General features: G+C 63.4%; 103 protein-coding genes and 3 pseudogenes (1 of these 106 only partly in view). 51 read left to right on the top strand and 55 right to left on the bottom strand.

The features are described 5' to 3' along the window. The first annotated feature begins 20 nt into the window (after positions 1–20). Positions 21–743 (top strand): 16S rRNA (uracil(1498)-N(3))-methyltransferase, encoded by a 723-nt coding sequence (locus ACIPZ5_RS12190; RefSeq protein ID WP_343597748.1) that lies wholly within the window; start codon positions 21–23, stop codon positions 741–743. A gap of 8 nt (positions 744–751) precedes the next feature. On the opposite strand, the gene ACIPZ5_RS12185 is transcribed toward ACIPZ5_RS12190, so the two are convergent. From ACIPZ5_RS12185 to ACIPZ5_RS12155, 7 genes are all read right to left on the bottom strand, one after another. Continuing rightward, a complete protein-coding gene (locus ACIPZ5_RS12185; protein ID WP_085676688.1) occupies positions 752–1,369 on the bottom strand; it encodes a hemolysin III family protein in 618 nt (205 codons plus the stop codon). Positions 1,370–1,537: 168 nt separating this feature from the next. After that, positions 1,538–2,011 (bottom strand): chemotaxis protein CheW, encoded by a 474-nt coding sequence (locus tag ACIPZ5_RS12180; RefSeq protein WP_400808827.1) that lies wholly within the window; start codon positions 2,009–2,011, stop codon positions 1,538–1,540. Further along, complete coding sequence (locus ACIPZ5_RS12175) at positions 2,004–6,893, bottom strand: Hpt domain-containing protein (RefSeq protein ID WP_343597744.1); 4,890 nt, start codon at positions 6,891–6,893, stop codon at positions 2,004–2,006. The genes ACIPZ5_RS12180 and ACIPZ5_RS12175 overlap by 8 nt, the downstream gene beginning before the upstream one ends. A 9-nt stretch (positions 6,894–6,902) precedes the next feature. Continuing rightward, positions 6,903–8,927: a methyl-accepting chemotaxis protein gene (locus ACIPZ5_RS12170; RefSeq protein ID WP_343597785.1), complete on the bottom strand. Its 2,025-nt coding sequence runs from the start codon at positions 8,925–8,927 to the stop codon at positions 6,903–6,905. Positions 8,928–8,974: 47 nt separating this feature from the next. After that, on the bottom strand, positions 8,975–9,529 hold the full coding sequence (locus tag ACIPZ5_RS12165; RefSeq protein WP_008094837.1) for a chemotaxis protein CheW: 555 nt from the start codon (positions 9,527–9,529) through the stop codon (positions 8,975–8,977). After that, positions 9,526–9,891, bottom strand: coding sequence for a twitching motility response regulator PilH (pilH, locus tag ACIPZ5_RS12160; protein WP_343597741.1), 366 nt, complete (start codon positions 9,889–9,891; stop codon positions 9,526–9,528). The genes ACIPZ5_RS12165 and pilH overlap by 4 nt, the downstream gene beginning before the upstream one ends. Before the next feature lie 48 nt (positions 9,892–9,939). Next, the gene (locus tag ACIPZ5_RS12155; RefSeq protein WP_060509720.1) at positions 9,940–10,341 is read right to left on the bottom strand and encodes a PleD family two-component system response regulator; all 402 of its coding nucleotides are present in this window, start codon (positions 10,339–10,341) and stop codon (positions 9,940–9,942) included. Between the two features lie 196 nt (positions 10,342–10,537). Between ACIPZ5_RS12155 and gshB the strand changes: the two genes are divergently transcribed. From gshB to ACIPZ5_RS12085, 14 genes are all read left to right on the top strand, one after another. Further along, positions 10,538–11,491 (top strand): glutathione synthase, encoded by a 954-nt coding sequence (gene gshB / locus ACIPZ5_RS12150; protein ID WP_343597738.1) that lies wholly within the window; start codon positions 10,538–10,540, stop codon positions 11,489–11,491. A gap of 91 nt (positions 11,492–11,582) precedes the next feature. Then, complete coding sequence (locus tag ACIPZ5_RS12145) at positions 11,583–12,488, top strand: energy transducer TonB (RefSeq protein WP_261942390.1); 906 nt, start codon at positions 11,583–11,585, stop codon at positions 12,486–12,488. Positions 12,489–12,660: 172 nt separating this feature from the next. Further along, positions 12,661–13,230: a YqgE/AlgH family protein gene (locus ACIPZ5_RS12140; protein WP_261942389.1), complete on the top strand. Its 570-nt coding sequence runs from the start codon at positions 12,661–12,663 to the stop codon at positions 13,228–13,230. Beyond that, positions 13,230–13,655: a Holliday junction resolvase RuvX gene (ruvX, locus tag ACIPZ5_RS12135; RefSeq protein WP_103445989.1), complete on the top strand. Its 426-nt coding sequence runs from the start codon at positions 13,230–13,232 to the stop codon at positions 13,653–13,655. Before ACIPZ5_RS12140 ends, ruvX begins: the two co-directional genes overlap by 1 nt. 59 nt (positions 13,656–13,714) lie before the next feature. Next, a complete protein-coding gene (gene pyrR / locus ACIPZ5_RS12130; protein WP_261942388.1) occupies positions 13,715–14,233 on the top strand; it encodes a bifunctional pyr operon transcriptional regulator/uracil phosphoribosyltransferase PyrR in 519 nt (172 codons plus the stop codon). A gap of 13 nt (positions 14,234–14,246) precedes the next feature. After that, complete coding sequence (locus tag ACIPZ5_RS12125) at positions 14,247–15,251, top strand: aspartate carbamoyltransferase catalytic subunit (RefSeq protein ID WP_261942387.1); 1,005 nt, start codon at positions 14,247–14,249, stop codon at positions 15,249–15,251. After that, complete coding sequence (locus ACIPZ5_RS12120) at positions 15,248–16,519, top strand: dihydroorotase (protein WP_261942386.1); 1,272 nt, start codon at positions 15,248–15,250, stop codon at positions 16,517–16,519. Before ACIPZ5_RS12125 ends, ACIPZ5_RS12120 begins: the two co-directional genes overlap by 4 nt. 213 nt (positions 16,520–16,732) lie before the next feature. Further along, positions 16,733–17,263, top strand: coding sequence for an ATP-dependent protease subunit HslV (hslV, locus tag ACIPZ5_RS12115; protein WP_027920652.1), 531 nt, complete (start codon positions 16,733–16,735; stop codon positions 17,261–17,263). A gap of 74 nt (positions 17,264–17,337) precedes the next feature. Next, on the top strand, positions 17,338–18,681 hold the full coding sequence (gene hslU / locus ACIPZ5_RS12110) for an ATP-dependent protease ATPase subunit HslU (protein ID WP_027920651.1): 1,344 nt from the start codon (positions 17,338–17,340) through the stop codon (positions 18,679–18,681). Positions 18,682–18,826: 145 nt separating this feature from the next. Beyond that, on the top strand, positions 18,827–19,204 hold the full coding sequence (locus tag ACIPZ5_RS12105; RefSeq protein WP_012274559.1) for a gamma-butyrobetaine hydroxylase-like domain-containing protein: 378 nt from the start codon (positions 18,827–18,829) through the stop codon (positions 19,202–19,204). Between the two features lie 353 nt (positions 19,205–19,557). Beyond that, complete coding sequence (phaC, locus tag ACIPZ5_RS12100) at positions 19,558–21,237, top strand: class II poly(R)-hydroxyalkanoic acid synthase (RefSeq protein ID WP_400808820.1); 1,680 nt, start codon at positions 19,558–19,560, stop codon at positions 21,235–21,237. A 63-nt stretch (positions 21,238–21,300) separates the two neighbouring features. After that, complete coding sequence (gene phaZ, locus ACIPZ5_RS12095) at positions 21,301–22,152, top strand: poly(3-hydroxyalkanoate) depolymerase (RefSeq protein WP_060509739.1); 852 nt, start codon at positions 21,301–21,303, stop codon at positions 22,150–22,152. A 52-nt stretch (positions 22,153–22,204) separates the two neighbouring features. Next, positions 22,205–23,887, top strand: a complete 1,683-nt coding sequence (gene phaC / locus ACIPZ5_RS12090) for a class II poly(R)-hydroxyalkanoic acid synthase (RefSeq protein ID WP_261942384.1) — start codon at positions 22,205–22,207, stop codon at positions 23,885–23,887. 13 nt (positions 23,888–23,900) lie between these two features. Further along, positions 23,901–24,515 (top strand): TetR/AcrR family transcriptional regulator, encoded by a 615-nt coding sequence (locus ACIPZ5_RS12085; RefSeq protein ID WP_060484670.1) that lies wholly within the window; start codon positions 23,901–23,903, stop codon positions 24,513–24,515. Between the two features lie 131 nt (positions 24,516–24,646). Here the strand turns inward: ACIPZ5_RS12085 and ACIPZ5_RS12080 are convergent, their stop codons facing one another. The 3 genes from ACIPZ5_RS12080 to ACIPZ5_RS12070 all read right to left on the bottom strand — a co-directional run bounded on the left by ACIPZ5_RS12080 (position 24,647) and on the right by ACIPZ5_RS12070 (position 26,250). Continuing rightward, complete coding sequence (locus ACIPZ5_RS12080) at positions 24,647–25,432, bottom strand: phasin family protein (RefSeq protein ID WP_400808815.1); 786 nt, start codon at positions 25,430–25,432, stop codon at positions 24,647–24,649. Positions 25,433–25,442: 10 nt separating this feature from the next. After that, entirely contained in the window at positions 25,443–25,862 is a 420-nt protein-coding gene (locus tag ACIPZ5_RS12075) for a phasin family protein (protein WP_261942380.1), read from the bottom strand. Positions 25,863–25,974: 112 nt separating this feature from the next. Further along, a complete protein-coding gene (locus ACIPZ5_RS12070) occupies positions 25,975–26,250 on the bottom strand; it encodes a polyhydroxyalkanoic acid system family protein (protein WP_343597720.1) in 276 nt (91 codons plus the stop codon). A 124-nt stretch (positions 26,251–26,374) separates the two neighbouring features. On the opposite strand from ACIPZ5_RS12070, the gene ubiE reads away from it, so the two are divergent. The 12 genes and pseudogenes from ubiE (at position 26,375) to ACIPZ5_RS12010 (ending at position 36,448) form a co-directional block, all read left to right on the top strand. Then, on the top strand, positions 26,375–27,145 hold the full coding sequence (gene ubiE, locus ACIPZ5_RS12065) for a bifunctional demethylmenaquinone methyltransferase/2-methoxy-6-polyprenyl-1,4-benzoquinol methylase UbiE (protein ID WP_261942378.1): 771 nt from the start codon (positions 26,375–26,377) through the stop codon (positions 27,143–27,145). Then, a complete protein-coding gene (locus ACIPZ5_RS12060) occupies positions 27,145–27,768 on the top strand; it encodes an SCP2 domain-containing protein (protein WP_261942377.1) in 624 nt (207 codons plus the stop codon). The genes ubiE and ACIPZ5_RS12060 overlap by 1 nt, the downstream gene beginning before the upstream one ends. After that, complete coding sequence (ubiB, locus tag ACIPZ5_RS12055; protein WP_261942376.1) at positions 27,765–29,387, top strand: ubiquinone biosynthesis regulatory protein kinase UbiB; 1,623 nt, start codon at positions 27,765–27,767, stop codon at positions 29,385–29,387. The genes ACIPZ5_RS12060 and ubiB overlap by 4 nt, the downstream gene beginning before the upstream one ends. Positions 29,388–29,459: 72 nt before the next feature. Then, a complete protein-coding gene (hisI, locus tag ACIPZ5_RS12050; RefSeq protein ID WP_079229999.1) occupies positions 29,460–29,852 on the top strand; it encodes a phosphoribosyl-AMP cyclohydrolase in 393 nt (130 codons plus the stop codon). Between the two features lies 1 nt (position 29,853). Further along, positions 29,854–30,189, top strand: a complete 336-nt coding sequence (locus ACIPZ5_RS12045; RefSeq protein WP_013974545.1) for a phosphoribosyl-ATP diphosphatase — start codon at positions 29,854–29,856, stop codon at positions 30,187–30,189. Between the two features lie 25 nt (positions 30,190–30,214). After that, positions 30,215–30,487 carry a twin-arginine translocase TatA/TatE family subunit gene (locus ACIPZ5_RS12040; RefSeq protein WP_261942375.1) on the top strand — a complete coding sequence of 91 codons (273 nt, stop codon included), beginning with the start codon at positions 30,215–30,217 and terminating at the stop codon, positions 30,485–30,487. 3 nt (positions 30,488–30,490) lie between these two features. After that, positions 30,491–30,865 carry a Sec-independent protein translocase protein TatB gene (gene tatB, locus ACIPZ5_RS12035; RefSeq protein WP_261942374.1) on the top strand — a complete coding sequence of 125 codons (375 nt, stop codon included), beginning with the start codon at positions 30,491–30,493 and terminating at the stop codon, positions 30,863–30,865. Next, the gene (gene tatC, locus ACIPZ5_RS12030) at positions 30,862–31,653 is read left to right on the top strand and encodes a twin-arginine translocase subunit TatC (RefSeq protein ID WP_400808810.1); all 792 of its coding nucleotides are present in this window, start codon (positions 30,862–30,864) and stop codon (positions 31,651–31,653) included. The genes tatB and tatC overlap by 4 nt, the downstream gene beginning before the upstream one ends. After that, positions 31,650–32,357: a 16S rRNA (uracil(1498)-N(3))-methyltransferase gene (locus tag ACIPZ5_RS12025; RefSeq protein ID WP_261942372.1), complete on the top strand. Its 708-nt coding sequence runs from the start codon at positions 31,650–31,652 to the stop codon at positions 32,355–32,357. The genes tatC and ACIPZ5_RS12025 overlap by 4 nt, the downstream gene beginning before the upstream one ends. A gap of 100 nt (positions 32,358–32,457) precedes the next feature. Next, positions 32,458–34,374 (top strand): methyl-accepting chemotaxis protein, encoded by a 1,917-nt coding sequence (locus ACIPZ5_RS12020; RefSeq protein WP_400808807.1) that lies wholly within the window; start codon positions 32,458–32,460, stop codon positions 34,372–34,374. 76 nt (positions 34,375–34,450) lie between these two features. Continuing rightward, positions 34,451–35,545, top strand: a pseudogene (locus ACIPZ5_RS12015) (methyl-accepting chemotaxis protein); the annotation flags it as partial. Positions 35,546–35,554: 9 nt separating this feature from the next. After that, positions 35,555–36,448, top strand: coding sequence for a methyl-accepting chemotaxis protein (locus ACIPZ5_RS12010; protein ID WP_400809050.1), 894 nt, complete (start codon positions 35,555–35,557; stop codon positions 36,446–36,448). A 110-nt stretch (positions 36,449–36,558) separates the two neighbouring features. On the opposite strand, the gene ACIPZ5_RS12005 is transcribed toward ACIPZ5_RS12010, so the two are convergent. The 14 genes from ACIPZ5_RS12005 to hutC form a co-directional block, all read right to left on the bottom strand. After that, positions 36,559–37,293 (bottom strand): amino acid ABC transporter ATP-binding protein, encoded by a 735-nt coding sequence (locus ACIPZ5_RS12005; RefSeq protein ID WP_400809048.1) that lies wholly within the window; start codon positions 37,291–37,293, stop codon positions 36,559–36,561. After that, positions 37,286–38,248 carry an amino acid ABC transporter permease gene (locus ACIPZ5_RS12000; protein WP_343597712.1) on the bottom strand — a complete coding sequence of 321 codons (963 nt, stop codon included), beginning with the start codon at positions 38,246–38,248 and terminating at the stop codon, positions 37,286–37,288. Before ACIPZ5_RS12000 ends, ACIPZ5_RS12005 begins: the two co-directional genes overlap by 8 nt. Before the next feature lie 78 nt (positions 38,249–38,326). Beyond that, a complete protein-coding gene (locus tag ACIPZ5_RS11995) occupies positions 38,327–39,124 on the bottom strand; it encodes a transporter substrate-binding domain-containing protein (protein ID WP_025752328.1) in 798 nt (265 codons plus the stop codon). Between the two features lie 214 nt (positions 39,125–39,338). Then, the gene (gene mdoH / locus ACIPZ5_RS11990; RefSeq protein ID WP_400808804.1) at positions 39,339–41,912 is read right to left on the bottom strand and encodes a glucans biosynthesis glucosyltransferase MdoH; all 2,574 of its coding nucleotides are present in this window, start codon (positions 41,910–41,912) and stop codon (positions 39,339–39,341) included. Continuing rightward, on the bottom strand, positions 41,905–43,641 hold the full coding sequence (locus tag ACIPZ5_RS11985) for a glucan biosynthesis protein (RefSeq protein ID WP_343597708.1): 1,737 nt from the start codon (positions 43,639–43,641) through the stop codon (positions 41,905–41,907). Before ACIPZ5_RS11985 ends, mdoH begins: the two co-directional genes overlap by 8 nt. A gap of 263 nt (positions 43,642–43,904) precedes the next feature. After that, complete coding sequence (gene dtd / locus ACIPZ5_RS11980) at positions 43,905–44,342, bottom strand: D-aminoacyl-tRNA deacylase (RefSeq protein WP_343597706.1); 438 nt, start codon at positions 44,340–44,342, stop codon at positions 43,905–43,907. After that, positions 44,339–45,310, bottom strand: coding sequence for a prolyl aminopeptidase (pip, locus tag ACIPZ5_RS11975; RefSeq protein ID WP_060509781.1), 972 nt, complete (start codon positions 45,308–45,310; stop codon positions 44,339–44,341). Before pip ends, dtd begins: the two co-directional genes overlap by 4 nt. Before the next feature lie 198 nt (positions 45,311–45,508). Then, the gene (hutG, locus tag ACIPZ5_RS11970) at positions 45,509–46,324 is read right to left on the bottom strand and encodes an N-formylglutamate deformylase (protein ID WP_343597703.1); all 816 of its coding nucleotides are present in this window, start codon (positions 46,322–46,324) and stop codon (positions 45,509–45,511) included. Positions 46,325–46,334: 10 nt separating this feature from the next. Next, positions 46,335–47,540, bottom strand: coding sequence for an imidazolonepropionase (hutI, locus tag ACIPZ5_RS11965; protein ID WP_343597701.1), 1,206 nt, complete (start codon positions 47,538–47,540; stop codon positions 46,335–46,337). Between the two features lie 15 nt (positions 47,541–47,555). Next, positions 47,556–48,947: an amino acid permease gene (locus ACIPZ5_RS11960; protein ID WP_343597699.1), complete on the bottom strand. Its 1,392-nt coding sequence runs from the start codon at positions 48,945–48,947 to the stop codon at positions 47,556–47,558. A gap of 169 nt (positions 48,948–49,116) precedes the next feature. After that, positions 49,117–50,649, bottom strand: a complete 1,533-nt coding sequence (gene hutH / locus ACIPZ5_RS11955) for a histidine ammonia-lyase (protein ID WP_343597697.1) — start codon at positions 50,647–50,649, stop codon at positions 49,117–49,119. 70 nt (positions 50,650–50,719) lie between these two features. Beyond that, positions 50,720–52,393: a urocanate hydratase gene (gene hutU / locus ACIPZ5_RS11950; protein ID WP_400808796.1), complete on the bottom strand. Its 1,674-nt coding sequence runs from the start codon at positions 52,391–52,393 to the stop codon at positions 50,720–50,722. A 255-nt stretch (positions 52,394–52,648) separates the two neighbouring features. After that, positions 52,649–53,221 carry a HutD family protein gene (locus tag ACIPZ5_RS11945; protein WP_400808794.1) on the bottom strand — a complete coding sequence of 191 codons (573 nt, stop codon included), beginning with the start codon at positions 53,219–53,221 and terminating at the stop codon, positions 52,649–52,651. Further along, positions 53,218–53,928 carry a histidine utilization repressor gene (gene hutC, locus ACIPZ5_RS11940; RefSeq protein ID WP_343597781.1) on the bottom strand — a complete coding sequence of 237 codons (711 nt, stop codon included), beginning with the start codon at positions 53,926–53,928 and terminating at the stop codon, positions 53,218–53,220. Before hutC ends, ACIPZ5_RS11945 begins: the two co-directional genes overlap by 4 nt. Positions 53,929–54,073: 145 nt before the next feature. Here hutC and ACIPZ5_RS11935 point away from each other — a divergent pair, with 145 nt between their 5' ends. Further along, positions 54,074–55,438, top strand: a complete 1,365-nt coding sequence (locus ACIPZ5_RS11935; protein WP_400808793.1) for a formimidoylglutamate deiminase — start codon at positions 54,074–54,076, stop codon at positions 55,436–55,438. Positions 55,439–55,471: 33 nt separating this feature from the next. Here ACIPZ5_RS11935 and ACIPZ5_RS11930 read toward each other — a convergent pair whose 3' ends face one another. Beyond that, positions 55,472–56,044, bottom strand: a complete 573-nt coding sequence (locus ACIPZ5_RS11930) for a lipocalin family protein (protein ID WP_313710381.1) — start codon at positions 56,042–56,044, stop codon at positions 55,472–55,474. Further along, positions 56,041–56,295, bottom strand: coding sequence for an outer membrane protein assembly factor BamE (gene bamE / locus ACIPZ5_RS11925; protein WP_261942357.1), 255 nt, complete (start codon positions 56,293–56,295; stop codon positions 56,041–56,043). The genes ACIPZ5_RS11930 and bamE overlap by 4 nt, the downstream gene beginning before the upstream one ends. A 197-nt stretch (positions 56,296–56,492) precedes the next feature. Here bamE and ACIPZ5_RS11920 point away from each other — a divergent pair. Both ACIPZ5_RS11920 and ACIPZ5_RS11915 read left to right on the top strand, forming a co-directional pair. After that, positions 56,493–57,557, top strand: a pseudogene (locus ACIPZ5_RS11920) (cache domain-containing protein); the annotation flags it as partial. Positions 57,558–57,581: 24 nt separating this feature from the next. Continuing rightward, complete coding sequence (locus ACIPZ5_RS11915; protein WP_400809045.1) at positions 57,582–58,412, top strand: methyl-accepting chemotaxis protein; 831 nt, start codon at positions 57,582–57,584, stop codon at positions 58,410–58,412. A gap of 124 nt (positions 58,413–58,536) precedes the next feature. Here the strand turns inward: ACIPZ5_RS11915 and ACIPZ5_RS11910 are convergent, their stop codons facing one another. From ACIPZ5_RS11910 to ACIPZ5_RS11900, 3 genes are all read right to left on the bottom strand, one after another. Then, positions 58,537–59,133, bottom strand: coding sequence for a DUF924 family protein (locus ACIPZ5_RS11910; RefSeq protein WP_313710378.1), 597 nt, complete (start codon positions 59,131–59,133; stop codon positions 58,537–58,539). A gap of 3 nt (positions 59,134–59,136) precedes the next feature. Further along, a complete protein-coding gene (locus ACIPZ5_RS11905) occupies positions 59,137–60,147 on the bottom strand; it encodes a class 1 fructose-bisphosphatase (protein ID WP_016712457.1) in 1,011 nt (336 codons plus the stop codon). A 234-nt stretch (positions 60,148–60,381) separates the two neighbouring features. Continuing rightward, complete coding sequence (locus ACIPZ5_RS11900; protein ID WP_400808790.1) at positions 60,382–62,832, bottom strand: glycogen/starch/alpha-glucan phosphorylase; 2,451 nt, start codon at positions 62,830–62,832, stop codon at positions 60,382–60,384. A gap of 185 nt (positions 62,833–63,017) precedes the next feature. Here ACIPZ5_RS11900 and ACIPZ5_RS11895 point away from each other — a divergent pair, with 185 nt between their 5' ends. Both ACIPZ5_RS11895 and ACIPZ5_RS11890 read left to right on the top strand, forming a co-directional pair. Further along, positions 63,018–63,422, top strand: coding sequence for a YkgJ family cysteine cluster protein (locus ACIPZ5_RS11895; protein WP_003259873.1), 405 nt, complete (start codon positions 63,018–63,020; stop codon positions 63,420–63,422). 329 nt (positions 63,423–63,751) lie between these two features. Beyond that, entirely contained in the window at positions 63,752–63,976 is a 225-nt protein-coding gene (locus tag ACIPZ5_RS11890) for a hypothetical protein (RefSeq protein ID WP_343597686.1), read from the top strand. A gap of 9 nt (positions 63,977–63,985) precedes the next feature. Here the strand turns inward: ACIPZ5_RS11890 and ACIPZ5_RS11885 are convergent, their stop codons facing one another. The 3 genes from ACIPZ5_RS11885 to thiI form a co-directional block, all read right to left on the bottom strand. Then, complete coding sequence (locus ACIPZ5_RS11885) at positions 63,986–65,410, bottom strand: PhoPQ-activated protein PqaA family protein (protein ID WP_343597684.1); 1,425 nt, start codon at positions 65,408–65,410, stop codon at positions 63,986–63,988. A gap of 193 nt (positions 65,411–65,603) precedes the next feature. Continuing rightward, positions 65,604–67,424, bottom strand: a complete 1,821-nt coding sequence (gene typA, locus ACIPZ5_RS11880; RefSeq protein ID WP_313710375.1) for a translational GTPase TypA — start codon at positions 67,422–67,424, stop codon at positions 65,604–65,606. 127 nt (positions 67,425–67,551) lie between these two features. Continuing rightward, positions 67,552–69,006: a tRNA uracil 4-sulfurtransferase ThiI gene (thiI, locus tag ACIPZ5_RS11875; protein ID WP_400808788.1), complete on the bottom strand. Its 1,455-nt coding sequence runs from the start codon at positions 69,004–69,006 to the stop codon at positions 67,552–67,554. Between the two features lie 489 nt (positions 69,007–69,495). Between thiI and glnA the strand changes: the two genes are divergently transcribed. The 5 genes from glnA (at position 69,496) to ntrC (ending at position 74,925) form a co-directional block, all read left to right on the top strand. Then, positions 69,496–70,902, top strand: a complete 1,407-nt coding sequence (gene glnA / locus ACIPZ5_RS11870) for a type I glutamate--ammonia ligase (RefSeq protein ID WP_261942350.1) — start codon at positions 69,496–69,498, stop codon at positions 70,900–70,902. A gap of 152 nt (positions 70,903–71,054) precedes the next feature. After that, positions 71,055–71,597, top strand: a complete 543-nt coding sequence (locus ACIPZ5_RS11865; RefSeq protein ID WP_343597677.1) for a chorismate mutase — start codon at positions 71,055–71,057, stop codon at positions 71,595–71,597. Positions 71,598–71,626: 29 nt separating this feature from the next. Continuing rightward, positions 71,627–72,094, top strand: coding sequence for a cupin domain-containing protein (locus ACIPZ5_RS11860; protein ID WP_400808785.1), 468 nt, complete (start codon positions 71,627–71,629; stop codon positions 72,092–72,094). Between the two features lie 312 nt (positions 72,095–72,406). Continuing rightward, positions 72,407–73,492 (top strand): nitrogen regulation protein NR(II), encoded by a 1,086-nt coding sequence (gene glnL, locus ACIPZ5_RS11855; protein WP_079230025.1) that lies wholly within the window; start codon positions 72,407–72,409, stop codon positions 73,490–73,492. Continuing rightward, positions 73,489–74,925: a nitrogen regulation protein NR(I) gene (gene ntrC, locus ACIPZ5_RS11850; protein WP_085677975.1), complete on the top strand. Its 1,437-nt coding sequence runs from the start codon at positions 73,489–73,491 to the stop codon at positions 74,923–74,925. Before glnL ends, ntrC begins: the two co-directional genes overlap by 4 nt. 562 nt (positions 74,926–75,487) lie before the next feature. On the opposite strand, the gene ACIPZ5_RS11845 is transcribed toward ntrC, so the two are convergent. After that, positions 75,488–75,925 (bottom strand): hypothetical protein, encoded by a 438-nt coding sequence (locus ACIPZ5_RS11845; protein ID WP_400808782.1) that lies wholly within the window; start codon positions 75,923–75,925, stop codon positions 75,488–75,490. Between ACIPZ5_RS11845 and trmL the strand changes: the two genes are divergently transcribed. Next, positions 75,924–76,385, top strand: coding sequence for a tRNA (uridine(34)/cytosine(34)/5-carboxymethylaminomethyluridine(34)-2'-O)-methyltransferase TrmL (trmL, locus tag ACIPZ5_RS11840; protein ID WP_343597669.1), 462 nt, complete (start codon positions 75,924–75,926; stop codon positions 76,383–76,385). The genes ACIPZ5_RS11845 and trmL overlap by 2 nt on opposite strands. Before the next feature lie 162 nt (positions 76,386–76,547). On the opposite strand, the gene secB is transcribed toward trmL, so the two are convergent. Genes secB through ACIPZ5_RS11825 form a run of 3 tightly spaced genes read right to left on the bottom strand, consistent with a single transcriptional unit; the run spans position 76,548 to position 77,743 of the window. Further along, the gene (gene secB / locus ACIPZ5_RS11835) at positions 76,548–77,033 is read right to left on the bottom strand and encodes a protein-export chaperone SecB (protein ID WP_085677971.1); all 486 of its coding nucleotides are present in this window, start codon (positions 77,031–77,033) and stop codon (positions 76,548–76,550) included. A 40-nt stretch (positions 77,034–77,073) separates the two neighbouring features. Further along, the gene (gene grxC, locus ACIPZ5_RS11830; protein ID WP_003249204.1) at positions 77,074–77,328 is read right to left on the bottom strand and encodes a glutaredoxin 3; all 255 of its coding nucleotides are present in this window, start codon (positions 77,326–77,328) and stop codon (positions 77,074–77,076) included. 1 nt (position 77,329) lies between these two features. After that, on the bottom strand, positions 77,330–77,743 hold the full coding sequence (locus ACIPZ5_RS11825) for a rhodanese-like domain-containing protein (protein WP_261942346.1): 414 nt from the start codon (positions 77,741–77,743) through the stop codon (positions 77,330–77,332). Positions 77,744–77,949: 206 nt separating this feature from the next. On the opposite strand from ACIPZ5_RS11825, the gene gpmI reads away from it, so the two are divergent. The 5 genes from gpmI (at position 77,950) to ACIPZ5_RS11800 (ending at position 84,600) form a co-directional block, all read left to right on the top strand. Beyond that, a complete protein-coding gene (gene gpmI, locus ACIPZ5_RS11820; RefSeq protein ID WP_261942345.1) occupies positions 77,950–79,485 on the top strand; it encodes a 2,3-bisphosphoglycerate-independent phosphoglycerate mutase in 1,536 nt (511 codons plus the stop codon). Positions 79,486–79,626: 141 nt separating this feature from the next. After that, positions 79,627–80,928: a murein hydrolase activator EnvC gene (locus ACIPZ5_RS11815; protein WP_261942344.1), complete on the top strand. Its 1,302-nt coding sequence runs from the start codon at positions 79,627–79,629 to the stop codon at positions 80,926–80,928. Positions 80,929–81,007: 79 nt separating this feature from the next. Continuing rightward, positions 81,008–82,342, top strand: coding sequence for a S41 family peptidase (locus ACIPZ5_RS11810; RefSeq protein WP_343597662.1), 1,335 nt, complete (start codon positions 81,008–81,010; stop codon positions 82,340–82,342). A gap of 8 nt (positions 82,343–82,350) precedes the next feature. After that, on the top strand, positions 82,351–83,118 hold the full coding sequence (locus ACIPZ5_RS11805) for a divergent polysaccharide deacetylase family protein (RefSeq protein ID WP_343597660.1): 768 nt from the start codon (positions 82,351–82,353) through the stop codon (positions 83,116–83,118). A gap of 78 nt (positions 83,119–83,196) precedes the next feature. Next, positions 83,197–84,600 carry a trypsin-like peptidase domain-containing protein gene (locus ACIPZ5_RS11800; protein WP_400808775.1) on the top strand — a complete coding sequence of 468 codons (1,404 nt, stop codon included), beginning with the start codon at positions 83,197–83,199 and terminating at the stop codon, positions 84,598–84,600. 87 nt (positions 84,601–84,687) lie between these two features. On the opposite strand, the gene ACIPZ5_RS11795 is transcribed toward ACIPZ5_RS11800, so the two are convergent. Both ACIPZ5_RS11795 and ACIPZ5_RS11790 read right to left on the bottom strand, forming a co-directional pair. Beyond that, the gene (locus tag ACIPZ5_RS11795; protein ID WP_400808773.1) at positions 84,688–85,044 is read right to left on the bottom strand and encodes a hypothetical protein; all 357 of its coding nucleotides are present in this window, start codon (positions 85,042–85,044) and stop codon (positions 84,688–84,690) included. 64 nt (positions 85,045–85,108) lie between these two features. Continuing rightward, positions 85,109–86,634, bottom strand: a pseudogene (locus tag ACIPZ5_RS11790) (BCCT family transporter); the annotation flags it as partial. Positions 86,635–87,167: 533 nt separating this feature from the next. Here ACIPZ5_RS11790 and betI point away from each other — a divergent pair. The 7 genes from betI (at position 87,168) to trxC (ending at position 98,553) form a co-directional block, all read left to right on the top strand. After that, positions 87,168–87,824 carry a transcriptional regulator BetI gene (gene betI, locus ACIPZ5_RS11785; protein ID WP_261942340.1) on the top strand — a complete coding sequence of 219 codons (657 nt, stop codon included), beginning with the start codon at positions 87,168–87,170 and terminating at the stop codon, positions 87,822–87,824. A gap of 37 nt (positions 87,825–87,861) precedes the next feature. Beyond that, positions 87,862–89,334 carry a betaine-aldehyde dehydrogenase gene (betB, locus tag ACIPZ5_RS11780; protein ID WP_313710363.1) on the top strand — a complete coding sequence of 491 codons (1,473 nt, stop codon included), beginning with the start codon at positions 87,862–87,864 and terminating at the stop codon, positions 89,332–89,334. Between the two features lie 78 nt (positions 89,335–89,412). Next, positions 89,413–91,110 (top strand): choline dehydrogenase, encoded by a 1,698-nt coding sequence (betA, locus tag ACIPZ5_RS11775; RefSeq protein ID WP_261942338.1) that lies wholly within the window; start codon positions 89,413–89,415, stop codon positions 91,108–91,110. A gap of 255 nt (positions 91,111–91,365) precedes the next feature. After that, the gene (locus ACIPZ5_RS11770) at positions 91,366–93,108 is read left to right on the top strand and encodes a potassium/proton antiporter (protein WP_400808769.1); all 1,743 of its coding nucleotides are present in this window, start codon (positions 91,366–91,368) and stop codon (positions 93,106–93,108) included. 35 nt (positions 93,109–93,143) lie between these two features. After that, entirely contained in the window at positions 93,144–96,479 is a 3,336-nt protein-coding gene (gene mscK / locus ACIPZ5_RS11765; RefSeq protein WP_261942336.1) for a mechanosensitive channel MscK, read from the top strand. Positions 96,480–96,641: 162 nt separating this feature from the next. Further along, positions 96,642–98,102, top strand: coding sequence for a protein adenylyltransferase SelO (gene selO, locus ACIPZ5_RS11760; RefSeq protein ID WP_400808767.1), 1,461 nt, complete (start codon positions 96,642–96,644; stop codon positions 98,100–98,102). A 16-nt stretch (positions 98,103–98,118) separates the two neighbouring features. Continuing rightward, positions 98,119–98,553, top strand: coding sequence for a thioredoxin TrxC (gene trxC / locus ACIPZ5_RS11755; protein ID WP_343597649.1), 435 nt, complete (start codon positions 98,119–98,121; stop codon positions 98,551–98,553). A 262-nt stretch (positions 98,554–98,815) separates the two neighbouring features. Here trxC and ACIPZ5_RS11750 read toward each other — a convergent pair whose 3' ends face one another. Next, positions 98,816–99,589: a ParA family protein gene (locus ACIPZ5_RS11750; protein WP_103446053.1), complete on the bottom strand. Its 774-nt coding sequence runs from the start codon at positions 99,587–99,589 to the stop codon at positions 98,816–98,818. A gap of 96 nt (positions 99,590–99,685) precedes the next feature. Next, a complete protein-coding gene (locus ACIPZ5_RS11745; RefSeq protein WP_343597646.1) occupies positions 99,686–100,585 on the bottom strand; it encodes a LysR substrate-binding domain-containing protein in 900 nt (299 codons plus the stop codon). A gap of 164 nt (positions 100,586–100,749) precedes the next feature. Here ACIPZ5_RS11745 and ACIPZ5_RS11740 point away from each other — a divergent pair, with 164 nt between their 5' ends. Further along, on the top strand, positions 100,750–101,937 hold the full coding sequence (locus ACIPZ5_RS11740; RefSeq protein WP_400809043.1) for an MFS transporter: 1,188 nt from the start codon (positions 100,750–100,752) through the stop codon (positions 101,935–101,937). Positions 101,938–101,972: 35 nt separating this feature from the next. Here ACIPZ5_RS11740 and ACIPZ5_RS11735 read toward each other — a convergent pair whose 3' ends face one another. From ACIPZ5_RS11735 to gbpA, 15 genes are all read right to left on the bottom strand, one after another. Continuing rightward, entirely contained in the window at positions 101,973–102,908 is a 936-nt protein-coding gene (locus ACIPZ5_RS11735; protein WP_400808763.1) for a hypothetical protein, read from the bottom strand. A 135-nt stretch (positions 102,909–103,043) separates the two neighbouring features. Next, on the bottom strand, positions 103,044–103,391 hold the full coding sequence (locus ACIPZ5_RS11730) for a YgiW/YdeI family stress tolerance OB fold protein (protein ID WP_400808760.1): 348 nt from the start codon (positions 103,389–103,391) through the stop codon (positions 103,044–103,046). Between the two features lie 69 nt (positions 103,392–103,460). Continuing rightward, positions 103,461–103,931, bottom strand: a complete 471-nt coding sequence (gene gspM / locus ACIPZ5_RS11725; protein ID WP_400808758.1) for a type II secretion system protein GspM — start codon at positions 103,929–103,931, stop codon at positions 103,461–103,463. After that, positions 103,928–105,040, bottom strand: coding sequence for a type II secretion system protein GspL (gene gspL, locus ACIPZ5_RS11720; RefSeq protein ID WP_400808755.1), 1,113 nt, complete (start codon positions 105,038–105,040; stop codon positions 103,928–103,930). The genes gspM and gspL overlap by 4 nt, the downstream gene beginning before the upstream one ends. Beyond that, a complete protein-coding gene (locus ACIPZ5_RS11715; RefSeq protein WP_343597636.1) occupies positions 105,037–105,885 on the bottom strand; it encodes a type II secretion system protein GspK in 849 nt (282 codons plus the stop codon). The genes gspL and ACIPZ5_RS11715 overlap by 4 nt, the downstream gene beginning before the upstream one ends. 2 nt (positions 105,886–105,887) lie before the next feature. Beyond that, positions 105,888–106,481 (bottom strand): type II secretion system minor pseudopilin GspJ, encoded by a 594-nt coding sequence (gene gspJ, locus ACIPZ5_RS11710; protein ID WP_400808753.1) that lies wholly within the window; start codon positions 106,479–106,481, stop codon positions 105,888–105,890. Continuing rightward, on the bottom strand, positions 106,468–106,842 hold the full coding sequence (gene gspI, locus ACIPZ5_RS11705) for a type II secretion system minor pseudopilin GspI (RefSeq protein WP_343597632.1): 375 nt from the start codon (positions 106,840–106,842) through the stop codon (positions 106,468–106,470). The genes gspJ and gspI overlap by 14 nt, the downstream gene beginning before the upstream one ends. After that, positions 106,823–107,272 carry a prepilin-type N-terminal cleavage/methylation domain-containing protein gene (locus ACIPZ5_RS11700; RefSeq protein ID WP_400808750.1) on the bottom strand — a complete coding sequence of 150 codons (450 nt, stop codon included), beginning with the start codon at positions 107,270–107,272 and terminating at the stop codon, positions 106,823–106,825. The genes gspI and ACIPZ5_RS11700 overlap by 20 nt, the downstream gene beginning before the upstream one ends. Beyond that, positions 107,269–107,715 carry a type II secretion system major pseudopilin GspG gene (gspG, locus tag ACIPZ5_RS11695; RefSeq protein ID WP_343597628.1) on the bottom strand — a complete coding sequence of 149 codons (447 nt, stop codon included), beginning with the start codon at positions 107,713–107,715 and terminating at the stop codon, positions 107,269–107,271. The genes ACIPZ5_RS11700 and gspG overlap by 4 nt, the downstream gene beginning before the upstream one ends. 2 nt (positions 107,716–107,717) lie before the next feature. After that, positions 107,718–108,920, bottom strand: a complete 1,203-nt coding sequence (gene gspF / locus ACIPZ5_RS11690) for a type II secretion system inner membrane protein GspF (protein ID WP_343597626.1) — start codon at positions 108,918–108,920, stop codon at positions 107,718–107,720. 5 nt (positions 108,921–108,925) lie between these two features. Next, positions 108,926–110,389 (bottom strand): type II secretion system ATPase GspE, encoded by a 1,464-nt coding sequence (gene gspE, locus ACIPZ5_RS11685; RefSeq protein WP_343597624.1) that lies wholly within the window; start codon positions 110,387–110,389, stop codon positions 108,926–108,928. Further along, positions 110,386–112,224: a type II secretion system secretin GspD gene (gene gspD, locus ACIPZ5_RS11680; RefSeq protein WP_400808746.1), complete on the bottom strand. Its 1,839-nt coding sequence runs from the start codon at positions 112,222–112,224 to the stop codon at positions 110,386–110,388. Before gspD ends, gspE begins: the two co-directional genes overlap by 4 nt. Continuing rightward, positions 112,221–112,616: a type II secretion system protein N gene (locus ACIPZ5_RS11675; RefSeq protein ID WP_400808744.1), complete on the bottom strand. Its 396-nt coding sequence runs from the start codon at positions 112,614–112,616 to the stop codon at positions 112,221–112,223. Before ACIPZ5_RS11675 ends, gspD begins: the two co-directional genes overlap by 4 nt. A gap of 107 nt (positions 112,617–112,723) precedes the next feature. Beyond that, positions 112,724–113,233, bottom strand: coding sequence for a cytochrome b (locus ACIPZ5_RS11670; protein ID WP_400808743.1), 510 nt, complete (start codon positions 113,231–113,233; stop codon positions 112,724–112,726). A gap of 51 nt (positions 113,234–113,284) precedes the next feature. Next, positions 113,285–113,667 carry the 3' portion of an N-acetylglucosamine-binding protein GbpA gene (gbpA, locus tag ACIPZ5_RS11665; protein WP_400808740.1) on the bottom strand. The gene runs 1,054 nt beyond the window's last position, so 383 of the gene's 1,437 nt are visible here — the last part of the coding sequence; its start codon lies beyond the right edge, outside the window — the gene reads right to left on this strand; it ends in the stop codon at positions 113,285–113,287.

Genomic DNA, 113,667 nt, shown 5'->3' with positions numbered 1-113,667 from the left:
ACCCTATACCGAGCTGAACCATGAGACTGTCCCGCTTCTTCATCGACGCCCCCCTGAGCCTCGGCGAGCACGACCTGCCCGAAGCCCAGGCCCACTACATCGGCCGCGTCCTGCGCATGGCCCCCGGCGACGCCGTGCAACTGTTCGACGGCAGCGGCCAGGAATACCTCGGCCAGTTGCTCGAAGTCGGCAAGAAGACGGTCCGCGTCAGCCTCGACCAGGCCCTCGCCGGCCAGCCTGACTCGCCGCTGCACGTCCACCTCGGCCAGGGCCTGTCCCGCGGCGAGCGCATGGACTGGGCGATCCAGAAGGCCACCGAGCTTGGCGCGAACGCAATCACGCCGATCGTCAGCGAACGCTGTGAAGTGCGCCTGAAGGACGAACGCGCCGACAAGCGCCTGGCCCATTGGCGCCAGGTGGCGATCAGTGCCTGTGAACAATGTGGCCGTTCGACCTTGCCGGTCATTCATCCGCCCGTGACACTGGCCGAATGGCTGAAGGCCACCGAAGCCGACCTCAAACTGGTCCTGCACCCAGTCGCCGAACCACTGACCAGCCATGACAAGCCGGCGACGCTGGCCTTCCTGATCGGCCCGGAAGGGGGGCTGAGCGAGGCGGAGGTCGAACAGGCCAAGGCCGCTGGCTTCCACGCTGCACGCCTCGGGCCGCGGGTCCTGCGCACCGAGACCGCCCCCGTGGTGGCGCTGTCGGTAGCGCAGCAGTTGTGGGGTGATTTTTCGTAAACAAAAAGCTAACGCACGTACAGCGACACCGCCACGAAGTGCATCAGGCTGCCGGCAATCACGAACAGGTGCCAGATGCCATGCCAGTGGCGGAAGCGGCTGTCGAAGGCGAAGAAGATGATCCCCACGGTGTAGAACACGCCGCCGGCCGCCAGCCAGGTGAAGCCGGCAGTGCCTAGGCTGTTCAGCAGTGGCTTGACCGCCACCAGCACGATCCAGCCCATCACCGCATAGATGATGATCGACAGGATGCGCGCCTCCGAGCGCGGTTTGATTTCCTGCAGCATGCCGATCACCGCCAGCCCCCAGACCACGCCGAACAGGCTCCAGCCCCAGGGTCCGCGCAAGCTGACCAGACAGAACGGGGTGTAGCTGCCGGCGATCAGCAGGTAGATCGACAGGTGGTCGAGCTTGCGCATGATCACCTTCGCCCGCCCACGGGTGCTGTGGTAGAGGGTGGAGATGCTGTAGAGCAACAGCAAGGTGCTGCCGTAGATGGAGAAACTGACGATCTTCCAGGGGTCGCCCTGCAGGCCCGCAACGACGATCAGCCAGATGGCACCGATACAGGCCAGGACGGCACCGACCAGGTGGGTCCAGGCGTTGAAGCGTTCACCGTAGTACATGCAAACACAGACCTCGCTAGGTGGGCTGGGTTCCTGAGTCGTCCTGTTCCGGCCTATTCGCGGGTGAACCCGCTCCCACAGGGATCGCACATGTTTCAAGGGCAGTGCAATACCTGTGGGTTTATCGAGGCGTCGAACCGCCGCGAAAGGGCCATCAGCCCGAACATCCTACCCAAGGGCAGGTTGCAGTTCAGCGTCACGCACCAATCTTTCCAACCCGGCCAGGTCCGGCACCCGCGCCACCTGTTCGCCCACCTGCACGGCGGCCAGTTCCAGGCTGCCCAGCGGCACATCCACGTAGTTCAGCTGGCTGTCGAGCTTGCAAGAGCGCGGGATGTCCTGCAGCAGCACTGCCAGGTAGCGCAAACCGGTATCCCCCAAGGCATTCAGCACCACGATCCGCGCCCTTTCACCACACGGCGTCTCACCGCCACAGGCCGCTTCGAAGCCGATCAACGGCAAATGCTGCTGACGCCAGTCGATCCAGCCCAGGTGCCAGGCCGGATCACCCGGGTCGCACACCAGGTTACGTTGGCCGATCAACTCGACCACGGCAACGTTGGGCAATACCAAGGTACGGTCGCCCAACGGCAGTAGCAGGCCAGTGAGGCTGCTGCGTTGCCCTGCAATCAGTTCAAGCATGGGTATCACTCCAGCGGGCGATGCTCTGCAGCAGCACCGACTCCTGATAGGGTTTGCCCAGGTAATCGTTGACGCCAATGGCCATGGCCCGGTCGCGGTGTTTCTGCCCGGTGCGCGACGTGATCATGATGATCGGCAGGTCTTTCAGGCGCTCGTCACGGCGAATACGGGTGGCCACTTCGAACCCGTCCATGCGCGGCATCTCGATGTCCAGCAACAGCACGTCCGGGCGGTGCTCTTCCAGCAGGGCCATGGCATCGACTCCATCCTTGGCGGTCAACACGCTCATGCCATGGCGTTCCAGCAGGCGGCTGGTGACCTTGCGCACGGTGACCGAGTCGTCCACCACCATCACCAGCGTGGCCCGCCGCGGTGCCGGGCCGAACAAGGTGCGTTGCACGCCGCTGCCACCGGGCAGACGCGCCAGCCGCCGCTGCTGGCCGCGCAACTGGCCCAGCAGGTCGAGGATCAGCACCACCCGGCCATCACCGAGCAAGGTCGCCCCCGACAAGCCCGCCACGGCCGCGAATTGCGGGCCGAGGCTCTTCACCACGATCTCGCGGCTGGGCGACAGGCTGTCCACCTGGATGGCGAACGACTGCTCCTGGGAATGCACCAGCAACACCGGCAGCGGCACGCTCTGCCCAAGCAGCACCGGGCGTGGCAGCCCCTGCAGCAGCTCGCCCAGGTAGCGCAACGCGTACTCGTGGCCGCCATACACATAACGCGGGGCATCCAGCTGGTAGCAGGCGGCCAGTTCGGCCGGTGGTACACGTACGATGCCCTCGATGGTGTTGAGCGGAATGGCGTACTGTTCTTCGCCCAGGTGCACCATCAAGGCCCGGTTGATCGAGACGGTGAACGGCAGGCGGATCAGGAAGCGCGCACCCTTGCCCTGGGCCGATTCGATGGTCATCGAACCCCCCAGCTGCTTGACCTCTTCGTGCACCACGTCCATGCCCAGGCCGCGCCCGGAAATCTGGGTGATCTTCTCTGCCGTGGAAAAGCCCGGGCGCAGGATGAACTGCAGGATCTCGTGATCGCTCAGTTGCGCTTGCGGGTCCAGCAGGCCGCGCTTGATCGCCTTGCGCCGTACCGCCTCCAATGGCACGCCGGCGCCGTCGTCGATCATCTCTATGACAATGTCGGCGCCTTCGTGCAGCAAGTTCAAGTGAATGGTGCCCTGTTCCGGCTTGCCTGCAGCCAGGCGTGCCTCACGCGACTCCAGGCCATGGTCGACGGCATTGCGCAGCATATGCTCCAGTGGCGCGACCATGCGTTCGAGCACGCTGCGGTCCAGCTCGCCCTCGGCGTTGCCGACCACCAGCTCGACTTGCTTGCCGAGCTCGCTGGCCACCTGGCGCACTACCCGCTGCAAGCGCGGTACCAGGCGTTCGAACGGCACCATCAGGGTCGCGGTCAGGCCCTCCTGCAACTGGCTGTTCACCCGCGCCTGTTGCTGCAGCAGGCTGTAGGCCTCCTGGGCGCGCTGGGTAAGGGTTTCCTTGAGGTCGAGCAGGTCGGAGGCCGACTCGAACAGTGCTCGCGACAACTGCTGCAGCTGCGAGTGGCGATCCATCTCCAACGGGTCGAAATCTTCGTAGGCATCCCCCTCGAACGCCTGCCGACTGCTGATCCGCCCCTGGGTCTCGATGTCCAGGCGCAGCAGTTGGTCGCGCATGCGTTCCAGGGTGGTTTCCATCTCGTTGAGGGCGAACTGGGCGTCGTTGACCTGCTGTTCGATACGTCCACGAATGACCGAATGCTCACCGGCCAGGTTACCCAGATCGTCGAGCAGCTCGGCGTCGACCTTGACCATGTCGCCCGTCGCCCGCTCCGGTGCCGCTGCCGGTATTTCGGCAGGTGCGGTGTCGGTCGGGGCCTGGCCGGCCGCGCTGTCGGTCAACGCGGCGCTGCTGAAGTTGCGGATGTAATCGATCAGCGCGGTAGCGGCGTGCAGCGGCTGGCCAAGGCGCGCGGCATCGAGCATGTGCGCCAGGCGGTCATGGCAGTTCTGCAGCAGCGCGAACAACGGCCCGCTCGGCGGCAGGCGCCCTGCGGCGAGCAGCTCGTAGAGGAATTCCAGTTCATGGGCCAGGTCGCCGATGGCGCTGATCTCGACCATGCGCGCACCACCCTTGAGGGTGTGCAGGTCGCGCAACAGGTTCTCTACCTCGACGCTGCTGCGCGGGTCGGCCTGCCAGCGCGCCAGGGCGGCGGCGGCACTTTCGACAATGTCCGAGCTTTCTTCGAGGAAGACTTCCAGCAGCTCCTTGTCGCCCGGGCTGTCGGGTTCATCATCCTGCTCCAGTGAGCCAGACAGCGGCGTCACCGCGTCAGGGCTGACCAAGCCGGTAGCATCCGGAGCCAGTGCGCCATCCAATAGTTCACGCAGGGCGTCGACGCAGTCAGGCCGCGGGCTGAGCTCCTGCCCGGCCGCCACTTCGTCGAGCATGTCCAACAGGGCTTCATGGGCTTGCTGGGCAACGGCGAAGAAACGCGGGCTGGCGCCCAGGCTGCCCTCTTCCACGGCGCCGTAGAGGTCAAGCAGCGCCTCGCAGACGGCATCCATCTGCCACAGATCGGCCAAATGCGCGGCGTGACCAAGGCTGGTCAGCTCATCGAGCAAGGTATCCAGCGGTTCGCGTTGCCCGGGCTGCTGTTGCCAGCGCGACAGCAGCGACTCGGCATCCAGCAGGATGTCCATGGCCTGGGCCAGGAAACTGGCAATCAGCTGCGGATCACGCTTGCCATGGCGGCTGTGCTGGGGCTCGGCATGCAGGCTGGCCAGACGCAGATCCACTGCTTCACCAACCTGCTCGATCAGTTGGGCCGCACCCGCAATGGCTGCCAACGGCGTACTGCCAAGCTGCGCCAAGCCCTGCAGGAACAGGCCATGGGCTGTTTGCAGCCAATGCAGCTCCGCCGCCTGCAACGGCAGCTGGTGCCCCCGGTACTCGCGCACCAGGCGGTCGAAGGCGGTGGCCAGCTCGGCGATCGGCATGACCCCGGCCATGGCAGCGCTGCCCTTGAGGGTGTGCAAGGCGCGTTGCAGGCTGTCGCTGACTTCGCTGCCCTGGCCATCGGCGCTCCGCAGAAAGCCTTCCAGGCTGGCCAGGTGACCCTGTGCTTCATTGCGGAAGATATCCAGCAGCTGCGGATCGAGGCCATCGATGTCGGCGCTGACCGGGGTGTCGTTCTCGGCCAGGGCGTGCAGGTGGCTCGCCAGTTGTTCGATCTCGGTCAATTGCGGCAACTGGCCAGCTGCAAAGTCGGCCAGCAGGTCCGGTAGGTGGACGAACACCTGCTGCAGCGCCACCGCGCCCTCCGGGGTCAGGGCGATGCGCCCCTCCAGCACCCGGTTGAGCAGGTGCTCACCGCCCCAGGCCAGCTCGGCCACCGCCTCTGCATGAACCATGCGCCCACTGCCCTTGAGCGTATGCAGGTCACGACGCACTTCTACCAAGGCGTCGCGCAGGCTGTTGTCGGCGCGCCAGCGCAGCCAGTGCCGTTCGATCTCCGGTAGCAATTCGCCGGCTTCTTCGAGGAACACCTCACGCAATTCATCATCAATGCCGTCGCTGCCATCCTGCGCCTCGGACGGGCCCGCGTGGGTGCACTGGACACCCAGCCTGGTCAGGCTGGCACGGGCCATGTCGAGGAACGGTTGCGCATCGGCCAGCGGGTCGGCGACCCGCCACTGCAAGTAGCACTCGGCGGCACTGAGGGCCTCGGCGAGGTGGGTCAGTTCGTCCGCCGGTGGCTCCACCTCCAGGTGCTGCAACCAGCCCTGCACATAGCCCGCGCAACCGGCAAACACCTCGGCGGCCGCCGGCAGCATCAGCATCGCCAACGCGCCGTACACCTGCTGCAACAACCCCGGCAGTGGCTGCAGACGCTGACGCGGCCAGCCGGACTCCAGGCAATCGCCGATCAGGTCCTTGGCCTGCTGGAGCACGGACAGTGATTCGTGCAGCACCAACTGGCGAATCTCGGCCAGGTCGGAACCGGGCAGGCCGCCCTGCCCGCCTTCCTCCAGGGGCAGGACCATGCCGTTGAGCGTGGCCTCCACATACAACAGGGCACCGGCCACATCCATCAATACCGCGTCGTCCACCGCGCGCTCACCCTGGGCCAGGGCCTGCAGCGCCAGCACCTGGTCGATGATCACCCGGCGCGGTTGCTGGAAGCCCAGCACTGCCAGGGTATCGGCAACATGGCGCAACGGCGCGAGCAGCGCTTCCAGGTCTTCGCTGTGCTGGCGGTCGCCGCGCACGAACTGGTCCAGGCGCTCCTTGATCCGCATCAGGTCGTCGCACAGGGCGCTGACCACCGAGCGCAGGGCATCACGCCCCGGCCCGGCCTGCATCTGTTCCCGCCAGTTGCCCAGTGACAAGTCGAGGTTGGCCAGGTCATCGGAGCCGGCAAAGCGCTGCGCGGCGCCGCTGATCAGGCTGCCCTGGGCCAAGGGCTCGACGCCACGGCAGGCGCGCAGCTGGTTGAGCAGCGGCAGCATCACCAGTGGCAGGTCATGGCGTGCACCGCGCAACCGCTCCAGATAGGACGGCAGCTGCTCCAGGCCCCGGAACAACGGCCCCAGGCAGTCACCCCGTGGGCTGACCTGGCCCTCGGCCAAGGCCTTGGCCAGCAGCTCCAGCTCCTCGGCCAGGCGCGTGGCGCCGCGCAGCTCGAGCATGCGCAGGCAACCATGCACCTGGTGCAGGTTATCCACAACGAAAGCCAGCATCGACAAGTCGTCGGTCTCGCCGGCAAAGCGCTCCAGGGCCTGACGGGCCTGGCTCAGGCAATCGAAGATGGCGGCCCGGGTCCAGGCCAGGGCCACGGTATCGTGGCGCTCGGGGCTTACGGCGGCAGAAGCCATGGATATTCCTCAGCTTCGCTCGGCCGGAGCCGGCAGGGTGAACCCGGAGACCGAGCGGCGCATCTCGCTGGCCATGCGCGCCAGGTGGCGGATGCTGTCGGCGGTGGCGCCAGAGCCGGCGGAAGTCTGCGCGGTGATCTGCTGGATTACCGCCATGGTGTGGGAAATCTGCCCTGCCGAGGAGGTCTGCAACTGGGCGGCATCCGAGATGCTGTGGATAAGTTCGGCGAGGTTCTGCGATACGCCTTCGATCTCGGCCAACGCCACGCCGGCATCCTGGGCCAGGCGCGCACCGCGCACCACCTCGGCGGTGGTCTGCTCCATGGAGATCACCGCCTCGTTGGTATCCGCCTGGATGGTCCGCACCAGCGCTTCGATCTGCCGGGTCGCCGAGGACGAGCGCTCGGCCAGGCGCTGCACTTCGTCGGCGACCACGGCAAAGCCGCGGCCGGCTTCACCCGCCAGCGAGGCCTGAATCGCCGCATTGAGGGCGAGAATGTTGGTCTGGTCGGCAATGTCGTCGATCAGGCTGACGATATCGCCGATTTCCTGGGAAGACTCGCCCAGGCGCTTGATCCGCTTGGCGGTGTCCTGGATCTGCTCGCGGATGTTGTCCATGCCGTTGATGGTGTTGTGCACCACCTCGTTGCCCTTGTTGGCGATTGCCACCGAGCGCTCGGCGACCTTGGCCGACTCATAGGCGTGGGCGGAAACCCGGTCGATCGACTCGACCATGTCGCCGACCGCCTCCGACGCCTCGCTGATCTGCTCGGCCTGGTGCTCCGAAGCCTTGGCCAGCTGGCGCGCGGTGTTCTGCGTGTCCTGCACGGCAGCGGCGACCTGCTCGGCGCTGTGGTTGATGGTGGCCACCAGGTCGCGCAGCTGGTCGACCGAGTAGTTGATCGAGTCGGCGATGGCGCCGGTGAAGTCTTCGGTCACCGACACGGTGACGGTCAGGTCGCCGTCGGCCAGCTCTTCGATTTCATCGAGCAGGCGCATGATCGCCTGCTGGTTGCGTTCGTTCTTTTCCGCGGTTTCCTGCAACTGGCGGTGGGTGGTGCGGACCATTACCAGGCCGATCAGAATGATCGAAGCCAGCGCCAGCAGGCCCAGCGCGTACCCCCCGACAGTATCCAGGGTGCGGCCACTGGCCAGGTTCTCGAAACCGTTGGCCAGGTGCGAGGCTTCATCGAGCAAGGTCTGCGACAGGCTGAAGATGTTGCCGGCTGCTTCGCGTACGCGGAATAGCTCAGGCGAGGTCTCGAGGATTTCATCGACGGAACCTGCCACGAACTGGAACAGTTCGGCGATTTCCGCCAGGCGGGCGCGCGCGTCAGCGTCCTCGACGCGGGTCACCTGGATCGCCGGGTTGCCGCCCAGCATGCCCTCGAGCACCTGTCCGAAGCGGCTGGCATCGCGGCCGAAGGTATCGGCCGCCTGCGCCGCCGTGTCGTCGCCGGCAAGTACCGTGTTGACCGAACCGAGAATGCGCTCGGCCAGCAGCAGCTGGCGCTGGGCCACCACTACCTGGTTGGCCGGGGCACCACTCTGCAGCAGGATCTCGACCACCTTCTCGTACTCGACCTGCAGCTGCGGCACGGTTTCGGCGAGGGTTGCCGCCACCTGGTGCAGCGACAGCACGGTCTGCTCGCTGGCCAGAATGGTATCGGTGTTCTTGCGCAAGTTCTCCCAGTCCTGGCGCACGGCTTCCATTTCATCGCGGACCGCGGGCGGTGCCGCAGGCAGGCCGGTGGACTTGTCGCCTTCGCGCAGGTAGCCCCAGCGCCGCTCGAAATCGTTGCGCGCATCCGACAGCAGCTTGAACGCCAGTGCCTTGCCCGCCGCGGCCTCGGTGGCGTTCTTGGCGATGCGCTGGGACAGCACCCGCAGCTCGCCGGCGTGGCCGATGTACTGCTTGTCGTGATTGGCCTGGGTGTTGAGGTAGGCGAAGTTGGCGAACAGCAGGATGATCGACAGGATCAGGATCACGAACAGCACAGTGATCTGCACGATGCTGCGCGTGCGAGGGGTCATGCTGGCAGGGGCGACGGGTGTGGCCGGCTTGTTCACGTTCGAAAGTCCTATAGCGCCACGTCAAGAAAACCCGGCGCCTGGGCCAGGGCGAAGGGGCTGAAGATCGCCCAGTTGCGTTCACGCGGGAAGTGCCCCTGCACGAAGCGGGCAGCCGCCCGCAGCAGCGGCTGCGGTGGCGACAGTTCCAGGCTGCTCAGGGCGAAATGCTGCAGGCCCAGCACCTCGTCGACCAGCAGGCCGACGAACAGGTCTTCGTGGTCCAGCACCAGCACCCGCCGCTGTTTGCCTGGTGCGGCAGGGCCAAGGCCGAAGAAACTGCTCAGGTCCATCACCGGCAAAAGCCGGCCGCGCAGGTTGGCCACGCCACACACCCACGGCTGCACGCCAGGCACGCGGCTGCTGCGCGGCTCGCGCAGCACTTCGGCGACCTCGCCCATGGGCGCGACGAACCACTGCCCGGCGATGCGAAAACCGATGCCACTCCATTGCTGCAGGCGGGTGTCCTGCGGCGGCTGGTCGGCCACCAGCAGGCGGCAGCGCCGGTCAATGTCCAGCAACAGCTCGAAGGCGGTCAGCGACGCGCCCTGCGGGCGGGTGGTCAAGCGCCCAGTACTTCTTTGAGTTTGGCGATCAGCGCGTCTTCTTCCACCGGTTTGGTCAGGAAGTCACGGGCGCCCTGGCGCTTGGCCCAGATACGGTCGGTTTCCTGGTCCTTGGTGGTCACCACCACCACGGGGATGGCGCTGGTTTCCGGATCCTTGCTCAGCTGGCGGGTAGCCTGGAAGCCGTTCATACCGGGCATGACGATGTCCATCAGCACCGCGTCGGGCTTTTCCTGGCGGGCCAGGGCCACGCCATCAGCACCGTTGTTGGCCTTGAGCACCTGGTGACCGTGCTTTTCCAGCCATTCGGTCAATCTGTACATCTCTGTCGGCGAGTCGTCGACAATCAGAACTCGGGCCATGCTGTTTCCCCATCAGGAAAAATTGAAGGCCGCGCCTGCGCGGCGCGGTCAGGGTGCGGGTTGTTCGGGCGCGGCGAAACCGGGCACATGGGCCCTGATCGCGTCGAGCAGTTCTTCCTTGCTGAATGGTTTGGTCAGGAACTGATCGGAACCGACCACCCGGCCGCGGGCCTTGTCGAACAGGCCATCGCGAGATGACAGGAGAATCACCGGGATGTCCTTGAAGGCACTGTTGTGCTTGATCACCGCACAGGTCTGATAACCATCCAGGCGAGGCATCAGCACGTCGACGAAGATGATCTGCGGCTGGTGGTCGATGATCTTGGCCAGGGCATCGAAGCCGTCACTGGCAGTGATCACCTCGCAGCCTGCTTCGCCGAGCAACATCTGCGCGGTGCGGCGGATCGTGCGGGAATCGTCGATCACCATCACCTTCAGGGGCTGTTCCATAAGTTGCGCTACCATCGCTGCACTGTGTGGGCGGCAAGCCACTGATGGCTTGCAGCTTGAAGCTGAGGGCATTTTTAGCACACTCCGGGTGCCCGTTCCATCTGCCGCCCCCTTGACCCGCGGCGTTCACAGCGCCACCCTGAGCCACTTTTCTTTCGATTCACCGCGGCCACGCGCCGCCAAGAGGAACCACCCCATGAGCGTTCGCCTCGGCATTGTCATGGACCCGATTGCGTCCATCTCCTACAAGAAGGACAGCTCGCTGGCCATGCTGCTGGCTGCCCAGGCCCGCGGCTGGAGCCTGTTCTACATGGAGCAGCGCGACCTGTACCACGGTGAAGGCAAGGCCCGCGCGCGCATGCGCCCGCTGAACGTGTTCGCCGACCCGGCGCGCTGGTTCGAACTGGGCGAAGAGCAGGACAGCGCCCTGGCAGAGCTGGACGTGGTGCTGATGCGCAAGGACCCGCCGTTCGACATGGAGTTCGTCTACAGCACCTACCTGCTGGAGCAGGCAGAGCGCGAAGGCGTGCTGGTGGTGAACCGCCCGCAGAGCCTGCGCGACTGCAACGAAAAACTGTTCGCCACCCAGTTCCCGCAGTGCATGGCGCCGACTCTGGTCAGCCGCCGCGCCGACATCCTGCGTGAATTCGCCAGCACCCACGGCGACGTGATCCTCAAACCGCTGGACGGCATGGGCGGTGCCTCGGTGTTCCGCCACCGCGTAGGCGACCCCAACCTCTCGGTGATCCTCGAGACCCTCACCCAGCATGGCGGCCAGCAGATCATGGCGCAGGCCTACCTGCCCGAGATCAAGGACGGCGACAAGCGCATCCTGATGATCGACGGTGAACCGGTCGACTACTGCCTGGCCCGTATCCCCGCCAGTGGCGAGACCCGTGGCAACCTGGCTGCCGGTGGCCGCGGCGAAGCCCGCCCACTGACCGAGCGCGACCGCTGGATCGCCGCCCAGGTCGGCCCGAGCCTGCGTGAAAAGGGCCTGCTGTTCGTCGGCCTCGACGTGATCGGCGACTTCCTCACGGAAATCAACGTCACCAGCCCCACCTGCATCCGCGAGATCGACGCGGCCTACAACACCGATATCGGTGGCAAGCTGATGGATGCCATTGATCGCCAGCTCAAGGCGCGCTGACCGCCGACGCGGAGCAAATGCGCGGAGTGGGGTATGATGCCGGTCCTTTTCGACTGAGCTGCTGCCCCGCCCTGCGGTTGCTGGATACCCGATGACGCTGCCTGCCGACATCCCCGCCGACCTGCTGCCACCGCGCGTTCGCCCGGTGGATCGGCTTGGCTTTACCCTGTTTCTGGCTGCCCTGGTGCACCTGGCGCTGATCCTTGGCGTCGGTTTTACCGTGGTCAAACCGGCGGAAATCCGCCAGACCATGGACATCACCCTGGCCACCTTCAAAAGCGAGAAAGCGCCGAAGAAGGCTGATTTCCAGGCGCAGGACAACCAGCAAGGCAGCGGCACCCTGGAGAAGAAAGCAGTACCCACCACTACCGAAGTGGCGCCATTCCAGGACAGCAAGATCAACAAGGTCACCCCGCCTCCTGCGGCCAAGCCCGAAGTAGTGCCGCCGCCCACGCCAGAGAAGTCCGCAGTGGCGACCAAGGCGCCGAAAGCGCAGAAGGTCGAGCCCAAGCCCAAGGAAAGCAAGCCACAGCCCAAGCCAGCGGCGGCCACGCCGGACTTTGACAGCTCGCAACTGTCGAGCCAGATCGCCAGCCTCGAGGCGGAGCTTTCCAACGAACAGCAGATGTACGCCAAGCGCCCGCGCATTCACCGCCTGAATGCGGCTTCGACCATGCGCGACAAGGGCGCCTGGTACAAGGAAGAGTGGCGCAAGAAGGTCGAGCGGGTGGGTAACCTGAACTACCCCGACGAGGCACGCCGGCAGCAGATCTACGGCAACTTGCGGATGATGGTGTCGATCAACCGCGATGGCTCGCTGTATGAGGTGCTGGTGCTGGAGTCGTCCGGGCAACCGGTGCTGGACCAGGCAGCCCAGCGCATCGTGCGGCTGGCGGCGCCATTTGCGCCGTTTACCGGGGACCTGGCGGAGTTTGACCGGCTGGAGATCATCCGCACCTGGCGCTTTGCCCGCGGCGACCGCCTGTCCAGTAACTGATCCAACGGCCTGCAAAGCCCCCTGTGGGAGCGGGTTTACCCGCGAATGCGCCAGATCAGGGAATGATGTCGCCTGGTGTGACGCATTCGCGGGTAAACCCGCTCCCACAGGGATCGCGCGAGCCTCGTTGCGCACCTTGTCAGCCTCGCCACCTGGCGCCACACTATCCCCCATGAAAACCCTCACACCGAGCTACCTCAAGCATCAGTTCCTGATCGCCATGCCGCACATGGCTGATCCGAACTTCGCCCAGACCCTCACGTACATCGTCGAGCACAACGCCAATGGCGCCATGGGCCTGGTGGTCAACCGGCCACAGGAGCTGAACCTGGCCGACATTCTCGAGCAGTTGCGCCCGAACGAGGTACCACCGGCCAGCACCTTGCAGGTCCCCATCTATCAGGGTGGCCCGGTGCAGACCGACCGTGGTTTCGTGCTGCACAGCAGTGAATGCAGCTTCCAGGCAACTGTGGCCCTGGAAGGGTTGTCGCTGACTACCTCGCAGGACGTGCTGCTGGCCATCGCCGCCGGGGTGGGGCCGAAACAAAGCCTCATCACGCTCGGCTATGCCGGCTGGGAAGCGGGCCAACTGGAGGCCGAACTGGCCGACAACGCCTGGCTCAACTGCCCGTTCGACCCAGAGATCATCTTCGGCCTGGCCAGCGACCTGCGCCTGGACGCCGCTGCCGCCAGCCTGGGGATCAACCTCAGCCTGCTGACCAGCCAGGCGGGGCACGCCTGATGAGTGAATTGCGTTTACTGCTGGGCTTCGACTACGGCACCAAGCAGATCGGCGTAGCCGTCGGCCAGGTGGTCACCGGCCAGGCCCGCGAGCTGTGCACCCTGAAGGCGCAGAACGGCGTACCGGACTGGGCCCAGGTGGAAAAGCTCATCGCTGAATGGAAGCCCGATGCCATCGTCGTAGGCCTGCCGCTGAATATGGACGGCACACCGAGCGAAATGAGCGAGCGCGCGGAAAAGTTCGCCCGCCGCCTCAATGGCCGCTTCAACCTGCCCGTGCACACCCACGACGAACGCCTGACCACCTTCGAGGCCAAAGGCGAGCGCCTGGCCCGCGGCGGCCAGCGCGGCAGCTACCGTGACAACCCGGTCGACGCCATCGCCGCCGCCTTGCTGCTGCAAGGCTGGCTGGAGGCCAATACCTGATCTTTTCGCGTTTACGTCGGGGCAATCACTACGCCCCCGGCGCCCCCAGGAGATACGCAATGAGCCTACCCAATCCCGCCGACCTGATCCGGCAGATGGCTGTCGACCTTCGCGCCCATCTGGCCCGCCGCAACATCACCGAGCCGCGCTTCATCGGCATCCGTACCGGCGGCGTCTGGGTTGCCCAGGCCCTGCAGCAGGAAATGGCCGACCAGAGCCCGCTCGGCACCCTGGACGTGTCGTTCTATCGCGATGACTTCAGCCAGAACGGACTGCACCCGCAGGTGCGCCCGTCGGAGCTGCCATTCGAGGTCGAAGGCCAGCACCTGGTGCTGATCGACGACGTGCTGATGAGCGGTCGCACCATCCGCGCCGCACTCAACGAACTGTTCGATTACGGCCGCCCCGCCAGCGTCACCTTGGTCTGCCTGCTCGATCTCGATGCCGGCGAACTGCCCATCCGCCCCAATGTGCTCGGCGCCACCCTGTCGCTGGCCGCCCATGAACGGGTAAAATTGACCGGACCCGCACCGCTCGCCCTCGAGCGCCAGGACCTCGCCACCGCTTCTGCCCTTTAAGAGTCCCCTCGCGATGACGCCAATCGACGCCAAGCGCCCGCTGCAGCTCAATGATCAGGGCCAGCTGCGCCACTTTCTCTCGCTCGACGGTTTGCCCCGCGAACTGCTCACCGAGATCCTCGACACCGCCGACTCGTTCCTCGAAGTCGGCGCCCGGGCCGTGAAGAAAGTCCCGTTGCTGCGCGGCAAGACCGTGTGCAACGTGTTCTTCGAGAACTCGACCCGTACCCGCACCACCTTCGAGCTGGCTGCCCAGCGCCTGTCCGCCGACGTGATCAGCCTGAACGTGTCGACCTCCTCGACCAGCAAGGGCGAGACCCTGTTCGACACCCTGCGCAACCTCGAAGCCATGGCTGCCGACATGTTCGTCGTACGCCACTCCGACTCCGGCGCCGCACACTTCATCGCCGAGCATGTGTGCCCGGACGTCGCCGTGATCAACGGCGGTGACGGCCGCCACGCGCACCCGACCCAGGGCATGCTCGACATGCTGACCATCCGCCGCCACAAGGGCAGCTTCGAGAACCTCTCGGTGGCGATCGTCGGCGACATCCTGCACTCGCGTGTGGCCCGCTCCGACATGCTCGCGCTCAAGGCGCTGGGCTGCCCGGACATCCGCGTGATCGGGCCGAAGACCCTGATCCCGATCGGCATCGAGCAGTACGGCGTGAAGGTCTACACCGACCTCGCCGAAGGCCTGAAAGACGTCGACGTGGTGATCATGCTGCGCCTGCAGCGTGAGCGCATGGCGGGTGGCCTGCTGCCCAGCGAAGGCGAGTTCTACCGCCTGTTCGGCCTGACCACCGCACGCCTGGCCGGCGCCAAGCCTGACGCCATCGTCATGCACCCAGGCCCGATCAACCGTGGCGTGGAAATCGAATCGGCAGTGGCCGACGGCAAACACTCGGTGATCCTCAACCAGGTCACCTACGGCATCGCCGTGCGCATGGCCGTGCTGTCCATGGCCATGAGCGGGCAGAACGCGCAACGTCAATTCGACCAGGAGATCGCCCAGTGACCATCAGTATTCTTGGCGCCCGGGTCATCGACCCTGTCAGCGGCCTGGACCAGGTCACCGACCTGCACCTGGACGGCGGGCGCATCGCCGCCATCGGCGCCGCCCCGGCCGGTTTCAGCGCCAGCCGCACGATCAAAGCCGACGGCCTGATCGCCGCGCCCGGCCTGGTCGACCTTGGCGTCTCGCTGCGCGAGCCGGGCTACAGCCGCAAGGGTTCCATCGCCAGCGAAACCCGCGCCGCCGTGGCCGGCGGCGTCACCAGCCTGTGCTGCCCACCGCAGACCAAACCCGTGCTGGACACCTCGGCAGTGGCCGAACTGATCCTTGACCGCGCCCGCGAAGCCGCCAACAGCAAGGTCTACCCGATCGGCGCCCTGACCAAGGGCCTGGAGGGCGAACAGCTGGCCGAACTGGTTGCCCTGCGCGACACCGGTTGCGTGGCCTTCGGCAACGGCCTGAAGGAAATCCCCAACAACCGTACCCTGGCCCGCGCCCTGGAGTACGCCGCCACCTTCGACCTGACCGTGGTGTTCCACTCCCAGGACCGCGACCTGGCCCAGGGTGGCCTGGCCCACGAAGGTGCCATGGCCAGCTTCCTCGGCCTGCCGGGCATCCCCGAAACCGCCGAGACCGTGGCCCTGGCGCGCAACCTGCTGCTGGTGGAACAGACCGGCGTGCGTGCGCACTTCACCCAGATCACCAGCGCCCGTGGCGCACGGCTGATCGAGCAGGCCCAGCAGCTGGGCCTGCCGGTGACGGCAGACGTGGCGCTGTATCAGCTGATCCTCACCGACGAGTCGCTGCGTGAGTTCTCCAGCCTGTACCACGTGCAACCGCCACTGCGCACCGCCGCCGACCGCGACGGCCTGCGCGCGGCGGTGAAATCGGGGGTGATCCAGGCGATCTCCAGCCACCACCAGCCCCACGAGCGTGATGCCAAGCTGGCTCCGTTCGGCGCCACCGAACCGGGCATCAGCAGCGTCGAACTCCTGCTGCCGCTGGCCATGACCCTGGTCGAGGACGGCCTGCTCGACCTGCCGACCCTGCTGGCCCGCCTGAGCAGCGGCCCGGCCAAGGCCATGCGCCTGCCGGCCGGCGAGCTGAAAGTCGGCGGCGCAGCCGACCTGGTGCTGTTCGACGCCAAGGCTTCGACGATTGCCGGCGAGCAATGGTTGTCGCGCGGCGACAACTGCCCGTTCATCGGCCACTGCCTGCCGGCTGCCGTGCGTTATACCTTGGTCGATGGGCACGTCTGCCACGAGGCCTGAGTAGGGCCCTTCGCGGGTAAACCCGCTCCCACAGGGACCCTGCTGCCCTCCGGCGCAGCGCTATACCTGTGGGAGCGGGTTTACCCGCGAAGGAAGCAACGCAGATGTTCCTGCCAAGCGCGACCATTCATCCCCCCCGGTTGAAATCCTTTCCCCCACCCCCATATGAGTCTGCATCAGGCAATTTTGCCCCGCTGCGTGGAGACTCTCCCCTTGACCACCATCGTTTCTGTCCGCCGTAACGGCAAAGTCGTCATGGGCGGCGACGGCCAGGTATCCCTCGGCAACACCGTGATGAAAGGCAACGCCAAGAAGGTTCGTCGCCTGTACAACGGCGAAGTGATCGCCGGTTTCGCCGGTGCCACCGCCGACGCCTTCACCCTGTTCGAGCGCTTTGAAGCCCAGCTGCAGAAACACTCCGGCCACCTCGTGCGTGCCGCCGTCGAGCTGGCCAAGGAATGGCGTACCGACCGCTCCCTGAGCCGCCTGGAGGCCATGCTGGCGGTGGCCAACAAGGATGCATCGCTGATCATTACCGGCAACGGTGACGTGGTCGAACCGGAAGACGGCCTGATCGCCATGGGTTCCGGTGGTGGCTATGCCCAGGCTGCGGCCCGTGCCCTGCTGAACAAGACCGACCTGTCGGCCCGGGAAATCACCGAGGCTGCCCTGAACATCGCCGGTGACATCTGCGTGTTCACCAACCACAACCTGACCATCGAGGAGCAGGACCTGGCCGAGTAATCAGCTGTTCTGGCGTCCCGCTCATAGCGGGACTTTTCCACGCCGAGCACTCTGCCCAAGGACCATTTTTGATCATGTCCATGACCCCCCGCGAGATCGTCCACGAACTCAACCGCCACATCATCGGCCAGGACGACGCCAAACGCGCCGTCGCCATCGCCCTGCGCAACCGCTGGCGGCGCATGCAGCTCCCCGCCGAGCTGCGTGCCGAAGTGACACCGAAGAACATCCTGATGATCGGCCCTACCGGCGTCGGCAAGACCGAAATCGCCCGCCGCCTGGCCAAGCTGGCCAATGCGCCGTTCCTCAAGGTCGAAGCGACCAAGTTCACTGAAGTGGGCTACGTCGGCCGCGACGTCGAGTCGATCATCCGTGACCTGGCCGATGCCGCGCTGAAAATGCTGCGCGAACAGGAAATCGTCCGCGTGCGCCACCGCGCCGAAGACGCCGCCGAAGACCGCATCCTCGACGCCCTGCTGCCACAGGCGCGGGTCAGCAGCTTCAGTGAAGAAGCCGCGCAGACCAGCACCGACTCCAACACTCGCCAGCTGTTCCGCAAGCGCCTGCGCGAAGGTCAGCTGGACGACAAGGAAATCGAGATCGAAGTGGCCGAGAACATGGGCGTCGAAATCGCCGCGCCACCCGGCATGGAAGAGATGACCAACCAGCTGCAGAGCCTGTTCGCCAACATGGGCAAGGGCAAGCGCAAGACCCGCAAGCTGAAGGTCAAGGAAGCGCTGAAGATGGTGCGCGACGAGGAAGCCAGCCGCCTGGTCAACGAGGAAGAGCTCAAGGGCAAGGCCCTGGAAGCGGTCGAGCAGCACGGCATCGTGTTCATCGACGAAATCGACAAGGTGGCCAAGCGTGGCAACGTCGGCGGTGCCGATGTATCCCGTGAAGGCGTGCAGCGTGACCTGCTGCCGCTGATCGAAGGCTGCACCGTCAACACCAAGCTGGGCATGGTCAAGACCGACCACATCCTGTTCATTGCCTCTGGTGCGTTCCACCTGAGCAAGCCGAGCGACCTGGTGCCAGAGCTGCAAGGCCGCCTGCCGATCCGCGTCGAACTGAAGGCACTGACCCCGGAAGACTTCGAGCGCATCCTGCAAGAGCCGCATGCCTCGCTGACCGAGCAGTACAGTGCGCTGCTGAAGACCGAAGGCCTGAACATCGAGTTCGCCGCCGACGGCATCAAGCGCCTGGCCGAGATTGCCTATCAGGTCAACGAAAAGACCGAGAACATCGGTGCCCGCCGCCTGCACACCCTGCTCGAGCGCCTGCTCGAAGAAGTGTCGTTCAGTGCCGGTGACCTGGCCAGTACCCACGACGAAGCACCGATCCTGATCGATGCGGCGTATGTGAATGGCCACCTGGGTGAGCTGGCACAGAACGAAGACCTGTCGCGCTACATCCTGTAAGAGCGGCGTCGTCTTATTCGCGGGCAAGCCCGCTCCCACAGGTTATGTGATCACCTGTGGGAGCGGGCTTGCCCGCGAATGGGCCCTTGAATACCTTCTCAGGAAGCTGGAAGCTTGCGCCATCAGCTCCCGAGAGATTCAAGCCATGGCCCGCCTGCCCACCGCCATCAACCTGCACAAAGCCTCCAAGACCCTCAGCCTCACCTACGCCCCCGGCGAGGTCTATCAGCTGCCCGCCGAATTCCTGCGCGTGCACTCGCCTTCCGCCGAGGTCCAGGGCCACGGCAATCCCATCCTGCAATTTGGCAAGATCAACGTCGGACTGGTCGGCCTGGAACCGGCTGGCCAATATGCACTGAAACTGACCTTCGATGACGGCCATGACAGCGGCCTGTTCACCTGGGAGTACCTCGAGCAACTGTGCCTGCGCCAGGAGCAGCTGTGGGCCGAGTACCTCGATGAACTGCACAAGGCCGGCAAGTCCCGCGACCCGGCCGAATCGGTGGTCAAACTCATGCTCTAACTCAAGCCTTCCATGCTTTAGAGCGCATTTTCTAATCTCATCTGTTTGAATGCCTTACAGACAACTCTTGAACGGGTTGTCTTGCGCATTACATGAAAGTCGGGTAACCAATGGAGCTGGCAAGTTCCCTGCATTGCATTGAGGGCAATCAGGCACTGGCCGGTATGTAGAGGTCGCGAGCGAAAGCAGGCTGTCTTCACACGCAGAATCCCCCGCAGCTCATCGCCGAATGCATCCGGCCCGCAGCACCGCTGTTCCTTATCACTGGTCACCCGAGTAGCAGTACCGGGCTGTCCGCTGTGCGTTGCGCCACAGCAATCCGGTACTCGTCTCAGGACAACGGAGCGTCGTAGATGAGTAACAAGAACAACGATGAGTTGCAGCGGCAAGCCTCGGAAAACACCCTGGGGCTGAACCCGGTCATCGGCATCCGCCGCAAGGACCTGCTGAGCTCTGCGCGTACCGTGCTGCGTCAGGCCGTGCGCCAACCGCTGCACAGCGCCAAGCATGTCGCGCACTTCGGCCTGGAGCTGAAGAACGTGCTGCTGGGCAAGTCCAGTCTCGCCCCGGAAGGAGACGACCGTCGCTTCCAGGACCCAGCCTGGAGCAAGAACCCGCTGTACCGCCGTTACCTGCAGACTTACCTGGCCTGGCGCAAGGAGCTGCAGGAGTGGATCGGCAACAGTGACCTGTCGCCCCAGGACATCAGCCGTGGTCAGTTCGTGATCAACCTGATGACCGAAGCCATGGCACCGACCAACACCCTGTCCAACCCGGCGGCGGTCAAACGCTTCTTCGAAACCGGCGGCAAGAGCTTGCTGGACGGCCTGTCCAACCTGGCCAAGGACGTGGTCAACAACGGTGGCATGCCCAGCCAGGTCAACATGGACGCGTTCGAGGTCGGCAAGAACCTTGGCACCAGCGAAGGCGCCGTGGTCTACCGCAACGATGTGCTGGAGCTGATCCAGTACAGCCCGATCACCGAGCAGGTGCATGCCCGCCCGCTGCTGGTGGTGCCACCGCAGATCAACAAGTTCTACGTCTTCGACCTGAGCCCGGAAAAGAGCCTGGCGCGCTTCTGCCTGCGTTCGCAGCAGCAGACCTTCATCATCAGCTGGCGCAACCCGACCAAGGCCCAGCGCGAGTGGGGCCTGTCGACCTACATCGATGCGCTGAAGGAAGCGGTCGACGCGGTACTGGCGATTACCGGCAGCAAAGACCTGAACATGCTCGGCGCCTGCTCCGGCGGTATTACCTGCACCGCCCTGGTCGGCCACTACGCCGCGCTGGGTGAGCAGAAGGTCAACGCCCTGACCCTGCTGGTCAGCGTGCTCGACACCACGATGGACACCGAGGTCGCCCTGTTCGTCGACGAACAGACGCTCGAGGCGGCCAAGCGCCACTCTTACCAGTCCGGGGTGCTCGAAGGCAGCGACATGGCCAAGGTGTTCGCCTGGATGCGCCCCAACGACCTGATCTGGAACTACTGGGTCAACAACTACCTGCTCGGCAACGAGCCTCCGGTGTTCGACATCCTGTTCTGGAACAACGACACCACGCGCTTGCCCGCAGCCTTCCACGGCGACCTGATCGAACTGTTCAAGAACAACCCGCTGACCCGCCCGAATGCCCTGGAAGTGTGCGGCACCGCCATCGACCTGAAGAACGTCCAGTGCGACATCTTCAGCGTCGCCGGCACCTCCGACCACATCACCCCGTGGCAATCGTGCTACCGCTCGGCGCACCTGTTCGGCGGCAAGATCGAGTTCGTGCTGTCCAACAGCGGCCACATCCAGAGCATCCTCAACCCACCCGGCAACCCCAAGGCCCGCTTCATGACCGGCGCCGACCGCCCGGGCGACCCGGTGGCCTGGCAGGAGAACGCTGAAAAGCATGCCGACTCCTGGTGGCTGCACTGGCAGACCTGGCTGGGCGAGCGCGCTGGCGAGCTGAAAAAGGCCCCGACGCGCCTGGGTAACCGCGCTTATGTCGCCGGCGAGGCTGCACCGGGGACTTACGTCCACGAGCGTTGAGTCGCAATGCCGTGGCCGCTTGGAGCGAGCCACGGTACATTTTCAAGCCACAGAGCCACGTGCATGCCGCTACCCTACATATTCCGCACCGTAGAGCTGGACGACCAATCCATCCGTACTGCGGTGCGCCCGGGCAAGCCGCACCTGACGCCGCTGCTGATCTTCAACGGCATCGGCGCCAACCTGGAGCTGGTGTTCCCGTTCATCGAAGCACTGGACCCGGACCTGGAAGTCATCGCCTTCGACGTCCCCGGCGTGGGCGGCTCATCCACCCCGCGCCACCCGTACCGCTTTCCCGGCCTGGCCAAGTTGACCGCACGCATGCTCGACTACCTGGACTACGGCCAGGTCAATGTCATCGGCGTGTCCTGGGGTGGCGCCCTGGCCCAGCAGTTCGCCCATGACTACCCCGAGCGCTGCAAGAAGCTGGTGCTGGCGGCCACTGCTGCCGGTGCGGTGATGGTGCCGGGCAAACCCAAGGTGCTGTGGATGATGGCAAGCCCCCGGCGCTACGTGCAGCCATCCCATGTCATCCGCATCGCGCCGCTGATCTATGGCGGCGGTTTTCGCCGCGACCCGGACCTGGCCATGCACCACGCAGCCAAGGTGCGCTCCGGCGGCAAGCTGGGCTACTACTGGCAGCTGTTCGCCGGGCTGGGCTGGACCAGCATTCACTGGCTGCACAAGATCCAGCAACCGACCCTGGTGCTGGCCGGCGACGACGATCCGTTGATCCCGCTGATCAACATGCGCCTGCTGGCCTGGCGAATTCCCAATGCCCAGCTACACATTATCGACGACGGTCATCTGTTCCTGATCACCCGGGCCGAGGCCGTCGCCCCCATCATCATGAAGTTTCTCCAGCAAGAACGTCAGCGCGCGGTCATGCACCCCAGCCCCGCCTCTGGTGGCTGAATTGTTGCTTGCTGCATGAACCCGACCGTGGCCTGACAAGGGAGTTGTTGCCATGAAAGAAAAACCGGCCAAAGGAACGTCAACGCTCCCCGCCACCAGCATGAACGTACAGAACGCCATCCTTGGCCTGCGCGGTCGCGACCTGATTTCCACCTTGCGCAGTGTTGGCCGCCATGGCCTGCGCAACCCGCTGCACACCGCCCGCCACCTGCTGGCCCTGAGCGGCCAGCTGGGCCGGGTGATGCTCGGCGACACGCCCTATCAGCCGAGCGCGCGCGATACACGTTTCAGCGATCCGACCTGGAGCCAGAACCCGTTCTACCGGCGCGGCCTGCAGGCCTACCTGGCCTGGCAGAAACAGACCCGCCTGTGGATCGATGAAAGCCATCTGAACGATGATGATCGGGCCCGTGCGCACTTTCTGTTCACCCTGATCAACGACGCCCTGGCACCGAGCAACTCGTTGCTCAACCCGCTGGCGGTCAAGGAGCTGTTCAACACCGGTGGGCAAAGCCTGGTACGCGGTGTCGCCCACCTGCTCGATGATTTGCGTCACAACGACGGCCTGCCGCGCCAGGTGGACGAGCGCGCCTTCGAAGTCGGCGGCAACCTGGCCGCCACGCCAGGCGCGGTAGTGTTCCGCAACGATCAGCTGGAGCTCATCCAGTACAAGCCGATGAGCGAGAAGCAGCACGCCCGGCCCGTGCTGGTGGTGCCGCCACAGATCAACAAGTACTACATTTTCGACCTGCAGCCGACCAACAGCTTCGTCCAGTACATGCTCAAGAACGGCTTGCAGGTGTTCATGGTCAGCTGGCGCAACCCCGACCCACGCCACCGTGAGTGGGGCCTGTCGAGTTATGTACAGGCGCTGGAAGAAGCGCTCAACGCCTGCCGCAGCATCAGCGGCAACCGTGACCCGAACCTGATGGGTGCCTGCGCCGGTGGCTTGACCATGGCCGCGCTGCAGGGTCACCTGCAGGCCAAGCACCAGCTGCGCCGGGTACGTAGCGCCACTTATCTGGTCAGCCTGCTCGACAGCAAGTTCGACAGCCCCGCCAGCCTGTTCGCCGACGAGCAGACCATCGAGGCAGCCAAGCGTCGCTCGTACCAGCGCGGCGTGCTGGACGGTGGCGAAGTGGCACGGATTTTCGCCTGGATGCGGCCCAACGACCTGATCTGGAATTACTGGGTCAACAACTACCTGCTCGGCAAGACCCCGCCTGCCTTCGACATTCTTTACTGGAACGCCGACAGCACACGCCTGCCGGCCGCGCTGCATGGCGACTTGCTGGACTTTTTCAAGGTAAACCCACTGACCCACCCTGCGGGCCTGGAAGTGTGCGGCACACCGATCGACCTCAAGCAGGTCGACCTCGACAGCTTCACCGTAGCTGGCAGCAACGACCACATCACGCCATGGGACGCAGTGTATCGCTCGGCCATGCTGCTCGGTGGCGACCGGCAGTTCGTGCTGGCCAACAGCGGGCACATCCAGAGCATCATCAACCCGCCGGGCAACCCCAAGGCGTACTACCTGGAAAACCCCAAACTCTCGAGCGACCCACGCGCCTGGTTCCATGACGCGCAGCGCCGCGACGGCAGCTGGTGGCCGCTGTGGCTGGAGTGGATCACGCCGCGCTCCGGCCCGCTCAAGGCGCCACGCACGGAGCTGGGTAACGCCACTTATCCACCGCTGGGCCCTGCGCCAGGCACCTATGTCCTGACCCGATGAGCACCACGACTGGATGAAGACCCGCGACCGTATCCTCGAGTGCGCCCTGCAGCTGTTCAACTCACAGGGCGAACCCAATGTATCGACACTGGAGATCGCCAACGAACTGGGCATCAGCCCGGGCAACCTGTACTACCACTTCCACGGCAAGGAGCCCCTGATTCACGGGTTGTTCGACCGTTTCGAGGAAGCGCTGATGCCATTGCTCGACCCACCGCTGGAGGTGCGCCTGGAGGCCGAGGACTACTGGCTGTTCCTGCACCTGATCGTCGAGCGCATGGCCCAGTACCGGTTTCTGTTCCAGGACCTGTCCAACCTGACCGGGCGCCTGCCCAAGCTGGCACGGGGCATGCGCAGCCTGATCAATGCGCTCAAGCGCACGCTGGCGGCACTGCTGGCCAGCCTCAAGGGCCAGGGGCAAGTGGTCAGTGAGACGCAAGCTCTGGGGCAACTGGTGGAACAGATCACCCTGACTTTGATGTTCTCGCTGGACTACCAGCGGGTGCTGGGGCGCGAGGGCGACGTGGGGATCGTGGTGTATCAAGTGATGATGCTGGTGGCGCCGCATCTGCAGGAACAGGCACGGGCGGCGGCAGAAGAGTTGGCTGTGCGGTATCTGGAGGGGTAAGCCGGTAGGGGATGTATTGCTGCACCGCCGCCTTCGCGGGTAAACCCGCCCCCACAAGGTACAGCGCTGATGCTTGATCCGGCGCTGTTTCTGTGGGAGCGGGTTTACCCGCGAAAGGCATTACACCGCTATCAGAGCAGCGAGCCAGTGCTGGCCGGAGCCGAAGGCGGGTTGCTGGCCGGGGCCGCCGTAGGTGCCGGCGCTGCGGTAGCGGCCGGCGCGGCGCTGGCCACGGGTGCTGCCGGTTTGGCGGCTGCCGGTTTGGCCGGGGCCTTCTTCACCGCTGGCTTCTTTGCTGCGGCTGGCTTGGCTGCAACAGGCTTGGCAGCCGGTTTTGCTGCTGGCTTGGCCGCTGCGGTCTTGGCTGCGGGTTTGGCCGCTGCCGGTTTAGCTGCAGTTTTAGCTGCCGGTTTGGCAGCCGCCGTTTTTGCCGCAGGCTTGGCCAATGGCTTGGCCGCCGCCTTGCTCGCTGCGGGCTTGGCCGCTGCAGAGCGCGAGGAGATCGGGGTGACCGAAGCGCCGGTCAGTTTCTCGATCTGTTTGGTCAGGCTGTCGACCTGCTGGTGCAGGGCCTTGATCTCGTTGCGGCTCGGTACGCCCAGGCGCGAGATGGCGCTGTTCAGGCGCTTGTCGAAGGCTTCTTCGAGTTCGCTCCACTTGCCCAGGGCACGGTCCTTCACGCCGGAAACGCGCGAAGTGGTCGACGACTTGGCGCCTTGGGCCACGTCTTCTGCGGTCTTCTTGGCTTGCTTCTCGGCCTTCTCGCCATCCTTCACCAGCGAGTCGAACAGCTTCGGACCGTCCTGGTCGACTTTCGAATAGATACCCAGCCCCGCCAGCCAGATCTTGCGGGAGTACTTCTCGATCCCGCCGATCCAGGAGCTGCCTTCTTTATCGGAATTCTTCTTGCCAGCCATCCTGCTCTCCTTATGGTTTGTGCGCGACGCGCTCGAGCAGCTCATGCAGCTGTTCAAGCTTGATGGACAACGCCTCAACGTCATGTTTAGACGGAATGCCAAGGCGATTCAAGGCGCGACCTACCCGTGCGTCGAAAGCTTTTTCGATCTTGTCGAGTTGAATCTCGACCTTGCCGCGTACGCGGCTGACCTCTTGGGTGGCTTCGTCGATCTGGTTGTTGGCGGCATCGAGCTCTTTGTCGATACGCTTCTTGCCGCGTTTCTCGACGCCTTCACCGGCTTTCACCAGCTCCTGAAAGTAGTCGGAACCTTCCTGGCCAACCCGCGCATAAGCGCCGATGCCCGCCAGCCAGATCTTGCGCGCGTAGCCGCGCACCTCGCCCAGGGTGCTCTGGGCGTCTTCCTTTTTCTTCACAGTCACTTTGGCCATGCTCTGTACCTCATGCTCATGAGTGGAGGGAGGATGCGCCCATGGAGGCTGGGCTTGAGCACAAGGTAAAGAGGAAAATTAGAATCCTCACCCTAAGGCAAGGGCAGCCGCTTCAAGCCAGGGCCTTGTCCAGCGCGCGCTCGATCTCGCTCTTGATGGTGCTGCTCATCATCGACAGCATCATGCCGAGCTTGAGTTCAACGCGGATGCTGTCCTCGCCAATATGCACGCTACCGTTGGCGCCGCTGCGCGCCACGTCGACCCGATCACCATTCCAGGTGGCCTTGAGGTCGTATTCGCGGCTGAGCTTGTCGACCAGCGCTTCGGCCTTGGCGCGGGCGGCATCGCGGCCGAGGGAGTGTTTGCGTTCGACGCTGATCTGGGTCATGCGGGTGTTCCTGGGTATGTAGACATAATCTGCATTATGCCCGCCCCTGCCCCAAGGCACACCCCGCCAAGACAAATCCGCCCGTTCGCCCTAGAATGGCGGTAATTTTTTCCGGTGAAGCGATATGAACGACCAGCGCAAAGGCGACCACGCCGAACCCACCACCCATTTCGGCTACCAGGACGTCCCTGAAAGCCAGAAGGCGAAGAAAGTCGCCGAAGTGTTCCACTCGGTGGCCGCCAAGTACGACCTGATGAACGACGTGCTCTCCGGCGGCATGCACCGCCTGTGGAAGCGCTTTACCATCGAGCTGTCGGGCGTGCGCGCCGGCAACCGCGTGCTGGACATCGCCGGCGGCACCGGCGACCTGGCCGCCAAGTTCTCGCGCCTGGTCGGCCCGACGGGCCAGGTGGTACTGGCCGACATCAACGATTCGATGCTCAAGGTCGGCCGTGACCGCCTGCTCGACCGCGGCGTGGCCGGCAACATCGAGTTCGTCCAGGCCGATGCCGAAAAGCTGCCGTTCCCCGACAACCACTTCGACTGCGTGACCATTGCCTTCGGCCTGCGCAACGTCACCCACAAGGACGAAGCCATCCGCTCGATGCTGCGCGTGCTCAAGCCGGGCGGGCGCCTGTTGATCCTGGAGTTCTCCAAGCCGACCAACAAGCTGATGTCCAAGGCCTACGACGCCTACTCGTTCGCCTTCATGCCGCTGGCCGGCAAGCTGATCACCAACGACGCCGACAGCTACCGCTACCTCGCCGAGTCGATCCGCATGCACCCTGACCAGGAAACCCTCAAGAGCATGATGGTCGAGGCCGGTTTCGACCGCGTCACCTACCACAACATGACCAGCGGTATCGTTGCCGTGCACCGGGGAATCAAGCCCTGATGCTGCTGGCCGGGCTGCTCGCCAGTGTCGAACATGGCCTGAACCGCGTCCTGCGCATGGACAGCACGGCGTTGCCGCGGCTGGCCGCGCTGGAAGGCAAGGTCATCGAGATCGACTGCCGCCAACCGGCCTTGCAGGTGTTCATCCTGCCCGATGAAGAAGGCCTGATGCTCGCCGCCCATTGGGCGGGTGAGGTCGACTGCAGCCTGCGCGCTCCGGCTGGCAGCCTGGTGCAACTGGCCGTAACCCGGGACAAGACCGCCGTGTTGCACAGCCCGCAGGTCGAGCTGCATGGCGACAGCGCCGTGCTGCTGGACCTGTTCGGCGTGCTGCAGGACCTGGAGCTGGACTGGGAACACGAGCTGCAGCGCTGGCTCGGCCCGGTCGCCACGGCGATGCTCGCCGGCCATATCCGCCTGCGAGCACGCTGGACCCGTCAGGGTCTGGCACGTTTCAGCCAGAACCTGTCCGAGTACCTGGCCGAGGAATCACGCACCCTGGTGGGCCAGCGCGAAGCCGAAGCCGCTTTCAGCGAGCTCGACACCCTCAAGCTCGATATCGAACGCCTCGAGGCGCGCCTGCTGCGCCTCTCCCGATCCCTTGATACCAGCGATAACGCATGAAGCTGCTCGCCGTCCGCCGTCTTTTTCGCATCCAGCGTGTGGTGATCCGCTACCGTCTCGATGACCTGCTGTTCGATCAGCCCCTGCTGCCCTGGTGGCTGGCCAGCCTGCGCCTGCTGATGCCATGGCGCTGGCTGCCACGCAAACCCTCCGAACTCAGCCGTGGTGCACGCCTGCGCCTGGCGCTGCAGGACCTGGGGCCGATCTTCATCAAGTTCGGCCAGTTGCTGTCCACGCGCCGCGACCTGCTGCCCACCGACATCGCCGACGAGCTGATGCTGCTGCAGGACCGCGTACCGCCATTCGACCCGAAAAAAGCCGTGGCGTTGATCGAAGATCAGCTCGGTGCCAAGGTCGGCGAAGTGTTCAGCCGCTTCGACGTCGAGCCGCTGGCCTCGGCCTCGGTAGCCCAGGTGCATGCCGCCCGCCTCAAGAGTGGCGAAGAGGTGGTGGTCAAGGTGGTTCGCCCGGGCCTGAAGCCAGTGATCGCCCAGGACCTGGCCTGGCTGTTCCTGATCGCCAAGGCCGCCGAACGCGCCTCGGCCGATGCCCGCCGCCTGCACCCGGTGGAAATCGTCGGCGACTACGAAAAGACCATCTATGACGAACTCGACCTGCTGCGCGAGGCGGCCAACGCCAGCCAGCTGCGGCGCAACTTCGAAGGCTCCGAGCTGATGTACGTGCCCCAGGTGTACTGGGACCTGTGCCGCCCCAAGGTGCTGGTGATGGAGCGCATCTACGGCGTGCCAGTGACCGACATGGCGACCCTGGCCGACCAGCGCACCGACATGAAGATGCTGGCCGAGCGCGGCGTGGAAGTGTTCTTCACCCAGGTTTTCCGCGACAGCTTCTTCCATGCCGACATGCACCCGGGCAACATCTTCGTCAGCACGGTCAAACCGTGGAGCCCGCAGTACATCGCCATCGACTGCGGCATCGTCGGCAGCCTCACCGCCGAGGACCAGGACTACCTGGCGCGCAACCTGATCGCCTTCTTCAAGCGCGACTACCGCCGCGTTGCCCAGCTGCACATCGACTCGGGCTGGGTGCCGGCGCACACCAAGGTCAACGAGTTCGAAGCGGCAATCCGCACGGTGTGCGAGCCGATCTTCGAAAAACCGTTGAAGGATATTTCCTTTGGCCAGGTGCTGATGCGCCTGTTCCAGACCGCACGGCGCTTCAACATGGAAGTCCAGCCGCAACTGGTGCTGCTGCAGAAGACCCTGCTCAACATCGAAGGCCTGGGCCGCCAGCTGTACCCGGACCTGGACCTGTGGAGCACCGCCAAGCCGTACCTGGAACGCTGGATGCGCGAGCGCATGAGCCCCAAGGCCGTGTTCGGCAACATTCATGGCCAGGTCGAGCAGCTGCCGCACCTTGCCGGCATGGCCCGCGACCTGCTCGAGCGCCTGTCGCAGCCGCACCTGGAAGACCCACAACTGCCGGAACGCCGTCGCCAGGGCGACCGCTGGGCGCTGCGCCTGCTCGGCGCCGGCCTGCTTGGCGGCGGTGCGGTGCTGGCCACTGGTGCCGCCGAGGCCGCCAGCCTGGCCGCGCCTGGGGCCTGGCCGGCGTGGCTGATGCTGGCCGCCGGCCTTTACCTGATCGTGCGCCAATAGCCAGCCGCGCTGCTGGCTGGCACACTAGCGCAAAGGGCCTGGCACAGGAGCGGGCCCGCTTTGGAGTCGACGATGAAAGACTGGCTGGACGAGATCAAGTGGAACAGCGACGGCCTGGTACCGGCGATCGCCCAGGACCACAAGACCGGACGCGTGCTGATGATGGCCTGGATGAACCGCGAATCGCTGGCGCTGACCGCCGCCGAGCAACGTGCCATCTACTGGTCGCGTTCCCGTGGCAAGCTGTGGCGCAAGGGCGAAGAGTCCGGCCATGTGCAGAAGCTGCATGAAATGCGCCTGGACTGTGATGCCGATGTGATCATCCTGATGGTCGAGCAGCTGGGCCATATCGCTTGCCATACTGGCCGTGAAAGCTGCTTCTACCGCGTCTACGAAGACGGCCAGTGGAAAACCGTCGACCCGGTTCTGAAAGACCCGGATGCCATCTACAGCGCAGGACACTGACATGAGCGACACCCTCAACCGCCTGGCCGAAGTGCTCGAAGAGCGCAAACAAGCGGCTCCCGACAGCTCCTACGTGGCCAGCCTGTACCACAAGGGCCTGAACAAGATCCTCGAAAAGCTCGGCGAAGAGTCCGTCGAGACCATCATTGCGGCCAAAGACGCCGCCGTGAGCAAGGATTACAGCGATGTCATCTATGAAACCGCAGACTTGTGGTTCCATAGCCTGGTCATGCTCAGCGCGCTGGGCCAGCATCCACAAGCCGTGCTCGATGAACTGGAGCGCCGTTTCGGGCTGTCCGGGCACGATGAAAAGGCCGCGCGTCAGCCCTCGGCCTGAGCAAACCGCATTCTAGGAGAGCACCATGGGTATTTTTGACTGGAAACACTGGATCGTCCTGCTGATCGTCGTCGTCCTGGTGTTCGGCACCAAGAAGCTGAAGAACTTCGGCAGCGACCTGGGCGAATCGATCAAGGGCTTCCGCAAGGCCATGAGCGAAGAAGAGAACAAACCGGCCGAGCAGACCCCGCCACCGGCCCAGCCTGTGCCGCCAGTGCAGAATACTGTGCAGCCGCAGCAAGGCCACACCATCGAGGGCCAGGCCCAGCCGGTCCAAGAGCCGCAGCGGAAAGACTGACCCATGTTCGGCATCAGCTTCAGCGAGCTGCTGCTCGTCGGCCTGGTCGCCCTGCTGGTGCTCGGCCCCGAGCGCCTGCCGGGTGCCGCGCGTACTGCGGGGCTGTGGATCGGGCGGCTGAAACGCAGCTTCAACGCGATCAAGATGGAGGTCGAGCGCGAAATCGGCGCCGACGACATCCGTCGCCAGTTGCATAACGAGCACATTCTGCAGATGGAAGAGGAAGCCAAGCGTATCCTCAACCCGCAGATACCGCCTGCACCGTCGCCAACCGCCACCCAGCCTGCCGCAGCACCAACGGCAACACCGGTCGCGCCGGTAACGCCGACGGCCACGCCGACACCGCCCGAACAGCCTCAACCGCCGCGAGCCCCATGAGCGAAAATCCGGAACACGACCAGCCGATGCCGCTGGTCTCGCACCTGACCGAACTGCGTACCCGCCTGCTGCGCTGCGTGGCGGTCATTTTCCTGATCTTTGCCGGGCTGTTCTCGTTCGCCCAGCAGATCTACACCCTGGTGTCGGCACCGCTGCGTGACCATTTGCCGGCCAACGCGACGATGATCGCCACCGACGTGGCCTCACCGTTCCTGACGCCGTTCAAGCTGACCATGATCGTTTCGCTGTTCCTGGCGATCCCGTTCATCCTCCAGCAGATCTGGGGCTTCATCGCACCAGGCCTGTACCGCCATGAAAAGCGCATCGCCATTCCGTTGCTGGTGTCGAGCATTCTGCTGTTCTACGCCGGCATGGCCTTCGCCTATTTCCTGGTGTTCCCGCTGATGTTCAGCTTCTTCGCCAAAGCTACGCCGGAAGGCGTGGCGATGATGACCGACATCACCGCCTACCTTGATTTCGTCATGACGCTGTTCTTCGCCTTCGGTGTCGCCTTCGAGATCCCGGTGGCCGTGGTGCTGCTGGTGTGGATCGGCGTGGTCGACGTGAAGTACCTGAAGAAGGTCCGCCCGTACGTGATCATCGGCTGCTTCGTGGTCGGCATGATCCTCACCCCGCCAGACATCTTCTCGCAGACGTTGCTCGCCGTGCCCATGTGGCTGCTGTTCGAGATCGGCGTGCTGTGCGGCAGCCTGATCCGCAAGCGCAGCCATGCCGACGACGAAGCCACCAACGATCATAACGACCAGCCGCCAGCGACCCAGCCGTGAACCTGTTACTCCTTGAAGAGGCCGACTTCGTCTCGGCCGACCGCGTTGTCCTCGCTGATCGGCGCTTCACCCACATGCAGGACATCCACCGTGTCGCCGTGGGCGATACGCTGCGCGTGGGCCGTATCAACGGCCTGATGGGCAAGGCCACGGTGCTGCGCCTGGAAACGCACGAAGCCGAGCTGGAGGTCGCCTTCGACCAGCAGCCACCAGCCAAGCTGCCGCTGACCCTGGTGCTGGCCGTGCCGCGACCGAAGATGCTGCGCCGGCTGTTCCAGACCGTGGCGACCTTGGGTGTGCCGCGGCTGATCCTGATCAACAGCTACAAGGTCGAGAAAAGCTTCTGGCAAACGCCCTTTCTCAACCCTGAAACCATTCGCGAGAACCTGATTCTCGGCCTGGAACAGGCCCGTGACACGGTGCTGCCCGAGGTGATCATCGAGAAGCGCTTCAAACCCTTCGTCGAAGACCGCCTGCCTGCCATCGCCGACGGCACCCTCGGCCTGGTCGGCCACCCCGGCCCCTACCCGGCCTGCCCACGCGCCGTCGAGGGGCCAGTCACCCTGGCGATCGGGCCTGAAGGTGGCTGGATTCCCTACGAGGTGGACTTGCTGGGCAAGGCTGGCCTGGCGCCCGTGCAGCTGGGTGAGCGCATTCTGCGTGTGGAAACGGCTGTAACTGCCTTGCTCTCAAGGATTTTCTGACTAACGGGTCAGCTTTTCCCTATAAAGTTTCCCCGGCGCAAGCCGATGGTGTTGGCAACACTACAATAATTCGTGCCGCCACGTTGCCGGGGAGTCGAACATGTACCAATGGTTTTCCCAATCGCTGGGGAATGTAAGCGTCAATCGCAAGTTGGGACTGGGCTTCGGCCTGGTGTTGTTGCTGACCCTGGCCATCACCTTCACCGGTTGGCAAGGCCTGGACGGCGTCACCGCGCGCGGCGACAAGCTGGGCAACATCTCGGTGATCCACCAGTACACCCAGGAGCTGCGCATCGCCCGCCAGCACTACCAGCGTGACCGCAACGAAGCGGCCATCGGCGAGCTGGAAAAGGCCCTCGGCACTCTCGAGCGCCAGATCAACTTCATGCTCGGGCAGATCGAGCAACCCACCGACCAGCAGCGCCTGCAACAGCAGCAGGCTGCCGTGAGCCAGTACCTGCAGGCCTTCAACGACCTCAAGCAAGCCGCCCAGCGCCGCGAGGCTGCGCGCGGCGTATTGGGCGACAGCGCCGACAAGGCCGTCGAACTGATCAGCCGGGTACAGCAGCGCCTGCTGCAGGCTGGCGACATCAACCAGTACCAGCATGCCGTGGACGTCAGTGCACTGGTGCAACAGGCGCGCTTCCAGGTGCGTGGTTACACCTACAGCGGCAACGCCGAGTACCAGCAGACCGCGCTGACAGCCATCGACCAGGCCCTAACCGAGCTCAAGGCACTGCCCGCCAGGTTGCCGGCCGAATACGCTGCCAGCCTTGACGATTCAGCCACCGCACTGGCCGCCTACCGCGATGCGGTGACCCAGTTCGGCACGGCTCAAAGCGCCAGCGAACAGGCGCTACAACGCATGAGTGACCAAGGCACGGTACTGCTGCAGACCAGCGAAGCGATGACCCTTTCGCAGACCGCAGTACGCGATGCCGGCACCCACCAGGCCAAGATCATGCTCGGCAGCGCTACCGCACTGGCCCTGGTACTGGGCCTGCTCGCGGCCTGGGCGATTACCCGGCAGATCATCATCCCCCTGCGCCAGACCCTGGCTGCTGCCGAGCGAGTGGCCAACGGCGACCTGCGCCAGGACCTGCATTCGACCCGCCGCGACGAACTCGGCCAGCTGCAGTCCAGCATGCAGCGCATGACCCAGGGCTTGCGCGAGCTGATCGGGGGTATCGGCGATGGCGTGACACAGATCGCCAGCGCCGCCGAAGAGCTGTCGGCGGTCACCGAGCAGACCAGCGCCGGGGTCAACAATCAAAAGGTCGAGACTGACCAGGTGGCAACCGCGATGAACGAGATGGCCGCCACCGTGCATGAAGTGGCACGCAATGCCGAACAGGCCTCGGAAGCCGCGGCCATGGCTGACCAGCAGGCGCGCGAGGGCGATCGCGTGGTAGGCGAAGCGGTCGCGCAAATCGAGCGCCTGGCCAGCGAGGTGGTCAATTCCAGCGAAGCGATGAACCAGCTCAAGGCCGAAAGCGACAAGATCGGCAGCGTGCTCGACGTGATCAAGTCGGTGGCCCAACAGACCAACCTGCTGGCGCTCAATGCCGCCATCGAAGCGGCGCGTGCCGGTGAGGCCGGCCGTGGCTTCGCGGTGGTCGCCGACGAAGTGCGCAGCCTGGCCCAGCGCACACAGCAATCCACCGAAGAAATCGAAGAGCTGATCGCCGGCCTGCAAAGCGGTACCCAGCGCGTGGCCAGCGTGATGGACGCCAGCCGTCAGCTGACCGACAGCAGCGTCGAACTGACCCGCCGCGCCGGCAACTCGCTGGAAACCATCACCCACACGGTGTCGTCGATCCAGGCCATGAACCAGCAGATCGCCACGGCCGCCGAGCAACAGAGTGCCACGGCTGAAGAGATCAATCGCAGCGTGATGAATGTGCGCGATATCTCCGACCAGACATCGGCGGCGAGCGAGGAGACCGCCAGTTCCAGTGTCGAACTGGCTCGCCTGGGCACCCACCTGCAAGGGTTGGTTGGACGGTTCCGGCTCTGACACGTCAGTGCATGCGCTGAATTTTCCTACATAGTTTTCAGGTCAAGTCCTACAGGCCATAGGCCGATGGGCAGGGATGAGATGCCAGCACTACGCCAGCATCCCATCCCCACCCACAGGACGGAGACCTGCCATGTTCGGCTACCTCAATCACAGGCTCGGCAATATCAGTGTCGGCGCCAAGCTTGCTCTCGGCTTCGCCGTAGTCCTTGCGCTTACCCTGGCCACCACGGTCAGCGGCTGGCGTGCCCTGGACGGCGCCATCAGCCGCTCGGAACAACTCAGCGAAATTGCCCGGATCAATGATCTGGTCAAAGACCTGCGCGCCGAGCGCATCACCTACCGGGTGCTGGCCGACGACGCCAGCAAGGCGCAGATCGCCGGAATTCTGCAGCAGCTGGATGCCATGCTGACCACCCTGCAACAGCGCAGCAGCGTTGATGAATCGCGCCAGATGCTGACCCAGAAGCTGCAACTGCTGCAGCGCCTGCGCGAGAACTTCACCACCCTGCAGCGCAGCGTCGACACGCGTCGCGCACTTCGCGCCGGCATGCAAGCGCAGGAACAGAAGCTGAACGACGTCATCGACCAACTGCAGACCCAGGCCCTGCTGAAGATGCCGGCTGACAGCCAGGGCGGCTTGCTGGGCATGATGGACACCCTGAGCCGCCAGGTCGACACCGCCAACCAGCAGAGCCTGGTGCCGGCCTACACGTTCTCGCCGCTCGAGGACTTCGCCAAGGTCGGTGATACCGCTCTGAATGCCGCCGATGCCAGCCTCGGCCAGTTGCTCAAGGGGCTCGCCCCGCTTGGCCTGCCACCCACGCTGACAGAACAGCCAGGCATCGAGCTGGCCAAATACCGCACCAGCCTGGACCAGTACCGCCGCACGGCGCTGCAGGTCGAACAGCTGCAGAATGAAATGGAGCAGATGGGCAACGAGCTCAGGTCGGTCAGCCTGGAACTGGGTAAACGGAAGGTGGAACAACGAGACAGCGAGGCCGTGGCCGCCCGTTCCTTGCTCACCAGCGTGGCGCTGCTGGCCCTGATCGTGGGTATCGTCGCCGGCTGGCTGATAACCCTGCAGATCACTCAACCCTTGCGCCAGACCCTGGGCTTGGCCGCGCGCATTGCCAAAGGCGACCTGAGCCAGCTCGAACCCGTGCAGCGCCGCGACGAGATGGGGCAGTTGCAGACCCGCATGGGCGAGATGACCGTGAGCCTGCGTGAGCTGATCGGCGGCATCGACCACGGTGTCGGCCAGCTGTCACAGGCCGCATCGCAGCTGGCAGCCAGCAGTGAGGACACCAAGCTGCGCATCAACCAGCAGCGCGAGGAGACCGACCAGGTGGCCACCGCGATGAACCAGATGAGCGCCACGGTACAAGAGGTTGCACAGAATGCTGAACAAGCCTCGCTGGCAGCCACCAACGCCGACCAGCAGGCGCAACTGGGTGATCAAGTGGTGGCCGAAGCCATCGGCCGCATCGAACAGCTGGCACGGCAGATGGACCATTGCCTGGCCGCCATGCAGCACCTGGCCGGCGAAAGCCTGCGCATCAGCAGCATTCTCGATGTCATCAAATCAGTGTCGGAGCAGACCAACCTGCTGGCCCTCAACGCGGCGATCGAAGCCGCCAGGGCAGGTGAAGCGGGCCGTGGTTTTGCCGTGGTGGCCGATGAGGTGCGCGGGCTGGCGCAGCGCACCCAGCAGTCCACCGAAGAAATCGAGCAACTGATCGGCAGCCTGCACAGCGGTACCGACGAGGTCACCCGCCTTCTCGACGACAGCAAGCGGCTGACCGAGCAGAGCGTTGAGCTGAGCCGCAGGGCCGGGCATGCCTTGGCCCAGATCACCGACACGGTATCGAGCATTCAGGGGATGAACCAACAGATTGCCACGGCCAGCGAGCAACAGAGCGTGGTGGCCGAGCAGATCAACCGTAGCGTGATCAGTGTGCGGGATGTGTCGGAACAGACCAGTGCGGCCAGTGAGCAGACGGCGACTTCCAGTGGCGAGCTGGAACAGTTGGGGCAGCAGTTGCGGGGAATGGTGGGGCGGTTCAGCCTTTGAGACCGAGTCGCCCTCTTCGCGGGCAAGCCCGCTCCCACAGGTCAATCACCAACCTTGAGAGCGGTGCAGTACCTGTGGGAGCGGGTTTACCCGCGAAGGGGGCGGCGCGGTTACAGCACCTGGCGCAGGAAGGCCTGTGCCCTAGGATCCTTGGGCGCGGCGAAGAACGCGGCCGGTGCCGAGTCTTCAAGCAGCTTGCCGTGATCGAAGAACAGCACACGATCCGCCACTTCGCGGGCAAAGCCCATTTCATGGGTGACGCAGACCATGGTCATGCCTTCCTGGGCCAGGGTCTTCATCACGTCCAGTACCTCGCCGACCATTTCCGGGTCGAGCGCCGAGGTCGGCTCGTCGAACAGCATCACCTTCGGGTCCATGGCCAGGGCGCGGGCGATTGCCACCCGCTGTTGCTGGCCGCCCGAGAGGCGCGATGGATATTCGTTGGCCTTCTGCGAAATACCCACCTTTTCCAGCAACGCCCGGGCCTTGGCTTCACGCTCGGCCTTGTTGCGCTTGCGCACCACTTTCTGCGCCAGGCACAGGTTCTCCAGCACCGTCATGTGCGGGAACAGGTTGAAATGCTGGAACACCATGCCGACTTCGCGGCGGTAGGCGTTGATGTCGGTCTTTGGGTCAGCCAGTTGCAGGCCGTCGATGGCCACATGGCCTTCGTCGAAATGCTCCAGGCCATTGAGGCAGCGCAGGAAGGTCGACTTGCCCGAACCCGACGGGCCAAGCATTACCACCACTTCGCCCTTGGCGACTTGCGTGGTGACGTTATCCACAGCCCGTACCACATGGCCACGGGTGTCGAAGACTTTCAGCAGATCACGGACTTCAATCACTTTGTGCAAGCCTCCGCTCGAGCCGGCTGGCGATGTGCGACAGCGGCAGGTTGATCAGCAGGTACAGGCCTGCCACGCAGAACCAGATCTCGAAGGTCGAGAACGACGTGGTGATGGCCTCGCGGCCGCTCTTGGTCAATTCGGTAATAGCGATCACCGACACCAGCGAGGTGTCCTTGACCAGGCTGATGAACTGCCCGGCCAACGGTGGCAGCACGCGTTTGAACGCCTGCGGCAGGATCACGTGGCGCATCGACTGGCCAGCATTCAGGCCCAACGAGCGCGCAGCCTCGTTCTGCCCCTTGGCGATGGATTGCACGCCGGCTCGGACGATTTCCGCAACATAGGCGCCAGTGAACAGTGCCAGCGCAGCCACACCGGCAAACTCGCGGGACAGGTTGAGCACGGTGCCAATGAAGAAGTAGAAGATGAAGATCTGCACCAGCAGCGGCGTACCGCGCACCAGCTCGACATAAACGGTCGACAGGTCGCGCAGGGTGGGGTTGTTCGACAACCGGCACAGGCCAGCGAACAGACCGATCACCAGGCCCAGCGCACCGGACACCACCGAGATCCACAGGGTGGTCCACAGGCCCCAGGCCAGCGGTCCAGCTGCCCAGTGACGGGTCACACCAATCTGGTCACCTTCGGCAACATCGTCGCCACGGCTCAGTTGCAGGCTGTCCTTGGCCACGTCGAGCACTTGCTCTTCGCCGTTCTCGTCCTTGAGCGTGACACGCGCGGTGTCACCGGAAACGACGATTTCCTGCACGGTACCGTAACCGGCGGCGCGCTGAACTTCCTCGGCCTTGTAGGCGAAGTACTGCGGTACGCGGTTCCAGCGCCACTCGTAGGAAATCATCGAGGTGGCCATGTACAGGCTGAACGCCAGGCCCACCAGGACCAGGGCGGTCAACCCGTGCCAGGGCCACTGGGCTTTCTTGTGTTTGATCACGTGGGGTACTTCCGTAAATGCGAACGCGCAGGGTTTGCCTGCGCGTCGGGGTCAAAAGCCGGGCTTGTGGCCTGGGCCTTATTCCATTTCCTTCAGCCAGTCCTTGTTCTTGAACCACTTGTCGTGAATACGATCGTAGGTCCCGTCATGCTTGATCTGGTGCAGGAAGTTGTTGATGAAGTTGATGCTGTCGTAGTCGCCTTTCTTCAGGCCGAAGGCCAGCGGCTCGTAGGTGAAGGGTTCTTCGAGGAACAGCAGCTTGCCAGCGCCGGCCTTCTCGACCGCCACCACGTTGTACGGCGCGTCGTAGACGAAGGCGTCAGCCTTGCCGTTGACCACGTCCATCACCGCTTCCTGCTCGTTGTCGTAGCCGTGGTACTTGGCTTTGCCGATCAGCTTCTTGGAAACCATCTCGCCGGTGGTACCGAGCTTGGAGGTAAGGCGGTACTTCTCGTTGTTCAGGTCCTTGTACGACTTGATCTCGCCAGCCAGCTCCTTGCGGATCAGCAGAGTCTGGCCAACCACGATGAAAGGTTCGCTGAAGTTCAGGCGCAGGTTGCGTTCCTGGGTCAGGGTCATGCCGCTGCCGATCATGTCGAACTTGTCGGTCAGCAGGGCCGGGATGATGCCGTCGTAGGCGGTGGAAACTGCCTCGAACTTGACGCCCATGGATTTGGCCATGGCTTTGAGGATATCGACTTCGAAGCCGATGATCTCGCCGCGCTTGTTGGTCATCTGGAACGGCATGTAGGTTGGGTCCATGCCCACCCGCAGGGTGCCGCGCTTGACCGCATCATCGATGGCGCCGGCCTGGGCCGCCGTTACGGCGACCAGGGCGGTGACACCGACCAGCAGCCGCGAAAGGTATTTCTTGATCATCACCAAGTCCCCTAGCAAATAAAGAAGCGAATCTTATTGTCTTGGCACAGCCGTACCGGCCGATGCGGATTATCGGAGAGGGATGCTAACGCATGGCGGCCCTGGGACCTAGAGCCGGTGGGGACTTTGTTGGCCAAAAAAGCATCGCGGATAAATCCGCTCCTACAGACGTAACCCTCGTAGGAGCGGATTTATCCGCGATTGGCCACTATCAGGCGCCGACGAGTGCCGGCTGGCCTTCATTCTCCGGATGCAATGGCAACAGCGGCGAATGCGGGTCGTTCTTGATCGAGGCACGCCACACATCGATCCACGCCGCATTGTGCTCGGCCCAGACCTGCTCGTGCAGGCGGCTCAAGGCCACCGGGTCGCTGAGCAAGGCCAGGCGGGTGTTGAGGTCCAGCCCTTTCGGCCCGACTTCGATCGCCTTGGCCACGCGCTCTGCACGCAGCGCCTCGATCGGCGCAGCCTGGCCGTGACGGGCAGTGGCCATGGCGCAGGCCAGGGCATTCTGCCGTGGGTCGACCACCGCACGCACGAAGCCGTCGTGCAGGGCATGCCAGCGGTTCTCGTGGGTGTACTGGTCGGTCGCCAACAGCTCTTGCGGCGTCGCGTATTCCTCAGGGATGAGGAACAGCTTCTCGTCCTTGGCCGCCAGGCCCAGGCGCGTGCGGCTGGAGATCACCGATACCGGGATCGACAGCACCAGCGAGCCGACAATTGGCGCCAACCACCACAGGAACGCCGGGTTCAGCCATGCCACCAGCCCGGCCCAGGCGAAGCCCAGCAGGGTCTGTGGACCATGGCGGCGCACCGCTTCGCTCCACGGGGTAGAGTCGTCGTCACGCTGCGGCGAGTTCCAGGTTGCCGCCCAGCCGAGGAATGCAGCCAGCACGAAGCGGGTGTGGAAGATCATCCGCACCGGCGCCAGCAGCATGGAGAACAGCATCTCCATCAGCATCGACAGGGTAACCTTGATGCGCCCGCCGAACTCGACGGCACCCTTGGCCCAGATCAGGATGACACTGAGCAGCTTGGGCAGGAACAGCAGCACGATGGTGGTGGAGAACAGCGCCACGGCCTTCTCCGGGTGCCACTGCGGCCACAGCGGGTAGAGCTGGTACGGCTCGATGAAGTACTGCGGCTCCATCAGCGTGTTGGTCGCCAGCAGTGCGGTCGACAGCACCAGGAACAGGAACCACAGCGGCGCCGACAGGTACGACATCACGCCGGTGAGGAACACCGCACGGTGCACCGGGTGCATGCCCTTGACCAGGAACAGGCGGAAGTTCATCAGGTTGCCATGGCACCAGCGCCGGTCGCGCTTGAGCTCGTCGAGCAGGTTCGGTGGCAATTCTTCGTAACTGCCCGGCAGGTCATAGGCAATCCACACGCCCCAGCCGGCGCGGCGCATCAGCGCGGCTTCGACGAAGTCGTGGGAGAGAATGGCCCCGGCGAACGCGCCCTTGCCCGGCAACGGCGCCAGGGCGCAGTGCTCGATGAACGGCTTCATGCGGATGATCGCGTTGTGGCCCCAGTAATGCGACTCGCCCAGCTGCCAGAAGTGCAGGCCGGCGGTGAACAGCGGGCCGTACACGCGGGTGGCGAACTGCTGCATGCGCGCATACAGGGTGTCCATGCCCGAGGCTTTCGGCCCGGTCTGGATGATGCCGGCGTCCGGGTTGGCCTCCATCAGGCGCACCAGGCTGCTCAGGCACTCGCCACTCATGACGCTGTCGGCGTCGAGCACGACCATGTACTTGTACTCGCCGCCCCAACGACGGCAGAAGTCGTCGAGGTTGCCGCTCTTGCGCTTCACGCGGCGGCGGCGGCGGCGGTAGAAGATGCGGCCGAAGCCCTTGGTCTCGCGGCACACGTCCAGCCAGGCCTGTTGCTCGGCCACGGCGATGTCGGTGTCGTTGGTGTCGCTGAGTACGAAGAAGTCGAAGCGATCGAGGTTGCCGCTGGCCGCCACCGACTCGAAGGTCGCCCGCAAGCCTGCGAACACGCGCGGCACGTCTTCGTTGCAGATCGGCATGACCAGCGCGGTACGCGCCTCGGGTGCAATCGGCTCATTGCCTGCGCTGCTGCCCGAAATCTTGTACTTGTCACGCCCGGTGAGCAGTTCGAGGAAGCCCATCAGGGCGGTCCAGAAACCCGCCGAAACCCAACAGAACAGGATGCCGAACAGCACCAGGATGGACGTCTGCAAGGCATACGGCCAGACCTGCACCACGGTATCCCACAGCGGCTGCTTGATCACTTCGTCGAGGTCGACGAACGACCAGCCCTGGTACGGCAGGATGCCCTTCATGTAGAAGCCGGCGACGATGGTCTGGCCGATCATGAGGGCGAGCAGGATGTAGCGGCGGATCGAGCCGACCGTGCGCCAGCGCGCCGCGGGCAGCTCACGCTTGGGTGGCTGCGGGGCGTTGGTGCGCCCCGTCATGCGCCGCCACAGGCGGATCAGCACGTTGGTGCGCCATGGCTCGGGCACGACCTTGGTGCGCTTGATCGGCGGTGCGATCTTCAGACACAGGCGGCCGCTGCCGTCGACACCGAGCATCTCGGCATCTTCCAGCTCGGCGGCGCTGCCCACGGTCAGGCGCGGGCCGACCGAGGCCTGCACGGCCTCGGTGGAGTTGGCGGCCGGGTTGGCCGCCAGGCGTTGGTGCAGCTCACTGAACGAGGTGCAGCTGGCGAGTTCCGCGCGCTGCTCATCGCTCAGAGGGAGGTGGGCCAGGTATTCGCCAAGCGATTCTGGCCTTGCGCTTGAGTTACTCATCGGCAGGCAACTGATAGCTCCAGGTCTCGGTCAGCACTTTTTCAGTGGTGGCCGGGGCCCCGTTGGTGGGCGCCGCATCGGCGGCAGGTTGTTCGGCCTTGGCTGGTTCCGCCTTGGCGGTCTTCTCATGCTTGGCGTGCTTGGCCGCAGCCTTTTCCTGCTTGGTTTCAGCGGCAGGCTTGGCTGCCTCTACCGGCACGTCACGCACCAGTGCAGCGCGCATTTCAGTGGCCTTGTTGGCTTCCTTGACCTTCAGACGCAGGGTCAGGCGCCAGCCCTTGGTCTCAGGGTTATAGCGCAGGTTGTTCTCGACCACTTCGGCGTTGTCGCCAACGCTGACCTGGCTGCGCACCGGAGTGTCTTCCGGCAGGGCGGCAAGTGCCGGGCCGGCGAAGTCGACCAGGAAGGCGACGCTGCCGTCTGGCTGGCGGATCAGGTTGGACTGTTTGACGTCGCCAGTGGAACGCAGGGTCTGCTTGACCCAGCCCAGGTCAGGAGCCTGGAACTGCTGCTCGTCGATGGTCCAGTGCAGGCGGTAGGCGTATTCGAACGGCTTGCCTGGCTCAGGCAGCTTCTCCGGGCTCCAGAAGGCAACGATGTTGTCGTTGGTTTCGTCGGCGGTCGGGATTTCCACCAGGTCGACGGTACCCTTGCCCCAGTCACCTTTCGGCTCGATCCAGGCGCTCGGGCGCTTCTGGTAGTTGTCGTCGAGGTCTTCGAAGTCGCTGAAGGCGCGCTGACGCTGCATCAGGCCGAAACCACGCGGGTTCTCGACACTGAAGTTGCTCACGGCCAGGTGTTTCGGGTTGTTCAGCGGGCGCCACAGCCACTCGCCGTTACCGGCGTGGATCGACAGGCCTTCGGAGTCATGCAGGGCCGGGCGATAGTTCAGCACCTTGGACGGCTGGTTGGGGCCGAACAGGAACATGCTGGTCAGCGGGGCGATACCCAGGCGGCTGACCTGGTCACGCAGGAACACCCGCGACTGCACGTCGACCACGGTGTCGCTGCCCGGGCGCAGGATCAGCTTGTAGGCGCCTGTGGAGCGTGGCGAATCCAGCAGGGCATAGATCACCAGGTGCTTGTCGGCCGGCTTGGGCTTCTCGACCCAGAACTCGGTGAAGCGCGGGAACTCTTCGCCCGACGGCAACGCGGTGTCGATTGCCAGGCCACGGGCCGACAGGCCGTACACATGGCCCTTGCCGACCACGCGGAAATAGCTGGCCCCGAGCAGGGTCATGATCTCGTCCTGCTTGTCGGCCTTGTTGATCGGGTAGAGCACGCGGAACCCGGCGTAGCCGAGGTTCTTGACGGTGTCCGGGTCGTGCGGCACGTCACCGAACTCGAAGCGGCTCGGGTCGTACTTGATTTCCTCGACATTGGTGGCCGTGATCTCGTTGATCTTCACCGGAGTGTCGAAGTGCATGCCCTGGTGGTAGAAGGACAGCTTGAACGGGGTCTTGTCCTTGGCCCACTCGGCCTTTTCCTGCAGGAAATGAATTTTCTGATAGTCCGCGAACTTCATGTCGCGGAATACTGCCGGCAGATTGCTTTTTGGTGCTTCGTATTTCTGGCCGGCCAGATCCTTTGCCTTGGCTGCAACATCGTCAAGATTGAATGCCCACAGCTGGCCCGCGCTCATCAGGCCGACCAGTGCCACACTGGCCATCAGGGCCTTGCGCAGCCCGGTGCCGGGGATTCTAGATGCTTTTTGGGGACTAACAATCACGAGCAACCCTCGCCGAAAACAGATCATGAAACCAACGGCCAGCGACAAATGCCGGGTTGGCGAGCACTGTTCGGACCCCATGAGGGCGTAATGATTCCCCAAACAGGTCCAGACAATGCTCGAGTCAGAGTGAAACGAACCTGCGAACGCAGGCTCACGCAGCGCGCGATTATCCAGCAGGATGCGTTACAACGCATCAGGCTGGACCAACTATTTATCGTACAAAACCCCTTGTTTTCCTATAAACAAAGGGTTTTTCGACCTCATATTTGTAACAAGAATGTCACAGGGCCATCATTGACGAGGTGCACCTGCATGTCTGCACCGAAGCGCCCGCTCGCCACATCGCCATGCTGGCCCCTAGCCTTGTTCAAAAGATAGTCGAACAATTGCGCCCCGAGCGCCGGCGGCGCAGCCGTCGAGAAGCTCGGGCGCATCCCGCTGCGGGTATCGGCCGCCAGGGTGAACTGGGACACCAGCAGCAAGCCGCCACCCACATCCTTCAGCGACAGGTTCATCTTGCCCTGATCGTCGCTGAACACCCGGTAATTCAACAACTTGTGCAACAGCTTGTCGGCATGTTCGCGGGTATCTTCAGGTTCGACGGCCACCAACACCAGCAACCCCTGGTCGATGGCCCCGACAATCTCCCCAGCCACTTCCACGCGTGCGCCACGCACGCGCTGCAACAAGCCCCTCATGCTTCTTCCAGCGGCAGGTCGAGCAGACGGCGGGCCATCTGGTCGGCCGCACGCACCAGGGCATCAGTGATGCCGGGCTCGGAGGCGGCATGGCCGGCGTCGCGAATGACCTTCAGCTCGCTGTTCGGCCAGGCCTGGTGCAGCGCCCAGGCGTTGTCCAACGGGCAGATCACGTCGTAGCGGCCATGCACGATCACCGCCGGCAGGTGAGCGATCTTCGGCATGTCGCGAATCAGCTGGTCTGGCTCCAGGAACGCGTTGTTCATGAAGTAATGGCATTCGATGCGGGCGATCGACAGCGCCCGCTGCGGCTCGGAAAAACGGTCGACCACCAGCGGATTCGGGCGCAGCGTGGCAGTGCGGCCTTCCCAGGTGGACCAGGCCTTGGCCGCATGCATCTGGGCAATCTGGTCGTTGCCGGTCAGGCGCTTGTGGAAGGCCTTGACCAGGTCACCCCGCTCTTCCGGCGGGATCGGCGCGATGTAGTCCTGCCAGTAGTCCGGGAACATGCGGCTGGCGCCTGCCTGGTAGAACCACTCGATTTCCTGTGGGCGGCACAGGAAGATGCCGCGCAGGATCAGGCCGTGCACGCGCTCGGGGTGGGTCTGGGCATAAGCCAGGGCCAGGGTCGAGCCCCAGGAGCCGCCGAACAGCACCCATTTGTCGATACCGAGATGCTTGCGAATGCGCTCCAGGTCCTCGACCAGGTGCCAGGTGGTGTTGTTCTCCAGGCTCGCGTGCGGCGTGGAACGGCCACAGCCACGCTGGTCAAAAGTGATGATGCGGTACAGGTTGGGGTCGAAATAGCAACGGCTCTGGGCATCACAGCCCGCGCCCGGGCCACCGTGGATGAACACCACAGGCAGACCTTCCGGCGAGCCGCTTTCATCGACATACAGCACATGCGGCGCTTCCACGGCCAGATCGTGCCTGGCGTAGGGTTTGATCTGCGGGTAGAGGGTCTGCATTGCGCACTCCGTGTGAGGTTTGGTTCGGCCGTGGGCCATCATAAACCTGAATTGCGCGAAGAGCATGTGTCCGTGTGAATCGTCGGGTTTTTGGGCTTGCTGGCGATGGCAGGCACTGGTGGGGCGTGATGACTGGGAGGGCATGGTTTGAGATTGTGTCAGGGCGAACACACGCCAGCCCTGACACGGTCAAACGCCCTACCCTCGCGAACCACCTTGGTACCGCTCCTCACCCCACGCCAGCACAGTCTCCAGCAGGCGCTTGAGCACCACCTGCGTCGGCTGTGCCAGATCTTCACGATAGCCGAACGGCTCCACCTCATTCATATAGGTGCACTGCCCCAACTCCAGCTGTACGGCATGGATGTGATTGGCCGGTTCACCATAGTGGCGAGTGATGTGTCCGCCCTTGAAGCGGCCATTGAGCACATGGGTGTAGGCCGGGAACTCGGCGCAAACGCCCTGCAGCCGCTCAGCCAATAGCGGATCGCAACTGGCGCCATTGAAGGTCCCCAGGTTGAAATCCGGCAACTTGCCGTCAAACAGATGCGGTATCACCGACCGGATCGAGTGCGCATCCCACAGCAACGCATAACCGAACGCCTCACGCATCCGCGCCAGCTCGCGACGAATCGTGTCGTGGTACGGCCGCCAGATCTGCTCCAGGTACACAGCCCGCTGCTCAGGACTGGGCGCCTTGCCTTCCTTGAACAACGGCTCCCCCTCGAACAGCGTCGCCGGATACAACCCGGTAGTGGCGCCTGCGTACAGCGGCTTGTCGTCGTCCGGGCGGTTCAGGTCGATGACGAAGCGCGAATACTCCGCTGCCACCACGCTGGCACCCAGCTCGCGGGCGAAGTCATAAAGGCGCGGGATGTGCCAATCGGTGTCGGGCAGGCTGCGCGCCTGCTCGACCAGGCCCATGTCCACGGCCGGGGTCAGCTTGAGGCCGGCATGGGGCATGCTGATCAGCAGCGGCAGGCGGCCTTGGTGAAAACTCAATACCTTGTCCATCGTGCCTCGCTCAGTTGGAAATTTCGTGACCCTTGCGCACCACGCGCTTGGGCAGGTCACCGCCCAGCCAGTAGGCCAGGTCGGCGGGGCGGGCGATCTGCCAGGCGACGAAATCGGCGACCTTGCCAACCTCCAGCGAGCCGTGGCTGTCACCCAGGCCGAGTGCCGTGGCCGCATGCAGCGTGACACCGGCCAGGGCTTCTTCCGGCGTCATGCGGAACAGCGTGCAGCCCATGTTCAGCATCAGGCGCAGCGACAGCCCAGGCGAGGTGCCTGGGTTGAGGTCGCTGGCCAGGGCAATCTTCACGCCGTGGCGACGCAGGGCCTCCATCGGCGGCAGCTGGGTTTCGCGCAGGAAGTAGAAGGCGCCCGGCAGCAGCACGGCGACCGTACCGGCGGCGGCCATGGCGATTGCGTCTTCCTCGGTCATGAACTCCAGGTGATCGGCCGACAGCGCCTGGTAGCGCGCCGCCAGGCTGGAGCCGTGCAGCGAAGACAGCTGCTCGGCATGCAGCTTCACCGGCAGGCCCAGTTCTTGTGCCTTGATGAACACCCGTTCGACTTGCGCCGGGGAGAACGCCAGGTGTTCGCAGAAGGCGTCGACCGCATCCACCAGGCCTTCAGCGGCCAATGCTGGCAGCATCTCGTCGCAGATGTGCGCGATGTAGTCGTCGGCCCTGCCGGCGTATTCCGGCGGCAAGGCATGGGCGGCCAGGCAGGTGGCGCGCACCGCCAATGGCAGCTCGTCGGCCAGGCGCCGCGCCACGCGCAGCATCTTGCGTTCGTTGGCCAGGTCCAGGCCGTAGCCGGACTTGACCTCGATAGTCGTCACGCCATCGCGCATCAACGCCTGGACCCGCTGGCGAGCACTGGCGAACAGCTCATCCTCGCTGGCCGCGCGGGTGGCCCGCACGGTGCTGGCGATACCACCGCCCTGGGCGGCGATCTCGGCATAGCTGACGCCTTGCAGGCGTTGCTCGAACTCGCCGCTGCGGTTACCACCGAACACCGCATGGGTGTGGCAATCGATCAGCCCCGGGGTGACCCAGGCACCGCCCAGGTCCACCGTGCGGTCAACCTCGAACGGCTGCAGCTCGGCGCGGGGGCCGATCCACTCGATCAGCCCGGCGCTGCTGACGATGGCCGCATCCTCGATGATCGAGTAACGGCCCTCGGCCAGGGTTGCCGCGTGGCAGTGCTGCCAGAGGGTTCTCATGTGCAATCTCCTTGACTAGCGGTGCAGCTCGATCGGGGCGTGCTTGCCTGCGCGCGGCTTGCACCACAGCAGGTAGGACGCCACCAGGAACACCACCCAGACCACGCCGACCAGCAAGGCCGCCTGGGTATCCGGGAAGTAACCGAGCACACCGAAAATGAACACCATGAAGGCAATGGCCATGGCCGGGCCGTATGGCCAGAACGGTACCGGGAACTTCAGCTGAGCCACTTCTTCACGGCTCATGCTACGGCGCATGGCCACCTGGGTGACCAGGATCATCAGCCATACCCACACGGTGGCAAAGGTGGCGATGGAGGCGATCAGCAGGAACACGTTTTCCGGGATCAGGTAGTTGAGCAGCACGCCGACCAGCAGCGCCGCGCCCATCACCACCACGGTCATCCATGGCACGCCGTGCTTCGACAGCTGGCCAAAGCTGCGCGGCGCGTGACCTTGCTGGGCCAGGCCGTACATCATGCGCCCGGCGCCGAAGATGTCGCTGTTGATTGCCGATATCGCGGCCGAGATCACCACGATGTTCAGCACGGCAGCAGCCGAGCCGATGCCCAGGTGGCTGAATATCTGTACGAACGGGCTGCCTTCGCTGCCGATCTGCGGCCATGGGTACAGGCACATCAGCACGAACAGGGTCAGCACGTAGAACAGCAGGATGCGCAGCGGCACGGCGTTGATCGCCTTGGGGATGACGCGCTGCGGGTCCTTGGCTTCACCGGCGGTGACGCCGATGATCTCGATGCCACCGAAGGCGAACATCACCACGGCGAAGGACGCGATCAGGCCACCGATGCCATTGGGCATGAAGCCGCCATGCGCGATCAGGTTGCTGATGCCCACGGCATGTTCGCCACTCACCTGGCTGAAGCCGAAGGCCATGATGCCGAGGCCGGCCAGGATCATCGCGACGATGGCGCCCACCTTGAGCAGCGACAGCCAGAATTCCATTTCGCCGAAGACCTTGACGTTGCACAGGTTGAGGCCGCCGATCACGAAGACGATGCCCAGCACCCAGATCCAGCGGGCCACTTCGGGGAACCAGAAGCCCATGTAGATACCGAAGGCGGTGATGTCGGCGATGGCGACGATGACCATCTCGAAGGCGTAGGTCCAGCCGAGGATGAAGCCGGCCATGGGGCCGAGGTAGGTGGTGGCATAGTGGCCGAAGGAACCGGCCACCGGGTTGTGCACGGCCATTTCGCCGAGGGCGCGCATGACCATGAATACGGCGGCGCCGCCGATCAGGTACGCCAGCAGCACGGCCGGGCCGGCCATCTGGATGGCCGAGGCGGAGCCGTAGAAGAGGCCGGTACCGATGGCGGAACCAAGGGCCATGAAGCGGATGTGGCGGGCCGTTAGCCCGCGCTTGAGACCTTGAGCTTGCTGCATGTCACGTCCTTAAATTGTTTTTGTGGTCGTGAGGTCGATGGGGGCTGCCTTGCAGCCCTTTCGCGGGTCAAGCCCGCTCCCACAGCAGTCACGCAACCTTCAAGGCCTGTGAGATACCTGTGAGAGCGGGCTTGCCCCGCGAATGGGCCGCGAAGCGGCCCCGGGGGCATTACAGGCTTGGCAGGACGCCGGCAGGCAGCAGCCCGGTCAGGCTGCCCTTGGCCAGCAGCTCGACGGCGGCCTCGATGTCCGGCGCAAAGAAGCGGTCACGGTCATAGTGCGGCACTTCACGGCGCAGCGCCTGGCGCGCCTGCTCCAGCTTCGCCGAAGTCTTCAGGCCTTTGCGCAGGTCCAGCCCCTGACACGCACCCAGCCATTCGATAGCCAGCACGCCACGGGTGTTCTCGGCCATTTCCCACAGGCGCTTGCCAGCGGCCGGGGCCATCGACACGTGGTCTTCCTGGTTGGCCGAGGTCGGCAGGCTATCGACACTGTGCGGGTGCGACAAGGCCTTGTTCTCGCTGGCCAGGGCGGCAGCGGTGACCTGGGCGATCATGAAGCCGGAGTTGACCCCGCCGTTTTCCACCAGGAACGGCGGCAGCTGGGACATGTGCTTGTCCATCATCAGCGAGATGCGGCGCTCGCTCAGCGAACCGATTTCGGCGATCGCCAGGGCGATGTTGTCGGCGGCCATGGCTACCGGCTCGGCGTGGAAGTTGCCACCGGAAATCACGTCACCTTCGGCGGCGAACACCAACGGGTTGTCCGACACGGCGTTGGCTTCGATGCCCAGCACCTCGGCGGCCTGGCGGATCTGGGTCAGGCAGGCGCCCATGACCTGTGGCTGGCAGCGCAGCGAGTACGGGTCCTGGACCTTGTCGCAGTTCTTGTGCGACAGCGACACTTCGCTGGAGTCGCCCAACAGGTCGCGGAAGCAGGCCGCGGTGTCGATCTGGCCACGCTGGCCACGCACTTCATGGATACGGGCATCGAACGGCGAACGCGAACCCAGTGCCGCTTCGACGCTCAGGCCACCGCAGGCGATGGCGGCGGCATACAGGTCTTCTGCCTGGAACAGGCCGCGCAGGGCGTAGGCGGTGGAAGCCTGGGTACCGTTGAGCAGAGCCAGGCCCTCCTTGGCAGCCAGGGTCAACGGCTCGAGGCCGGCGACAGCCAGCGCTTCGGTAGCCGGCAGCCACTGGCCCTGGTAACGGGCCTTGCCTTCGCCCAGCAATACCAGCGACATGTGCGCCAGCGGTGCCAGGTCGCCAGACGCGCCGACCGAGCCCTTGAGCGGAATGTGCGGGTAGACTTCGGCGTTGACCAGGGCGATCAGGGCATCGATGACCTTGCGGCGGATACCGGAGAAGCCACGGCTCAGGCTGTTGATCTTGAGGACCATGATCAGCCGCACCAGGGCGTCGTCCAGCGGCGCGCCGATACCGGCCGCGTGGGACAGCACCAGCGAGCGCTGCAGGTTCTCGAGATCGTGGCTGGCAATACGGGTCGAGGCCAGCAGGCCGAAACCGGTGTTGATGCCGTAGGCGGTACGGTCCTCGGCAATGATCTGCTCGACACAGGCGACGCTGGCATCGATGGCCGGTGCGGCGCTGGCATCCAGTTGCAGGCGCACGGGTGCGGCGTGGATCGCGCGCAGCTGGGCCAGGGTCAGGGTGCCGGGCTTGAGGGTCAGTTCGGTCACTTTGCTACTCCAATTCTGTCGGGGGCCCGCAGGCCCCTCTTGTTGTTCAGTATCACTCAAAGTGCAGCGATCAGCCCGTGATCATTGGCAGGTCGAGGCCCTGCTCTTTGGCGCAGTCGATGGCGATGTCGTAGCCGGCATCGGCGTGGCGCATCACGCCGGTCCCCGGGTCGTTGGTCAGCACGCGGGCGATACGCTCGGCGGCTTCATCGGTACCGTCACAGACGATGACCATGCCCGAGTGCTGGGAGAAGCCCATGCCCACGCCACCGCCGTGGTGCAGCGAAACCCAGGTGGCGCCGCCTGCAGTGTTGAGCAGGGCGTTGAGCAGCGGCCAATCGGAAACTGCATCGGAGCCGTCGCGCATGGCTTCGGTTTCGCGGTTGGGGCTGGACACCGAGCCGGAGTCCAGGTGGTCACGGCCGATCACCACAGGTGCCGACAGCTCGCCGCTGCGGACCATTTCGTTGAAGGCCAGGCCCAGCTTGGCGCGCAGCCCCAGGCCAACCCAGCAGATACGTGCCGGCAGGCCCTGGAAGCTGATGCGCTCGCGGGCCATGTCCAGCCAGCGGTGCAGGTGGGCGTCGTCCGGGATCAGTTCCTTGACCTTGGCGTCAGTCTTGTAGATGTCTTCGGCATCACCGGACAGCGCCGCCCAGCGGAACGGGCCGATGCCGCGGCAGAACAGCGGGCGGATATAGGCAGGGACGAAGCCTGGGAAGTCGAACGCGTTGGTCACGCCCTCTTCCTTGGCCATCTGGCGGATGTTGTTGCCGTAGTCGAAGGTCGGGATGCCCTGCTTCTGGAAGTCGAGCATGGCCTGCACGTGCACGGCCATGGACTGCTTGGCGGCCTTGACCACAGCAGCCGGCTCGGTCTGCGCGCGGTCGCGGTACTGTTCCCAGGTCCAGCCGGCTGGCAGGTAGCCGTTCAGTGGGTCGTGGGCGCTGGTCTGGTCGGTGACCATGTCCGGGCGCACGCCGCGCTTGACCAGCTCAGGCAGGATTTCGGCGGCGTTGCCGTGCAGGGCGATGGAGATCGCCTTGCCTTCGGCAGTGTACTTGGCGATGCGTGCCAGGGCGTCGTCGAGGTCAGTGGCCTGTTCGTCGACGTAGCGGGTTTCCAGGCGGAAGTCGATGCGGCTCTGTTGGCATTCGATGTTCAGCGAGCAGGCACCGGCCAGGGTCGCGGCCAGTGGCTGGGCGCCGCCCATGCCGCCGAGGCCCGCGGTCAGTACCCACTTGCCTTTGAGGCTGCCGCCGTAGTGCTGACGACCGGCTTCGACGAAGGTTTCGTAGGTGCCCTGGACGATGCCCTGGCTACCGATGTAGATCCAGCTGCCGGCGGTCATCTGGCCGTACATGGCCAGGCCCTTGGCGTCCAGTTCGTTGAAGTGTTCCCAGTTGGCCCAGTGCGGCACCAGGTTGGAGTTGGCGATCAGCACGCGCGGAGCGTTGCTGTGGGTCTTGAACACGCCGACCGGCTTGCCCGACTGCACCAGCAGGGTTTCGTCGTCTTCCAGGCGGGTCAGGGTCTCGACGATCTTGTCGTAGCAGGCCCAGTTGCGTGCGGCGCGGCCAATACCGCCATACACCACCAGCTCTTTCGGGTTTTCCGCGACCTGCGGGTCGAGGTTGTTCATCAGCATGCGCAGTGGCGCTTCGGTCAGCCAGCTTTTGGCGGTCAGCTTGTTGCCACGTGGGGCACGGATTTCAACGTCACGGTATTTGTTGTTGTCAGTCACGGGAAGGTCCTCGGCGGTTGTCCGCAGGCAGATGTGTCGTGGTCAATATACAAACACATCTTTACTTGTATGTACAAGCATGGACAACCAAAAAAAACGGACCACTCCTCCGAATTCATGAATGCACTGGGGCCGCTTCGCGCCCCATCGCCGGCAAGCTCGGCTCCCACAAGTACAGCGCACGCCTGGAAGCTGGCGATATTCCTGTGGGAGCCGCGCTTGCCGGCGATGGGGCGCGAAGCGACCCCGGTTATCTCACGCTGGAATGAGTTCGATCAGGCAGAATCGCCCCTGCACATCCAGCCCGAGCAACTCATCATTGCCCTCGAGCCGCAGGCAGTCATAGCGACCCAGCCGCTGCGTTTCATGCCCGGCCATCGCCACCTCGACCTGGTTGCTCGCAGCAAACAACAACACCGTCGACGCCGAGCTGTACAAGCGGCTGGTGCCATCGAACCACTGCAAACGCGCCCGATAGCGCTGCGGCGCATAGATCAGGTTGAAATCGCGGATCGGCCCACCAAGCAACTTGCAGCTGACCTGGCTCTCGCCACTGAAGGCGAACGCATCGAACGGCAGCAACGGCCGGCTGGCCTGGTCGTCGACCAGCAAACGCATGCCATCGCCCTGGAGCACGGTAATTATCCGCTGGTAGCCGGCGAACACGGAAAACCCGCCCGACTCCTCGATATCGGCGATCGACAGGCGCCAGCCGAAGCCATCGAGCCCTTCGCCGTTGTCGCGGGTGATCTCTTCGGTGAAACCGCCACCGTTCTTCCAGGGCATGCGCGGGTAATCCTGCGCACGCAGCAACTGCAACTGGGTCATTTACTGAAACGTCCTTCAAGGCGGTGACGGGAACCGGGGTGGATCAGCCGCGCCGCCGTCACTGGCTGGCGGCCGGACCAGGTGCGCCGGCGAATCAGCAGGCAGGGTTCGCCGCGCTCGATCTGCAGCAGGCGGCACTCTTCGGGTTCGGCAAGAATCGCCTCGACCACGTGCTCGCCCTCGGTCAGCGGCGCGACCTGGGATAGATAGGCATAGGGCGTTTGCCGGGTGAAGTCCTGCTTGAGGTAGTCGGGGGCGATGGCCGCGTTGACGTAGCGGTCCTCGATCTGCACCGGCACGCCGTTCTCGTAATGCACGATCAGCGAGTGGAACACCCGCTGCCCTTCACGCATGTCCAGCGCCAGGGCACGTTCGGAGCCTGCGGCCTCCTCGGCCAGCTTGATCACCTGGCAGCTATGCTGGTGGCCGCGGCCGGCGATTTCGTCGGCGATATTGTTGACCTCGAACAGCGCCGAGCGGGTCTTGGGTTCGGCAACGAAGGTGCCCACGCCCTGCATGCGCACCAGCAGGCCTTCAGCGGTGAGTTCACGCAAGGCGCGGTTGATGGTCATGCGGCTGAAGCCCAGCTCGTTGACCAGTTCGCTCTCCGAGGGAACCCGGTGATGCGGTGGCCAGCTGCCGTTTTCGATCTGCTGGATGATCATCTGCTTGACCCGGGCATACAGCGGCGCCGGGCCCTCGCCCATCTGGGCAACCAGCGCGGAGACAGGAGGTGTCGGCACGGCGTTGAGTCCTTAGGCAATGGAATGAGCGGTAGCTTGCCGCAGTTTACCCGGCAGGCAAACGCCTGTATATGTATATACAAGTTAAACAATAACAGGATTCTTGCCGATGTCCGCCTATTTCGCCGAACGCGCCCTGCTGCCTACTGGTTGGGCCAGTAACGTCCGCTTCGAAGTATCCAGTGACGGCTTGCTCAGCCGGATCGAAGCCGATGCCTCGGCCGACGGCGCCGAGCGCCTGGCCGGGCCGTTGCTGCCAGGCATGCCCAACCTGCACTCGCATGCGTTCCAGCGAGCCATGGCTGGGCTGGCGGAAGTCGCGGGCAACCCCAACGACAGCTTCTGGACCTGGCGCGAGCTGATGTATCGGCTGGTCGGCAAGATCACCCCGGAGCAGCTGCAGGTCATTGCCCGCCAGCTGTACATCGAGATGCTCAAGGCCGGCTACACCTCGGTGGCCGAATTCCACTATGTGCACCATGACCAGGCAGGCAAGGCGTACGCCGACCCGGCCGAGCTGTCCCGTCGCATCAGTGCGGCCGCCGCCAGCAGCGGCATTGGCCTGACCTTGCTGCCGGTGCTGTACAGCCACGCCGGCTTCGGCGGCCAAGCCCCGAACGAAGGGCAGCGGCGCTTCATCAATTCCACCGAACAGTACCTGCATTTGCAGGCGCAACTGGCGCCAGTGCTGGCGGAGCACCCCGCCCAACAGCTGGGCTTGTGCTTCCACTCGCTGCGCGCGGTCACCCCTGGCCAGATCGCCGAGGTACTGGCGGCCGGCAAACAGCAATGCCCGATTCATATCCACATTGCCGAACAGCAGAAGGAAGTCGATGACTGCCTGGCCTGGAGCGGGCTGCGGCCGCTGCAGTGGCTGTACGAGCATGTCGATGTAAACCCGCGTTGGTGCCTGGTGCATGCCACCCATGCCGAAGCGGATGAAGTCACGGCCATGGCACGCAGTGGTGCAGTGGCCGGGCTGTGCCTGACCACTGAAGCCAATCTGGGCGACGGCATTTTCCCGGCCGTGGATTTCCTCGCCCAGGGCGGGCGCATGGGCATTGGGTCGGACAGCCACGTATCACTGAGCGTGGTCGAGGAACTGCGTTGGCTGGAGTATGGCCAACGCCTGCGGGATCAGCGGCGCAACCGGCTGTACCGCAGTGATCAACCAATGGTCGGGCGCACGCTCTACGACGCGGCCCTGGTCGGCGGCGCACAGGCACTGGGGCAGCCGGTGGGTGAGCTGACGGTGGGCAAGCGGGCCGACTGGCTGGTGCTGGATGGGCAGGATCCGTATATCGCCATGGCCGAGGGCGACGGGATTCTCAACCGCTGGTTGTTCGCTGGCGGCGACCGTCAGGTGCGAGATGTGATGGTCAATGGACAGTGGGTGGTGCGGCAGGGGCGGCATGCCCACGAAGAAGAGAGCCGGCAGGCGTTTGCCGGAGTGCTGCGCGCGCTACTGGGCTGAATGCAGAGGGCCGCCACAGCGGCCCCTGTCATCTCAATGCATCTGCACGATCTGCTTGTCGGGCGTGCGCCAGATCAGCCGGCTGGTGTCATAGCCCTGCTGACGAGCCTTGGACATCAGGCTCTCGCGCTCCCACACCGGCAAGGTCGGCGTGCGCGACAGGATCCAGAGGTACTTGCGGTCCGGGCTGCCGACGATCGCCGTGCGGTAGCGATCATCCACGTACAGGATCCAGTATTCGCCCTTGGCCACACCTGGCACCAGGCGGGTGAACCAGTTGTCGAACTCGACCCACAACCTGTCGGTATGCCCCGGCTCCTGGATCTTGGCGTGCCCCTCGGCACGCAGCCACTCATCCCCCATCGTGCGGCAGCGGTTGAGCACGCCATACGAGCCATCGGGCTTGAGGTTGTAATGCGCTTCGGACTGCGCGCACTCGGCCTGGTACTTCATCGGCAGGCGCGCCAACTCGTACCACTTGCCCTGATAGCGCTTGAGGTCGACATCACCAGCGGTTTTCGGCGCCAGTGGATCGTTGGCGGAGGTGGCGCAACCACCCAGCAGCATCACCAGGCACAGCCCCAGCAGCAGATGCAGACGCCTCATTTGAGACCCTGCCCGGAGTAGATCAGCACTTTGTCGGCCGCGTATTGCACGCTGATGAAGCTCTTCTCGTCCCCCCAGGTGCAGCTGCTCATGCCCAGCGCACCGGAGCATTCGGTGGGCGTGCCGAGCAGCTGCTCGACTTCGGCCTTGTTCATGCCGGTCTTGAGCTTGGAATAGTTTTCCTGATTGATCTTGCTGCACGCGGTCAGGACGACGCACAAGGACAACAGGGCGAGGGAACGCAACGACATGAAGGGACACTCCTGGAAAATAGACACAGGCGAGTGGCCTGCAGTGGTGTTCGACGGGAAAAACCCTCCCTGGTTCCCTGGCAACCCCTCTTTCGTTGTACGCCGTTGGTCGGCTCCCCCTGCGCAAACGATTAATGTTTTGACGTACCGCGACGACACAGCGAGCACGCTGTGGCGAGTTGCCATAGCCCCCTCCTATGCCTTGCCTTGTGCAGACCAGAAAAATGACCAAGAACCTCAAGTTCAGCCACAAGATCCTGCTGGCCGCCGCCCTCGTGGTGGCCGTTGCCTTTACCTGTTTCGTGCTGTTCAACGACTACCGACAACGCCAGTCCCTGCGCAGCGACGTTCAGACCAACCTGCAGGACCTGGGCAGCCTCACCGCTGGCAACATCCGCAACTGGCTCGACAGCCGTATCCAGCTGCTCGACTCCCTGGCCCAGCAAATCGCGGTCGATGGGCCGGGCAAAGCCAGCCTGGACCGTAGCCTGGCCTTGCCGGTGTACGGCAAGAACTTCCAGCTCACCTATTTCGGCGGCCAGGACGGCAGCATGCAGTCGGTACCGGTGGGCAACCGCGCCGCCGACTACGACCCTAGGGTACGGGGCTGGTACAAGGCTGCCAGCGCCAGCGGCCAGACCATCGTCACCGAACCGTACATCTCCGCCTCCGCCGGCAAGCTGGTGATCACCCTGGCCACCCCGGTGCAGCAAGCGGGCCGGCTGATCGGTGTCAGCGGCGTCGACACCGACCTGCAGACCATCAGCAACCTGATCAACGCCCTGAACTTCGACGGTCAGGGCCATGCCTTCATCGTCAATGGCGAAGGCAAGATCCTGATCCACCCCAAAGCCGACCTGGCCCTGAAAACCCTGGCCGACGTCTACCCGCGAGACACACCCCAAATCGGCAGCGGCCTGAAGGAAGTCGAAGTCGATGGCCGCAAGCAGTTCATCAGCTTCACGCGCGTCGACGGCGTGCCGTCAGCGGATTGGTACGTGGCCCTGGTACTCGACCAGGATGCAGCGTTCGCCATGCTGGGTGAACTGCGCACCTCGGCCATCGTCGCCACCCTGATCGCGGTGGTGGTGATCATCGCCCTGCTCGGCTTGCTGATCCGCGTCCTGATGGAGCCGCTGCACCTGATGGGCCGTGCCATGCATGACATCGCCGAAGGCGAAGGTGACCTGACCCGGCGCCTGAGCATCCACGCCCACGATGAATTCGGCAGCCTTGGCCAATCCTTCAACCGCTTTGTCGAGCGGATTCACGAGTCGATCCGCGAAGTGGCCTCAGCCACCGGGCAGGTCAACGCCGTGGCCGCCCAGGTGGTGGATGCCTCGAATGCCTCGATTGCCAACGCCGACCAGCAGTCCAGCCGCACCAGCAGTGTGGCTGCGGCCATCAATCAGCTAGGCGCCGCCGCCCAGGAAATCGCCCAGAACGCCGCGCTGGCGTCGCAGCACTCCAGCGAAGCACGCGGCCTGGCCGAGGATGGCCAGCAGGTGGTCGGGCGCACCATCGAGGTGATGAACCAGCTGTCGGCACGCATCAGCGACTCGTGCGGCAACATCGAGACACTCAATGCCCACACCGCCAACATCGGCCAGATCCTCGATGTGATCAGCGGCATATCCCAGCAGACCAACCTGCTGGCGCTCAACGCCGCGATCGAAGCGGCCCGCGCGGGCGAGGCCGGGCGTGGCTTTGCCGTGGTAGCCGACGAAGTACGCAACCTGGCGCACCGCACCCAGGAATCGGCTCAGCAGGTGCAGCGTCTGATCGAGGAACTGCAGGCCGGCGCGCAAGTAGCGGTCAGCACCATGAACCAGAGCCGCCAGCACAGCGACCACAGCGTAGGCATTGCCAACCAGGCCGGCGAGCGCCTGGGCAGCGTGACCCAGCGCATTGGCGAGATCGATGGCATGAACCAGTCGGTGGCCACCGCCACCGAAGAGCAGACGGCCGTGGTCGAGTCGATCAATGTCGACATCACCGAGATCAATACGTTGAATCAGGAAGGGGTGCAGAACCTGCAGAGCACCTTGCGTGCCTGCACCGACCTGGAGCATCAGGTCGATCGGTTGAAGCATCTGGTGGGCAGTTTCAGGATCTGATCCGGCGGCGCCTGCTTCGCGGGCAAGTCGGGGCGCCGAACCACCGCTCCCACAGCTACTGCACAGCCTTTGAAACCCGCGCTGTACCTGTGGGAGCGGGTTCACCCGCGAAGAGGCCCATGAGTCAGAACCGGGAACCAGGCTCCAAAAGGAAGTCCATTTCTTCGCTGGTACTCGGCCGCCCCAGCACCAGGTTACGGTGCGGGAAGCGGCCGAACCGGGCAATCACCCGCTGGTGCTGTTCGGCGTAATCGAGGAAACCTTCGAACAAGCGCCGGTTGTCCTCTGGCTGCTCTTCGAGCAGCACCTGGTAACGTTCGACGCACAGGTTCTGCCAGTCCAGCACCTCGGCATGCTCCAGCACCAGCAGCACGAACACCCGCTGGATCGGCAGCAACTGGTAATCCCAGTGTTTCTGCAGCCCCTGCATGGCCACCACCTGGGCACGCCGGTCGCCTTCAAAGGCGCGCGGCGTGTCGCGGTAGAGCATGCGCGGCAGCTGGTCCAGCAGGATCAGCAAGCCGAGCCAGCCTTGCGGGCTCTGCTGCCACTCGTCGAGCCCACCCGCCAGGGCGTGCTCGACCAGGTCGCCAAACAGCGCCTGGGCTTCGGCATCGTGATGCTTGCCGAACCACAGCGTGCTCTTCTCGTCAGCCACGGCCTGGGGACTGGTGCCCCAACCGAACCACCACTCCAGCAACGGCTGCCAAGGTGCGAGCATGACTTACTCCTTGTGGTAAGCGGTGACGCGCTCGACCTCTTCCTTCGAGCCGAGGATGACCGACACACGCTGGTGCAGGCTTTCTGGCTTGATATCGAGGATGCGATCGTAACCGTTGGTAGAGGCGCCGCCGGCCTGTTCGATGATGAACGACATCGGGTTGGCTTCGTACATCAGGCGCAGCTTGCCCGGCTTGCTCGGCTCGCGGGCATCACGCGGGTACATGAACAGACCGCCACGGGTCAGGATACGGTGCACGTCGGCCACCATCGAGGCGATCCAGCGCATGTTGTAGTTCTTCTTCAGCGGGCCGGTCTCGCCAGCCAGCAGTTCGCCTACGTAGCGCTGCACCGGGGCTTCCCAGTGACGCTGGTTGGACATGTTGATGGCGAACTCGGCAGTGCTTTCCGGTACGCGGATGTTTTCGTGGGTCAGGACGAAGCTGCCCAGTTCGCGGTCCAGGGTGAAGCCCTTGACGCCATTGCCCAGGGTCAGGATCAGCATGGTCTGCGGGCCATAGATGGCGTAACCGGCAGCGACCTGCTGGGTGCCTGGCTGCAGGAAGGCGTTTTCGTTCAGGGTTTCGTTCTGGCTCAGGTACTCGTTAGGGCAACGCAGTACCGAGAAGATGGTGCCGACCGACACGTTGACGTCGATGTTGGACGAGCCGTCCAGCGGGTCGAAGACCAGCAGGTAGGCACCTTTCGGGTACTTGCCCGGGATCTGGTAGGCGTTGTCCATTTCCTCGGAGGCCATGCCGGCCAGGTGGCCGCCCCACTCGTTGGCTTCCAGCAGGATATCGTTGGAGATCACGTCCAGCTTCTTCTGGACTTCGCCCTGCACGTTTTCAGTGCCCATGCTGCCCAGCACGCCGCCGAGGGCGCCTTTGGACACGTGATGGCTGATTTCCTTGCACGCACGCGCCACCACTTCGATCAGGAAGCGCAGATCGGCAGGGGTATTGTTGCTGCGGGTCTGCTCAATCAGATAGCGACTAAGGGTAACGCGGGACATGTATGGCTCCGAAAGGATAAGGGGAGAAAAACCCCCGCAGTTTACAGGGAGAGTTGCAGCCTAGCGAGCAAAGAGACTCGACTTCCGGCCCTGAGTTCAGCAAGCACCCAGCCAATGGTCGGCTACCGGCCCATTCGCGGGCAAGCCCACCCCCACGGCAACTGCGCGGGCTTCAAACCTGCGCAGAGCCCGTGGGAACGGGCTTGCTCGCGAATCGGCCAGGACAGGACTACCTCAATCCAGCGCCTTCCAGATCTCGGTGGCATATTCACGGATGGTCCGGTCAGAGGAGAACCAGCCCATCCTCGCCGTGTTAAGCACCGCCATGCGCCACCACTCCTGCGGCGTGTGCCACAGCTCTTCGACCCGCCGCTGCGCATCCCAGTAGGCATCAAAATCGGCACATACGAGGAAACGGTCGTAGGCCACCAGCCCGTCGATCAACCCTGCGTAGCGTGAAGGGTCGTCAGACGAGAACACCCCGCTGCGAATGGCCTGCAGCACATCGCTCAGGCGGTTCGACGCCGCGATCGCGGCGTTGGCACCGAAATCACCGGCCCGCTTGCGTGCCTCCACCTGCTGCGCGGTCAGGCCGAAGATGAACATGTTGTCCGCCCCCACCTGCTCGCACATCTCGACATTGGCACCATCGAGCGTGCCGATGGTCAGCGCGCCGTTGAGGCCGAATTTCATGTTGCTGGTGCCGGAGGCCTCGTAACCGGCGGTGGAGATCTGCTCTGACAGGTCTGCGGCCGGGATGATGCTTTCGGCCAGGCTGACGTTGTAGTTGGGCAGGAATACCACCTTGAGCAGACCGCGCACGGTCGGGTCATTGTTGACCACCCGGGCGATATCGTTAGCCAGCTTGATGATCAGCTTGGCCTGGTGATAACTGGCCGCTGCCTTGCCGGCGAAGATCTTCACCCGCGGCACCCAGTTGGTGCCGGGGTCATTGCGTATGGCCTGGTACAGCGCCACGGTGTGCAGCAGGTTGAGCAACTGGCGCTTGTACTCGTGGATGCGCTTGACCTGCACGTCGAACAGCGCCTCGGGGTTGACCGTGACCCCAATCCGATCCTGGATGATGCTGGCCAGCGCGCGCTTGCTGTGCAGGCGTTGCGCGGCGAACTGCTTGCGGAAGCTGGGTTTGTCGGCGAATGGCACCAGCCCGGCCAAGCGCCCCTCGGGGTCGTCCTTGAGCTCCGGGCCCAGCGCCTCGACCAGCATCTCGGTCAACTGAGGGTTGGACTGGTACAGCCAGCGGCGGAAGGTGATGCCGTTGGTCTTGTTGTTGATCCGCTGCGGGTAAAGCTTGTGCAGCTCGGCGAACACCGTGCTCTTCATCAGCTTGCTGTGCAGCGCCGACACGCCGTTGACGCTGTGCGACCCAAGGAACGCCAGGTTGCCCATGCGTACCCGGCGGCCATTGTCCTCCTCGATCAGCGATACCGCGCGCAGCACGTCGAAGTCGTGCAGGCCTTTGGCCCGCAACGCGTCGATGTGATAGGCGTTGATCAGGTAGATGATCTGCATGTGCCGCGGCAGCATGCGCTCCATCAGCGCCACCGGCCAGGTTTCCAGGGCTTCGGGCAACAAGGTGTGGTTGGTGTAGGCGAGCGTGCCGACGGTCAGCTCCCAGGCTTTTTCCCAGGGCACTTCATGCTGGTCCACCAACAGCCGCATGAGCTCCGCCACGGCAATCGAAGGGTGGGTGTCGTTGAGCTGGATGGCTGCCGCATCAGGCAGGTTCAGCAGGTCCTTGTGCATGTTCAGGTGGCGGCGCAGCAAGTCTTGCAACGAAGCCGACACGAAGAAGTATTCCTGGCGCAAGCGCAGCTCCTGCCCGGCCTCGGTGCTGTCGGCCGGGTACAGCACCCGCGAAATGCTCTCGGCCCGCGCCACTTCGGCCACGGCGCCCAGGTGGTCACCAGCATTGAAGCGCTCCAGATGCAGCTCTTCCAACGCCCGCGCACGCCAAAGGCGCAAGGTGTTGACGCTGGCACCGCGCCAGCCTACCACCGGCGTGTCGTAGGCAACCGCCCGCACCGTTTCGCCCGGCCACCAGACCTGGCGTTGAGTGCCACCGGCATCGTGCACGGTTTCGACACTGCCGCCGAAACTGATCGGGTAGATCACCTCCGCACGCTCGAACTCCCAGGGGTTGCCGAAGTCCAGCCAGTTTTCGGTCTGCTCCTGCTGCCAGCCATCCACCACTGCCTGGCGGAACAACCCATGTTCGTAGCGGATCCCGTAACCGTGGGCAGCAATCCCCAGGGTCGACATGCTCTCCATGAAGCAGGCCGCCAGGCGGCCCAAGCCGCCGTTGCCCAGCGCGGCGTCAGGTTCGAGCAGGCGGATGCGCTCCAGGTCCACGTCCAGCCCTTCCAGCGCATCACGGGCGATGTCCAGCAGCCCCAGGTTGCTCAGGCTGTCGTACAGCAGGCGGCCGATGAGAAATTCCAGGGAAAGGTAATAGACCCGTTTCTGGCTACGACGGTAGGCCTGCCGGGTGTGGTCCATCCAGTGATCGACCATGTGATCACGCGCCGCCAGGGCAATGGCTTCGAACCAGTCGTGGTCGAACGCATGCTCCGGGTCCTTGCCGACCGCGTAGGTCAGTTTGTTCAGTACAGCGGCACGAAATTCGGCCACCTCGGCGTCACGTGCTTTGGGTTCCTGGGACATGCGGCATCCTCTGGCAAGTTGACGAAAGCGGAGGGAGATTGTTGAGACTAGACCCTTCGACAGGGAGTGACAGTTACTGTTCGCAGTTTTCATGCCGACGCTGCGATTCCGGCAAAAGGTTGTTCACAATTTGAACAACTCGGGTATGATCGCGCGCCCCAAGACCGTGATTCACCCCCATAACGATGAAAACGACCCTGATCGCTGCGGCCGAAGTCGACCGCCTGGAGACCTGGCAGCGCTACACCAGCAACATGTGCCACGGCTGCCATTCGACCTGTTGCACCCTGCCGGTGGAGGTGAAGATCAAGGATCTGATCCGTATCGGCGTGGTGGACGAGTTCGAGAAAGACGAACCGCCGAAGAACATCGCCAAGCGCCTGCAAAAGGACGGCATCATCGAACGCTTCAACCAGAAGTCGGGGATCTTCACCCTGACCCGGATGAGCAACGACGACTGCCTGTACCTGGATCGCAAGAGCCGGCTGTGCACCATTTATGACAAGCGCCCGGATACCTGCCGCAACCACCCCAAGGTCGGGCCGCGGCCGGGGTATTGTGCTTACAAGCCGAAGGTGGTCGGGCGGTGATTCGCCTTGTGAACGGGTGATGGCCACCAGGTGTCCGCCGCGGCTTGTGCAGCGCCTGTGAGATCGAGCGCCGCCCGCGCGGCGCTTCGCGGGGCAAGCCCGCTCCCACAGTCTGTTTCGGGCCAATCAATCCTGTGACATCTCCACTGTTCGCCTTGTCTGCTCCAGCAAATATCTAAAGTATTGCCGCCGGCCCTATCTACCTCCAGCCATACACCAAGGGTACGCGCGAAGAAGGTGCAGGAGTGACTGGCCCGAAACAGACTGTGGGAGCGGGCTTGCCCCGCGAAGCGCCGCGCGGGCGGCGCTCGATCTCATAGGCGCTGAAAATGTCGAGGCAGCCCCATGGCGGCTCATCTGCAACCTCAAGACAGGCCCTCACCCACACCATCTGCGAAAACCTCATCCCCCTCGACCACGTCGTGGTCAACATCACCCACTACCTGATGATCGCCTACAACCACAGTCATCGCGCCCTGATCTGGGCCGCGCACTACCTCAGTGCATTGGCCAAGGCCCTGCTGGACGACGCCGAACTGGGCATGCCGCATTGAGCATGCTCCTCAAGCGCTGTCCGCCGGGAAGCTGCGGCAAGCACCACCTTGATCCGTCGGCGGGTGCTCGGGATACGTCTGCGGCAACACGCTGACCGGGCTGGTGGCGATGAAGCCATCAGCGAACTTCGCTTCGACGAACTGCGCCTGCCATCCCGTAGCTGGCGCCGTGCGTTGCAGGGTGAAGTGTTGCTTGGGCGCAAGCGTCTCGGACTGGTAGCGCACCCCGCAGGCATAGCGGAAGTCGCGGTCCCTGCTGTTGCTTGCCGTCCACACCTTCACCGCCACTGGCGGCTCGGACAAGTCGACGAACATCTGCCCGGCCTGCCCGCTCGCCGACACCTGCACACTCGGCAGCTGTTTGCCATCGCGCAGGCGCGTCACCACCGGCACCAAGGTGCTGACCACCGCTTGCCGCACGCCACCATGGTCCGAATTGGGCAACACCCTCAAGCTGGTCACGCCTGGCAGGCGTTGCTGGTAATCGGTGACGGGGTCAGGGGCGAAGAAGTCGTCACCACTGGCTGACACCAGGTACTTGGGAATGGCCAGGCGCTGCCCCTCCTCGTTCAGGTACTGCATCGGGTCCATCATCGCCATCAGCCGCTCGAATGCCGGGCTGCCCAGCTGTTGCAGAACACCGGCCTGCTGGTAGGAACCCAGCGCCAATGGCCAGTGACCACCATAACGCTTGCGCAATCCGGCCAGCATGCCCGAAGTGTCCGCGACGTCGATCACACTGGGCACGATGGCCATCACCCGCTCATCGGCCAATGCCGTGAGCCATGCACTCCAGCCGCGCTTGGAAGCACCGGTGATGATGAAACGGTCCACCGTGAGCCCCTGATTGCCCAGTTCCTGCTCGGCCAGGTCCATCGCCCGGCTCGCCGCCGCAGCCATCGGCACATGCAGTGGCAGTTCCGGCGCAGCCCCGCGCAGCGCGTGGGCCCAGGTATGGGCCACGGCGTCATCCTCGCGCAGGGGCTTGTCGACATCGCTAAAGGTTACGTACTGGTTGGGCACATCGCTGATCATGACCACAGCCATCTGCGCCTTGATCGCGACTTCGCGCAACGCGTCTCGGGCATAGTCAGGGGTTTGCGCCGGCCCGTGCCGCACGCCGTTGTTCACCACCAGCAAGGCTTTGCCAGGCACTGCGTTACCTGGGATGTGCAGCTCGACATCGTGCTCCCAGCGGCGCGGCTCAAGCACTGGGGCCGGCTCCCACATCTGCGAAACCATGTGCAGACGACGGAATGCGTAGCCCGGCTCGGAGGCCTGCTCGAGCAATTCAGACTCCAAGGGGGCCTGGCGCACCTTGCCAATATGACACTCGACAATTTCCTGCGGACGCGGGTTGGTGCAATCCTGCACAGCGTAAGCCTGCAAGCCAACCATCAGGCAGGGAATGGCCATTGCCAATCGATAATTCATGGTGAAGCTTCCTATACGGGAGAATGCGCTCCACGCTAGGCATGACAACAAGCGCTCACAAGGCGCCAAAGGGATTGGAAGATGCAACCTACGCCAACTTGAGACATCACCTACAAAAACCTTTCGCCATACAAACAAAAACGCCCCCGACCTTGCGACCGGGGGCGTTTCATTTCAGCTCAGGCTAGACGAATCAGGCCTTGGCTTTCTTGGCAGCGCGGGTACGCTCGCCTTCGTCGAGGATCTTCTTGCGCAGACGGATCGACTTCGGCGTCACTTCGCACAGCTCGTCGTCCTGGATGAATTCCAGGGCCTGCTCGAGGGTGTGGCGAACCGGCGGAACCAGGGCGATGACTTCGTCCTTGCCCGAAGCACGCATGTTGTCGAGCTTCTTGCCTTTGGTCGGGTTCACGCCCAGGTCGTTGTCACGGCTGTTCAGGCCGATGATCTGACCGTTGTAGATCTCCTGGCCGTGTTCAACGAACAGCTTGCCACGAGCCTGCAGGGTTTCCAGCGAGTAGGTCAGTGCCTTGCCGGTCTCGACCGAAACCAGAACACCGTTCAGACGGCCGGACATCTGGCCCGACTTCATGGTGTCGTAGCGATCGAAGATCGAAGTCAGGATGCCTGCACCGTTGGTCAGGGTCAGGAACTGGTTACGGAAACCGATCAGACCACGGGCTGGAATGTTGTACTCCAGGCGAACACGGCCCTTGCCATCCGGAACCATGTTGGTCAGGTCGCCTTTACGCAGACCCATCTCTTCCATGACCTTGCCCTGGGATTCTTCAGGGATGTCGATGGTGACGTTCTCGAACGGTTCCTGCTTCACGCCGTCGACTTCGCGGATGATCACTTCAGGACGGCCTACAGCCATCTCGAAGCCTTCACGGCGCATGGTTTCGATCAGAACGGACAGGTGCAGCTCACCACGGCCCGATACCTTGAACTTGTCAGGGGAATCGGTTTCCTGAACGCGCAGAGCAACGTTGTACAGCAGCTCCTTGTCCAGACGGTCCTTGATGTTACGGCTGGTGACGAACTTGCCTTCCTTACCGCAGAACGGCGAGTCGTTGACCTGGAAGGTCATCGAAACGGTCGGCTCGTCAACGGTCAGCGGCTTCATTGCTTCTACCGCATCCGGGGCGCACAGGGTGTCGGAGATGAACAGCTCGTCGAAACCGCTGATGCAGACGATATCGCCAGCCTGGGCTTCTTCGACGTCGACGCGGTGCAGGCCGTGGTGGCCCATCAGCTTGAGGATACGGCCGTTACGCTTCTTGCCATTGGTGTCGATGGCGACAACCGGGGTGTTCGGCTTGATGCGGCCACGGGCGATACGGCCAACACCGATAACGCCGAGGAAGCTGTTGTAGTCCAGAGCAGAGATCTGCATCTGGAACGAGCCGTCACGGTCAACGTCCGGCGCTGGTACGTTGTCGACGATCGACTGGTACAGGGCGGTCATGTCTTCGCCCATGGCGGTGTGGTCCAGACCGGCAATGCCGTTCAGGGCCGAGGCGTAGACGACTTTGAAGTCCAGCTGTTCGTCGGTGGCGCCGAGGTTGTCGAACAGGTCGAAGATCTGGTCCAGAACCCAGTCAGGACGCGCGCCCGGACGGTCGACCTTGTTGATCACGACGATCGGCTTCAGGCCGGCTTCGAAGGCCTTCTTGGTCACGAAGCGGGTTTGCGGCATCGGGCCGTCCTGGGCGTCGACCAGCAGCAGCACGGAGTCGACCATCGACATTACACGCTCAACCTCGCCACCGAAGTCGGCGTGGCCGGGGGTGTCGACGATGTTGATGTGGTAGCCGTTCCAGTTGATGGCGGTGTTTTTCGCCAGAATGGTAATACCGCGCTCTTTTTCCTGGTCGTTGGAGTCCATGACGCGCTCGTCGTTGAGCTCGTTACGCTCCAGGGTGCCGGACTGACGCAGGAGTTTGTCGACCAGGGTGGTTTTACCATGGTCAACGTGGGCGATGATGGCGATGTTACGCAGATTTTCGATCACAACTGTATCTCGATCAGAGGATTCGGTTGCCACCAGTTTAGGTGGCGAATATGTACGGTTTGAGGCTCAGCGGGCCCGATGGTCGGGAGGGCGATGGCGGATGCTGCCGCCATACAGCCCTGGCGTCTTATGTCGGACGATAAACACGCACATTGGCATGTCCCTCACTGAGCAGGTGGTGTGCGTGCAAACGGCTCATCACACCTTTGTCGCAATACAGCAAGTACTGGCGCGTAGGGTCCAGGTGCTTGAACTTGCTGTTGATCGCGTAGAACGGCATGGCCTGGACTTCGATACCCTCCAGCGCCAGGGGTTCGTCTTCCTGGGCATCGGGGTGACGAATGTCGATGACGATCTGGCCTGGCAATGCCTCGGCCACTTCCTCGACTTCGATGTCCTTGCCCAGCTCGTCGATCACGTGGTCGATGGAGATGAACTTGGCACGCTCCAGAGCGCGCTCGAGCACGGCCATGTCGAACTGCTTTTCTTCGTGCTCCATGCGGTGACGCTTGGCATGGGTGGTCGGGTTCACCGAGATCACGCCGCAGTATTCCGGCATGTGCTTGGCGAAGTCGGCAGTGCCGATTTCGGTGGCCTGGTCGATGATGTCCTGCTTGTGGCTGGCCAGCAACGGGCGCAGCACCAGCTTGTCGGTGGCCGAGTCGATGATCGACAGGTTCGGCAGGGTCTGGCTGGATACCTGGGAAATCGCCTCGCCGGTGACCAGCGCGTCGATCTGCAGGCGGTCGGCCATGTGCGCGGCACCGCGCAGCATCATGCGCTTGAGGGTCACGCCCATGTAGCTGTTGTCGACCTTGTTGAGGATCTCGCCGACCACTTCTTCGAACGGCACGCTGATGAACAGCACCCGCTGGCTGCTGCCGTACTTCTTCCACAGGTAGTGGGCCACTTCCATCACGCCCAGCTCGTGGGCACGACCACCGAGGTTGAAGAAGCAGAAGTGGGTCATCAGGCCGCGACGCATCATCTGGTAGGCCGCCACGGTGGAGTCGAAACCACCGGACATCAGCACCAGGGTCTGCTCCAGGGCACCCAGCGGGTAGCCGCCGATGCCGTTGTGCTGGTTGTGGATGACATACAGGCGCTGATCACGAATTTCGATGCGCACCAGCACTTCAGGGGTCTTCAGGTCGATGCCGGTGGCGCCGCACTGCTGGCGCAGCTGGCTGCCGACATAACGGTCGACATCCATCGAGGTGAAGTCGTGGTGGCCGCCGCGCTTGCAGCGCACGGCGAAGCGCTTGCCGGCCAGCAGGTGGCCAAAGTGGTGCTTGCACTTGGCGACGATGTCGTCGAAGTCGCCCAGCGGGTATTCCTCGACCTGCAGGAAGTGGGTAATGCCCGGGGTGCAGGTGAGGCGCTCGATCATCTCGCGCTGGACCTTCTCGTCCTCGATGCGGGTGACCACTTCGAGGTTATCCCAGACACCATCGACCGCGAGCTCTGGATCGAGGTCCTTGAGCACGTTGCGGATGTTCTTGCCGAGCTGGCGGATAAAACGCTTGCGCACCGGCCGGCTCTTGATGGTGATTTCTGGGAAGACTTTGACGATAAGTTTCATTGGTTAACAGCGCGCGCAGGGCCTGCCGAAAATGAGGGGCGCAAATTATAGCGGAAATTGCTCAGGATTTGACCAACTTTTGATCAGAAGCTTTCAGATAAATGTAGGAGGCAGGATTTGCGGCGCCTGTGCCGGCCCTTTCGCGGGTAAACCAGCTCCCACAGGGTTCGCACAAAATTCCAGCCCGCGCTATCACTGTGGGAGCGGGCTTGCCCGCGAAGAGGCCCTCAAAAAAAGCACACGCCAAAAGCTATGCACTCATTTGGTGCTCTACACTCCATTTCTGCCTCCTAAGGGTGCACATTTTCCCGCAGCCAGCCTGGCAAATGCCCGCAAACGCCCCTTTTTATCTCGCCCTCGCCATTTTCGGGCACTGGCATGCAATTTGCTCCCTTGTGAGGCAGGTACGCTTGGCCGACTATCCGCGCCCGGCAACACCCTTTTTCCAGAGCAGCGGCCCACCGCGCTCTAGACCCTCCGGAGGACAACATGTCGAAGTCGGTTCAACTCATCAAAGATCATGACGTCAAGTGGATTGATCTGCGTTTCACGGACACCAAAGGTACTCAGCACCACGTGACCATGCCGGCGCGTGATGGCCTGGACGAAGACTTCTTCGAAGTCGGCAAGATGTTCGACGGCTCCTCCATCGCTGGCTGGAAAGGCATCGAAGCTTCCGACATGATCCTGATGCCAGTCGACGAGACTGCCGTTCTGGACCCGTTCACCGAAGAACCGACCCTGATCATCACCTGCGACATCGTCGACCCGTCGAGCATGCAAGGCTACGATCGCGACCCACGTGCGATCGCCAAGCGCGCCGAAGAGTACCTGAAGAGCACCGGTATCGGTGACACCGTATTCGCTGGCCCAGAGCCAGAGTTCTTCATCTTCGACGAAGTGAAGTTCCAGTCGGACATCTCCGGCTCGATGTTCAAGATCTTCTCCGAGCAAGGCTCGTGGATGACTGGCGCTGACGTCGAAGGCGGCAACAAAGGCCACCGTCCAGGCGTGAAAGGCGGCTACTTCCCGGTTCCGCCGTTCGACCACGACCACGAAATCCGCACCGCCATGTGCAACGCCCTGGAAGAAATGGGCCAGACCGTTGAAGTTCACCACCACGAAGTGGCGACTGCCGGCCAGAACGAAATCGGCGTCAAGTTCAACACCCTGGTGAAGAAAGCTGACGAAGTACAGGCCCTGAAATACGTCGTGCACAACGTTGCCGACGCTTACGGCCGTACCGCCACCTTCATGCCGAAGCCACTGTACGGCGACAACGGCTCGGGCATGCACGTGCACATGTCGATCTGGAAAGACGGCAAGAACACCTTCTCGGGTGAAGGCTATGCCGGCCTGTCCGAAACCGCTCTGTACTTCATCGGCGGTATCATCAAGCACGGTAAGGCCCTGAACGGCTTCACCAACCCGTCGACCAACTCGTACAAGCGTCTGGTCCCAGGCTTCGAAGCCCCGGTAATGCTGGCCTACTCGGCTCGCAACCGTTCCGCCTCGATCCGTATTCCTTACGTCGGCAGCCCGAAAGCCCGCCGTATCGAAGCCCGCTTCCCGGACCCATCGGCCAACCCATACCTGGCCTTCGCGGCCCTGCTGATGGCTGGCCTGGACGGCATCCAGAACAAGATCCACCCAGGCGATGCTGCCGACAAGAACCTGTACGACCTGCCGCCAGAAGAAGCCAAGGACATTCCGCAAGTGTGCGGCAGCCTGAAAGAAGCTCTGGAAGAGCTGGATAAAGGCCGTGCGTTCCTGACCAAGGGCGGCGTGTTCTCCGACGACTTCATCGATGCCTTCATCGAGCTGAAGAGCGAAGAAGAAATCAAGGTCCGCACCTTCGTGCACCCGCTGGAATACGAGCTGTACTACAGCTGCTGATCTGATTGGCGCCTTGCGCCGATCTGAATCACCGAAAACGGCCTTCTTCTGAAGGCCGTTTTTTGTTTTACGCCCGTCCGTTTCAGATGTTTCCTACAAGCAGCGGTTGCCTGCCTGCGCACAATCAATTCTCCAACAACAAGGAGATTGCCATGCGCCTCATCCCAATCGTGCTGTGCTTCACCTTCTCCCTCCTGGGCTGCAGCGCCAACTCGCCACCTGAACTCAGGCCCTTGCTTGCGGCGATCGGGCAGCGACTGGACCTGGCCCACTCCGTGGCAGTGCACAAATGGGACAACGTCCTGGCAGTCGAAGCACCCGCCCGCGAACTGCAGGTCTTGCAGCAGGTTCACGCCGCAGCGCATGACTATGGCCTGACGCCCGAGCGGGCGACTGTCTTTTTTGCCGACCAGATCGAAGCCAACAAGATGATCCAGTACGGGCTAATCGACCGCTGGACCGCACTGGGCAAGCGACCTCCCCAGCAACCCCGGGATCTGGCCAATGAGCTACGCCCACGCCTGGACATGCTGCAGTCAACGTTGCTGTACGAACTGGGCCGCCTTGACCGACTGCCGATAGAAGATTGCCCACGCAAACGGGCGGATGCCCTGGCCAGCTACGCAAATGACCCGCTCCGGCACCTCGCCTTGGTTCGAGCGACCGCGCATTTGTGCGCACCTCACTCAAGCTGACAATGAGCTTCTGCTGAAGGACACCGATCATGCGTATTGCACCGTTTCTACTCGCGGCACTACTGATCACAGGCTGTGATACCCCCTCACCACAACACGCCGAAATAGAGTCCAAGACGCTCCTGCAGACGAGCGTCGCGTGGGACCAGACACCTTACACGCACTACCCGCAAGGCCAGCCCGAGCTGTCGCTGCTGAAAATCCACATCCCGGCCCGTTCGACCCTGGACTGGCATTGCCATCTGGCGCCAAACATGGGCTACATGCTGGGCGGCTCGATCGAAGTGGAAAACGCAGCTGGCATTCGCGTGAGTCTCAAGGCCGGTGACACTTTGGCCGAGATCGTCAACGGCCTTCATCGAGGCCGCACTACTGAAGAGCCGGCCGAGATCCTGGTGTTCTACGCCAGTGCCAAAGGCGTTCCACCCTTTACACCATCAGCCGAGTGCCCAAGCTCCTCCTCCGCAGAGGGAAAACCTCAAGCCAGCGCGAGCTGAGCCATGTCACGTACCTTGCCAGACCGTTGAAAGCGAAACTTATCGAATACCCTCTATGCTCTATATTGGTGCACTTAACAGGCGAATGCCCTTGAGTGCACCCTAAAATAGGTCACCAAGTTCGTTGAATCAGGGCATTTTGGTCCGAATGTGCGCAATTCCTGGCCTCGTTCAGGAAATTCCGCTTCTTTTCGGAGCCTTGGTTTGTTTCTTGCATTTGCCTGCCCAGAGACTGACATCAGCGGGTCCACCGCGCGCCCGGCCATGGCCGCGCCATGCATGACAAGCGCCAAAAGAGGTCAACGACGCCTTATGACCATCAGCGATGCACAGCACCGTCTGCTTCTGGACAACCTGACCACGGCCACGCTCCTGCTCAATGCCGAGCTGCGCCTGGAATACATGAACCCGGCCGCGGAGATGCTCCTGGCGGTCAGTGGCCAGCGCAGCCACGGGCAGTTCATCAGTGAGCTGTTTACCGAATCGACCGAAGCGCTCAATTCGCTGCGTCAGGCCGTGGAGCAGGCGCACCCGTTCACCAAGCGCGAAGCGCAACTGACCTCGCTCACTGGGCAGACCATCACCGTCGACTATGCGGTGACACCGATCCTGCACCAAGGCAATACCTTGCTGCTGCTGGAAGTGCACCCGCGTGATCGGCTGCTGCGCATCACCAAGGAAGAGGCCCAGCTGAGCAAGCAGGAAACCACCAAGATGCTGGTGCGTGGCCTGGCCCACGAGATCAAGAACCCGCTCGGCGGTATCCGTGGCGCAGCACAACTGCTGGCTCGCGAACTGCCCGAAGAGGGTCTGCGCGACTACACCAACGTGATCATCGAAGAGGCCGACCGCCTGCGCAATCTGGTCGACCGCATGCTCGGCTCGAACAAGTTGCCGTCACTGGCCATGACCAACATCCACGAAGTATTGGAGCGGGTTTGCAGCCTGGTCGAGGCCGAAAGCCAGGGCTGCATCACTTTGGTGCGCGACTACGACCCGAGCCTGCCGGACGTGTTGATCGACCGCGAACAGATGATCCAGGCCGTATTGAACATCGTGCGCAACGCGATGCAGGCGATCAGTTCGCAAAACGAGCTGCGCCTGGGCCGCATCACCCTGCGCAGCCGCGCCGTGCGCCAGTTCACCATCGGCCATGTGCGCCATCGCCTGGCGGCGCGTATCGAGATCATCGACAACGGCCCGGGCATCCCTGCGGAACTGCAGGACACCCTTTTCTATCCCATGGTCAGTGGGCGCCCGGACGGTACCGGGCTCGGACTGGCCATTACCCAGAACATCATCAGCCAGCACCAGGGCCTGATCGAGTGTGAAAGCCACGCAGGGCACACCGCCTTCTCGATCTTCCTGCCCCTGGAACAAGGAGCCACCGCCTCATGAGCCGAAGTGAAACCGTATGGATCGTCGATGATGATCGCTCCATCCGCTGGGTCCTGGAAAAAGCCCTGCAACAGGAAGGCATGACCACCCAGAGCTTCGACAGCGCCGATGGTGTCATGGGCCGCCTGGCTCGCCAGCAGCCGGATGTGATCATTTCCGACATTCGCATGCCCGGTGCCAGCGGCCTCGACCTGCTGGCGCAGATCCGCGAGCAGCACCCACGCCTGCCAGTCATCATCATGACTGCCCATTCCGACCTGGACAGCGCCGTCGCGTCCTACCAGGGCGGTGCCTTCGAATACCTGCCCAAGCCGTTCGACGTCGACGAAGCAGTGTCGCTGGTCAAACGCGCCAATCAGCACGCGCAGGAACAGCAAGGCCTCGACGTACCGCAGGCCCTGGCCCGCACCCCGGAAATCATCGGCGAAGCGCCGGCGATGCAGGAAGTTTTCCGCGCCATCGGCCGCCTGAGCCACTCCAACATCACCGTGCTGATCAACGGCGAATCCGGTACCGGTAAAGAGCTGGTGGCGCACGCCCTGCACCGCCACAGCCCGCGTGCCGCATCGCCGTTCATCGCCCTGAACATGGCGGCCATACCCAAGGACCTGATGGAGTCCGAGCTGTTCGGCCACGAGAAAGGCGCCTTTACCGGCGCGGCCAACCTGCGCCGCGGCCGCTTCGAGCAGGCCGACGGTGGCACCTTGTTCCTCGACGAGATCGGCGACATGCCGGCCGACACCCAGACCCGCCTGCTGCGGGTGCTGGCCGATGGCGAGTTCTATCGGGTTGGCGGCCATGTGCCGGTGAAGGTCGATGTGCGGATCATCGCGGCGACCCACCAGAACCTGGAGTCGCTGGTAACGGCCGGCAAGTTCCGTGAAGACTTGTTCCACCGCCTCAACGTGATCCGCATCCATATCCCACGCCTGGCCGACCGCCGCGAGGACATCCCTGCGCTGGCCCGTCACTTCCTCGGCCGTGCCGCCCAGGAGCTGGCCGTCGAGCCGAAGCTGCTCAAGCCGGAGACCGAAGAGTTCATCCGTAACCTGCCGTGGCCAGGCAACGTGCGCCAGCTGGAGAACACCTGCCGCTGGATCACCGTGATGGCCTCCAGCCGCGAAGTGCTGATCGGCGATTTGCCACCTGAGCTGCTGAACCTGCCGCAGGACGCCGCTCCAGTGACCAATTGGGAACAGGCGCTGCGCCAGTGGGCTGACCAGGCCTTGGCGCGCGGGCAGTCGAACCTGCTCGACAGCGCGGTGCCCAGCTTCGAACGGATCATGATCGAGACTGCGCTCAAGCACACCGCCGGGCGCCGGCGTGATGCGGCAGTGCTGCTGGGCTGGGGCCGCAATACCCTGACGCGCAAGATCAAGGAACTTGGAATGAACGTGGCGGGAGGGGAAGACGACGAGGGTGAGGAGCACTAATTTAGCGGTTCACCTGTAAGACCCTTGGGGCTGCTGTGCAGCCCTTTCGCGGCACAAGGCCGCTCCTACAAGAGACCGTGCGCGGTGTAGGAGCGGCCTTGTGCCGTGAAAGGGCTGCAAAGCGGCCCCAGCCATTTCTGCCCTCCGATGCACCGATGCTGTGCCCGACGCACCTCCCCAAGGCACAAATCCCCTCGAAAACCGACCAAATCACCCTCAAAGCCCAGTATTCACGGGTTTTGCAAAACTGGCACGCCCCCTGCAATAGCTAATACATACCCAGTTTCGGGGGCCCTGGTACAGGCAGGCCGGGTGACCCCTCTTTTATTCGCAGGAACGCCAGTTTTGGGGACCTCGGTACAGGCAGGCCGGGCCATCCCCCCTTTAATTCGCTGTAACCCCTTTTGGGGACCTCGGTACAGGCAGGCCGGGACATCCCCTCTTTAATTCGCTGTAACCCCTTTTGGGGACCTCGGTACAGGCAGGCCGGGATATCCCCCCTTTAATTCGCTGTAACCCCCTTTGGGGACCTCGGTACAGGCAGGCCGGGACATCCCCTCTTTTATTCGTGCAGCTTCACCTGCACCCGCCAACGCCCAGCGTCCTCTGCACCCGCCCATTCACCGTGCAGAGGGCGCGCGGCAATCACCGTCAGCAACAGTCCCTTGTCACTCTGCTGCAAGCGCCAGCCGACCGGCTTGCCGTTCAGGTCGAGCTGACCACGCTGCGCCTTGCCCTCGGCCTCGAACAGCAGCGCCACGGTACCTTCGACATTTTCGCCATGCAGCTTGGGCGCTTCGTTGAACCACAGGTCCAGGCCATCCTGCACCACCTCGACCTGCTCCAGCACATGCTCATCAGGGGCAGTCAAACGGCCAATCATCAGGCCCACCAGAACGCCGAACAGCGCCAGGGAAAGCAACATGCGCGGCCAGGCCTTCGAACGCAGGTCGGGTTCGGAGGTAGAATGCTCGTCATCTTCACGCTTGGAGCCGTGCATGTTTCACGTCATCCTTTTTCAACCAGAAATTCCGCCGAATACCGGCAACATCATCCGCCTCTGCGCCAACAGCGGCTGCGCCCTGCACCTGATCGAGCCAATCAGCTTCGAACTGGACGACAAGCGCCTGCGCCGTGCGGGGCTTGATTACCACGAGTATGCCACGCTCAAGCGCCATGCAAGCCTGGCCGAATGCCTGGAAAGCCTGGGCAATCCAAGGCTGTTCGCCTTCACCACCAAGGGCTCGCACCCGTTCCATGAAGTGGCTTATCAGCCCGGCGATGCGTTTCTCTTCGGGCCAGAGAGCCGCGGCCTGCCGGCCGAGGTGCTCGACAGCCTGCCAGCCGAACAACGCCTGCGCCTGCCGATGCGGCCGGGGTGCCGAAGCCTGAACCTGTCCAATACCGTGGCGGTTACCGTTTATGAGGCCTGGCGGCAGAATGGCTTTGCCGGAAGCTGATCTTTAGCCTGAGCCAGCCTCTTCGCGGGTAAACCCACTCCTACAGGGGCAGCGCCAGGCTTGAAGCTTGTGAAGTTCATGTGGGAGCGGGTTTACCCGCGAAAGGGCCGGTACAGGCAACAAAAAAGCGCCCCGAGAGGCGCTTTTTCGATACCGGCAGAATTACTGCACGGTCGGCACTTCGCCAGCTTCCTGCATGCGCTGCATTTCTTGCGCGTACAGGGCGTCGAAGTTGACCGGCGACAGCATCAGGGCCGGGAACGAACCGCGGGTCACCAGGCTGTCCAGGGTCTCACGGGCATACGGGAACAGAATGTTCGGGCAGAACGCGCCGAGGGTGTGGCTCATCGAGGAAGCGTCGAGGTTCTTGATCAGGAAGATGCCAGCCTGCTGAACTTCAGCGATGAAGGCTACTTCGTCGCCATTCTTGACGGTCACCGACAGGGTCAGCACCACTTCGTGGAAGTCGCCTTCCAGCGCTTTCTGCTTGGTGTTCAGGTCCAGGGCAACGCTCGGTTCCCAGGTCTGACGGAAGATCTGCGGGCTTTTCGGGGCTTCGAACGACAGGTCACGCACATAGATGCGCTGCATGGAGAACTGAGGGCTGTTGTCTTCTGCAGCAGCGCCGTTGGTCTGTTGGTCAGTCATGGCAGATCCTTAATCCTAATGTTTTTGAATGCAGTGCAAATCAGGCTGCCAGCAGCGCGTCGAGCTTGCCGGCGCGCTCCAGGGCATAGAGGTCATCGCATCCACCGACGTGGGTGCTGCCGATCCAGATCTGCGGCACCGAAGTACGGCCGGCCTTCTGGCTCATCTCGGCACGAACCTGCGGCTTGCCGTCGACCTTGATTTCCTCGAAGGCCACGCCTTTGCTCTCGAGCAGGTACTTGGCGCGCATGCAGTAAGGGCAGTAGTCGCTGGAGTAGACGATGACAGGCTTCATATCACTTCACCAGGGGCAGGTTATCGGCTTTCCAGCTGGAAACGCCACCGCTCAGTTTGGCGGCGGTGTAACCGGCCTTGATCAGTTCGCCGCAGACCGCGCCGGACTGCTGGCCCATCGCGTCGACCACGATCAGGGTCTTCTCTTTGTGCTTCTCGAGCTCGGTCATGCGGTTGGCCAGCTTGTCCTGCGGGATGTTCAGCGCACCGACGATGTGGCCGGCGGAATATTCCTTGGACGGGCGAATGTCGATGACCAGTGCCTTGTCGGCATTGACCAGCGCGGTCAGCTGGCCGTTGCTCAGGCTCTGGCCGCCACGGCGCAGTTCATTGACGAGCAGTGCGACCAGCAGAACCACGAAGATCGCCACCAGGATGTAGTGATCTGTCGCGAATTGAATCAGGTGAGCAACCATCAGCGGTGTTCCAGGCGATTGAAAATGCCGGCCAGTATACACAGCCCCCCAGTGCCACCAAAGCCCGACGGGCTGGTGGTAAAGGTACCTTCATGTTACCGGGTGGCCTGCGCCGGTCGGCCGACAGGACGATTATTCGCCGCTGATGGCGCATTTGCCCTAAAATGCGTGTCTTTATCATCTTTGAACAACCGTGAGTTTGATTGATGACGAGTACGCCCAAACCCCTGGTCCTGATCATCCTGGATGGATTCGGCCACAGCGAAAGCCCCGAATTTAACGCCATCTATGCCGCCAACACGCCGGTCTATGACCGCCTGCGCGCCACCCAGCCGCATGGCCTGATTTCCGGCTCCGGGATGGATGTCGGCCTGCCGGACGGGCAGATGGGCAACTCCGAAGTCGGCCACATGAACCTCGGCGCCGGGCGCGTCGTCTATCAGGACTTCACCCGGGTGACCAAGGCCATCCGCGATGGCGAGTTCTTCCAGAACCCGGTACTCACCGGCGCGGTGGACAAGGCAGTGGGCGCCGGCAAGGCCGTGCACATCCTCGGCCTGCTGTCCGACGGTGGCGTGCACAGCCATCAGGACCACCTGGTGGCCATGGCCGAACTGGCCGCGCAACGTGGCGCCGAGAAGATCTACCTGCACGCCTTCCTCGACGGCCGTGACACCCCGCCACGCAGCGCGCAATCGTCGATCGAACTGCTCGACGCGACCTTCGCCAAGCTCGGCAAGGGCCGCATCGCCAGCCTGATCGGCCGCTACTTCGCGATGGACCGTGACAACCGCTGGGATCGCGTCAGCGCCGCCTACAACCTGATCGTCGACAGCGTTGCCGACTACACGGCCGACACCGCGCTGGCAGGCTTGGAAGCAGCCTACGCCCGCGAGGAGAACGACGAATTCGTCAAGGCCACGCGCATTGGCGAAGCCGTCAAGGTCGAGGACGGCGATGCCGTGATCTTCATGAACTTCCGCGCCGACCGCGCCCGTGAGCTGTCACGTGCCTTCGTCGAGCCGGACTTCAACGAATTCCCGCGCGCGCGCCTGCCAAAAATGGCGGCCTACATCGGCCTGACCCAGTATTCGGCAAAAATCGCCGCGCCGGCAGCCTACGCCCCGTCCAGCCTGGACAACGTACTGGGCGAGTACCTGGCGAAAAACGGCAAGACCCAGCTGCGCATCGCCGAAACCGAGAAATATGCACACGTCACGTTCTTCTTCTCCGGTGGCCGCGAAGAACCGTTCGAAGGCGAAGAGCGCATCCTGATCCCGTCGCCGAAGGTTGCCACCTACGACCTGCAACCGGAGATGAACGCACCTGAAGTGACCGACCGCATCGTCGAGGCCATCGAACAGCAGCGTTTTGACGTGATCGTGGTCAACTACGCCAACGGCGACATGGTCGGCCACACCGGCGTGTTCGAAGCCGCAGTAAAAGCAGTCGAGGCCCTGGATACCTGCGTCGGGCGCATCGTCGAGGCGCTGGACAAGGTCGGCGGCGAAGCACTGATCACCGCCGACCACGGCAACGTCGAACAGATGGAAGACGCCTGCACCGGCCAGGCGCACACTGCGCACACCAGCGAGCCGGTGCCGTTCATCTATGTCGGCAAGCGCAAGGTGCAGGTCCGCGAAGGCGGCGTGCTGGCCGACGTGGCACCGACCATGCTGAAGCTGCTGGGCCTGGAAAAGCCGGCAGAAATGACCGGTACATCCATCCTGGTCGACGCCTGATTCCGTGCCTCGGGCCGCGATGCGGCCCTCTTTGCGCATGAATTCCAGACAAACGCCCCTCTGCCCCGGCAGCGAGGCGTTTTTTTTGCCTGCCTGCACGGGCATACTAGGCCAGTCTCTATCCTTGGTACGCCAAACCCCATGCTACGCGCCCTGATTCCTCTAGCCTTGTCCTGCCTGCTCAGTCCGGCCTTTGCCGATGAGCGCGCGCAGACCCAGCAGCAACTGGACGCCACCCGCCAGGACATTGCCGAGCTCAAGAAGACGCTGGGCAAGCTCCAGGAAGAAAAGGCCGGCGTGCAAAAAGATCTCAAGGCCACCGAAACCGACATCGGTAACCTGGAGAAGCAGGTGGAGGCCCTGCAACAAGAACTAAAAAAGACCGAGGGCGAGCTGGAGCGCCTTGATACCGAGAAAAAAAAACTCCAGAGCGCCCGCGTTGAACAACAACGGCTGATCGCCATCCAGGCCCGTTCGGCCTACCAGAACAATGGTCGCGAGGAATACCTCAAGTTACTGCTGAACCAGCAGAACCCAGAGAAATTCGCCCGCACCCTGTCCTATTACGACTACCTGAGCAAAGCGCGCCTCGAGCAGCTCAAGGCGTTCAACGAGACCCTGCGCCAGCTGGCCAGCGTCGAGCAGGACATTTCCCGTCAGCAGGAGCAACTGCTGGCCCAGCGCGCCGACCTCGACACGCGCCGACAGGCGCTGGACAGCGAGCGCAGCAAGCGCCAGCAGGTGCTGGCCAAGCTCAACAGCGACGTGAAAGACGGCGACCAGAAGCTGCAGGCGCGCCAACAGGACCAGGCTGACCTGGCCAAGGTGCTCAAGACCATCGAGGAAACCCTGGCCCGCCAGGCCCGCGAAGCCGAAGAAGCGCGCAAGAAAGCCCTGCTTGCCCAACAGGAAGCCGAGAAACGCCGCCAGCAGGAGGCCCTGGCCGCCCGAGCGGACAAGGAACAAGAGGATGCCGAGCCGCCGAAGAAGGCCCGCACCACCCTCGGCCCGTTGGTTTCCAGTGACGGCGCCAGCTACGGTGGTGCTTTTTCTGCCGCGCGGGGAAAACTTCCATGGCCGGTCAATGGTCGATTGCTGGCACGCTTCGGTGATGCCCGCGGCAATGATGCCCGGGCCAAATGGGACGGCGTGATGATCAGCGCCAGCCCCGGCACCCAGGTACACGCAGTGCACGGTGGGCGCGTGGTGTTTGCCGACTGGTTGCGTGGCGCTGGACTTCTGGTCATTCTCGACCATGGTAATGGTTACCTGAGCCTGTACGGCCACAACCAGAGCCTGCTCAAGAGCGCCGGTGACATCGTCAAGGCCGGCGAAGCCATCTCCACCGTTGGCGACAGCGGTGGCCAGGACAGCGCAGGCTTGTACTTCGCCATCCGCCAGCAGGGCCGGCCGACCGACCCCTCGCAGTGGTGCCGCGGCTGACACATTACATACGGTGTAGCACCATGCGCTGCGCCGATGCTCCGCAGGGAGCGTTTACAGGATCAGGAGTTCGTTCGACATGCTGCACTCGCCTCGCCTCACCCAGCTGGCCCTGACCATCGCCCTGGCGATCGGTGCGCCCCTGGCCAGTGCCGCGGAGCCGGCGAAAGCCTCGCCAGCCAAGCCTGCCGCCATGCCGGCCACCGAGGTGACCGCCAAGGCGCCACTGCCGCTGGAAGAGCTGCGCACCTTTGCCGAGGTCATGGACCGCATCAAGGCCGCCTATGTCGAACCTGTGGACGACAAGACTCTGCTGGAAAATGCCATCAAGGGCATGCTCAGCAACCTTGACCCACACTCGGCCTACCTCGGCCCCGAGGACTTCCAGGAGCTGCAGGAAAGCACCAGCGGCGAATTCGGCGGCCTTGGCATCGAAGTGGGCCAGGAGGACGGCAATATCAAGGTAGTGTCACCGATCGACGACACCCCGGCCTCGCGTGCCGGCGTGCAGGCCGGTGACCTGATCGTCAAGATCAACGGCGCGCCAACCCGCGGCCAGACCATGACCGAAGCGGTCGACAAGATGCGCGGCAAGGTGGGCGAGAAGATTACCTTGACCCTGGTGCGCGACGGCGGCAACCCGTTCGACGTGACCCTTGCCCGCGCGGTGATCCAGGTCAAGAGCGTGAAGAGCCAGCTGCTGGAGAGCGGCTATGGCTACATTCGCATCACCCAGTTCCAGGTCAAGACCGGCGACGAAGTCGGCAAGGCCCTGGCCAAGCTGCGCAAGGACAACGGCAAGAAACTGCGCGGGGTGATCCTCGACCTGCGCAACAACCCCGGCGGCGTGCTGCAATCGGCGGTGGAAGTGGCCGACCACTTCCTGACCAAGGGCCTGATCGTCTACACCAAGGGCCGGATCGCCAACTCCGAACTGCGCTTCTATGCCGACCCGGCCGATGCCAGCGAAGGCGTGCCACTGGTGGTGCTGATCAACGGCGGCAGCGCCTCGGCCTCGGAAATCGTCGCCGGCGCTCTGCAGGACCAGAAGCGCGCCGTGCTGATGGGCACCGACAGCTTCGGCAAGGGCTCGGTACAGACCGTGCTGCCGCTGGCCAACGACCGTGCGCTGAAACTCACCACCGCGCTGTACTACACCCCCAACGGCCGTTCGATCCAGGCCCAGGGTATCGTCCCCGACATCGAAGTGCGTCCAGCCAAGCTGACCGCCGATGCCAGCGACAACGACACCTTCAAGGAAGCCGACCTGCAGGGCCACCTGGGCAACGGCAACGGCGGCGCCGATCGCCCGACCGGCAGCAGCAAGCGCAAGGAGCGCCCACAGGACAGTGACTACCAGCTGAGCCAGGCGCTGAGCCTGCTCAAGGGCCTGAACATCACCAAGGGCGACTGATCCACCCCATGCGTTATCTGCTGTGTCTGCTGTTCTGCCTGATGGCCGGGGTCGCGCAAGCGGCGCCGGCCGGCAAGGCCTACCTGAGCATCATCATCGACGACCTGGGCCAGAGCCCCGAGCGCGACAGCCGCACCCTCGCCCTCCCCGGGCCGGTCACCATGGCGATCATGCCCGACACGCCACATGCCACCGACTTCGCCCGCCAGGCCCACAAGGCTGGCAAGACGGTGATCCTGCACATGCCCATGGACCCGGCCACAGGCCCCTACGCCTGGCACCCCGGCATCCCCATCGAAGAGCTGGCCCGGCGCCTGGACGCAGCCCTGGCCAAGGTCCCATATGCCGCCGGCATCAATAACCACATGGGCAGCCGCATGACCGCTCAACGCGAACCGATGGCCTGGCTGATGGGCGAGCTGCAGAGGCGTCATCTGTTCTTCGTCGACAGCCGTACCAGTGCTGCCACGGTCGCAGCGGCAGAAGCACAGGCACAAGGGTTGGCGCATGTCTCACGGGATGTGTTCCTCGATGACGTACGCACCACCGAGGCGATCACCAGGCAACTTCAACAAGGTATCGCCCTGGCGCGCAAGCAAGGCTCGGCAGTGCTGATCGGCCACCCTTACCCGCAAACGCTCGAAGTGCTGGCGCGTGAGCTGCCACAGCTCAAAGACCAGGGTGTCACGCTGATAAGGCTGCAGCAGATGATCGCCGAGCGCAGCAACCAGGCCATGCCCGCCCATGGCAAGCATGGCCGCTACAGCAATCGCTGAGCGCGCTGTTCAACTATGTACCGCCAAACACGCGGCTAGCACCTTCACCCTTCGTCCTCCATCCAGAGGAGGTACGACATGCAAAAGCCATTACTCCTGGCAACGCTGGGCCTGATGCTGTTCAGTCACCTGGCGAACTCCAGCGATCACCCTGACCCTCTCGCCACACCGCAAGTCCTGTACAACCGTGATGACCAAAGCAGGCAGTGGACCGGCGTTGGCCGGCTGGTCTCACATAACCGGCATTGCATCGGCACACTGCTGGACAGCCGAGCCGCTGACGCCGACACGACGGGGCCGGCCTACGTGCTGACAGCTGGCCACTGCGCAGGCGGTATCAATGGCAAGATCCTCGTTGACCAGCCACTTACCGGCAGCATCAGCTTCAACTACTTTGTCGACACACAGGACCAGCGTTACACCGTGCCGCTGAAACGTACGGTTTGGAACAGCTTGCAAGGTGCCGACCTGGCGCTTCTGGAGCTGGACGCCCCGCTCGAGCAACTGCTGGCACAAGGCATCACGCCTCTCAAGCTAGGCTCATCCCCCACACCAGGAGGCGCTGTACAGGTAGTCGGCGAGCCCAGTTCGCTCGGCAAAGGCCTGCGCCTGTCCAGCTGCACGGAGCGCGTCCAGGATACTTCCAGCGTCGGCAACTGGGTGTGGCGCAATGCCAGGCGCAATGACTGCCAGGGCCTCGATGAAGGAGCATCCGGCAGCCCGGTCGTCGCGACCGACAGCCAGCATCTGGTCAGCATTGCCAACAGCTTGCACGGTAGTGAGGTCGGTGCAATACCGGTGCATCGTGTTCAGGGCTGCTTCAGCGCAGGCCGGGTGGACCTCGAACTGCCCACCTGTCAGTTGCTGCCAGGTTTTCAGGTCGAGCCCCAAGGCTCCGGCCTGAAAACGCTCACCAAGGCCAGAACCCTGGCTGATGGGTCAATTGAACAAGCCCGCTGGGACTTCCAGTTCCTGATCGACACACCGCGCTACCGCTACAAGACAAGCTCCGATGCACTGGCCTGCGAAGACCCGAACGGCTACAGCGGCACCATCCCCGAGAGCGAAGCCTTTATCAACGACGCGATCGGGCCGGAGCCTGGTACTTACTACCTGTGCCTGGTCGGTGTTCAGTCGCCAGACCAGTTGCCTTCTCGTGCGCTCATGGCCAACAGCCTGAGCATTGCCGTCGAACTGCTGTCACCAGGCAGGCCACAGGCACAGGTGAACACAGAACTGCTGGCTGACGGCAGCCTCCGGGTCAGCTGGCAGAAAGCTCCAGACATCATATTTTACCGGGTAAAGCGCGGTGCACCTGAAACCACCGACTGCAACGACCCATCAGGGTATCGCCTGCTGCCCGGGTACAGCCGCGATATACCTGCATCGGCACTGCCCTTGAAGTTGTGCAGCGTTGCCATTGACCTGATCAAGCAAAGCTCCGAATTTCGCACCGACCTGCTACAGGCCAAGGCTCCTTGACCTAGCCTCTATCTGCGGGCATTTCCACGCAAAGAAAAAGGGCCCTGTTCCCGCGAACAGGGCCCTTTTTCATACCTTCAGCTTGAGTCAGCTATACACACGCCCCAGCAACTGGCGGTGGCTTTCGAACTGATCCAGCACATCACGCACGATCTGCTCGGGCGCAAAGCCCATCAGGTCGTACTCCTGGCTGCCATCGTGCAGGTACACCTCGGCACGGTAGAAGCGCTGGCGCACTTCCGGCTCGCCCTCCACCGGTGCCTCGCTCGGCGCAGCCATGTAGCCGTCCAGGCTCACTTCGTAAACGAACGGGTTGCCCTCGTCCATCATCACCCGCAGGCCCATCATGTTGCGCGACTGGCCAACACGGGTTTCCACCTCAAAGCCCAGGGTCTGCAACTGCGCGGCAGCTTCTTTGAGCGCCGGGCTGACTTGCTTGTCCATGAAGCGCTGCACCACGGCCTGGGTCGGCTGCAAGTCCAGCTGGCTCAGGCGCTCGGTGAAGCCGCGACGGCCGCGGGCGGCCAGCTCGGCGCGCTCCTGTTCGACCGCCACATCCTGTTTCATGGCCTTGTACAGGCCGAACATGAACAGCACCAGCACCACCGAGAACGGCAGGCCTGCCAGCACCACCATGGTCTGCATGGCTTCGAAGTTACCGGCGAACATCAGGCCGATGGTAACCAGGGTGATGACCACCGACCAGAACACCACCATCCAGTGTGGGGCGTCTTCATCGACCTTGCCGCCTTTACACGACAGGTTGGCCATCATCACCGCGCCGGAGTCGGCCGGGGTGAGGAACAGCACGAAGCCAACGAACACGGCCACACCGATCACGATCTTGGCCGCCGGGAAGTATTCCAGCAGCTGGTAGATCGACATCGACGGCTGTTCAAGCGCGGTCTTGCCCAGCTCCACGGCGCCCTGGTTGATCACCAGGTCCAGCGCGGTGTTGCCGAAGATCGACAGCCAGGCCAGGGTGAAGCCCAGCGGGATCAGCAGCACGCCGCTTACCAGCTGGCGCACGGTACGGCCCTTGGAGATACGGGCAATGAACATGCCGACGAATGGGCCCCAGGAGATCCACCAGGCCCAGTAGAACACGGTCCACAGGCCCAGCCAGCGCTCGGACTTGCCCGCCTCGCCTTCATACACATACAGGTCGAAGGTCTTCAGCACGATACCGTTGAGGTAGTCGCCGATGTTCTGCACGAAGCCGTTGAGCAGGTGCAGGGTCTGGCCGCCCAGCAGGACGAAAATCAGCAGGCCGCTGAACAGCATGATGTTCAGGTTGGACAGGCGGCGGATGCCGTTTTCCACACCCGAGACCGCAGCCACGGTGGCCACGCCGGCCATGACCAGGATCACCACCAGCAGGTTGGTCTTGCTGTGGTCCATGCCAAACAGGTATTCCAGGCCCGAGGCCACCTGCATCGAGCCGATCCCGAGGTTGGTGACCAGGCCCAGCAGGGTGACGAACATGCCGAAGATGTCGACGGCATTGCCCGCAGCACCCTTGACCCAACGCTCACCGACCAGCGGGTACAAGGCCGAGCGCAGTGCCAGCGGCTGGTTGTGGCGGTAGGCGAAGTAACCCACGGCCAGGCCGACCAAGGCGTAGATCGCCCAGCCATGCAGGCCCCAGTGCAGGAAGGTCAGCTGCAGGCCCTGGCGCGCGGCCTCGAGGCTGGCAGAGGTGCCTTCCGGCGGGTTGAAGTAGTGGTCCAGCGGCTCGGAGGCGCCGAAATACAGCAGCGAGATACCGATACCGGAGGAGAACAGCATGCCGGCCCAGGCGCCGTAGCTGAAGTCAGGCTGGTCGTCCTTGCCGCCAAGCTTGAGCTTGCCGTAGTCGGAGAAGGCCAGATAGATGACGAACAGCAGGTAGCCGCCGATCACCAGCATGTAGTACCAGCCAAAGGTGCGCGTCAGCCATTTCTGGGCCACGCCCAGCACCTGGCCGGCGGTTTCGGGTACAGCGATCAGCAAGGCAGTCAGAACGAGGATCATCAGCGCGGAGGTGAAGAACACCACGCGGTTGACCCGTACCCTCTCGGCGGGGGGCTTGGTAAGTGAGGCAGAACTCATTGCACGAATGCTCCGGGCAGTACGGCTGTGGAGGCTAATCAATCTTTCCCGAGCAATTGGTGGAATTTCCCCACTGCATCAGGTGTTATAAAAGCACCCTGGAAACCGTGATCCCGAATCGATACGTTGCAAAAAAACAGACAGGTGGCCTGCTGAAAATGCCACACCTCCACTGAGGTGCGCGCATTCGTCACAGACCACCCCGCCCGCTCCAAGGGCCTGCCGCAGGGCCAGTGACCGTACGGCAGAATCTGCATTTCGCATCGCTGATGCCCGTCAACGCCTTGTATTCCGGGGGTTACGCGATTTCCTGGGGTGTCAATCCGTGCCTTCTCGACCGCCTGAAAAACTGTCAATGGCACAAATTGTCGCAGAGCTTATTCTTTATTGATTGAACGTTCAATCAAAACAAAATAGACTGGCCTTCGCCGAGTCAGCCGCCTGTCGTCTGCTCGCAGGCCTGAGGAGATAGCAAGATGCCCAAGGTCGGTATGCAACCCATCCGCCGCCAGCAGTTGATCGAAGCCACGTTGCAGGCGGTCGATCAGGTCGGACTGGGGGACGCCAGCATTGCGCTGATTGCCCGTTTGGCCGGTGTGTCAAACGGCATCATCAGTCACTACTTTCGGGACAAGAACGGCCTGATCGCAGCGACGATGGGTTACATCATGAACATGCTCAACGAAGGCGTTAGAGCACGTCGCCAGGCCCTGACGGACGACAGCCCGCGCGCCCACCTGAAAGTGATCATCGAGGGCAACTTCGATGCCAGCCAGGTGAACGGCCCGGCAATGAAAACCTGGTTGGCCTTCTGGGCTTCCAGCATGCACCAGCCCGATTTGCACAGGTTGCAGCGGATCAACGATCACCGCCTGTATTCCAACCTGTGCTGCCAGTTCCGCCGCGCCCTGCCGCTTTACCATGCGCGCAAGGCAGCCCGCGGCCTGGCGGCCCTGATCGACGGCCTGTGGCTGCGTGGTGCCCTGTCGGGTGATGCATTCGACACCGACCAGGCGATACGGATTGCATACGAATACATGGATCTACAACTGGCTAAACAGCACACCCTGGACACAGCCGACCAGGCCGCTGATCAAGCACGCACGGCCCTTGCCCACCCGGCAGGAGCGTGACGCGCAGCCAACCACACACTGCACTTGCGAGGACACTATGGCCCGTTTCGGAACGCAAAAACTCTACATTGATGGCGCTTACGTCGACGCTGGCAGCGATGCCACCTTCGAAGCCATCAACCCGGCCACCGGCGAAGTCCTCGCCCACGTGCAACGTGCCACCCAGGCCGACGTCGAAAAGGCCGTGGAAAGCGCCGAGCGCGGCCAGAAGGTCTGGGCAGCGATGACCGCCATGCAGCGTTCGCGCATCCTGCGCCGCGCCGTCGACATCCTGCGCGAGCGCAACGACGAACTGGCCATGCTGGAAACCCTGGACACCGGCAAGTCGTACTCGGAAACCCGCTACGTCGACATCGTCACCGGTGCCGATGTGCTGGAGTACTACGCTGGCCTGGTACCGGCCATCGAAGGTGAGCAGATCCCGCTGCGCGAATCGTCCTTCGTCTACACCCGCCGCGAGCCGCTGGGCGTGACCGTCGGTATCGGTGCCTGGAACTACCCGATCCAGATCGCCCTGTGGAAATCCGCCCCGGCCCTGGCCGCTGGCAACGCAATGATCTTCAAGCCATCGGAAGTCACTTCGCTGACCACCCTGAAACTGGCCGAGATCTACACCGAAGCCGGCCTGCCGAACGGCGTGTTCAACGTCCTGACCGGCAGCGGCCGCGAAGTCGGCACCTGGCTGACCGAGCACCCACGCATCGAGAAAGTCTCCTTCACCGGCGGCACCACCACCGGCAAGAAGGTCATGGCCAGCGCCTCGAGCTCGTCGCTCAAGGAAGTCACCATGGAACTGGGCGGCAAGTCGCCACTGATCATCTGCGCCGACGCCGACCTGGACAAGGCCGCCGACATCGCAATGATGGCCAACTTCTACAGCTCCGGTCAGGTTTGCACCAACGGCACTCGCGTGTTCATCCCGGCTGAAATGAAGGCGGCCTTCGAAGCCAAGATCGCCGAGCGCGTTGCCCGCATCCGCGTCGGCAACCCGGAAGACGAGAACACCAACTTCGGCCCGCTGGTCAGCTTCCAGCACATGGAAAGCGTGCTCGGCTACATCGCCAAAGGTAAAGAGGAAGGCGCCCGCGTACTGTGTGGCGGCGAGCGTCTGACTGCCGGTGATTTCGCCAAAGGTGCCTTCGTCGCGCCGACCGTGTTCACCGACTGCAGCGACGACATGACCATCGTCAAGGAAGAGATCTTCGGCCCGGTGATGAGCATCCTCACCTACGAAACCGAAGAAGAAGTCATCCGCCGTGCCAACGACACCGACTACGGCCTGGCCGCTGGTGTTTGCACCAACGATATCTCCCGCGCCCACCGCATCATCCACCAACTGGAAGCCGGTATCTGCTGGATCAACGCCTGGGGCGAATCGCCGGCCGAAATGCCGGTTGGCGGCTACAAGCAATCGGGCGTCGGCCGTGAGAACGGTGTCAGCTCGCTGGCTCAATACACTCGCATCAAGTCGGTCCAGGTCGAGCTGGGCGGCTACAACTCGGTCTTCTAAGACCCTGTCCAGCCACGCCCGTGCCACCGCGCACGGGCGTTCCCGCTCCCTGATCACCGCCAACACGAGGGTACTTCCATGTCCCAAGAATTCGATTACATCATCGTCGGAGCAGGCTCCGCCGGTAACACCCTGGCTACCCGCCTGACCGAAGATGCCGGCGTCAGCGTACTGCTGCTGGAAGCCGGTGGCCCCGACTACCGCTTCGACTTCCGCACCCAGATGCCGGCCGCCCTGGCCTTCCCGCTGCAGGGCCGCCGCTACAACTGGGCCTACGAGACCGATCCGGAGCCGTTCATGGACGGCCGCCGCATGGAATGTGGCCGCGGCAAGGGCCTGGGTGGCTCGTCGCTGATCAACGGCATGTGCTACATCCGCGGCAACGCCCTGGACTTCGACGGCTGGGCAGAACTGCCAGGCCTGGAAGACTGGACCTACCTGGACTGCCTGCCGTACTTCCGTAAAGCCGAAACCCGCGACATCGGCCCGAACGACTACCACGGCGGCGAAGGCCCGGTCAGCGTGACCACGCCGAAAGCCGGCAACAACCCATTGTTCCACGCCATGGTCGAAGCCGGCGTGCAGGCCGGCTACCCGCGCACCGAAGACCTCAACGGCTACCAGCAGGAAGGCTTCGGTCCGATGGACCGCACCGTGACCAAGCAAGGCCGCCGCTCCAGCACCGCCCGTGGTTACCTGGACCAGGCTAAGAAGCGCCCGAACCTGACCATTGTCACCCACGCCTTGACTGACCGCGTGCTGTTCGACGGCAAGCGCGCCATTGGCGTGACCTATCTGGTCGGCGACAGCGAAGAGCGCGTCGAAGCCCGAGCCCGCAAGGAAGTGATCGTCAGCTCCGGCGCCATTGCTTCGCCGCAACTGCTGCAGCGCTCCGGCGTCGGCCCGCGCGCCCTGCTGGAAAGCCTCGACATCCCGGTCGTGCACGACCTGCCGGGCGTCGGCGAAAACCTGCAGGACCACCTTGAGCTGTACTTGCAGTACGCCTGCACCCAGCCCGTGTCGCTGTACCCATCGCTGCTGTGGTGGAACCAGCCGGCCATCGGTGCCGAGTGGATGTTCAACGGTACCGGTATCGGCGCCAGCAACCAGTTCGAGGCCGGCGGTTTCATCCGTACCCGTCCTGAGTTCAAATGGCCGAACATCCAGTACCACTTCCTGCCGGTGGCGATCAACTACAACGGCTCCAACGGTGTCAAGGAACACGGCTTCCAGGCGCACATGGGCTCCATGCGCTCGCCTGCCCGTGGTCGTATCCAGGTCAAGTCGAAGAACCCGCGCCAGCACCCGAGCATCCTGTTCAACTACATGTCCACCGAGCAGGACTGGCAGGAATTCCGCGACGGCATCCGCCTGACCCGCGAAATCATGGCACAGCCGGCGCTGGACCCGTACCGCGGCCGCGAGATCAGCCCAGGCGAGCACGTGCAGACCGACGAGGAACTGGACAAGTTCATCCGCGAGCACGCCGAAACCGCCTTCCACCCGTCCTGCTCGTGCAAGATGGGCACCGACGACATGGCAGTGGTCGACGGCGAAGGCCGCGTGCATGGCATGAAAGGCCTGCGTGTGGTCGATGCGTCGATCATGCCGCTGATCATTACCGGCAACCTCAACGCCACCACGATCATGATCGCCGAGAAAATCTCCGACAAGATCCGTGGGCGCAAGCCGCTGCCACGCAGCACCGCCAAGTACTATGTGGCGGGCGATGCACCGGTGAAGGGCAAGCCGATGCGTGAAGTGAAGCAGGCGTAAGCCTGCACTGGCCTCTTCGCGGGCAAGCCCGCTCCCACAGGGTTATCACAGGGCCTGAGCCGGTGAGCAACATGTGGGAGCGGGCTTGCCCGCGAAAGGGCCCTCAGAGGCAACACAAGAAAAGGCACCCATCGTGGTGCCTTTTTTACATCTGCAGAAACGCTTTACAGCCTGCCAATTCATCAGGTTAGAATCGATTGGCACGCGACTTGCGAGTCAAGTCATTTTCCCCGCGCCACCCCGGAGTACCTGCCTTTGGATGCCAGCACCATCAACAGCCTGTTTCTGATCGGCGCATTGCTGGTGGGCGCAAGTATCCTGGTCAGCTCACTGTCGTCGCGCCTGGGCATCCCTATTCTGGTCATCATCCTCGCCGTCGGCATGGTCGCTGGCGTCGATGGTGGCGGCATCATCTTCAACAACTACCCGACCGCCTACCTTGTGGGCAACCTGGCACTGGCCGTGATCCTGCTCGACGGTGGCCTGCGCACGCGGGTGGCGAGTTTCCGCGTGGCACTGTGGCCAGCGCTGTCGCTGGCCACGATCGGCGTGATGATCACCACCGCGCTCACCGGCATGGTGGCCGCCTGGCTGTTCAACCTCAGCCTGATCCAGGGCTTGCTGATTGGCGCCATCGTCGGCTCCACCGACGCTGCGGCAGTGTTTTCGTTGCTCGGCGGCAAAGGCCTGAACGAGCGGGTTACCGCCACCCTGGAAATCGAATCGGGCAGCAACGACCCGATGGCCGTGTTCCTCACCGTTACCCTGATCGACATGATCGCCAGCGGCCAGACCGGCCTGCACTGGAGCCTGCTGACCCACCTGATACGCGAATTCGGTATCGGCAGCCTGCTCGGCCTGGGCGGCGGCTGGCTGATGCTGCAGCTGGTCAACCGCATCAACCTGGCTGGCGGTTTGTACCCGATTCTGGTGGTGGCCGGTGGCCTGGTGGTGTTCTCGCTGACCAACGCCCTGCACGGCAGCGGCTTCCTCGCCGTGTACCTGTGCGGCCTGGTGCTGGGCAACAAGCCGATCCGCAGCCGCCACGGCATCCTGCATATGCTCGACGGCATGGCCTGGCTGGCACAGATCGGCATGTTCCTGGTGCTGGGGCTGCTGGTCACGCCCCACGACCTGCTGCCGATCGCCTTGCCGGCACTGGGCCTGGCACTGTGGATGATCCTGATGGCGCGGCCGCTGTCGGTGGTAGCCGCGCTGCTGCCGTTCAAGGCCTTCCATGGCCGCGAAAAGGGCTTCATCTCCTGGGTCGGCCTGCGTGGCGCGGTACCGATCATTCTGGCGGTGTTCCCGCTGATGGCCGGCCTGCCGGACGCCCAGCTGTTCTTCAACCTGGCGTTCTTCATCGTGCTGGTATCGCTGTTGGTGCAGGGCACCAGCCTGCCGTGGATGGCCAAGCTGCTGAAGGTCACCGTACCACCAGACCCTGCGCCGATTTCCCGCTCCGCGCTGGAAGTGCACATCACCAGCGAGTGGGAGCTGTTCGTCTACCGCCTGGGTGCGGAAAAATGGTGCATCGGCGCCGCCCTGCGCGAACTGAAAATGCCCGAAGGCACGCGTATCGCCGCACTGTTCCGCGGCGAGCAACTGCTGCACCCGTCCGGCAGTACCGTACTGGAAGTGGGCGACATGCTCTGTGTGATCGGCCACGAACATAACCTGCCGGCCCTGGGCAAGCTGTTCAGCCAGGCGCCACAACGTGGCCTGGACCTGCGCTTCTTCGGCGACTTCGTGCTCGAAGGCGATGCCGAGCTGGGCGCGGTGGCCGCCCTTTATGGCCTCAAGCTGGACGGCCTGGACGCGAAAATGCCGCTGGCGCAGTTCATCCGACAAAAGGTCGGAGGCGCTCCAGTAGTAGGTGACCAGGTCGAATGGCATGGCACGATCTGGACCGTGGCGACCATGGACGGGAACAAGATCCAGAAAGTCGGCGTCAGATTCCCCGAAGGAACGCGACCCGGACCAGGATTGTTCCTCTAAACTTCGTATCTGCCGGATCCACAAGTAGTCTGCCTATGTCCCTGCGCGTGTACCTTCGCACAGCCCTGCTCGGGCTGTGCCTGTCCCTCTCGTTCGCCGTATGCGCGGCCGAGCTCCCCACCACGACCAGCATCCAGAGCAGCCTGAACAAGATTTCCCAGCCCAAGGGTGGCGAGGCCGACCCCAAGGCTGCGCAACAGACACCGGAGCAGAAGGCCCAGCAACAAGTGCTGGAACAGACCCTGGCGCTGCTGCTCAGCAAGGAAGACAGCGAAAAGAAGCTTGAGGCACTCAAGCAGCAATTGGCTGGCGCGCCGAAGGAAACCGCCGACAGCCAGCGCGAGCTGATCAAGCTCAAGGCCAGCAAGCCACTGCCGGTAGCCCAGCGCTACGCCAACCTGAACGTGCCACAGCTGGAACAGATGCTCAGCGAGCGCAGCACTCAGCAAGGCGAACTGCAAAAGGCGCTGTCGGATGCCAACAGCCTGATCATCAACTCGCAGACCCGTCCGGAGCGCGCTCAGGCAGAAATCAGCAACAACCAGACGCGCACCCAGCAGATCAACTCCAGCCTCAAGAGCGGCAAGGAGAACGGCAAGCCACTCAACAGCGACCAACGCAACAAGCTCAACGCCGAGCTGGCGTCGCTCAATGCCCTGACCTTGCTGCGCCGCCAGGAACTGGCCGGCAACGGCCTGCTGCAGGACCTGGGTAATGCCCGCCACGACTTGTTGATCGAGCGCGCCACACGGATGGAGCAGGAAATCCAGGACCTGCAATCGCTGATCAACGAAAAGCGCCTGGCCCAGTCGCAACAGACGGTCACCCAGCAATCGATCGAAGCGCAGAAAGCCGGCGGCAGCACCCTGCTGGCCAACGAGAGCGCTGCCAACCTGAAACTGTCCGACTACCTGCTCAAGAGCACCGACCGCCTCAACGAGCTGACCCAGCAGAACCTGCGCAGCAAGCAGCAGCTCGACAGCCTGACCCAGGCCGACCAGGCCCTGGACGAACAGATCAGCGTACTCAAAGGCAGCCTGCTGCTGTCCAAGATCCTCTACAAGCAGAAACAGGCCCTGCCGCACCTGAAAGTCGACCGCGACCTGGCAGACCAGATCGCCGATATCCGTCTTTACCAGTTCGAAGTGAACCAGCAGCGCGAGCAGATGAGCAGCCCGGCCGCGTACGTCGACAACCTGCTGGTCGGCCAGCCGCAGGAGCAGGTTACCCCGCAGCTGCGCAAGGCCTTGCTGGAGGTGATGATTACCCGCGCCGACCTGCTCGAACGGCTCAGCCGCGAGCTGTCGGCACTGCTCAACGAATCGATCACCTTGCAGCTCAACCAGAAGCAGCTGCTTGGCACCGCCCAGGGCTTGCGCACCACGCTCGAAGAGCAGATGTTCTGGATCCCCAGCAACAAGCCACTGGACTGGGAATGGCTGAGCCTGGTGCCGGCACGCTTCACCGATCAGGTAGCCAACCTGCCCTGGGGCTCGGGCCTCAAGGAGCTGGCCGATGGGCTGGGCCAGCGACCGCTGCTGTTCCTGCCCTTGCTGCTGGTGATCGGCGCCCTGCTGTGGCGGCGCAAATACCTGCACCAGCGGCTCGGCAAGGTGCATCAGGATATTGGCCATTTCCGCCGTGACAGCCAGTGGCACACGCCCCAGGCCATCCTGATCAATATCCTGCTCGCCATGCCGGTCAGCCTGGGCCTTGCGCTGTGCAGCTATGCGCTGCAGATCGACGCCCGCGGTCAGAACGCCAACCTGGGCGCCGCCTTGTGGCAGTTGGCCCAGGCCTGGCTGGTGTTCTACACCGCCTATCGCATCCTCGCCCCCGGTGGCGTGGCAGAAATCCACTTCCGCTGGCACAAGCCGCAGGTCGAGTTCCTGCGTGGCTGGGTACGCCGCCTGGGCACCGTGGTGCTGGCCCTGGTCGGGGTGGTGGCGGTGGCCGAACACCAACCCTCGGCGCTGGCCGAAGATGTGCTGGGCATCGCCATCGTGCTGACTTGCTACGCACTGATGGCCTGGCTGCTCAGCCGCCTGCTGCTGAGCAGCCCGGCGCACCGCGACACCTCGCTGTTCCGCAAGGCCGTCGGGGTGGCCTTCACCGCCCTGCCGATCGCGCTGTTCGTGGCGGTCTGCTTTGGCTACTACTACACCGCGCTGAAACTGACCGACCGGCTGATCTACACCCTCTACCTGCTGCTGTTCTGGCTGGTGATCGAGGCTGCCTTCGTCCGTGGTCTGTCGGTGGCGGCACGGCGCCTGGCCTACCAGCGCGCACTGAGCAAACGCCAGGCGGCCAAGGAAGGGCTGGACGGCGAAGTCATCACCGAAGAGCCGACCCTGGACATCGAACAGGTCAACCAGCAGTCGCTGCGCCTGATCCGCCTGGCCCTGCTCGGCGGCTTCATCGCCGGCCTGTACTGGGTGTGGTCGGACCTGATCTCGGTGTTCGCCTACCTCAACAATTTCACCCTGTACGAGTACACCAGCGGCACCGGCGCCACCGCCAGCATGGTGCCGATCAGCCTGGGCGACTTCCTCGGTGCGCTGGTCATCATCGGCATCACCTTCGCGCTCGCACGCAACTTGCCTGGCCTGCTCGAAGTCCTGGTGCTGTCGCGGCTCAACCTGGCCCAGGGCAGTGCGTACGCCACCACCACCTTGCTGTCCTATGTCATCGTCGGCGTCGGCATCGTCAGCACCCTGTCGACCCTCGGGGTGAGCTGGGACAAGCTGCAATGGCTGGTGGCGGCGCTATCGGTGGGCCTGGGCTTCGGCATGCAGGAGATCTTCGCCAACTTCATCTCCGGCATCATGATCCTGTTCGAGCGCCCGGTGCGGATCGGCGACACCATCACCATCGGCAACCTGTCCGGCACGGTGAGCAAGATCCGCATCCGCGCCACCACCATCACCGATTTCGACCGCAAGGACATCATCGTCCCCAACAAGACCTTCATCACCGGCCAGCTGATCAACTGGTCGCTGACCGACACGGTCACCCGGGTGACGCTGAAACTGGGCATCGACTACGGGTCGGACCTGGATCTGGTGCGCGAGCTGCTGCTCAAGGGTGCCCACGAGAACCCGCGGGTGCTCAAGGACCCAGAGCCGATCGTGTACTTCCTCAACTTCGGCGAGAGCTCGCTGGACCACGAGCTGCGCATGCACGTGCGTGACCTCGGTGACCGCAACCCGACGCTGGACGAGATCAACCGCTACATCAACCGCGAGTTCAAGGCCCACGACATCAAGATCTCGGTGCGCCAGGTGGAGGTGTTCCTGATGGACCAGAAAGGCGGCAAGCAGCAGTTGATCCCGATGGAACAACCTAAACCGGATGGCACTGCACCGGCCTGAGTGGGCTCGAATACTTTATTCTGTGCAAATCCCCTGCGAGGGCTTCGCCCTCGTTCGCGGGCAAGCCCGCTCCCACAGAGACCGCACATTACCTTTGGGAGCGGGCTTGCCCGCGAAGGGCCGCAAAGCGGCCCCGATGTCCCGACTTCAGGAGCCGGCCCCGTGAAAGCCCTCGACCAACTCACCTTCGACAACCGCTTCGCCCGCCTGGGCGATGCGTTCTCCACCCAGGTCCTGCCCGAGCCGATTGCCGAGCCGCGCCTGGTGGTGGCGAGCGAGTCGGCCATGGCCCTGCTCGACCTCGACCCGGCCCAGGCCGACTTGCCAGTGTTCGCCGAGCTGTTCAGCGGCCACAAGCTCTGGGAAGAGGCGGATCCGCGGGCAATGGTGTATTCCGGCCACCAGTTCGGCTCCTACAACCCGCGCCTGGGCGATGGCCGCGGCCTGCTGCTGGCCGAAGTGCTGAATGACCAAGGCGAGCACTGGGACCTGCACCTCAAAGGTGCCGGCCAGACGCCATATTCGCGCATGGGCGACGGCCGCGCCGTGCTGCGCTCGTCGATCCGTGAATTCCTCGCCTCCGAAGCCCTGCACGCCCTCGGCATCCCCAGCAGCCGGGCACTGTGCGTGATCGGCTCGAGCACCCCAGTATGGCGCGAAACCCGCGAGAGCGCGGCAATGCTCACCCGCCTGGCGCAGAGCCATGTTCGGTTCGGGCATTTCGAATACTTCTACTACACCAAGCAGCCAGAACAGCAGCGGGTGCTGATCGACCACGTGCTGGAGCAGCACTACCCCGAATGCCGCGATGCCGAGCAGCCTTATCTGGCCATGTTCCGCACCATCGTCGAGCGCAATGCCGAGCTGATCGCCCGCTGGCAGGCCTATGGCTTCTGCCACGGCGTGATGAACACCGACAACATGTCGATCCTCGGCATCACCTTCGATTTCGGCCCTTATGCCTTCCTCGACGACTTCGACGCCAACTTCATCTGCAACCACTCCGACGACCGTGGCCGCTACAGCTACGCCAACCAGGTGCCGATCGCCCACTGGAACCTCAGCGCGCTGGCCCAGGCCCTGACCACGGTGATCGAGGTCGAAGCCCTCAAGCAAGCGCTGGGCCTGTTCCTGCCGCTGTATCAGGCGCACTACCTTGACCTGATGCGTCGGCGCCTGGGCCTGACTACTGCAGAAGACGACGACATGGCGCTGGTCGAGCGCCTGCTGCAGCGTATGCAGAGCGGTGGCGTGGACTACAGCCTGTTCTTCCGCAAGCTGGGTGACCAGCCCGTCGCCGAGGCGCTGAAGGTGGTGCGCGACGACTTCATCGACCTCGCCGGCTTCGATGCCTGGGGGGCGGATTACCTGGCCCGTTGCCAGCGCGAGCAGGGTAATGCCGAAGGCCGTCGTGAACGGATGCATGCGGTGAACCCGCTGTACGTGCTGCGCAACTACCTGGCACAGAAGGCCATCGAAGCGGCCGAAGCGGGGGACTACAGTGAAGTGCGTCGTCTGCACCAGGTGCTGAGCAAGCCGTTCGAGGAGCAAGCCGGGATGCAGGCCTATGCCGAGCGCCCACCGGAGTGGGGCAAGCATCTGGAAATCAGCTGTTCTTCGTAATGATCAAGGAGTTCACATGTCCGACCCACTGGTAATCCCCTGCCCGCATTGCAACGGCCTCAACCGCCTGCCGGCGGCGCGCCTGGCTGACGCCCCGAAATGCGGCCGCTGCAAGCAGGACGTGCTGCTGAGCACCCCCTTCGAACTCAGCGAAGCCAACTATGCCAGCCAGATCAAGGGCGACCTGCCCCTGCTGATCGACGTCTGGGCCGACTGGTGCGGCCCGTGCAAATCCTTCGCCCCGACCTTCGAACAGGCCGCGCGCCAGCTCAGCGGCCGCTGCCGCCTGGCCAAGCTCGACAGCGAGGCCAACCGCAACCTCGCCGGGCAACTGGGCATCCGCTCGATCCCCAGCCTGATCCTGTTCAAGAACGGCCGCGAGATCAGCCGCCAGGCCGGGGCGTTTCCACTCCAGTCGTTGCTGGAGTGGGTGCGCAGCCAGGGGGTCTGAAGCGCATGCCTTGAGCTGTTTGGTGCCTATCAGATCGAGCGCCGCCCGCGCGGCGCATCGCGGATAAATCCGCTCCTACATTTGTTGCAACGTGGCCATGTCTGTAAGGCCATGGTTGTCAGCCGGTTTGCACGACTCAAGACATGCACCAAGGCTGGCAACCATGGCGTTACAGGTTCGGCACGTTGCAACAAATGTAGGAGCGGATTTATCCGCGATGCGCCGCGCGGGCGGCGCTCGGTCTCATAGGCGCTGAAGATCTTCAGGCGTTCTCTTCGAGCAGCGAGTGCAGCTCGACAAACTGCTGGGTCAGCTTGTGCCGCGGCTCCAGGTGAATCAGCGGCAGGCTGGCATGGTGTGACTCGCGCATCTTCACCGAGCTGCCCAGGTACACCGGGAGCACCGGCAGCCCTTCGGCCAGCAGCTCGTCGAGCATCTGCTGGGGCAGGCTGGCGCGGGACTGGAACTGGTTGACCACGATACCTTCGACCACCAGGTCTTCATTGTGGTCGTCCTTGAGCTCTTCGATTTCAGCCAGCAGGCCATACAGCGCCTGGCGCGAGAAACTGTCGCAGTCAAAGGGGATAAGTACGCGATCAGCGGCGATCAATGCGGAAACCGCATAGAAGTTGAGGGCCGGCGGCGTGTCGATGTAGATCCGCTCGTAGTCCTCGTCCAGCTCGTCGAGCAACTTACGCAGCTTGTTGATCTTGTGCTTGGCTTCCAGCTTGGGCTGAAGGTCGGCCAACTCCGCCGTGGCAGTGACCACATGCAGGTTGTCGAACGGGGTTTCGTAGATATCGACCTTGTTCTTCTTGCTGAACGGTCCACTGGACAGGCTCTGCTTGAAGAAGTCGGCGATGCCCATGGGGATGTCGTCGCCGGTCAGGCCGGTCAGGTACTGGGTCGAGTTGGCCTGGGCATCCAGGTCGATCAGCAAGGTCCGATAACCTTCGCTGGCGCTCACAGCCGCCAGGTTGCAAGCGATGCTCGACTTGCCCACGCCACCTTTCTGATTGAACACCACGCGCCGCATGATTGACCTCCGTGTATCAACGAATGCCCGAGTATGTGGCTGCGCAGCGGCAATGGCCAGTGCCATTTGCCCATTCACCCGCGCAGGTTGCAAACATCAACCCTGGCCCGCCATTAGCCCCGTGAGCAACTCGGCAAACGCCCGGGCCATCGCCGAACCGCCACGCTCGCGCTGCACCAGCCATACCGCCGACATCGCCCCTTCATCCAGCAAAGTTCGGTACACCACGCCTTCGATACGCATGCGCTGGAACGATGCTGGTAGCACCGAGACCCCAAGCCCCGCCGACACCAGGCCGATGATGGTCATCGCCTCGCCCGCTTCCTGAGCAAAATGCGGGTTGAAACCCGCCTGGCGAGCAAGGCTCAGCAACTGCGCATGCAGCCCGCTGCCATAGCTGCGCGGGAAGAACACGAACGGCTCATGTGCCAGGGCGGCCATGTGCACGCCATGCTCCGTGCCTTCGGCCAACGGGTGCGAGGCATTGATCACCGCCACCAGCGGCTCGCGGAACAGCTCAGTGGCCACAAGGCCCTCCGGCAGCGGCATTGGCCGCATCAGCCCGACCTCGATGGACTCGTCGAACACCGCTTCGGCGACGTCGCGACTGCTCATTTCCTTGAGGTTCAGGTGCACTGCCGGGAAGCGCTGGCGAAAGGCATGGATGGCCTTGGGAATCTTCGACGTAAACGGCGCCGACGAAGTGAAGCCGATCTTCATCTCGCCCAGCTCACCCAACTGCGCACGGCGCGCGACATCGGCCGCCTTCTCCACCTGCGCCAGCACCTGCCGCGCCTCTTCAAGGAACAGTCGGCCAGCCTCACTCAGCTCGACCCGACGGTTGGTTCGTTCGAACAGGCGAGCGCCCAGTTCCTGTTCCAGTGCCTGGATCTGCTGGCTCAGTGGCGGTTGGGAGATACCCAGTTGCTGGGCCGCGCGGCCGAAGTGCAGCTCTTCGGCGACGGCGATGAAATAACGCAAATGACGCAGCTCCATGATCGACTCCAATTAGGTCGCGAAACGTCTCAAATAGGTCGAACAATATATTGGATCTAATCGTTAGCCAGCTATATGCTTTTTTCATTGCGCCAGAGGTACCGCCCGTGAAAACTGCTGTAGCCCCCCTTCCTGCCGACCCAGAACCTGCCCCCCTGAACGAAATGTGGATCGAGAAAGGCACCCCAGCCTTCATGAAGACCGTGCTGGCACTGTTCAGCGGCGGCTTCGCCACGTTCGCCCTGCTGTACTGCGTGCAGCCAATGATGCCGTTGCTGTCGAAGGAGTTTTCCATCAACGCGGCGCAAAGCAGCCTGGTGCTCTCGGTATCGACCGCGATGTTGGCGTTCGGCCTGCTGATCACCGGCCCGATCTCCGACCGTATCGGCCGCAAGCCGGTCATGGTCTTTGCCCTGGTCTGCGCCGCCCTGTCGACCCTGGCCAGCGCGGTGATGCCGAGTTGGGAACTGGTACTGGCCACCCGTGCCCTGGTGGGCCTTTCGCTGAGTGGCCTGGCAGCGGTGGCGATGACCTACCTGAGCGAAGAGATCCACCCGCAGCACATCGGCCTGGCCATGGGCCTGTACATTGGCGGCAATGCCATCGGCGGCATGAGCGGGCGGCTGATCACCGGTGTGCTGATCGACTTCGTCAGCTGGCACACGGCGATGCTGACCATCGGTGGCCTGGCGCTGGTGGCGGCGCTGGTGTTCTGGAAAGTGCTGCCCGAGTCGCGCAACTTCCGCCCACAGTTGATGAACCCACGCAGCCTGCTGGATGGTTTCGTCATGCACTTCAAGGATGCCGGGCTGCCGTGGCTGTTCCTCGAGGCGTTCCTGCTGATGGGTGCCTTCGTCACCCTGTTCAACTACATCGGCTACCGCCTGCTGGCCGAGCCTTACCACATGAACCAGGCGCTGGTCGGTTTGTTGTCGGTGGTGTACCTGTCAGGCATCTACAGCTCGGCGCAAGTTGGCGCACTGGCTGACAAGCTGGGCCGGCGCAAGGTGTTCTGGGCCAGTATCGTGGTCATGGCAGGCGGCTTGCTGGTGACCCTGGCCAACCCGCTGGCACTGGTGATCGTTGGCATGCTGGTGTTCACCTTCGGCTTCTTCGGCGCGCATTCGGTGGCCAGCAGCTGGATCGGCCGCCGGGCGCTGAAGGCCAAAGGGCAGGCTTCATCACTGTACCTGTTCAGTTATTACGCGGGGTCGAGCGTGGCCGGTACTGCGGGCGGGGTGTTCTGGCACCAGTGGGGCTGGAATGGCATCGGGTTGTTCATTGGCGCCTTGCTGGCGGTAGCATTGCTGGTGGCGTTGCACCTAAGCAAGCTGCCCGCCAAGCAGGCCTGACATGAGAGGCCGCTACGCAGCTGGCCTGCCATGGGTCAGTGTTCGATCCAGGCCTCGCGCCAGGCTTTGCCGATACCCGGCTCATACTGGTCGTCACTCTGCGAATAGGTCCTGCACCATCCCTCATGCGGAAAAGGCCGACATTCGAAGACTGCCCCTGTCTTGGGCTGAAGGACCCGTGTGCCTGCCTTGTAGCTGGCAAGGCCGACAGGGAACAAATGGTCGTAATTTTCACCAGCGCCTGGCACCAGATCGATAACGAAACGCTGCGTGGCAATAACCCAAATGGAAGGATGAATGCCTTCCAGCTTAAGCGTATGGCTTCCAACCTCACTTGGCGCCACGAGCTCCAGGATATGCGTAGCCGTATCGATCCATTGCGAAGTTGAGCCTACCTCGTCTCCAGACTCATTGATTAGGGATGCCGAGACGAACATGGGTCGATCGGTGGTGACCGGAAAATGCATGCTGACCTTGCCTTGGTAGATGCCATGGAAGGGCGCGATGGCGCCAGGCTTCATGGCTCTGTCGGGCGCATTGACCACGATGAGCTCAATGTCATTGACCACACTCTCAGGGCCGGCATAGACAAGATTGCTTCCTATGACAGGCTCGATTTCACCCTTCTCGCTTACCTGCCCGGCACGGATTTGCGACGTGGCATTGACCACGTTGAGGCGTTGCGCGAGCTTGCGCGCCCAGATTGCGCCATTGCCCTCGCTGGCCGTACTGATCTCGATAGTCGCAGAGTGCTCTTCACGAACAGTGCGGTTGGTCAGCGCTACGGCACGGACCAGGTCACCTGGCTGCAAGTCCGATTGAGGCTCGATGGCGCCAATCACCTCCCAGCCAGGCATGGGTTGTTCCGCCTTAACGCTGGGTACCTGAAGTAAAATTCCCAGGCAAGCCAGTTGCAGGAGCAAAGGTTTGGCAGGCCAGAAATCCCGGCGCCGCTGAATGGATAACATCATGAGTACCCTCTGAATACTGTTTGTCGAAAAACGAACGGTATTTATCCGAGAGGGTGGGCGTCAGTAGGACAAAGCCTGCTGTGGAGAAGGGCAGGCATCCGTCAAGGTGTAGGCAGCCGCAGTCTTGGCTTCACTTCAGTTCATGATCTCGACGATGTCCACATCCACTTCACGGCTCATCAGGTGCTTTTCTACTTCTCCGGTCAGCTTGACCTTGGTCTTGTCGTTGAACGGTGTCGGCGGAAGGTCTTCGTCGTCGATCTCGACGGTGATGGTGCCGGTGTTGTCCTTGAATTCGTACCTATCGTCGTTATTGATCTTCTTTGTCACAAAGCCCTGCAGCACTACGGGTGTGTCATCGGCAGCCTCATTGGCAGCAGCGACTGTAGTGACCGACTGGGCACCAGGGCCGGTATAGCCTGCGGCCAGGGCAGCGGTGCTGAACAGTGGAGCGAGGATAAGAGCGAGGTAACGGGTTTTCATGCTTGAGGTCCTGTACGGGTTTCGATGAGCACAGGTTAGCGACAGCGGCTGAAGCCAAGCTTAATGCAGTCACCCATCATCGAGTGCCAAGCCGATACTCGCCTGTAGCTGATCATCGATCGCCTGCAAACGTATTTCGCTCAGTTGGGCACCATCTTGCTCCAGCGCTTCGATCCACCGCATCAGGGCTTGCGGCCGCCCTTGCACGGTCATTGCTACCTGCTGATCGTTGCTTTGCAGGTCGACAATCTGCAGGTTGCCAGCCTGTGCCCGCTCGCTCAGACGCGCGACACTCAGGGCCGGACCGGGCTTTTGCTCCGCGGCCCAGGTGCCCGAAAGTTGCAGCAAGCGCTGAGAGAGCACCCGCTCCTGGTACAGTTGCGCCGCGGCCTGATCCACCCGCTGCTTACCCGGCAGCCAGAGCCCCTGCCAAACCACTACCAGCGCAAAGCCCCAGCAAGCACTCTTGAGCGCCATCCGACGTGCTGGCGGGATACGCCGCCACTGCTGACCCAAGCGGTCACTGACGCCTGCCATCATTCCATCACCTCCCATAGCAAGGTCGCGCTGACCCGCTGCGCATCTTGCTGCGCCTGGCCGACCTGCACACCAGGCAGGCGTTCACGCAAGCGCTCCAGGTCATCGAATCCCTGGGCGACCACCTCCACCCGCCACCCCTGGTTGGCCATCCGCTCAGCACGCTCGATCCGCAGGCCACCGCTCTCCACCAGCGCCTCGCCCAGCAACGCCAGACGTTGCATCGTCGTGATCGGCAACGGGCGCTGCGCCAGATCGCTGACCTGGCGCGCCAGGTCGGCCTGTGGCGGGTGCCCTGGGGCCCAACGCTGGAAGGCGTGCAGGTTGGCTTGCTGTACTTGCAAGGCTTGCCGCTGGAGCCACCCCACGCGCCAATTGTCAGCCAGGCACACCAACAGTCCGGCCAACAGGCATCCGGCAAGCAGCCCCTGCCAAGGCACGCGCCTGGCGCGAACCGGCAGAAAGGCCCCCTGACGTAGGTCGATCGCCCGTTCCCGGCCCTCCCATAACAAGGCGAACGCATCTGTGACCGGCTGGCATGTCACGCCTCCTGCACCTCGCCCAGGTTCAGCCAACCATTTCATCTCGGGCACTGCAGTGGCCAACGCCGATGCGGCCGCAGCGCTGGCCGCCAGGCGCTGGTGCTGCTTCCCGCCGAGCAACCAACGCCCTTCAAGCCACAAAGCCATGGGGCCCCCGGATGAAAGCAGGTCAGCATCGACGTGCACAGCCCGTGGATGAATGCCTTGCCCACTGATACAAGTCAGCAGCTGTACAAGGCACGCGTGCTCGGCCGCCAGGCATGGACGCGACAATGTCTCGTCGGCCGCGCCGAAGGCCAGATGCAGTGTCTCCAAGGGCGAGGCGAGCTGGTCTTCCACTGCAAAGGACAGCGTATCTCGGCCAACTCGGCGACCGGGTACCGGGCCTGTCTCGCAATACGCGAACAGCTCCATCGGCAGCAGTAAAATCACCCGCTGCCCGCCCAGTGCCGCCAAGTCATCCAGCCGCGACCGATACATCGTGCCATCGGGCTGGCGGACCAGCACAGGCCAACTGGCGTGCGGCCTCCCCAGCCCCTCGGGTACCAGATAGATTGCATGATCACTCATTCAGCACCTGCTTGTCGGACTGTGGAAAACGCGCGTCTCAGCACCGTGGGTCGTTGCGTGGCAAAGTTCATCTCCACCTCGCTGTACAGGTACATGCGCCGTGCATCGAGGTCGACCTGCAAGGTCACGCCGAACCACCGGCTGCCCACCGCCAAGCCGCGTCCCGTGGCGACCTGGCCATCGAGCAATGGCGCGGCGAGAAAAGCCTGCACGCTGGCATAGCCGTCCTCGGGGCGCGACTCGACCAGGCGTTGGGCGATGGCCGGCGTCACATTTTCCAGTGCACCTAGCACTTGCGCATCTGCGGTATTGACATTCAATCCAGCCTCCGCCGGCAGCACCGTCACCCAGGGCGTGAGGCGATCCAGCAGTTCGGTATTCGCACCTGGAAGGTCGCGCAACTGGCTGATGTCGAAGAAGGGCTGCCCGTGCAGCGCCTCCAGGTTCGGAGGCGCCACGCCAAGCGCGCGGCACAAGCGCAGCCAGCGTTCAAGCAGCACAGGGTCGGGCTTACGGTTGCGGGTAAGCGCACCGAGGTTGAAGCGCCCCGCCAGATCCTCGATGCGCATTTCCAGTCGAACTTCGTCCAGCATGAACGTTTGCGCTTGGGCCCAGGGTTGTTCGCCATGGATGACCCGCGTGTCCTTGGGCAATCGCTCGCGCATGAGCACCAACGCCCGTTGCTCTGCGGCCAGCAGCAATTGCAGGCCTCGCGAGGCTTCGGTCTGGTTGGAAACACTGGCGATCAGCAACTGGTGGCTGCGTAACATGCTGGCGCTCAACATCACCACCAACGCCATGATCAGCAGGACGGTGACCAGCGCAAGCCCCTGTTGCCGCTTCATGTTCATCGTTGCGTATCCACCAGTGGCAGTACACGGCGAACCTGCTGTACCTGTTCCGTGGACAGCGTGATCTCGATTGCGGCGGGCGGTACGTCCGCAGCCGCGCTCCCCGGCCATTCGGTCTGCCACCCCCGCCCCGGCACAAACACCCGCCAACTTAGGGCGGTAACACCCTCGAGCAAACGTTGCGCACGCCCCTCTCCGCTCCCAAACGTGTTACGTTGGCGCCACAATACGCCGTTCTGGAACCAGTACTGGGTCAGTCGCACGTCGCTGCGAGCCTTACGGTGGCTGTCCTGCCCGTTGCTCGAAAGCCAGCTCAGCCGATGCCCCCGCAACGCCATGGCATAGTTGTGTTTCTTGAGCGTCGAAGGAAATACCCCCTGCAGGGCATCTCGCTGCAACATGCCCATTGCCCTGGCCAGGCTGCGGAGCTCTTTGGCCTGGGCCTGCCGGGCCACATCCGTACGCACCAGCGCATCGAAGAGTCGCGAGGCACCCGCTGCCAGCACGGCGAAGATCGCCACGGCCAGCAGCAACTCGACCAGTGTGAAGCCGAGTTGCCTGCGCTGACCGCGCGGCTCAGTGCATTTCATGCGCAAACTCCAACCAGCCATTGGCCTGGTGCAGTACTTGGCCATCTGCCGCGAGCGCGACCCGGACTTCCACCCGCAGAACACCCAGCTCACGTCGACGGCGCTCTTCCAGGTGCCAGCGCTGTTGGGCGAGGTCGATAGTGAGCGTGCGCTGGCCAGGCCCCGGCGTGGGCACCAGCCTCATTTCAGTCAAATGATTGTCCGCCACCCAGCTGGCATACAGCCGGTCACGCAACTGCTGCGACTGCTGCAGCACATGCTGCATGGCCAGGCTTGCAGCAGCCGCCATGACGGCGAAGATCGCCAGCGCTACCATCACCTCCAGCAAGGTGAAGCCCCGCTCAGCAGCCAAGTTGCGCATTCAGACCATCACTGACCACACAGGCCAAAGGTTGGCTGGCCTGGCTGAAAAACAAGGTGAATGGCGCATGTTCTTCATCACCTGCCAGCACCAGCTGCGCTGGGCCGCCCAAGGCCTGTGCGTCATCCACATGCAGGCGCAGTTGCAGTTCACTCGACTGCAGGTTGCCACCCGCTTGCCAGCCCTGCTTGGTCAGCCGAGACAGTTGATAATCGTGCTCGTTGACCCAGATGCCCAAGGTCTGCCCTTGCAACACGGCCTGCTCACGGACATGCTCGAAAAACTGCAGGAACAGCTTCGCCTCCTCCACCGCCTTGCGTTGCGGATTACCAGTCGGCGCGAGCCCGGCCATACCGAGTACCACCCCAAGCACTGCCAGCACCAACAGCAGCTCCAACAAAGTGAAGCCGCGACTGAGACGGGCCTTCATGGGGCCCAATTGCCAATGTCGGCGTCCAACCCTTCGCCTCCCGGCTGACCGTCGGCACCGAAGGAATAAAGGTCAAAGCCCTGCTTCGAACGTGTTCCGGGGCTCAGGTACTGGTAGTTCGCGCCCCACGGGTCGACGGGCATGCTCTTGAGGTAGCCCTGGGCATTCCACAGCCGTGGCAACGGTGCTTGCGTCGGGCGCGTCACCAGTGCTTCCAGCCCCTGCGCGCTGGTGGGGTAGCGGCCGTTGTCGAGCCGGTAAATCTCCAACGCGGTGGCAATCGATTGCAGGTCGGTACGCACTGCCGTGGCTTTCGCGTGGTCCGGGCGGCTCATCACGTTTGGCAGTACCAATCCGCCCAGCACGCCCAGGATGATGACCACCACCATTATTTCGATAAGGGTGAAACCACGTTGGCGACGATGAAAGAGGCGAGAGGACATGTTCAGGTGACCAGTTGGTTGAGGTTGAGGATCGGCAGCAGAATCGCCAGCACGATAAAAAGCACGATTGCACCCATGACCAGCAGCATCAGCGGCTCGCACAGGCTGACCAGCAAGGAGATGCGCGAAGCGAGGTGCTTTTCCTGCAGATCAGCGGCGCGTTCGAGCATGGCATCGAGCTCGCCGGCCCGTTCGCCGCTGGCAATCATGTGCAAGGTCAACGGCGGCAGCGCCGCGCAACGTGACAGGCTGGTGGCCAGGCTGGCACCTTCGGCCAGTTCCTGGGCGGCGCTGACCAGGCGCTCGCGCAAGGCCAGATTACTGGTGACTGCCGCGCCTATATGCATGGCATCCACCAGAGCCACGCCGCTGCGCCCGAGCGTAGCCAGCGTGGCGACGAAGCGCGCGGCGTCGCTCGCGCGGATGAACGCACCCCACATCGGCAGGCGCAAAACCAGCGCATCCCAGCGCGCCCTCCTGGCAGGAAGACGCAGCGCCCAGCGGGCCGCCGAGACGCAAACCAGCAGCATCCCGATAAGGAGCAACCCGAATCGTCCGGTGAATTCGCTGAGGCCGATCAGCAAACGCGTCGCGAAAGGCAGCTGGGCCTGGTCCCGGGCAAACGCCTGGACGACGTCGGGCACTACGTATCCCAGCAGGAACCCCACTACCAACAACGACACCAGCAACAAGATCACCGGGTAGACCATCGCCAGTTGCACCTTCTGCCGCAGCGCCTGCTGGCGCTCGCCATGGTCGGCCAAGCGCTCGAACACGTCCGGCAGGTAGCCCGAGCGCTCGGCGGCAGCTACCGTGGCCCGGTACACCATCGGGAACGCCTGTGGATACTGGGCCAGGGCGTCGGCCAGGCTGTAACCCTGAGTCACCCGCTCGTTGACCGCCTGCATCAATTGGCTGACCCCACGCTCCTCGCTCTGCGCGGCGACCGCCTGCAAGGCTTCGCTCAAAGGCATGCCAGCGTGCAGCAAGGTGGCCAACTGCCGGGTGACGATCGCCAACTGGGTCGCCCCTAGCCGCCTGCCGGGCTGCCAAGCGGCGGGCCAGTGCAAGCGCACCGGCCTGATAGACACTACCCGCAAGCCGCGCTCGCGCAGCAGTTGGCGAGCCTGGCTTGCGCTGGCGGTTTCGAGCCTGCCCCGCTGTATAGCACCGCGAGAATCCTGGCACTCATACCTGAACTGCATGCCACTCACTCCTGGCCCGCAACCCGTAACAACTCTTCGACGCTGGTCTGCCCCAGACAGACGCGCTGCACGCCATGCTCGAAGAGACTTGGCGTGGAATCGCGAACCAGCTGGAGCATGTTCGCCTGCGAGGCCCGCCCATGGATCGCCTCAGCCAGCACCGGCGTCACCAGCACCAATTCATGCAGCGCCAGGCGGCCGCTGTAGCCATGCTGGCAGTGCTCGCAGCCCTGGGCGCGATAAACCTGCGCCGGCACCTCGCGCGGCTGGCCGAGCAGCCCGGCGGTGACGGCGTCCATGACGACCGGGACCTTGCAATGCGGGCACAGTCGCCGCACCAGGCGCTGGGCCATCACCCCCGACAGCGAAGATGCGAGCAAGCAGGTATCCACGCCCATGTCGGCCAAACGCGTGATGGCGCCCAGAGCACTGTTGGTGTGCAGAGTCGACAACACCAGATGCCCGGTCAGCGAAGCCTGTACGGCAATCTCGGCAGTCTCGCGATCGCGGATCTCGCCTACCATCACCACGTCCGGATCCTGGCGCAGGATCGCCCGCAGGCCCCTGGCAAAGGTCATGTCGACCTTGGCATTGACCTGGGTCTGGCCGATGCCGGGAAGGTGATATTCGATCGGGTCTTCGACAGTGAGGATGTTGCGCGTCACCTGGTTAAGCACCGACAGCGCGGTGTACAGCGTGGTGGTCTTGCCTGAGCCAGTTGGCCCGGTGACGAGGAAAATGCCGTTGGGCTTTTCCAGCAGTTGCATGAAGCCCGAGCGGGTCTGCGGTTGCATCTGCATGTGCTCCACATCCAGGCGCACCGCCTGTTTGTCCAGCAAGCGCAGCACAACCCGTTCATCATGGGCCGCTGGCAGGGTCGAGACACGCACATCCACTTCATGCCCGGCCAGACGCAAGCTGATACGGCCATCCTGGGGAATGCGCTTCTGCGCAATGTCCAGCCGTGCCATGACCTTGATCCGTGACACCAGCAACGCCGAGAGCGCACGTGGCGGCGACAGCACTTCGCGCATGACGCCATCGATGCGCATGCGCACACGCAACTGCTGCTCGAAGGTTTCCAGGTGGATGTCCGAGGCACGCGACCTTACCGCTTCGCTGAGCAGGGCATTGAGCAGGCGGATGATCGGGGCGTCATCCTGCTGGTCGAGCAGGTCACTGGTTTGTGGCAGCTCTTCGGCCAAGCGGGCAAGGTCCAGCTCCTGGTCGATGCCTTGTACCACCGCCTGCGCGGCATCCTGTGTATTGCCATAGCAACGGGACAGGCGCTCGGCGAAAGCCTCGGCATCCACGTAACACAACGGCCAGGTCGCACCGACAAGGCGGCACGCCTCCGACAACGACGCCAGGGAGGCATCTTCGCGCATCAGCAGGGTGGGCGAGACGGCGTGCTGGTCGAACAGCACGCCATGGCGCCGGGCGAAGGCAAAAGGCAGCAGCTCGCTCATTGGCGCTCACCAGCAGGGACGGATACTGGCGTATCGAACAGGCCTTGCACGTCATCCGGCAAAGAAGGCGCACCTGGCCCGCGGACATCCTGATAGGCGCGCTGCCCTGCCTCGGTCAATTGCTGCTGGCTGCGCAGGATGGTCGGGCGCAGGAACACCATCAAGTTGGTCTTCTCATCGATATCCCGCTGCCAGCGGAACAACCCGCCGATCAGAGGCAGGCTCCCGAGCAACGGCACACTGCGCTGCTCGGCGCGCACGCTGTCCTTGATCAGCCCACCGATCACGATGATTTCGCCATCGGCGGCAAGGATGGTGCTTTTGAGGGTGCGTTTGTTGGTGATGAGGTCATTCTCGAGCGTGCTTGGCGCCAGCTCCGAGCTTTCCTGCTCGACTTCCAGGCGCAGGCTGCGCCCTTCGTTGATGTAGGGCCGGATCTTCAGGCTGATGCCGATGTCCTTGCGCTCGATGGTGGTGAAGGGGTTGTCGGCGCCACTACCAGGAGTGGCATAGCTGCCGGACTTGAAAGGCACGTTCTGCCCGACCAGGATCTGCGCTTCCTGATTGTCCAGCGTCAGCAGGCTTGGCGTAGATAACAGATTGCTGTGTGTGTTGCTGGCAAGTGCGCTGACCAGTGCGGCGAAACGATCGGAACCGATCGCCAGCGCGGCGCCAGCTGGCAGAGCCTCACCACCAAGCAGCGCGGGTAGGGAAGCACCGCTGTCGGGGAAGGAGATACCGCCTTTAAGGCTGCCACGGTCGACTCCCCATTGCAGGCCAAGGGCTTCGCTGATGCTGCCACTGACTTCGACGATGGCCGCGTGAATCAGCACTTGCGCACGCGGCTGGTCGAGCTGCCGGATAATCTTCTCCAGGCCGCTCAACACTTCCGGTTCGCCCAGCAGTACCAGGGCATTCTGGTTGATATCGGCTTTTACCGCCGCTTTTTCCGGCAGGCTGTCAAAGCCTTTGCGCTCGGCGGTTGGCTTGCCATCCAGGCGCCCACCGACCTCTGCCAGCACTTCAGCCAGTTGCTCGGCATTACTGTGTTGCAGCCGCACCACCCGCCAGTTCTGCGAGGCCTGAGGCGTCGGCACGTCCAACGAACCTATCAACTGTGCAAGGCGCTGACGGGACTGGGCAGGGCCGAGCACCAGCATGCGGTTGCTGCGCGTGTCGGCCAGTATCCGTACGCCACTTTCCGCCCCCGCCGCCGCCTCCACTACCGGCAACAGCTCGCTCGCCTGGCCATGACGCAACGCGACCACTTGGTAGTCGTGGCGCTGGCCGCTGTCGAGCTGCACCACCAAACCCGCCAAACGTTCAAGATTGGCCACTGAATCAGTCACCACCAAGGCATTGGCCGAGCTGGATGGGCCGATGTAGCCATTACTCGACACCAAAGGCCGTAGCAAGCCCGCAAGGTCGGCGGCCAGGCTCCCCTGCAGGCTGAAAACGCGAGTGGTAAATGCGGCTGGAATGCCGTCAAGCTGCTGGCTGGCCCAGGCTTTGGCTTCGCTGGCTGGCAACACCAGCAAACGCTCGTCATCGATCACGGCAGCAAAGCCATGGGCATTGAGCACCGAGTAAAACAGCCGGCGAATGCCCTCGCGGTCCAGCCGCTCGCTGGATAGCACGGTAATACGCCCCTGGACACGGGGGTCGAGGATGATCGGTTGGTCAAGAATCGCACCGACCTCGCGCACCACATCACGCACGTCTGCATCGCTCATCGCCATTTGCCAGGTGGCCTGGTCCTGCGCGTGGGTGTATGCACAGACCATGTAAAAAGATGCACTGAGCGCGGCCAGCCGCAGCATTCTCCGTAAAGTCATTGAGAGTTCCGCAAAAGAAAACGTGAGGGAGGCGATGACGGTCGCAGTGAGGTTTGCGTACTGGCCGGGCGCAGCAAGGTGCCTGCAGGGGCGGCCATGGCCAGCGTTTCTTCCCTGCCATCGAACCAGAGCGTGATTGCACGCGCTTCGATACGCCTGACCACGCCACCGCCTGGCAAGCTGTCGCCAACGCGGTAAACCGCATCCTTCGCGTTGCTGGAGATCAGTGCACGCGCTTCTCCAAGGCTGGATACGAAACTGCCCTTCAGCGTGATATCAGAGCGGGTGGATGCCTTCGCATCGGCAACCTCAAAACCGAACGCCAGAGCAAGCGTACTAGCGGGCAAGGGATGTCGGGCTTCGACCGCCGCAGGTGCGGCCAGCGCTGGCAAGTCGGCTTGCCATTGCGCTCGTGCCTGGAACTCCCGCCACAGCAGTAACGCCCCCACCAACGCAGGAAGCGCCCCCCAGGCCGGCAGTTGTCGATACCTTGGCCAACTCAAAACCACATTCTTCGCACAATGCGGCGCCCCCACCATTCATGCTTGATGACAGCCGCCATATGCAGCACTACCAAGGCCGCCAACAACGCGCAGCTCAATACATGCACGTCGAACCACAGTCCCAGCCAGAAAGGGTCGCAGAGCATGGACTGAAGGGTGAACACTCCCAGGTCGATGCCACGATCCATCATCAGGATGCCCGACAACAGCACCACGGCTGTCAGGCCATACAGGCTCAAGTGGGTAAAGTGCGCGACGAACGCTCGCCAGCCCTCGTCATTGACGTTCTTGGGCAATGGCAAGGCAACGCGAAAGTAACAGCGCAGGAGGAACACAGGGATAAACAAGGTACCCACTACCGAGTTGACCTGCGTCACCCGCTCGAAAGTGACGGGGCTCACGTTCAGCATCGAAACGGCGAACCCGCTGGCAAGGGCCCAGATGATGATGACGGCGGAGAGCCAGTGGAGCAGCAACTGTTGCCAGCAATATTTTTCGTTGTTCATGAAGATGTCTGCACATGAAAAGGGACGCCCGACAAAGGCGCCCCCCGTTCATCAGTGCTTGTCCCAGGCCATTTCCCAGTTCGAGCCAGTGCCGGGCTCGAATTGATTGGCGCTCACGCTCCACTGAGTGCAATACCCGGAGTACGGGAATGGCTTGCATTCGTAGATTTCGCCCGTCTTGGGCTGAAGCACCCGGTCACCGGCCTTGTAGCTGCCGACCGACTCAGGGAAGACGTACTGGTAATCACCGCCGTCTCGCGCCACCAGGTTCAGTTCATGCTCCTGCTGAAGGAGCACCTTGTCTTCCTTGTTCACCCCAACGAGCTTGAGCACGTGCTTGCCTTCGCTGCTGGTGGCGTCAAGGGCAAACGGCACGGTGGTCGACTTCACGTCCTGGCGCTGGAACCCAACCTGCTTGTTGTTCGCATCGAACA

The sequence above is a fragment of the Pseudomonas sp. NPDC089428 genome (genome assembly GCF_044749325.1).
GTDB lineage: Bacteria > Pseudomonadota > Gammaproteobacteria > Pseudomonadales > Pseudomonadaceae > Aquipseudomonas.
Note: the sequence above shows the minus strand (reverse complement) of the source record. Positions and strands in the feature narration are given on the sequence as shown.

What these genes read in the sequence shown, in the direction of transcription:
- ACIPZ5_RS12155 (WP_060509720.1), bottom strand. Translation starts at nt 10,341, where the DNA reads ATGGAACAGCCCCTGAAGGTGATGGTGATCGACGATTCCCGCACGATC.
- ACIPZ5_RS11910 (WP_313710378.1), bottom strand. Translation starts at nt 59,133, where the DNA reads ATGCTCGCACCTTGGCAGCCGTTGCTGGAGTGGTGGTTCGGTTGGGGC.
- ACIPZ5_RS11750 (WP_103446053.1), bottom strand. Translation starts at nt 99,589, where the DNA reads ATGCGGCGCGTGGTGTTCAATCAGAAAGGTGGCGTGGGCAAGTCGAGC.
- trxC (WP_343597649.1), top strand. Translation starts at nt 98,119, where the DNA reads ATGTCCGACCCACTGGTAATCCCCTGCCCGCATTGCAACGGCCTCAAC.
- ACIPZ5_RS11845 (WP_400808782.1), bottom strand. Translation starts at nt 75,925, where the DNA reads ATGCACGGCTCCAAGCGTGAAGATGACGAGCATTCTACCTCCGAACCC.
- ACIPZ5_RS12170 (WP_343597785.1), bottom strand. Translation starts at nt 8,927, where the DNA reads ATGACCCCTCGCACGCGCAGCATCGTGCAGATCACTGTGCTGTTCGTG.
- ACIPZ5_RS12075 (WP_261942380.1), bottom strand. Translation starts at nt 25,862, where the DNA reads ATGGCCAAAGTGACTGTGAAGAAAAAGGAAGACGCCCAGAGCACCCTG.
- grxC (WP_003249204.1), bottom strand. Translation starts at nt 77,328, where the DNA reads ATGAAGCCTGTCATCGTCTACTCCAGCGACTACTGCCCTTACTGCATG.
- phaZ (WP_060509739.1), top strand. Translation starts at nt 21,301, where the DNA reads ATGCCGCTACCCTACATATTCCGCACCGTAGAGCTGGACGACCAATCC.
- ACIPZ5_RS12185 (WP_085676688.1), bottom strand. Translation starts at nt 1,369, where the DNA reads ATGTACTACGGTGAACGCTTCAACGCCTGGACCCACCTGGTCGGTGCC.
- gspF (WP_343597626.1), bottom strand. Translation starts at nt 108,920, where the DNA reads ATGCAGTTCAGGTATGAGTGCCAGGATTCTCGCGGTGCTATACAGCGG.
- ubiB (WP_261942376.1), top strand. Translation starts at nt 27,765, where the DNA reads ATGAAGCTGCTCGCCGTCCGCCGTCTTTTTCGCATCCAGCGTGTGGTG.
- hisI (WP_079229999.1), top strand. Translation starts at nt 29,460, where the DNA reads ATGAAAGACTGGCTGGACGAGATCAAGTGGAACAGCGACGGCCTGGTA.
- phaC (WP_261942384.1), top strand. Translation starts at nt 22,205, where the DNA reads ATGAAAGAAAAACCGGCCAAAGGAACGTCAACGCTCCCCGCCACCAGC.
- hutI (WP_343597701.1), bottom strand. Translation starts at nt 47,540, where the DNA reads ATGAGAACCCTCTGGCAGCACTGCCACGCGGCAACCCTGGCCGAGGGC.
- ACIPZ5_RS11795 (WP_400808773.1), bottom strand. Translation starts at nt 85,044, where the DNA reads ATGGACAAGCAAGTCAGCCCGGCGCTCAAAGAAGCTGCCGCGCAGTTG.
- ACIPZ5_RS12140 (WP_261942389.1), top strand. Translation starts at nt 12,661, where the DNA reads ATGAAAACCCTCACACCGAGCTACCTCAAGCATCAGTTCCTGATCGCC.
- ACIPZ5_RS11745 (WP_343597646.1), bottom strand. Translation starts at nt 100,585, where the DNA reads ATGGAGCTGCGTCATTTGCGTTATTTCATCGCCGTCGCCGAAGAGCTG.
- mscK (WP_261942336.1), top strand. Translation starts at nt 93,144, where the DNA reads ATGTCCCTGCGCGTGTACCTTCGCACAGCCCTGCTCGGGCTGTGCCTG.
- ACIPZ5_RS12060 (WP_261942377.1), top strand. Translation starts at nt 27,145, where the DNA reads ATGCTGCTGGCCGGGCTGCTCGCCAGTGTCGAACATGGCCTGAACCGC.
- gspL (WP_400808755.1), bottom strand. Translation starts at nt 105,040, where the DNA reads ATGAGTGATCATGCAATCTATCTGGTACCCGAGGGGCTGGGGAGGCCG.
- ACIPZ5_RS12080 (WP_400808815.1), bottom strand. Translation starts at nt 25,432, where the DNA reads ATGGCTGGCAAGAAGAATTCCGATAAAGAAGGCAGCTCCTGGATCGGC.
- ruvX (WP_103445989.1), top strand. Translation starts at nt 13,230, where the DNA reads ATGAGTGAATTGCGTTTACTGCTGGGCTTCGACTACGGCACCAAGCAG.
- mdoH (WP_400808804.1), bottom strand. Translation starts at nt 41,912, where the DNA reads ATGAGTAACTCAAGCGCAAGGCCAGAATCGCTTGGCGAATACCTGGCC.
- ACIPZ5_RS12125 (WP_261942387.1), top strand. Translation starts at nt 14,247, where the DNA reads ATGACGCCAATCGACGCCAAGCGCCCGCTGCAGCTCAATGATCAGGGC.
- ACIPZ5_RS11860 (WP_400808785.1), top strand. Translation starts at nt 71,627, where the DNA reads ATGCGTATTGCACCGTTTCTACTCGCGGCACTACTGATCACAGGCTGT.
- ACIPZ5_RS11945 (WP_400808794.1), bottom strand. Translation starts at nt 53,221, where the DNA reads ATGACCCAGTTGCAGTTGCTGCGTGCGCAGGATTACCCGCGCATGCCC.
- ACIPZ5_RS11730 (WP_400808760.1), bottom strand. Translation starts at nt 103,391, where the DNA reads ATGAAAACCCGTTACCTCGCTCTTATCCTCGCTCCACTGTTCAGCACC.
- hutG (WP_343597703.1), bottom strand. Translation starts at nt 46,324, where the DNA reads ATGGACAAGGTATTGAGTTTTCACCAAGGCCGCCTGCCGCTGCTGATC.
- dtd (WP_343597706.1), bottom strand. Translation starts at nt 44,342, where the DNA reads ATGAGGGGCTTGTTGCAGCGCGTGCGTGGCGCACGCGTGGAAGTGGCT.
- ACIPZ5_RS11930 (WP_313710381.1), bottom strand. Translation starts at nt 56,044, where the DNA reads ATGAGGCGTCTGCATCTGCTGCTGGGGCTGTGCCTGGTGATGCTGCTG.
- secB (WP_085677971.1), bottom strand. Translation starts at nt 77,033, where the DNA reads ATGACTGACCAACAGACCAACGGCGCTGCTGCAGAAGACAACAGCCCT.
- ACIPZ5_RS12175 (WP_343597744.1), bottom strand. Translation starts at nt 6,893, where the DNA reads ATGGCTTCTGCCGCCGTAAGCCCCGAGCGCCACGATACCGTGGCCCTG.
- ACIPZ5_RS11815 (WP_261942344.1), top strand. Translation starts at nt 79,627, where the DNA reads ATGCTACGCGCCCTGATTCCTCTAGCCTTGTCCTGCCTGCTCAGTCCG.
- phaC (WP_400808820.1), top strand. Translation starts at nt 19,558, where the DNA reads ATGAGTAACAAGAACAACGATGAGTTGCAGCGGCAAGCCTCGGAAAAC.
- tatC (WP_400808810.1), top strand. Translation starts at nt 30,862, where the DNA reads ATGAGCGAAAATCCGGAACACGACCAGCCGATGCCGCTGGTCTCGCAC.
- ACIPZ5_RS12145 (WP_261942390.1), top strand. Translation starts at nt 11,583, where the DNA reads ATGACGCTGCCTGCCGACATCCCCGCCGACCTGCTGCCACCGCGCGTT.
- gspM (WP_400808758.1), bottom strand. Translation starts at nt 103,931, where the DNA reads ATGATGGCAGGCGTCAGTGACCGCTTGGGTCAGCAGTGGCGGCGTATC.
- ACIPZ5_RS12190 (WP_343597748.1), top strand. Translation starts at nt 21, where the DNA reads ATGAGACTGTCCCGCTTCTTCATCGACGCCCCCCTGAGCCTCGGCGAG.
- ACIPZ5_RS11700 (WP_400808750.1), bottom strand. Translation starts at nt 107,272, where the DNA reads ATGAAGGCCCGTCTCAGTCGCGGCTTCACTTTGTTGGAGCTGCTGTTG.
- hutC (WP_343597781.1), bottom strand. Translation starts at nt 53,928, where the DNA reads ATGGGCGAGGGCCCGGCGCCGCTGTATGCCCGGGTCAAGCAGATGATC.
- ACIPZ5_RS12105 (WP_012274559.1), top strand. Translation starts at nt 18,827, where the DNA reads ATGGCCCGCCTGCCCACCGCCATCAACCTGCACAAAGCCTCCAAGACC.
- gspD (WP_400808746.1), bottom strand. Translation starts at nt 112,224, where the DNA reads ATGACTTTACGGAGAATGCTGCGGCTGGCCGCGCTCAGTGCATCTTTT.
- pip (WP_060509781.1), bottom strand. Translation starts at nt 45,310, where the DNA reads ATGCAGACCCTCTACCCGCAGATCAAACCCTACGCCAGGCACGATCTG.
- hslU (WP_027920651.1), top strand. Translation starts at nt 17,338, where the DNA reads ATGTCCATGACCCCCCGCGAGATCGTCCACGAACTCAACCGCCACATC.
- ACIPZ5_RS11670 (WP_400808743.1), bottom strand. Translation starts at nt 113,233, where the DNA reads ATGAACAACGAAAAATATTGCTGGCAACAGTTGCTGCTCCACTGGCTC.
- pyrR (WP_261942388.1), top strand. Translation starts at nt 13,715, where the DNA reads ATGAGCCTACCCAATCCCGCCGACCTGATCCGGCAGATGGCTGTCGAC.
- ACIPZ5_RS12180 (WP_400808827.1), bottom strand. Translation starts at nt 2,011, where the DNA reads ATGCTTGAACTGATTGCAGGGCAACGCAGCAGCCTCACTGGCCTGCTA.
- ACIPZ5_RS11810 (WP_343597662.1), top strand. Translation starts at nt 81,008, where the DNA reads ATGCTGCACTCGCCTCGCCTCACCCAGCTGGCCCTGACCATCGCCCTG.
- ACIPZ5_RS11715 (WP_343597636.1), bottom strand. Translation starts at nt 105,885, where the DNA reads ATGAAGCGGCAACAGGGGCTTGCGCTGGTCACCGTCCTGCTGATCATG.
- ACIPZ5_RS11890 (WP_343597686.1), top strand. Translation starts at nt 63,752, where the DNA reads ATGTCGAGGCAGCCCCATGGCGGCTCATCTGCAACCTCAAGACAGGCC.
- ACIPZ5_RS12070 (WP_343597720.1), bottom strand. Translation starts at nt 26,250, where the DNA reads ATGACCCAGATCAGCGTCGAACGCAAACACTCCCTCGGCCGCGATGCC.
- glnL (WP_079230025.1), top strand. Translation starts at nt 72,407, where the DNA reads ATGACCATCAGCGATGCACAGCACCGTCTGCTTCTGGACAACCTGACC.
- gspE (WP_343597624.1), bottom strand. Translation starts at nt 110,389, where the DNA reads ATGAGCGAGCTGCTGCCTTTTGCCTTCGCCCGGCGCCATGGCGTGCTG.
- gspG (WP_343597628.1), bottom strand. Translation starts at nt 107,715, where the DNA reads ATGTCCTCTCGCCTCTTTCATCGTCGCCAACGTGGTTTCACCCTTATC.
- gspI (WP_343597632.1), bottom strand. Translation starts at nt 106,842, where the DNA reads ATGCGCAACTTGGCTGCTGAGCGGGGCTTCACCTTGCTGGAGGTGATG.
- bamE (WP_261942357.1), bottom strand. Translation starts at nt 56,295, where the DNA reads ATGTCGTTGCGTTCCCTCGCCCTGTTGTCCTTGTGCGTCGTCCTGACC.
- ACIPZ5_RS11865 (WP_343597677.1), top strand. Translation starts at nt 71,055, where the DNA reads ATGCGCCTCATCCCAATCGTGCTGTGCTTCACCTTCTCCCTCCTGGGC.
- ACIPZ5_RS12045 (WP_013974545.1), top strand. Translation starts at nt 29,854, where the DNA reads ATGAGCGACACCCTCAACCGCCTGGCCGAAGTGCTCGAAGAGCGCAAA.
- thiI (WP_400808788.1), bottom strand. Translation starts at nt 69,006, where the DNA reads ATGAAACTTATCGTCAAAGTCTTCCCAGAAATCACCATCAAGAGCCGG.
- trmL (WP_343597669.1), top strand. Translation starts at nt 75,924, where the DNA reads ATGTTTCACGTCATCCTTTTTCAACCAGAAATTCCGCCGAATACCGGC.
- ACIPZ5_RS11935 (WP_400808793.1), top strand. Translation starts at nt 54,074, where the DNA reads ATGTCCGCCTATTTCGCCGAACGCGCCCTGCTGCCTACTGGTTGGGCC.
- gpmI (WP_261942345.1), top strand. Translation starts at nt 77,950, where the DNA reads ATGACGAGTACGCCCAAACCCCTGGTCCTGATCATCCTGGATGGATTC.
- betB (WP_313710363.1), top strand. Translation starts at nt 87,862, where the DNA reads ATGGCCCGTTTCGGAACGCAAAAACTCTACATTGATGGCGCTTACGTC.
- ACIPZ5_RS11900 (WP_400808790.1), bottom strand. Translation starts at nt 62,832, where the DNA reads ATGTCCCAGGAACCCAAAGCACGTGACGCCGAGGTGGCCGAATTTCGT.
- ACIPZ5_RS11960 (WP_343597699.1), bottom strand. Translation starts at nt 48,947, where the DNA reads ATGCAGCAAGCTCAAGGTCTCAAGCGCGGGCTAACGGCCCGCCACATC.
- pilH (WP_343597741.1), bottom strand. Translation starts at nt 9,891, where the DNA reads ATGGCCCGAGTTCTGATTGTCGACGACTCGCCGACAGAGATGTACAGA.
- betI (WP_261942340.1), top strand. Translation starts at nt 87,168, where the DNA reads ATGCCCAAGGTCGGTATGCAACCCATCCGCCGCCAGCAGTTGATCGAA.
- ACIPZ5_RS12040 (WP_261942375.1), top strand. Translation starts at nt 30,215, where the DNA reads ATGGGTATTTTTGACTGGAAACACTGGATCGTCCTGCTGATCGTCGTC.
- ACIPZ5_RS11825 (WP_261942346.1), bottom strand. Translation starts at nt 77,743, where the DNA reads ATGGTTGCTCACCTGATTCAATTCGCGACAGATCACTACATCCTGGTG.
- tatB (WP_261942374.1), top strand. Translation starts at nt 30,491, where the DNA reads ATGTTCGGCATCAGCTTCAGCGAGCTGCTGCTCGTCGGCCTGGTCGCC.
- ACIPZ5_RS11885 (WP_343597684.1), bottom strand. Translation starts at nt 65,410, where the DNA reads ATGAATTATCGATTGGCAATGGCCATTCCCTGCCTGATGGTTGGCTTG.
- ntrC (WP_085677975.1), top strand. Translation starts at nt 73,489, where the DNA reads ATGAGCCGAAGTGAAACCGTATGGATCGTCGATGATGATCGCTCCATC.
- glnA (WP_261942350.1), top strand. Translation starts at nt 69,496, where the DNA reads ATGTCGAAGTCGGTTCAACTCATCAAAGATCATGACGTCAAGTGGATT.
- ACIPZ5_RS12085 (WP_060484670.1), top strand. Translation starts at nt 23,901, where the DNA reads ATGAAGACCCGCGACCGTATCCTCGAGTGCGCCCTGCAGCTGTTCAAC.
- ACIPZ5_RS11740 (WP_400809043.1), top strand. Translation starts at nt 100,750, where the DNA reads ATGTGGATCGAGAAAGGCACCCCAGCCTTCATGAAGACCGTGCTGGCA.
- ACIPZ5_RS11735 (WP_400808763.1), bottom strand. Translation starts at nt 102,908, where the DNA reads ATGATGTTATCCATTCAGCGGCGCCGGGATTTCTGGCCTGCCAAACCT.
- ACIPZ5_RS12010 (WP_400809050.1), top strand. Translation starts at nt 35,555, where the DNA reads ATGGGGCAGTTGCAGACCCGCATGGGCGAGATGACCGTGAGCCTGCGT.
- gspJ (WP_400808753.1), bottom strand. Translation starts at nt 106,481, where the DNA reads ATGAAATGCACTGAGCCGCGCGGTCAGCGCAGGCAACTCGGCTTCACA.
- ACIPZ5_RS11905 (WP_016712457.1), bottom strand. Translation starts at nt 60,147, where the DNA reads ATGTCCCGCGTTACCCTTAGTCGCTATCTGATTGAGCAGACCCGCAGC.
- ACIPZ5_RS11895 (WP_003259873.1), top strand. Translation starts at nt 63,018, where the DNA reads ATGAAAACGACCCTGATCGCTGCGGCCGAAGTCGACCGCCTGGAGACC.
- ubiE (WP_261942378.1), top strand. Translation starts at nt 26,375, where the DNA reads ATGAACGACCAGCGCAAAGGCGACCACGCCGAACCCACCACCCATTTC.
- ACIPZ5_RS11800 (WP_400808775.1), top strand. Translation starts at nt 83,197, where the DNA reads ATGCAAAAGCCATTACTCCTGGCAACGCTGGGCCTGATGCTGTTCAGT.
- betA (WP_261942338.1), top strand. Translation starts at nt 89,413, where the DNA reads ATGTCCCAAGAATTCGATTACATCATCGTCGGAGCAGGCTCCGCCGGT.
- ACIPZ5_RS12020 (WP_400808807.1), top strand. Translation starts at nt 32,458, where the DNA reads ATGTACCAATGGTTTTCCCAATCGCTGGGGAATGTAAGCGTCAATCGC.
- ACIPZ5_RS11805 (WP_343597660.1), top strand. Translation starts at nt 82,351, where the DNA reads ATGCGTTATCTGCTGTGTCTGCTGTTCTGCCTGATGGCCGGGGTCGCG.
- gshB (WP_343597738.1), top strand. Translation starts at nt 10,538, where the DNA reads ATGAGCGTTCGCCTCGGCATTGTCATGGACCCGATTGCGTCCATCTCC.